We start from the raw sequence: 113006 nt of genomic DNA on the forward strand, positions 1-113006 counted from the left end.
CCAAGCCGAAGCGGCTGCTGCTGCGGTACGCGCCGGTGGAGAAGCTGTAACCGCGCCGCCGCTGTGAAGACAGAAGACTAAAGCCCCGCTGCCACGAGCGGGGCTCACCGACCGGGACCAGGTCGGGCCGAGGATCAGGATCAGGTCGGGTCGAGCCCGTGGCTCCGCAGCCACGGCAGCGGGTCTATGGCGGAGCCCCCCGCCGGCCTGACCTCGAAGTGCAGATGCGGACCGGTCGAGTTGCCGGAGTTCCCGGAGTACGCGATCGGATCCCCGGCCTTCACGGTCGTACCCGAGGCGACACGGTACGACGAGAGGTGGCAGTACCAGGTCTCCGTGCCGTCCTTCGCCGTCACGATCATCATGTTGCCGTAGGCGCTGTTCCACTTGGTGGAGACGACGCCGTCGGTCGCGGCCATCACCGTCGTCCCGTAGGAGACGGGGAAGTCGATGCCGGTGTGGACGGACATCCAGTTCACCCCGGCCTGGCCGAAGTAGGCGCTGAGCCCCCGCTGCGTGACCGGGAGGGCGTACTTGGGGCGCAGCCGCTCCTTGCGGGCCGCCTCCGCCGCCGCCTTCTTCTTCTCGGTCTCCTGCTGGGTCTTGAGGTCGATGCGCTCCTGGGTCCGGCTGGCCCGGTCGGCGAAGTCGTCGGCGCCCGCCGAGAGCGTCCGCAGCTGGGCGTCCAGCTTGCTGTTGGCGGCGGACGGTTTCACCGACTGCGCGTCCGAGGCGGAGGCGGTGGTGTCCTGGCCGTCGCCGCCGGTCAGGGTACCGACGGAGGCGGCCGCGATTCCGGCGACCCCCATCACACAGGCAGAGGGCACGGCTACCGTCAGCAGCGCGGAGCGCTTGGGGGGCGTACGGCGGCGGGAACGCGCCCCCGCGCGGCCTCCGGCGCGTGTCGAGGCCGGAGCGACCGGAGTGACCTCTTCCTGGTCCTCCAGCAGTGGCGTCACTGCAGGTAGCTCACCGGTCGCGGCCAACTCCCCGGCATCCGTGGAGTCCTCCGTGAACTCCTGGAGCTCGTCGTACGGGAGCTGCTCGAACATCTGGGTCGCCGACTGGTCGAAGGAGTCGGCGGCCTGTGACTCGTGCGCGTGCTCCGGCTGTGTGGGCTGCGCCGGGGTGCCGTCGGAGTTCCACTGCGTGGCGTCGTACGCGCCGGTGTCGAAGGCCTGGGTGCCCCACTCCCACTGCTGGGTCGCGCCGGCCATGTTCGACTGGTCGGGCTGGAGCCAGGCGTTCGCGTCCCAGTGGCCGCTGCCGTCGGCGACCGTTCCCTGTGTCGCCTGGTGCGGGACGGTCCAGGCGGTGCTGTCGTAGGCGCCGGAGTCGTAGGCGGTGTGGTGCTGGGCCGCGTAGGGGTCGTAGTTCAGCGTCTGGTCGCCGGTGGTCTGCCACTGCGTGGCGTCATACGCGCCGGTGGCCTGGCCCTCGCCGGGGAAATGGCCGAAGAGCGGGTCGCTGTGGAACGAGGTGCCGGTAGCGGCGTGGTCGCCGTACGTGGTGAAGTCGCCGTACTGGGCTTCCTGGGTGCCGTACGGCGCGTAGTGCGCCTGGTCGGCGTCGGAAGCCGGGGCCGGGGAGGTCATGGTCCCCGACGGGTGACGGTCGTTCACCAACTTCTCTTTCGCCTCGACAACAGGGGCTGCCAGAGCAGTGCGGCGACTGTACCCGGCGGTATACGGGCGCGACAATCTTCAACAGGTTTCGTGGTTTCGGGAAACGGGCATTCGGCCGTGTTTCGGGGGACGACGGGCGCGGGTTTGGCCTTGTGTTCGAGGAGTGTTCGAGGTTTCGGGGGGCCAAGTCGGGGATGCCGGGCAGTCGTTGCCCGTCCGAACCGACCCGAATACCCGGCTCGCCCGACTCGCTGGGCTCGCCCGACTCGGTCGGCTCGCCCCCGCTCGTCCGGTTCGTCCTCAGGCCACCGTCAGGCCGCTCGCGATCCGCTCCTCCGTGTGCGCCTCGTCGAGGGCCTGCCGTATGCCGGCCGCGACCGCCGGGTGGACGGGCAGGGCGAGGTGGCCGATGCCGGTCACCTGCACATTCGTCGCCATGAGGTCCGGGTGGTCGATCCGGGCCGTCTCGACCGGCTCCATCAGCGAGTCGAGGTCGCTCCAGAAGCTGACGAACCGGGTACGGCAGCCGGGCGCGGGCCGGGTCAGTTCCTCGATGACCTCCGAGCCGGGGCGCATCTGCCGCACGATCGGGTGCGCGTCCGCGAGCGGTGCGACCCGGGTGCCGGAGTGCGGGGTGCCGAGCGTCACCAGGGTGCGGACGCGGTGGTCGCCGCCGAGCCGCTGGACGTAGTAGCGGGCGATCAGGCCGCCGAGGCTGTGCCCGACGATGTCGACCCGGTGGCTGCCGGTGCGCTGGCAGATCTCCTCTATGTGCCGGCCCAGCAGACCGGCGGCCGTGCGGATGTCACAGGTCAGCGGGGAGTAGTTGAGCGACTCGACGCGCTGGCCGCCGTGCTGGGCGAGGGCGCGGCGCAGCAGGACGAAGACCGAGCGGTTGTCGATGAAGCCGTGCAGCAGGACGACCGGCGGGGCCGCCCGGACCGGCAGCAGTGCCGTGCCGTCCCGCGGTGCGGGCTGTGCGGGGGAGCGGCGCTCGGGGGTGAGACCGGTCGGGTAGAGGAGCAGATGCCCGGCCAGGATCGCGGCTTCCAGCGCGGTCGATTTCAGAAGGGCCATCGACAGGCCGGCGAGTCCCCCGGGAAGGATGCGACGGCAGAGCGGGAGAAAGGGCTCGAGTATCCCGGTGACCTTCATCGGCCGACCTCCTGTCGGCGCGCGGAGGACCGCTCTGTCCCCCGTGTGCCCTCATGGGAGGCCGAGCGGAGGTGGCGAGGGTACGACGACGGGCCGCGTCGCGTGCCACTGTTGCCCCCGCGGACCACGCTGCGGCTCCCTGACGTGTCCCACTGTGTGTGATTTCCCCCTCGGTAACCTCCGCGAAACTGCCGGTTGCGGGATGCTGGAGATAACGTTCGTTCACTGGGGACGGGTGGCGGAACGCGTCATATGTGCGGTACTTGTCGGTACGCGCACATTCTGGCGTGTTCGTTTCATGGTCATGGAGGCAGTGATGGGTGTGGCAGCCGGTCCGATCCGCGTGGTGGTGGCCAAACCGGGGCTCGACGGCCACGACCGCGGGGCCAAGGTCATCGCGCGGGCGTTGCGCGACGCGGGCATGGAGGTCATCTACACCGGCCTCCACCAGACGCCGGAACAAATCGTCGACACAGCCATCCAGGAGGACGCCGACGCGATCGGCCTCTCCATCCTCTCCGGCGCCCACAACACCCTGTTCGCCGCGGTCATCGACCTCCTCAGGCAGCGTGACGCCGAGGACATCCTCGTCTTCGGCGGCGGCATCATCCCCGAGGACGACATCGCCCCCCTCAAGGACAAGGGCGTCGCCGCGATCTTCACGCCGGGGGCGACGACGACGTCGATCGTGGAGTGGGTCCGGGAGAACGTCCGGCAGCCCACGGAGGCGTAGGCCGCGTGCGCGGCAGGGCGGACCGGTCCGGACGGACCCGGCCCGACATGACCCCGGCGACTGGGCCGGACGGCCGGCACGCGCCCGGGCGTGGGGCCCTTCACGCCGCCGGGGTTCGGAGGCGCGGCCCCGGGAGCCGGGGAGCCGTCGTGGCATCGGACGCTCAGCTGTCGGCCGGCCCCAGTTCCTCCATCATCACCGCCCGCAACCGCAGCGTCGTCGCCAGCCGCTGGAACGCCTCCGCCCAGTACCCGCCGGCACCCGGTGACGCGTCCTCCCCTTCGTCCGGCACCGCCAGCAACGCGTCCAGCCGGCCCGCCTCCGCGGGATCCAGACAGCGCTCGGCCAGGCCCATCACCCCGCTGAAACTCCAGGGGTAACTCCCGGCGTCCCGAGCGATGTTGAGGGCGTCCACCACGGCCCGGCCGAGCGGCGCCGACCACGGTACGGCGCAGACGCCGAGCAACTGGAACGCCTCCGACAGGCCGTGCGCCGCGATGAATCCGGCCACCCACCCGGCCCGCTCCGCCCCCTCCAGCGTGCCCAGCAGCTTGGCCCGCTCGGCCAGCGACACCGCGCCCGGACCGCCCGCCTCCGGTGCCGCCGGGACCCCGAGCAGCGCTCTCGCCCACGCGGCCTCCCCCTGCCGTACGGCGGCCCGGCACCAGGCCGCGTGCAGCTCGCCCTGCCAGCCGTCCGCCACCGGCAGCGCCACGATCTCCGCGGGCGTACGGCCGCCGAGCCGCGGCGACCAGGTGGTGAGCGGGGCCGCCTCCACCAACTGCCCCAGCCACCAGGACCGTTCGCCGCGCCCGGTCGGCGGTTTGGCCACCACCCCGTCCCGCTCCATACCCGGATCGCACTCCGGCGGCGCCTCCACCGCGATCACCGGGCCGTCCCCCGTGTGGTCGACGGCCACACACGCCCCGGCCCGCACCGCCATCCGCCCCGCCAGCGCCGAGCCCGGCAGTGCGGACAGCAGCTCCGCCGCCGTCGTCCGCACGTTACGGCTCCGGTCCGACAGCGCCAGTTCCAGGAACGGCTCGTCCCCGGCGGCCAGTCCCGTGCGCAACGAGTCGAGGAACATCAGCCGGTCCTCCGCCCGCTCCGTCGCCCAGGTCCCGGCCAGCAGTTCGCGCGCCGCCTCGGGGGCACGGGCCCGCAGCGCCCCGAGCAGCGCGACCCGTTCCGCGAACAACCCCTCCTGCCACAACCGCCCTGTCGCCTCCGTGTCCCCGGGGCCGGGCAGGCTCGCGCCGCCGCCCGGGGCCGCGCGCAGGGCGAACCGCCAGTCCTGGTTGAGGCGGGCCAGCCACAGGGCGCGCGACCCGGCGAAGGCCAGCGCGGCGGGCCGCAGGTCGGTACGGCCCCGCGCCGCGTCCAGCAGCGCGGGCAGCGTCTGCGGAGGCGCGGCGAACCCGCGTGCGTTGGCCGCCGCGAGCCACTGGGGCAGCAGCTCCATGAGGTCGGGCGAGGTACCCCGGCGACCGCCGGTCCCGGTGCCGGGGCGGTCGGAGAGCAGCATCACCAGCCTGCGCGCCGCCGCGGCCGGCAGTGCGGGGCGCGGGTCCTCGGGAGCCGGTTCGGGGCGGTGCGCGGCCCGCGCGGGCCGCAGTCCGGCCCGTCGCCGTACGGTGGCCACGGCCGCCTCGTCCAGCAGGGCCACCGGAGCCTCCCGCCCGGGCCCCCCGGTCGCGGGCGGCCGCCGGTCCGTGCCCAGCAGAGCGGTGGTGACGAGGTCTTCCCAAGCGGTCACGGGGTTTCCTTTCTACGCGGCGGTCGGGTTGTGTGGGTTGGCGGGGTTGCGTGAGGCGGTCGGGTCGCCTGAGGCCGTTGGGTCGTGTGGGTTGGTGGGGTTGTCACCGGCCGTCGGGTTGCGCGGGTTGGCGGGGTTGTGTGAGGCCGTCGGGATGTGCGACGTGGGCGGGTTCTGCGAGTTGGGCGGATTCCGTGTGGTCGGGTCAGCACAGCGGCACCGCCTCGCCCTCGTGTTCCGGCCAGGCCGTCAGCGGTGTGAAGCCCCGGTGGCCGCACTCGCCGAAGACCGTGACCGGAGTCCCGCCGGAGAGCGCGACCAGTCGCCACAGGCCGGGCCGGGAGCGGGCGGCGGGGGAGAGCGGAAGCGCCAGCTCCCCGTCCGCGTCGGCCAGTTGCCAGGAGTCGCCGTCCGGGACGGGTACCACCCGGCCCAGCGTCACCGGCACCGACTCCAGCCAGGGGTCCTCCCGCAGCGCCTCCCCGTACCGGGCCGCCGCCCGGGTCGTCGTCATGCCGGGCGGCCGCATCGAGAGGGGTGCGGGCGCGGCGAACCGCTCGCCCAGGGCCGCCCGGTGCCCGCCCGAGCCAGGGTAGGCGGACAGCTCCGCGTCCAGGGCGAGACCGACCGGCAGCGCCAGCTCCGGGGCGCGGCCGGCCGCGCCGTAGGAGAGGAGCAGTGCCGTGCGGCCCGAGTCGGCGCCGTGCAGCCAGATCCGGCGGGTCGTCAGCTTCGCGTCCGCCGTGTCGTACTGGGCGAGGACCAGCCAGCGGTCGCGCACCGGCGGGCCGTCCGCCGAGGCGGGCAGGCCGACGCGGGAACGGATTGTGGCGGCCAGACCCTCCGGAAGCCGATCGCGGCGCAGCCAGCCCTGGTCGAGAAGGTGCAGCAGCGCGCACTCCTCCAGCAGCCGCACCGGCCAGCCGGGCCCGGAGCCCGGTATCGCACCCAACTCCCGCACCCGCCCGGCCAGCCCGGGCGCCTGGGCGTCGACCATGCGGGCCGCCGTCTCCTCCCACAGCCCGTACCCCGTCTGTTCGGCCGAGGCCAGGCCGCCGCGCAGCAGGTCGGTCAGGCGCTGCTCCAGTTCCGTGGCGCCCGCCGTGACCCGCTCGGCCCGCCGCTCCGCCCGCCGCCGGGCCGCCTCGGGATCAGCCGCGGCCGGGGAACTCCCGTCGCCCGCCGGCCGTTTGTCCTCCGCGCGCTTGCGCCGGCCCGCGATCCACTGCTCGGCCCAGTCCGGCGGCTGTGCCACCGTAGGCACCGTGTCGTCCTCGGCGGCCCACAGCAGGAGCAGCCCGAGGGCGTGTTTGCAGGGGAACTTCCGGCTGGGACAACTGCACTTGTACGCGAGCCCGGCCGGGTCCGCGATGTCCACGATCGTCTGGTACGGCTTGCTGCCGCTGCCCTTGCACAGTCCCCATACCGTCCCCTCCTCGCAACTCCCCGCCTCGGACCACGGCCCCGCCGCTCCGAGTTTGCTTCCCGCCTTGCGTGACGCGGCGTCAGGAGCCAGTGCCAGCACCTGGTCCGCGCTCCAGCGCACCCCCTGCTGAGTCATGTCCTCGAAGGTAGATCCCACCACTGACAATCGACCCTGCGAGCGTATTCGTGCAGGTCAGAGCGATTGTCAGTGGCGTGGTGCACGGTGGACACCAGATCCGAACCGGCCGAGCTGGAGGGGGCCTCAGCCATGACTGTGTCCGTGGAACCGACCGATCCGACGACCGCCGTACCGAGCCAGAACGACTCCGCGACCGGGGGCGGGGGCGTGACCGGGGGCGCCGCCACCGCACCCGACGCCCTGCGGCCGCACGCCGAGCACGCCTTCGCCGCCGAACTCGCCGTGCTGGCCGCACAGGACGACCGGCCGCGGCCGGCCCGCTGGAAGATGTCGCCCTGGGCGGTGGCCACCTATCTCCTCGGCGGCACCCTGCCGGACGGCACGGTGATCACACCGAAGTACGTCGGCCCGCGCCGTATCGTCGAGGTCGCCGTCACCACCCTCGCCACCGACCGCGCCCTGCTCCTGCTCGGCGTGCCCGGCACCGCCAAGACCTGGGTCTCCGAGCACCTGGCCGCCGCCGTCAGCGGTGACTCGACCCTGCTGGTGCAGGGCACGGCCGGCACTCCGGAGGAGGCGATCCGCTACGGCTGGAACTACGCCCAGCTGCTGGCCAACGGCCCGAGCCGGCACGCATTGGTGCCGAGCCCGGTCATGCGGGCCATGGCGGAGGGGATGACGGCGAGAGTCGAGGAGCTGACCCGGATCCCGGCCGACGTGCAGGACACCCTGATCACGATCCTGTCCGAGAAGACCCTCCCGATCCCGGAGCTGGGACAGGAGGTGCAGGCCGTCCGCGGCTTCAACCTGATCGCCACCGCCAACGACCGCGACCGGGGCGTCAACGACCTGTCCAGCGCCCTGCGCCGCCGCTTCAACACCGTCGTACTGCCGCTGCCGGAGAGCCCGGACGCCGAGGTCGACATCGTCGCGCGCCGCGTCGACCAGATGGGCCGCTCCCTCGACCTGCCGGCCGTGCCCGACGGCATCGAGGAGATCCGCCGGGTCGTCACCGTCTTCCGTGAGCTGCGCGACGGCATCACCACCGACGGCCGCACCAAGCTGAAGTCGCCGAGCGGCACCCTCTCCACGGCCGAGGCGATCTCCGTCGTCACGAGCGGCCTCGCCCTGGCCGCCCACTTCGGGGACGGCGTGCTGCGGGCCGGCGATGTCGCGGCGGGCATCCTCGGCGCGGTCGTTCGCGACCCGGCCGCCGACCGGGTCATCTGGCAGGAGTACCTGGAGACGGTCGTCCGCGAGCGGGACGGCTGGAAGGACTTCTACCGCGCCTGCCGGGAGGCGAGCGCATGAGCGACTCCGCGCGGCAGCGGACCGGGCCGCTGCTCCTGGGGGTACGGCACCACGGACCCGGCTCCGCGCGGGCGGTGCGGGCCGCTCTGGAGGCCGCCCGGCCGAAGGCCGTGCTGATCGAGGGACCGCCCGAGGCCGATGCGCTGATCCCGCTGGCCGCCGACCCGCAGATGCGGCCCCCGGTCGCTCTCCTCGCCCACGCCGTGGACGAGCCCGGCCGCTCGGCCTTCTGGCCGCTGGCCGACTTCAGCCCCGAGTGGGTGGCCCTCCAATGGGCCTTGGAACACGAGGTCCCGGCCCGCTTCATCGACCTGCCGGCCACACACACGCTGGCGTGGGCGAGGGGCGAGGGGGAAGCGGTCACGCCGCCCGCCACCGAGTCAAGCGACTCCGGTACCGAGGGCGGCGAGGCCGGCGACTTCGGCACCGAGGGCGGCGAGGCCGGCGACTTCGGCACCGAGGGCGGCGAGGGCGGCGGCTCCGGCACCGGGGCTGGCGGCTCCGGCACCGGGGCCGGTGAACCCGACGCGGAGGCCGGTGCATCCGGCGCCGGGGATGGTGCATCCGACGCGGAGGCCACTGCATCCGACGCCGAGCTGCGGATGCGGGTCGACCCCCTCGCCGCTCTCGCCGAGGCCGCCGGTTACGACGACCCCGAGCGCTGGTGGGAGGACGTCGTCGAGCACCGGGGCGGCACCGGGGAGCGGGAGTGGGACGTACTCGCGCCGTTCGCCGCGGTGGCGGAGGCGATGGAGGCGCTGCGGGAGACGTACGGGGTTGGCGGGCGCGACCGGGACCCGGTGCGCGAGGCGTATATGCGGCTCCAACTGCGCGCGGCGCAACGGGAGTTCGGCGAGGACGTCGCGGTGGTGTGCGGGGCGTGGCATGTACCGGCGCTGCGCGCGCGGAGCACCGTCGCGGCCGACAAGGAGCTGCTGAAGGGGCTGCCCAAGGTCAGGACGGACATGACCTGGGTGCCATGGACCAACCGCCGGCTGGCACGGGCGAGCGGATACGGCGCGGGTATCGACTCACCGGGCTGGTACGGACACCTGTTCCGGGCCCCGGACCGGCCGGTGGAGCGGTGGCTCACCAAAGTGGCCGGACTGCTGCGGGAGGAGGACCGGATCGTCTCCTCGGCCCATGTCATCGAGGCGGTACGGCTGGCCGAGACCCTTGCCGTGATGCGCGGCCGCCCGCTGCCCGGCCTGGGCGAGACGAACGACGCGGTGCGGGCGGTGCTCTGCGAGGGCTCGGACGTTCCGCTGGCGCTGGTGCACGACCGGCTGGTGGTCGGGGACGTGCTCGGGGAGGTGCCGGAGGCGGCGCCCGCGGTGCCGTTGCAGCGCGACCTGGTCCGGGAGCAGCGTCGGCTCAGACTCCGGCCGGAGGCGCTGGAGCGGGAGTTGGAACTCGACCTGCGCAAGGAGACCGATGCCGGGCGCAGCCGGCTGCTGCACCGGCTGCGGCTGCTGGGCATCGGGTGGGGCGAGCAGGCGCAGTCGAGGGGGAGCACGGGCACGTTCCGGGAGACCTGGCGGCTGCGCTGGGAGCCGGAGCTGTCGGTGCGGGTGGCCGAGGCCGGGGTGTGGGGGACGACCGTCGAGGGCGCGGCGACGGCCAGGGCCGAGTCCGACGCGGTGCAGGCGACCGCCCTCGCCGACGTCACCGCGCTCGCCGAGCACTGCCTGCTCGCCGGCCTGCCGGACGCGCTGCCGGTGGTGATGCGGGCGCTCGCCGACCGGGCCGCGCTGGACACGGACGTCGGCCAACTCGCCCAGGCCCTCCCGGCCCTGGTCCGTTCCCTGCGCTACGGCGATGTACGGGGTACCGACACCCGGGCGCTCGCCGAGGTGGCCGAGGGCCTCGCCGAGCGGGTCTTCGTCGGACTCCCACCGGCCTGCGCCGCCCTCGACGCGGACGCGGCGGAGGAGATGCGGGGGCATGTGGACGCGGTGCACACGGCGGTGGGGTTGCTGAGTGAGACTGCGACGGGCGCGGAGACCGTGTCGATGACGGGCGCGGACACCATGACGGTGGCGGGTGCCGGGACTGTGAGGGTGACGGGCGCCGCGACGGGAACGGGGACCGCGACGGGAACGGGGACCGCGACGGCGGGAGATGCGGAGACCGGCCCCGGCTCAGGCACTGGCTCCGGCTCAGGCACTGGCTCCGGCTCCGGCCCTGGCTCCGGCCCCGGCTCAGGCCCAGGCCGCCGTGACCTTCGTGGTCGCTGGCGGGCGGTGCTGCGTGTGCTCTCCGGGCGGGACACCGTGCCCGGGGTACTGCGGGGGCGGGCTGTGCGGATTCTGCTGGACGAAGGGGAGCTGGGGGCGGCGGAGGCGGCCCGGCTGATGGGGCTGGTGCTCTCGCCGGGGACCCCGCCGGCCGACGCGGCGGCCTGGATCGAGGGGTTCGTCGGGGGGAGCGGCGGTGGCGGGATGCTGCTCGTGCACGACGAGCGGCTGCTCGGCCTGGTCGACGCGTGGCTGACCGGGGTGGCGCCGGAGGCGTTCACGGACGTACTGCCGCTGCTGCGGCGGACGTTCTCTGCCTATGAGCCCGGGGTGCGCAGAACGCTCGGCGAGCTGGTGCGCCGCGGCCCGGGGGAGCGGCCGCAAGGGGCCGGGCAGATCGGTGGGACACCGGGTTTCGGCGCCGAGGCGGATGCCGAGCGCGCGGACGCCGTACTGCCGGTGCTGCGGCTGCTGCTCGGCCTGGACGACGCGGCGGCGGTTGACGACGACGACCTTGTGGGGGCGGGGAGATGACAGCGGGTCTGACGGACGGCGGCACCGGCTTCGACGTCTCGGTACAGAAAGCGCCGGAGACGCCGGAGATGCAGGAGGCGCAGGAACGGCTGCGGCGCTGGCGGCTGGTGCTCGGGGGTGAGGCCGCCGACGGGACCGGATGCACGCTGTCCGGGCGGGACGCGGCGATGGACGGGACGCTGGCCGCGCTCTACGGGAAGAGGGACGGACCGAGGTCGGGGCGGGAGCGTTCGGCGGGGCTGGGGGCGTCGGCGCCGTCGGTGGCGCGCTGGCTCGGGGACATCCGGAGGTACTTCCCGTCCTCCGTAGTCCAGGTCATGCAGCGTGACGCCATCGACCGGCTGGGGCTGGCCGCGCTGCTGCTGGAGCCGGAGATGCTGGAGGCGGTGGAGGCCGATGTGCACCTGGTCGGCACACTGCTCTCGCTCAACAAGGCGATGCCGGAGACGACGAAGGAGACGGCACGGGCGGTCGTACGCAAGGTCGTCGAGGACCTGGAGAAGCGGCTGGCCACCCGTACCCGGGCCACCCTCACCGGCGCCCTCGACCGCAGCGCCCGGATCAGCCGGCCTCGCCACCACGACATCGACTGGAACCGCACGATCGCGGCCAACCTCAAGCACTACCTGCCCGAGTACCGGACGATCGTGCCGGAGCGGCTCATCGGGTACGGGCGGGCGTCACGGTCGGTGAAGAAGGAAGTGGTGCTCTGCATCGACCAGTCCGGATCGATGGCCGCCTCGGTGGTGTACGCCTCGGTGTTCGGGGCGGTGCTGGCGTCCATGCGGTCCATCGAGACCCGGCTCGTCGTCTTCGACACGGCGGTGGTCGACCTCACCGACCAGCTCGACGACCCGGTGGACGTCCTGTTCGGCACCCAGCTCGGCGGCGGTACGGACATCAACCGGGCGCTCGCGTACTGCCAGTCGCAGATCACCCGGCCGACCGAGACCGTCGTCGTGCTCATCAGCGACCTCTACGAGGGCGGGATACGGAACGAGATGCTGAAGCGGGTCGCGGCGATGAAGGCGTCGGGGGTGCAGTTCGTGGCGCTGCTCGCACTGTCGGACGAGGGGGCGCCGGCCTACGACCGAGAGCACGCGGCCGCGCTCGCCGCGCTGGGGGCACCGGCGTTCGCCTGCACACCCGATCTCTTCCCGGAGGTGATGGCGGCGGCGATCGAGAAGCGGCCCCTCCCGGTACCGGACACCTTGTGAAGGAGACCGCATCAAGTCAAAGAGGTCTTGTGAACCGGTCATGATTACCCGTCGGTAAGAGGGGGCTTGCGCAAGGGAGGGCCGGGCGTGCGAGGATCGACGCCCGCGTCGCGGTCCGCGTTTCTCCGGGCCCTCGCGCCGCATCCCAGCTCCGCGTCCTCGTCCCGCCGCACGGGAGGATCCTCCCCGTCTTGACCTCGCCAGCCGTCGTGCCCGGTTCCGCCGCGCGTGTGTCGCGCACCGCGGCGGGGCGACGTGCGCTGCAACTGGCGCTGCTGGCCGGCGGACTGCTCGCGCTCGGCCTCCTCTGCGGAGGGCGGGCCCAGGCGGCCGAGGGGACGCCATCGGTGCCGTCGACGCCGTCGTTGACGGCCGTGATGGGTCGGCTGGGCGTGGAGAAGGTTCTTCCGCGCACCGAGACGGTGCGGGAGGGGGAGCGGGCGACGCCCCGCGTGACATCGCCCGGCCTGGCAGCGCCTTGTGAGGCGACGGCCCGCGCGGCGACGGCCCGCCTGACAGCCCCTCGCGAGGCAACGGTCCGCGAGGCGACGGCTCGCCTGACAGCCCCCCGCGCGACATCGCCCCGCCTGACAGCCCCTCGTGAGGCGACGGTCCGCGTAACGGTCCGCGAGGCCACGGCCCGCGAAGCCGTGCCCCGCAAGCCCGTCACCCAGTCGGCCCTCACGCGCTTCACGGCCCCCATGCGCTCCACGCTCTCCTCGGCCCCCGCGACATCCACCGCACCTGTGGCCCCAACGGCCCCCACCGCACCAGCGGCCCGCACGGCACCCTCCGCCCCCGCGCGGCCCACTGCCCTCACGCGGCCCACTGCCCCCGTCCTGCCCACTGCCCCCGCCCTGCTCTCCGCCCCCGCCCTGCCCACCGCGTCCGTCGTCACGGTCGTGCCGGTGGTGGGGGAAACGGTTCGCTCGGTGACCGTGGCCGTCACTGTGGCCGTGAGTCAGGGGCTCGGTGACGTGGTGCAGCAGGTGTCGGAGTTGCCGGCGGAGCTGGCCACGCTGCCCGTGCGGTTGCCCTCGCTCCCCACGCTCCCCACGCTTCCGGCGCTGCCGGGTACGTCCACCACCCCGCCGGTGTCGGAACCGCCCGGTGAGTCCGGCCCGGTGCCGCCGGTCACCTCGGCGCCCGGCACCACCGGGCCGCGGCCCGCGGTGACGGACGGCGGTCGGCAGCAGACGCCCCGTACGAAGAAGCCGGCGGTGACCGTCGGGTCGTCGTACGGGCCGCAGGGCACCACCGGCACCCTCGCCCCCGTCTCCCGGACGGCCGCGCCCACGCACACCGGCGGCCGCCGTGCCGCCCACGCCTTCGACTTCCCGAGCCACCCCGCGCCCACCGGAGACCCGGACGGGGCGCTGGGCAAGTCGGTGGTCGACGGCGGTTCCTCCCGGCACGGCGACGCCTACGCCGTGACCTTCGACGACCGGGCGCCGCTGCGGCTCGTGCCCGGTGCCGCCGCGCGTGTCGACGCGGCCGGGACCCGGGACAGGTACCGGGACATCCCCGTCTTCCCCGGCTAGGACAGCCGACCGTTTTCCTCACTCCCCGCCACCGACCTGTCGCGCGGGGGCGGAACAGGTCTGCCCGTCCGTCCGGAACCCCTGGGATCTCCCTCGGATCCCCCTGGGATCCCCCTCGGATCCTCGTGGACTCCCCTGCGAGCGTTCCGGTCGGCGAACTACCCAGCCGCGCTTCCGGCCCACCGGAGGCACTCCCGGCTTCGCGGATGCGTGACGCACGCACCGGAGCCCCGAAGGACTGACACACGCATGGACAAGAACATCAGCAGCTCCCTCGTCATAGCCGCCCACGACGTCACACGCCGGCGGTTCGGCGCGGAGGGGACGGGCCGGGTGGCCGGGATCCGCGCCGCGCAGGCCATCCAGGGGGCCCGGGCGGCACGGGCCGCGCAGGCCACGGCCAAGGCTCAGGCCATCGCCAGGGCACACGCCCAGGCCCTGCAGAGTCGAGCGGCGACCATGATCGGCGCCGCCGGCACCGCCCCCATGACCCCGGAGTACGTCCTCGGTCCACAGGCCAGGACCTACTCCGTCTGACTGACTACTCCCTCTGTCTCCTCCGTCTGACTCCCTGACTCCGCGGGGTGGCTCGGTGCGGGCGGCCGAACACCGTCGGTTCGCCCCCGCCGGGACCCCGCGGTCCGGGCCGGCCTGTCCCCGGTGGGGCGGGGACAGGCCGGCCCGCCCCGGAGGCTCGCGGCCCCCGGGGCGGAGGCCTCACCGGGCCAACCCCAGCCCGGTGAGGCCTCGCACATCGTTCGCAGAACGGCACGCCGTGCCACCAGAACCCCGGATACCCGGCATCATGTGACAGGTATCACCGCTCAGGTGTGACTCCCGATTTAGAGACCCCCAGCGAGCGGCGATAATCTGCGAGACGGACATGCCGCGCGCTCGGACACCGTGTGCGCCCCCCTTGTGACACATTGCGGACGTCACGTTGCCCTTCGCGGCACGCCCACGCATCCAACGAACCGCGAGATCACTGATAGGGACGGAAGCGCGTGGACCTGTTCGAGTACCAGGCGAGGGACCTCTTCGCCAAGCACGATGTACCGGTGCTGGCCGGTGAAGTCATCGACACGCCTGAGGCGGCGCGCGAGATCACCGAGCGTCTGGGCGGCAAGTCCGTCGTCAAGGCGCAGGTGAAGGTCGGTGGTCGTGGCAAGGCCGGTGGCGTCAAGCTGGCCGCCTCCGCGGACGAGGCCGTCGCCCGTGCGACGGACATCCTCGGCATGGACATCAAGGGCCACACGGTCCACAAGGTGATGATCGCCGAGACCGCCCCGGAGATCGTCGAGGAGTACTACGTCTCCTTCCTCCTCGACCGTGCGAACCGCACCTTCCTCTCCATCGCCTCCGTCGAGGGCGGCATGGAGATCGAGGAGGTGGCGGCCACCCGTCCGGAGGCTGTCGCCCAGACCCCGATCAACGCGATCGACGGTGTGGACCTGGCCAAGGCCAAGGAGATCGTCGCCGCGGCGAAGTTCCCGGCCGACGTCGCCGACCAGGTCGCCGACATCCTGGTCAAGCTGTGGGACACCTTCATCAAGTCGGACGCCCTCCTCGTCGAGGTCAACCCGCTCGCGAAGGTCGTCTCCGGTGAGGTCCTCGCCCTGGACGGCAAGGTGTCGCTCGACGACAACGCCGAGTTCCGGCACGACTGGGACGAGCTGCACGACAAGGCCGCGGCCAACCCGCTCGAGGCCGCCGCCAAGGAGAAGAACCTCAACTACGTCAAGCTCGACGGCGAGGTCGGCATCATCGGCAACGGCGCGGGTCTCGTCATGAGCACCCTGGACGTCGTCGCGTACGCCGGTGAGAAGCACGGCGGCGTCAAGCCCGCCAACTTCCTCGACATCGGTGGCGGCGCCTCCGCCCAGGTGATGGCGAACGGCCTGGAGATCATCCTCGGCGACCCGGACGTCCGCTCCGTGTTCGTGAACGTCTTCGGTGGCATCACCGCCTGCGACGAGGTCGCCAACGGCATCGTGCAGGCCCTGAAGCTCCTGGAGGACCGCGGCGAGAACGTCTCCAAGCCGCTGGTCGTCCGTCTCGACGGCAACAACGCCGAACTGGGTCGCAAGATCCTCACCGACGCCAACCACCCGCTGGTGCAGCGCGTCGACACCATGGACGGCGCGGCCGACAAGGCCGCCGAGCTGGCCCACGCCGCCAAGTAAGCACTCAGGACGAGGACAGAACACACCATGGCTATCTGGCTCAACAAGGACAGCAAGGTCATCGTCCAGGGCATGACCGGCGCCACGGGCATGAAGCACACCAAGCTCATGCTGGGCGACGGCACCAACGTCGTGGGCGGCGTCAACCCGCGCAAGGCCGGTCAGAAGGTCGACTTCGACGGCACCGAGGTACCGGTCTTCGGTACCGTCAAGGAGGCCATCGAGGCCACCGGCGCCAACGTCTCCGTCATCTTCGTGCCGGAGAAGTTCACCAAGGCCGCGGTCGACGAGGCCATCGACGCCGAGATCCCGCTGGCCGTCGTGATCACCGAGGGCATCGCCGTGCACGACTCGGCGGCCTTCTGGGCGTACGCCGGCAAGAAGGGCAACAAGACCCGGATCATCGGCCCGAACTGCCCCGGCATCATCACCCCGGGCCAGTCGAACGTCGGCATCATCCCGGGCGACATCACCAAGCCGGGCCGTATCGGCCTGGTCTCGAAGTCCGGCACGCTGACGTACCAGATGATGTACGAGCTCCGTGACATCGGCTTCTCGACCGCCGTCGGCATCGGTGGCGACCCGATCATCGGCACCACGCACATCGACGCGCTCGCCGCGTTCCAGGACGACCCCGACACCGACCTGATCGTGATGATCGGTGAGATCGGTGGCGACGCCGAGGAGCGTGCGGCCGCGTTCATCAAGGAGAACGTGACCAAGCCGGTCGTCGGTTACGTCGCGGGCTTCACCGCGCCGGAGGGCAAGACCATGGGTCACGCCGGCGCCATCGTCTCCGGTTCGTCGGGCACCGCCCAGGCGAAGAAGGAGGCCCTGGAGGCCGCGGGCGTCAAGGTCGGCAAGACCCCGACCGAGACGGCGAAGCTGGCGCGCGAGCTGCTGGCCGGCTGAGCGTCGTTCTCGACGCCGGTTGACTGAACGCCGGTAGGCCCGTCCCCACCCCGGGGACGGGCCTACCGGCGTTTCGCTCACCGGCGCTTGCCGGGTGCCTCCCCCACTCTCGGCTTCGTTCGAGCGGGGGGACACCCCCATCGCCCACCCGTGCCGCCCTGGGGGCACCTCCCAGGCCCTTGAGGCACTGTGGGAGGCACGACTGCCCGCAGCCGACGCACTCACCCCGCCAGCGGTGCCAGTCTCTCCGGGCCGTTGTCCGCGTCCCTCTGCAGTTTCAGCCGGAGCGCCCGCTCACCTGCCGACAGCGGTCCCAGCCCCACCTCCGCCGGGATCCCGCTGATCGCCTGTGCCGGACCGATCGGTGCCTCGTAGTGTGTCGGCGCCGTCCGCAGCGTCAGCGTCGTCGCCGCGATGATCGTCGCCGTGAAGGCCAGCGCGGACCGGGTCCAGAAACGTGTCCGTCGCTCGGAGCAGGTCCGCACCGCGGTCGGCCGGGCCGCCCGCAGACGTTCCGTCGAGGCCAGTTCGGTCAGCCGCCGGTGCAACGCGGCGGGATCCGCCAGCTCGGGAACCCGCGCGGCGACCGCCCGCCGCGCGTGGGTCAGCCGCCGCGCCGCCGCCGGAGTGCTCGCCTCCGTCTCCGCCGCCGTCTCCGGCAGGTCCAGGCCGACACCGTCGTAGAGCAGGAGCGTGCGGCGGTACGACGGCGGGAGTTGGAGGAGTGCCTCCAGGACGGCGCGGTCGGCCGCGTCGGCCGGCGGCGCTTCGGGCTGGCGGTAGCGCAGTCGGAACCGGTGCCAGGGGGAGAGCGCGCACTCGTGCGCCACCGCCCGCACCCAGCCGGCCGGGTCCCGGTCGCGGGCCACCTGCGGCCAGTTCTGCCAGGCGAGTTGGAAGGCCCGCTCGACGGCTTCGCGCGCCAGCTCCCGGCGCCCGGTGAGCAGATAGGTCTGCCGTACCAGGGCCGGGGCGCAGAACGCGTACAGCGCGTCGAAGGCCTGAGTGGGCGTCAGGGCAGTGGACGGTACGGCCTCGTCGGAGGGGACAGGGCTCTGCGTCACCGGGCGCACCTTCCTTCGAAAAAACACATAAACATATATTGGGCGACACTTCGGTGGTTCGCCTGTTACGACGGGAAAGCGCGTGTCGTTGGGAGCATGGCCGTCGTGATTCGGATGCCCGCCCACCGACCGCCGACGGCACCTCCGCCGCGCCCGTCGCGCCCGTCGCGCCCGCCGCTTCTGTCGCTCCTGCTCACCCGGTTGTGCGACCGTTCCCCCGGGCTGGCCGCGAGCCTCCTGGGCGGCGCGATCGCGGCCGGGCTCGGACTCGCCTGCGTCTCCGTGCTGGTGATGGCGCTGTGGGTCAGTTCGCCGTATCCCGACAGCGGACCGGGCGGCGCGCTGCATCTCGCGGCGGCGCTGTGGTTCCTCGCCCATGGGGTCGAACTGGTCCGCACCGACACCCTGTCCGGGGTGCCGGCCCCGGTCGGGGTGACGCCGTTGCTGCTGCTCGTGCTGCCGGTGCTGCTGGTGTACCGGGGGGCGCGGGAGGCGGTGGACGCCCCGGAACACGACGGCGACGGCGCCGACGCACCACCGCCGGTCCGGGCCCGGACGGCCTGGACCGGGGTCGTGGCCGGCTACCTCGGCGTCGGCGGCTGCGCCGCGTTGTACGCGTCCGGTGGTGAACTGCGCCCCCAGTGGGGGTGGGTGGCGGTGTGTCTGCCGCTGCTCGCGGCGGGCGCGGCGGGCGCCGGGGTGTGGACGGCGTACGGCCGTCCGCGCGAGCCGCTGCTGCGTCTGGCGGTGGTGCTCCCGGGGCCGGTACGGCGACGGCTCCTCGGCCGGGACACCCGGGTGCGGTGGGGTACGGCCGTCCGCGCCTCCCTGGCCGGGGTGGCCGTGTTCTTCGGGGGCGGGACGCTGTTGCTCGCGGTGGAGCTGGTGGCGCACGGTGACGTGGCCCGGGCGTCGTTCCTGCAGCTGACGGAGGGGTGGACGGGCCGGTTCGCGGTCCTGCTGCTCTGCGTGTCGCTGATCCCGAACGCGGCGGTGTGGTCGGCGTCGTACGCCGTCGGCCCCGGCTTCGCGCTCGGCGCCGGTCATGTCGTGAACCCGCTGGCCGCCGACCCGGCCCCGCTGCTGCCGCCCTTTCCGCTGCTCGCGGCCGTGCCGGTGGACGGACCCGGTACGCCGTTGAACTGGCTGGCCGGTGCGGTGCCGATGGCGGCCGGGGTGACGATGGCGTGGTTCGTGGTGGGCAGGGCGGTCAGACGGCGCTGGCCGGCCGGGCGTACGGCCGGGGTGATGACCCTGGCGGCGCTGCTGTGCGCGCTGCTGCTCGCGGCCCTGGCCGAGTTGGCGGGCGGCCCCCTGGGTGTCGCCGCGCTCACCCGTTTCGGCCCGGTCTGGTGGCAGACGGGCGCGGCGACCTGCGCCTGGCTCCTCGGGGCGGGCGTCCCGGCGGCCCTGGCCCTGCGGGCCTGTCGGGGGCTGGGCCCGGCCTCGCTCGCGGCCTGGCTGGGCTTCGGCAAGCAGAAGCCGGGGGAGGAGCCGCCGACGGAGAGGGAGAACCCGGCCCCGGCCCAGGCCCCGGTGGCCGTCCTCCTGCCCGACCAGGGCGACGGCGACACCTTCGAGCCGTACGAGGCGCTGCCCGCCGAGCCGTACGAAAGGGTGCCGGCCACCCCGCCACCGCCCGACCCCTGGCAGGACGAAACGGCACGCAAGACCCCCTGGGCGCCACTACGAAAGGCATCCGAACCCCCGGACGGCCCCAGCGACCCCCGACTCTCGGACGGCCCTAGCGACCCCCGACTGTCGGAGGGGCCCAACGGCCCCCGACTCTCGGACGGCCCCAGCGGACCCCGACTCTCGGACGGCTCCAGCGGAACCCGACCCCCGGACAGCCCCAGCGGACCCAGACCGCCAGACGACTACAGCGGCCCCCGACCGTCGCACAGCCCGGACGGCCCCCGACCGTCGCACAGCCCGGACGGGACCCGGTCGGCGGACAGTTCCGACGGTTCCTGATCGGCCGTCAGTGAGTCCGAAGCGCTCCTGGCTGCCCTCGCACGGCCCCTCAGCTGTTCGTGGTGCCCAGGATGGTGCGGAGTTCCTTGGGGAGCAGGTGGTCGCAGGACTGCTTGGCCTCGTTGGTGAGGGCGTCGCTGACGCAGGTGTAGTAGTCGCGGTAGACCATCTGGGCCGTGAAGGTCGCCGCCACCAGGGCCAGGGCCAGTGACGCCGTGACCAGGCCGCTGATGGCCGCCGTCGTCTGCGGTCGGCCGGCGGTCGTGGCGGTGGCGGTGGCGTTGGCGTGGGCCGCGGCCTCCTCGGGGCTGCGCGGCTTGGCCCGGAGCGCGCTGACACCCCAGTAGATGCCCAGCACGCCCAGCAGCAGTGCCAGGTAAGGCCAGCCGAAGAGAGCGAAGAGGAAGCCCCACATGCCGCTCAGCAGGGCGTACCGCGCCCGCCGCTGGGCCGGGTCCGTCGGGTCGAAGCGCATGCCCGGGCCGCCGGGGCCGCCCTGGCCGCCGCCGCCCGGGCCGCTCTCGTCGGGACGCTGGCCGAAGCCGCCGGACTGCCGACCGGGCTGACGGTCGCTCCACTGGCTGCCCCAGGGCGATTCCTGGTCGCCGTCACCGGCCGGGCGGCGCGGCTGCCACGGCTTGTCCGGTGCGCCCTCCGGCGGCGGGGCGAAGGGGTTGTCGTCCTGCTGGTCGCCCTTCGGCCGGTCCGAGGGTGCCTCCGGCGGCGAGGTCGGCCGCTCCCGCAACAGCACGACGAAACGCGGCCCTCCCTGCACCGACTGCGGGGGGAGCATACGAAGTCCCAGGCTGCGGTCCGGCATCAAGTGAGCGTCTTCCCCTAGATCAAGATGAACAGAGCGGATGGATACGACTGGCTGGCTTGCGGATACGACTGCATGGATACAGCTGATGGCTACGGCTGATCGACACAGCGGACGAAACGACTGGTTACTTCGTGAACGCGTCGTATCCCGAACGCGTTCCCGTCTCGGTACCTCCCAGACGCTACCTTCCGGCCACGCCCCCGTCCCGTGGGGGCCGTCCGGTGTGCCGGTATCGTTGCTGACGGTCGGCCGCTTCGTAGACTTCCCCGTATCCGGGGGCGCGAAGCACTCGTACGAATGTACAAAGCGTGTGCGAGTCCGGCCGCCGTACCGACGCTCCCCCGAGAAAGGGCCCCACCGTGGCCGCCAAGCCCGTGGCCAAGCGCCTCGTCGTGCTGGTCTCCGGATCCGGCACCAACCTCCAGGCGCTCCTCGACGCGATCGCCGAGACCGGTGTCGAGGCCTACGGCGCCGAGGTCGTCGCCGTGGGCGCCGACCGCGCCGGCATCGAGGGGCTCGCGCGTGCCGAGCGGGCCGGGATCCCGACGTTCGTGACCAGGGTGAAGGACTTCGGGACCCGGGAGGAGTGGGACCGGGCGCTGGCCGACGCCGTGGCCGCCCACGCGCCCGACCTCGTCGTCTCCGCCGGGTTCATGAAGATCGTCGGGAAGGAGTTCCTGGCGCGGTTCGGCGGGCGGACCGTGAACACGCACCCCGCCCTGCTGCCCAGTTTCCCCGGGGCCCACGGCGTACGGGACGCGCTCGCGTACGGCGCCAAGGTCACCGGCTGCACCGTCCACTTCGTCGACGACGGCGTCGACACCGGGCCGATCATCGCTCAGGGCGTGGTGGAGGTCCGGGACGAGGACGACGAGAGCGCTCTGCACGAGCGCATCAAGGAAGTCGAGCGAAGCCTGCTCGTCGAGGTCGTGGGGCGGATCGCTCGCAACGGCCACCGCATTGAGGGACGAAAGGTAGTTATCCAGTGACCGCCACCGCCGAGAGCAACAAGCGGCCCATCCGGCGCGCGCTCGTCAGCGTCTATGACAAGACCGGGCTCGAGGAGCTCGCCCGCGGACTGCACGAGGCAGGTGTCGCACTCGTCTCCACCGGTTCCACCGCCTCCCGCATCGCCGCCGCCGGCGTCCCCGTGACCAAGGTCGAGGAGCTCACCGGCTTCCCGGAGTGCCTGGACGGCCGGGTCAAGACCCTTCACCCCAAGGTCCACGCCGGCATCCTCGCCGACCTGCGCCTGGAGAGCCACCGGCAGCAGCTCGGAGAGCTCGGTGTCGAGCCGTTCGACCTCGTCGTCGTCAACCTCTACCCGTTCCGTGAGACCGTCGCCTCGGGTGCCTCGCCCGACGAGTGCGTCGAGCAGATCGACATCGGCGGCCCCTCGATGGTCCGCGCCGCCGCCAAGAACCACCCCTCGGTCGCCGTGGTCACCAGCCCGGAGCGGTACGCCGACGTCCTCGCGGCCGTGCGGAACGGCGGCTTCGACCTCGCCACCCGCAAGCGGCTCGCCGCCGAGGCCTTCCAGCACACCGCGTCGTACGACGTGGCGGTCGCCTCCTGGTTCGCCTCCGAGTACGCGCCCGTCGACGAGTCGAGTTTCCCCGACTTCCTCGGTGCCACCTGGGAGCGCGAGAACACCCTGCGCTACGGCGAGAACCCGCACCAGCCCGCCGCCCTCTACGTCGACGCCAGTGGCGGTGGCCTCGCGAAGGCCGAGCAACTGCACGGCAAGGAGATGTCGTACAACAACTACACGGACACGGACGCCGCGCGCCGTGCCGCGTACGACCACGACGAGCCCTGCGTCGCGATCATCAAGCACGCCAACCCCTGCGGCATCGCGATCGGTGCGGACGTCGCCGAGGCGCACCGCAAGGCGCACGCCTGCGACCCGCTGTCGGCGTTCGGCGGGGTCATCGCCGTGAACCGGCCGGTCAGCAAGGAGATGGCCGAGCAGGTCGCGGAGATCTTCACCGAGGTCATCGTGGCGCCCGACTACGAGGAGGGGGCCCTGGAGGCCCTCGCCAAGAAGAAGAACATCCGCGTGCTGAAGGCGCCGGGCGCCCCCGCCAACCAGGTCGAGGTCAAGCCCGTCGACGGCGGTGTCCTCCTCCAGGTCACCGACCGGCTCCAGGCAGACGGCGACGACCCGGCCCACTGGACCCTGGCCACCGGCGAGGCGCTGAGCCCCGAGGAGCTGCGGGAACTCGCCTTCGCCTGGAAGGCCTGCCGGGCCGTGAAGTCCAACGCCATCCTCCTTGCCAAGGACGGCGCCTCGGTCGGTGTCGGCATGGGCCAGGTCAACCGCGTCGACTCCGCGAAGCTCGCCGTCGAGCGGGCGGGGGAGGAGCGGGCGCGCGGCTCCTACGCCGCCTCCGACGCGTTCTTCCCCTTCCCCGACGGCCTGGAGATCCTCACCGCGGCCGGCGTCAAGGCCGTGGCGCAGCCGGGTGGTTCGGTCCGTGACGAACTCGTCGTCGAGGCCGCGAAGAAGGCGGGCGTGACGATGTACTTCACGGGGACGCGGCACTTCTTCCACTGAGGGTTGTGGGACCGGACAACACCAGGGCCGTGTCCCCCGGGCGGGGGACACGGCCCTTGGCGCGTGCCGGAGTCGGCCGGTTGCTCAGTCGGCGCTCAGTTGCTGCGGATCACGATCGTGCCGCACACCTTGTCGGCGAACGTCTGGCGCTTGGAGTCCCACGCCGGCCACAGCCAGCCCAGGTAGCAGGCGAGGCTGTCCAGGATGTGGGCGATACGGCGCACGAAGGCCATGCCGACGCCGATCGGCTGGCCGGTGGCCTCCTTCACCAGGCGGATGCCCAGCGCCTTCTTGCCGACGGTCTGGCCGGTGCGGCCTTCCATGATCAGCTGCCAGATCGCCAGGCCGAGAAGGGCGAGACCGCCGATGGCCGCCAGCGCCGGGGTGTCCTTGCCGACGATCACCAGGATGTACGGCACCAGGAAGACCAGGCCGTCCACGAGGGTGCCGAGGAAGCGCTGGCCCCAGTTCGCGTACGGCGGGGTCGCGCCGTAACCCTGCTGCGGGTAGCCGTAACCGCCCTGCTGCGGGTAACCGGGCTGCTGGGGGTAGCCGTACCCCTGCTGCGGCGGCACGCCCTGCGGGGCCTGCTGGTAACCGGGCTGCTGCGTCGGGTAGCCGTAGCCGGGCTGACCCTGCTGCGGGTTCTGCGGCTGCTGACCGTAGGGGTTGTTGGGCGAGCCGAAACTCATGGCCGATTCCTCCGTTGGACCTGCGGGGACGACGCGGATTGGGACGGAGGTACGTCATGATTTGAGCGGTTTGCCCCCCAACCGGACCGCGATACTGCGCCGCTCATCGTTTAGTAAGGGCGAGTTGTTGTCCAGTCCGATTCGCGAGGTGTTGTGCAAGTGCAACATCATTGATCATGACCGCACACCCGACTGGAACCGGGACACCGGCATCCGCGAGGATGGAGCCATGACCGCCCAGATTCTCGATGGCAAGGCCACCGCAGCCGCGATCAAGTCCGATCTGACCGCCCGCGTGGCGGCGCTGAAGGAGAAGGGAGTCACGCCCGGCCTCGGCACGATCCTGGTCGGGGACGACCCCGGCAGTCAGAAGTACGTCGCCGGCAAGCACCGTGACTGTGCGCAGGTCGGCATCGCCTCCATCCAGCGCGAGCTGCCCGCCACCGCGACCCAGGAGGAGATCGAGGCCGTCGTCCGCGAGCTCAACGACGACCCGGCCTGCACCGGCTACATCGTCCAGCTCCCGCTGCCCAAGGGCATCGACGAGAACCGCATCCTCGAGCTGATGGACCCGCACAAGGACGCGGACGGCCTGCACCCGATGAACCTCGGCCGGCTGGTGCTCGGCGAGCCCGCGCCGCTGCCCTGCACCCCCAACGGCGTGCTGACCCTGCTGCGCCGCTACGGCGTCGAGATCAAGGGCGCCGAGGTCGTGGTCGTCGGCCGTGGCGTGACCATCGGGCGCCCGATGCCGCTGCTGCTCACCCGGCGCAGCGAGAACGCGACGGTGACCCAGTGCCACACCGGCACGCGTGACCTGTCCGCCCATCTCAAGCGCGCCGACATCATCGTCGCCGCGGCCGGGTCCCCGCACCTGATCCGCGCCGAGGACGTCAAGCCGGGCGCGGCCGTCCTCGACATCGGCGTCTCCCGCAACGCCGACGGCAAGATCGTCGGCGATGTGCACCCCGACGTCGCCGAGGTCGCCGGGTGGCTCTCCCCGAACCCCGGCGGTGTCGGGCCGATGACCCGGGCGCAGCTGCTCGTCAACGTGGTCGAGGCGGCGGAGCGCAGTGTCGGCTGACGGCGGTCACGGACAGGAGGCGGGGCGCCGGGCGACCCGGCGGTTCCCGCTGTTCACACGGGACACGGCACGCCCCGAGGGCGGCGGCAGGGCCGCGTCGGGAGACCTGCCGGCGCCGGCCCGGCAGTGGCCGCTGCTGGTGGTGCTGGCCACCGTCGCCGTGGGGTTGCTGCTGACCTCGCTGGACCAGTTCCGGGTGGGGGCGCTGCTGATCGGGGCGGCGCTGCTCGCGGGGGCGGTGATGCGCTGGATACTGCCGAGCGTGGGGATGCTGGCGGTGCGGTCCCGGTTCACGGACATCGCGACGTACGGGGTGCTGGGGCTGGCGATCGTGCTGCTGGCGTTGATGGCACAGCCGAAGCCCTGGCTGGTGATCCCGTATCTGAAGGACACGCTGCACTTCACGATGAGGAGCTAGCGGGTCCGGTTCGGGGTCGGCTGCGGGTGTGCGGGGGCTGGTCGCGCCCACGCGACGGTAGCCGCACATCGACACAGCCCCGCGCCCCTTCGGGGGCGCTCCCGCAGCCGGCGCTTGCAAAGGGCCCGCACCTCCCCCGGTGGGTGCGGGCCTTCCCCCTGTTCGAAGGTAGGGACCCGGTACCCCAGGCGAATCCCCCTTCTGATGGAACCCCCTACAACTTCCGTGGTACCTCCGGTGGTTGACTCCCCACCCCGGACCCCCGCGTTACGCTGCGGCGATGTGACTGCGGAACCCGCCCCCACTCGCCGTCGACACGCTGATCGCGTGCGGGACGGTCGTGATGGCGGGCTGGGCGGCCCCGCGGGGCCGGGCGGCCTGGGCGGCTGAAAGGGGCTGCAAGGCGGCCCGTCCCCTCCCCCGAGCAGGACGGACCGCCGTCGGGTTTCAGCCTTCCCATCGCGCGGCGGCTGTTCAACGGCTGTCCGTGTGCTGTGGCACAGAGGTGACAGTTCCGCCACGGACCGCCCGCACTGCCACAGCCTGCGGGAACCGTAGGACCGCCGACTGTCGTCACCCGCTCTGAACTGGCAACGAACTGGCAACGCGGGAAGCCGTGGAGGTGCGTGATGGGCGGCTGGCAGCCGCTGCCGGAGGGGCTCCCTGCGGAGGTACGGCACTTCGTGGAGCAGTTACGGCTCCTCAAGGACGGCACCAATCTCAGCCTGGTCGCGCTGGGCGCCCGCACCGCGTACAGCAAGTCCTCCTGGCAGCGGTACCTCAACGCCGTACAGCCGCCGCCGCGGCAGGCCGTCGCCGCGCTGTGCCGGGTCGCGGGCCTCACCGGCGCCGACGCCGAACGGCACACCGTGCGCTGGGAGTTGGCCGTCCAGGCCTGGCCGCGCCCGGCGAACCTGCCGGAACGGCCGCCCGGCGCCGGGGAGTACGAGGACGACCCCACCCTCCCGTGGTGGGACCGCCCGGAGGAGGAGCCGGCGCCCCGCCCGCACGGGCTGCTGCTGCCGGCCGCGGCCCTGCTGCTGCTCGTCCTGCTCCTGGCGGCGGTCGTCGGTGCCGTGCTTCTCGGGTGAGCCGGGTCTCCTGTGACCCGCGAGGTCACGGCCCGATGACCGGTGTGTCGATGTGTTGACAAGTTCGCGGATATGTCACGAAGACGACTCACAAGCGGGCTAACGTGTCCAATCGGGGCGAGCCGAAGGCCCGTTGGACCGCGTCACGGTGGGCGTGCGACGGTGCACGTGGGCGGGTCAGTGCTCCTGTACGCCCCCTGCCGGGGGACTGGGTTCCGGGGGCGCCGCGGTCCGCTGGGTAGCCAGAACGGGGACCGGCGCGGGGGCACCACGCGCAAGGGGAACGCGGGGAAGACACGGGCACTGAACCGGGGACAAGAGGACCGGGGAGGACCGGGGGAAGAGGGGGGAAGCAATGCCTCGTTGGAAGGCTCTGCCGGATGAACTCGATCCGCAGGTAAGAGAGTTCGCGACCCAGTTGCGGCGGCTCGTGGACCGCAGCGGGCTGAGCGTCGCGGCACTGTCCGACCGCACCGGCTACAGCAAGACGTCCTGGGAGCGGTACCTGGGCGGGCGCCTGCTGGCACCCAAGGGTGCGGTCGTCGCGCTCGCCGAGGTCACCGGCGCCAATCCCGTCCATCTCACCACGATGTGGGAGCTGGCCGAACGGGCCTGGAGCCGTTCGGAGATGCGTCACGACATGACGATGGAGGCGATCCGGGTCTCCCAGGCGCGGGCCGCGCTCGGGGAGTTCGGGGCGCCGCCGGCCACCTCCACGACCACGGCCGGGAGCAAGGCCGGCGGCAAGGCGCCGCGCCGGGCGGCCGGCGCGGTGGCGACGCCGGGGATCGCCGGGCCGGCGGGCGTCTCGCCCACCATCCCGCCCCAGCCGACGGCACCCGACGCGAACCGCCGGGAGGGGACGGGGTCCCGCGGGCCGGCCGCGCCCGGGGGGACGGGTGCCCCCGGCGGCGGCCGGCGGCGCCTGACCATGTTCCTCGCGGGGGTGGTCGGCGTGGCCGTGGTCGTCGCCGCCGTCTTCTTCCTCACCGGCAACGACGGCGGCGACGGGAAGAAGAACCGGAGCGGTGCCACCTCGTCCGCCCCGTCCACCAGCGCCGGCACCGACCTGCCGGCCGGCGTGAAGTGCGCGGGCGCCGGCTGCACCGGCAAGGACGCGGAGGCCATGGGGTGCAGCGGCGACCTGGTGACCACCGCCAAGACCGCCACGGTCGGCGCGACCACCCTGGAGGTCCGCTACAGCAGCACCTGCGGCGCCGCGTGGGGCCGTATCACCGGTGCCGCCCCGGGCGACTCGGTACGGGTCACGGCCGGCACCACCACGAAGACCGGTGACATCACGGCCGTCGGCGACACGATCGCGTACACGCCGATGGTGGCGGTACGGGACGCGGCCCAGGCCAAGGCGTGCGCGACGCTGGCGTCGGGGCGGACGGGGTGCACCTCGTAGAAAATCGGCGTGCCCAGGAATGCCGTGGCGTTTCCCGGGCAGGCGAACCGTACCCCCCACGGGAGTCCGGATTCCGGTACCCCCGATGGCGGCCGCCCCGTCTCACCTCTCCCGGACGGGCGGCCGCCTCTTTCGTACGTCGCTTGCGGGGGCCCGTCGGTAGGGTCACGTCCGTGGCGGCACGGCCTGTGGGGTGAGCCACACCCACCCCTCCACGTCCGGCATGCGGAATGCGCGATAGCCTGACCGGTGGATCTCTTGATGCCGAGAGATCGATCATTTGTACGTCCGCACCCCAGGGCAAGGACGCCCACCGCCAGCTGTCATACGGAGAACGCCATGACCCGCACTCCCGTGAACGTCACCGTCACCGGCGCGGCCGGCCAGATCGGTTACGCCCTGCTCTTCCGCATCGCCTCCGGCCAGCTGCTCGGCGCGGACGTGCCGGTCCGGCTCCGCCTCCTGGAGATCACGCCCGCGCTCAAGGCCGCCGAGGGCACCGCGATGGAGCTGGACGACTGCGCCTTCCCGCTCCTGGCGGGCATCGACATCACCGACGACCCGAACGTCGCCTTCGACGGTGCCAACGTCGCCCTCCTCGTGGGCGCCCGCCCGCGCACCAAGGGCATGGAGCGCGGTGACCTCCTGGAGGCCAACGGCGGCATCTTCAAGCCGCAGGGCAAGGCCATCAACGACCACGCGGCGGACGACATCAAGGTCCTGGTCGTCGGCAACCCGGCCAACACGAACGCGCTGATCGCGCAGGCCGCGGCGCCGGACGTACCGGCCGAGCGCTTCACCGCGATGACCCGCCTCGACCACAACCGCGCGCTGACCCAGCTGGCGAAGAAGACGGGCTCCACGGTCGCCGACATCAAGCGTCTGACCATCTGGGGCAACCACTCCGCCACCCAGTACCCCGACATCTTCCACGCGACCGTCGCCGGCAAGAACGCCGCGGAGGTCGTGAACGACGAGAAGTGGCTGGCCGAGGAGTTCATCCCGACCGTCGCCAAGCGCGGCGCGGCCATCATCGAGGCCCGCGGCGCCTCCTCGGCGGCCTCCGCCGCCAACGCCGCCATCGACCACGTCCACACCTGGGTCAACGGCACCGCCGACGGCGACTGGACCTCCATGGGCATCCCGTCGGACGGCTCCTACGGCGTCCCGGAGGGCCTGATCTCCTCCTTCCCGGTCACCACCAAGGACGGCGTGTACGAGATCGTGCAGGGCCTGGAGATCAGCGAGTTCTCCCGCGCCCGCATCGACGCCTCGGTGCAGGAGCTGGCGGAGGAGCGCGACGCGGTCCGCGCCCTCGGCCTCATCTGAGCCTCCCGCACCCACGGGCCCCACTCCGGTTTCGTCCGGAACGGGGCCCGTTCCCGTTTCCGCCGCTACCGTCGGAAGAGGCAAGCGGTGGAGTGAATCGGGGGGTTCGCGATGAGCGACAGGAACGGCGGCACCGGCGAGGGCGGTTGGCCCGAGGAAGCCACGGGGCCCAGCGCCCCGACCGGCCGGAGCGAGCCGCCGGAGGATCCGCGGCAGGCGGAAGAGCCCGGCCACCAGGAGGAGCCGGAGGAGCCGAGCACCCAGAGATGGCCGACGGCGCCCCCACGGCACACGGGACTCCCGGAGGTCCCGTGGCAACAGGACGGCCCGGAGCCGCCGGTGAGCCCGTGGCCTTCGGAGCGGTCGCCGGCGCCGGAGGGGCCGCGGCCGTCCGAGTGGCCGCCGTCGCCGGAGAGTGTCGGGTTTGCTGGGCGGTCGCCGGCGCCGGAGGGATCGCGGCGGTCCGAGTGGCCGGTGTCCCTGGAGAAACCGCGGCGCACAAAGCGTTCCGCGCCCGGCGCGCAGGGCGGTGGCGACGAGCCGTACGGTCCCGGGCACGAGCCGGCTGAGGACGAGGGACGCCCGCCGTGGCCACCGACCCCGTCCCCCGGCCTGCCTCCCCTCCCGACCACGTTCTCGTCTGCGCCCCCAACCCTGCCCGCTTCGTCGCCGCAGTCTCCGTCCTCGTCCCCGACCCTGCCTGCCTCGTGGGCGCAGTCTCCGCCCTCCTCCCCGACCCTCCCTGTCTCGGCGGCGCCCGCTCCGCCCGTCCCGCCGCCGCCCGGTGGTCGCTATCCGGCGCCGGCCCTGCCCCCGTCCCCGGGTGAGGTGCGGAGGGGCTACACCCCGCCGCCCTGGTCCGGTGCTTCGACCTCGTCGGGGCAGCGGCTTGCGGCGACGCCTCCGCCGGGCGGGTACACCCCGCGGCGGCGGTCCGGTCGTGCGCTTGCCGCGGTCGTCGGTCTGGTTCTCGTCGCCGGTCTCTCCGGGCTGGGGGTCTGGTACCTCGGCCGGGACGGCGGTGAGCGCTCCGGCACCGGAGCCGCCCCGTCCGTGAGCGTGAGCGTCAGTGCCAAGTCGTCGGCGCCCGCGTCGCCGGAGCCCACCGCCAGCTCCAGCCCCACCCCCACCCCCTCCGTCGCCTCCGGATACCGCGTCGCGCGCGATCCCGTCGGGTACACCCTCGACGTGCCCCAGGGGTGGACCCGGCGGCAGCAGCAGGGGGAGAAGGCACCGGTGGTGTACTACGACTCCCCGTCCGACGGGCGCCAGTTGCAGATCTTCGCGCTCTCCGAGGCCACCCCGTCCGAGTCCCTCGACCTCGCCGAGAACGACCCCGGGTACGGGTACGCGAAGCAACCCGGTTACCAGGCAGGTGACCGTACCTCCGGCGACACCTGGGCCGAACTGTCGTACCGCTACGAGGACAAGGACAAGGGCACCCGGCAGGTCATCGACCACCGCTTCCAGGCCGCCGACGGCACCCTGTACGCGATCCGCTCCAGCGGCCCCGGGAGTCTCCCCGCCGCGCTGATCCGGGGCCCGCTCACCACGGCCGTCGACTCCTTCTGCCCTGACGGCACTCAGTGCTCCTGAGTGCCGTCGTCACTCCATCCCCTTCTTCCCCGGCGTCCAGAACGGCTTGGTGAGGACCGCCCGCCGGTCCCATCCCGCCTCCTGGACGAGCACCTTCCGCACCGCCTGCACGGCCCGCGCCTCCCCGGCGACATACGCGATCCCGCCGGGCTCGGGGGCGAGCCGGCGTACCGCCTCCGGCAGTGCGGTCTCGCCGCGGAGCAGCCAGTCGAGGCGCTCCGCGTACGGGAGGGGCAGCCGGTCCGCCGCGGTCGCCGTCTCCACGCACCCGGAGACGGTGGCCTCCTCGGGCAGCGCCGCGAGCATCGCGCCGAAGGCGACCGAGGCCGTCTCGTCGCCGACGAAGACATGGTGGGCGGCCTCGGGACGCAGCGTGAACGTGCCCTCGGGCCTGCGCAGCCGTACCTGCTCGCCGGTGGAGACCGTACGCCCCCACCGGGCCCCCGGCCCGCCCTCGGGATGGTCCAGCACACACAACTCGACGACGCCGGACGGGTCGTAGTGCCACACGGAGTACGTGCGCAGGGTCAGGCCGGTGACCAGGACCCGGACCTGCTGGCCGGGGCGGACGTCGAGCCCGGCGAGCTGGTCGCCGTCGATGCGCACCCGGCGTATCCGGGCGGTGATGTGTTCGGCCTCGGTGACGGTGCCCCGCAGGGTCAGCAGGTCGAGGACGGGATTCAGCAGGGCGGGCATGGGAGGCTCCTCAACGGGCCGTATGGTGAGGGGAGTTGCTCAGGCACCGGATGAACGCGATAGTACGTGTTTCGTGCCGGACGCGATAGTACGTGTCGGGGGTCGGTCGCGGTAACCGGCCACCACGAGCACCGTCGCCGCGAGCACCAGCAGCGCGACCGCGCGCAGCGCCGGGCCCATGCCGGAGGCCAGGTCGGTGTGGGCGGACAGGATCGTCCCGGTGACCGCGACCCCCAGGGCCGCGCCGGTCTCCCGGGCCGTGGTGCCGAGGCCCGAGCCCAGGCCCGCCTGATGCGGCGGCAGCGAGGTGACGACGCCCAGGGTCAGGGCCGGCATGGACAGGCCGGTGCCGGCCGAGATGACCAGCAACCAGCAGGCGTACGTCCAGTACGGCGTGGACGCGTCGACGGTGGAGGCGCCGAGCAGGCCGAGGCCGATCAGCCCGAGCCCGGCGCCGACCACCGGGCGCGGATGTCCCGCCCAGCGGGTGGCCAGCCTCGGGACCAGGGCCATGCCGATCGTCAGCGGCATGATCGCGACGCCGGTGAGGGCGGCGTCGTAGCCCTTGACACCTTGCAGGTACTGCGAGTTGACGAAGAAGAGGGAGAACAGGCCGAAGAAGCCCGTCGCCGTGCCGAGGGACGCCGAGCGCAGCCGGGAGGAGGCGAAGACGCGCGGGTCGAAGAGAGGCTTGGGCGAGCGCAGGGCGTGCCCGGTGAAGAGGGCGGTCAGGGCCGCGCCCGCCGCGAAGGAGCCGAGGATGGGCGCGGACGCCCAGCCGTACGTCGGGCCCTCGATGATGCCGAACAGCACCGCCACCAGGCCCGCCGTGAGGAACAGGGTGCCCAGCGGATCGAGACGGCTGTGCGGGGAGCGGTCGGTGCGCGGGGTGGTGACGGCGACGGCCATGGCGAGCAGGGCCGCCAGCGGGACCATGGCGATGAACAGCGCCCGCCAGGACAGGAACTGGCCGACCAGTCCGCCGCCGATGTTGCCGGCCGCGCCGCCCAGGCCGATCGCCAGGGTCCAGGAGGCCAGGGCGCCGGCGCGCCGGTCGGGGGCGGAGAGGTGGACAAGGATCGACAGGGTGGCCGGGGTGATCAGGGCCGCCCCGGCGCCGGACAGGCCCCGGCCCGCGATCAGGACGGCGGGATCCGGTGCGAGCGCGCTGGTGGCGGCGCCCGCCGCGAACAGGGCGAGGCCCGCGAGCAGGGCGCCCTTGCGGCCGTACCGGTCGCCGAGCGCGCCGGCCGGGATCAGCAGGCCGGCGAAGGCGATGACATACGCGTCGACCGTCCACAGGATCTCGCTGTGCGAGGGGTGCAGGGACGACGAACCCAGTTGCGGGATGAGCAGGTTGATGGCGGCGACCATGCTCTGCGCGACCAGCACGCAGGCGCACAGCACGAGGAGGGTGGGGCGTTTCAGGGTGTGCGAGGGCACGGCTCCTCCCGGGAGCTCGGTGGGTGGTGTGGGGTGCCCTGTCACCGTAGGCTCGGGTCCGACCTGCCTTCCAGTGCAACCTTCGCAAGGGACGACTGCGTATGACGCAATCCGCCGAGGCGCCCGGCAGCCTCGACCTCAATCTGCTGGTCGCGCTGGACGTCCTGCTCGAAGAGCAGAGCGTGCAGGGGGCCGCCCGGCGGCTGCACCTGTCCGAACCGGCCATGAGCCGCACCCTCGGCCGGATCCGCAAGGCGCTCGGCGATCCGGTGCTGGTACGGGCCGGGCGCGCGATGGTGCCGACCCCGCACGCGCTGGCCGTCCGCGCCGAGGTGAGCGCGGTGGTGGAGCGGGCGCGGGCGCTGTTCGCGCCGGGGGACACCGATCTGCGGACCGTCTCCCGGACGCTCACGATCATCGGCCACGACGCGATCGCCGGCACCCATGGCGCGACCCTGTTCGCCCGGGCCGCCGAGGAGGCGCCCGGCATCCGCATCCGCTTCCTCGCCGAGAGCCACGTCGACGCGCCGTTCCTGCGGCACGGCATCGCCGACCTGGAGCTGGGAGTGATCGACACCTCCGCGCCCGAGGTACGCGTGGAGCACCTCCACGAGGACCGCATGCTGGGTGTCGTACGGGCCGGACACCCGCTCCTGGACGGCGAGCCGACGCCCGAGCGGTACGCCACCGCGGCCGGTCATCTGAACGTCTCCCGGCGCGGCAAGCTGCACGGTCCGGTGGACACCGCGCTGGCCGAACTCGGTCTGGAGCGCCGGGTGGTGGGCACCGTCGGCACCTTCCCGGCCTCCCTGTTCGTGCTCCGCGACTCCGACCTGATCGGTCTGATCACCTCCTGGAGCGCGCCCCTGGCCACCGCACTGGGCCTGGTCACCTTCGACGTACCGCTCGACCTCCCGCCGGTCAGCATCGGGCTGGCCTGGCACCCGCGCCATGACGCCGACCCGGCACACGCCTGGCTCCGGCGCTGCGTACGGGAGTTGATGACCGGCAGCTCCGGTGCCGTTGTCGGTACCGGGGAGTAGTCCCGTCGGCCGACTTCTGACCTGCGGCGACTTCGGTCAATTCCGTTTCACCGGTCACGGTCGTCCCCCTATGCTGATGGTTTGTCAACTCGGCGTCTAGCAGCGCACTTCCAGCACCGCATGTCACACGCATCGGGGGATCGTCGTGAGCACCACCTACGTGCCGCAACAACCACAACCGGGGCCGCCCGCCGGGGCACCGCCCGCGCTGCCGCCCGTACCGCCGTACGCCAGTGAGGCCAGCCGGCTGCTGTGCGCGGGCACCTATCTGGACTCCGCGTACCGGGACCGGGTCATCGAGGAACTCCACCTCAACGAACAGCGGATCGCGGCGCCCTCGCTCGGCTTCGACGCCGCCCGGGTCCTCGCCCACGCCCTGCGCGCCCGCCGCCAGGAACTGCTCTGGGCCGGGGCGATCCTCGGCCTGTGGGTGGTGGGGCTGCCGCTCAGCGGCGGGCTGCTCCTGCTCTTCCTGGTGCCGGGCATCGCGCTCGCCGTCGCGCCCTGGATCAGGGGCCGCGCCGCCCGCCCACCGCTGCACCGGGTGATCGCCGCCTTCCTGCTCCGCTGGTGGGGCCGGTCGTTCTACGCGGTCGCCCTGATCGCGACCCTCGTCATCGCGTTCGGCGGCGGCTCGGACGACAGCGCGTCGTACGACTCGTACGGCTCCGACGGTTACTACTACGGCTCCAGCTACTCCGACTCGACCGGCTTCGGCGACCTGTTCACCCCGGGCCTCGGCGACCTCAGCGGCCTGGCCGAGGCCTGGCACGCCTGGCTCACCCTCGCCGTGTTCGCCGGTGTCGCCCTGTGCGCGCACGCCCAGCGCACCCAGTTCAGCCGGGCGCTGGCCGGCGAGCTCTCCCCGCAGCGCTTCCCGGACGCCGCGAACGACCCCGCCGAGAAGGCGGAGAACCCCCGCTTCCAGCGGCTCAAGCAGCGCATCCGGATCGAACAGCACGCGCCGCTGATCATGTACAACGAGGCCGACCCGTTCTGCGGGGCGGGCGCCGCCTACGACACGTGGGTGCTCGCCGTCGAACTCAAGCCCGACGAGCTGAAGAAGGAGCGGCAGCCGCTCAGCAACCGGGCGATCCTGGAGAAGGTCCGCCCGCTGCTCGAACAGCTCCGCGTCCCCGCCGAGTACGCCGGACCCGGCAACCGCGACCGGCTGCGCCAGCTGGAGATCGACGAGTGCGTGTTCCTGCCCACCGAGGGCCTGCTCACCCGGGACCAGGCGCCGTACACCCCGGAGGCCTTCGAGGAGCACCGGGCACGGGCCGTCGAGGAGGGCGCCGAGAAGCGCCGGCACTTCCTGCGGATCCGCGTCGGCGGCTGGGAGGAGGAGGTGGTCGTCACGGTGTTCGTGCGCATCCACACCCAGGGCCGGATGCTCGTGCTGGAGATCGCCCCGCATGTACTGACCCCGGTCCGCGCGGACTTCAAGGGCGCCGACCGCACCGCCCACCGGTTCCGGAACAACAACTGGGCCGGCAAGACCGCCGCCGCGATCGCCCTGGTCCCCGGCTCGGTGGGCCGCTCGGTGGGCCAGCTCGGCCGGGGCGCGGTGTACCTCTGGCGGCTGCTGACCGGCGGCCACGCGGGTGCGCTGCCCGAGGGGCCGGCGCTGTCCGTGCGGGAACTGGGCGCGGTGGAGGTCGGCTCCCACTTCCAGGAGATGGACGTCGTCCGGTACCTGCGCAGCATCCAGGACCGGGTGGCGAACGGCGTACGGGCCGCGCTCGCCGACGCCGGTTACGAGACCGGCGAGTTCGTCCAGAAGACCGTCAACAACAGCACCAACGTGAGCATCGACCGGGTCGAGGGCTCCACGCTCGCCTTCGGCAGCCACGCCACCGCCACCGGTTACACGACGCAGAAGGGGCCCGACAGCAATGGCAAGTGACGAGCCGCAGGTCACCCTGGGGAACATCTCCGGGAGCACGTTCGCCATCGGCAGCCACGCGCACGCCGAGAGCCACCACCACGGCGCCACCGGCTCCCCGGCCGACGAGGAACTCCTCACGGCGGTACGGGAGTTGCGCGCCGACCTGGCGCGGGTGCGGGGCACCGAGCAGACGGCGGCGCTGGGCACGGCGCTCGCGGAGACCGAGGACGAGATCACCCGCACCGGCCAGGCGGGCCCCACCCGCCGGGAACGCCTGCGCGAACTCCTCACCGACTCCCAGGCCCTCCTGAACGTTCTGGCCTCGGCGGGCACACTGGCCGGCCTGCTGGGGAGGTGAGAGAGCCGATGAGCAACGGGGGCGCACGGCACTGGAACGAGGACGCACAACGCTGGGAGGCCGGCCCCCAGCCGTCGCCTGCCGGGCCGACAGCGACTCCGCCACCACCGACCCGACAGGAGAGCCGACCACCGGAGGCGTCGGCACCGGCTCCGACACCACCTTCCCCTCCGGCGTCAGCACCGGCGTCGGCTCCGGCTCCGCTACCGCCGTCCCTTCCGGCGTCGGCTCCGGCTCCGGTACCGCCTTCCTCTCCGGCGGCGGCTCCGGCGTCGGCTCCGGCTCCGCCGTCCCCTCCGATATCGGTACCGACGCCGGCTTCGGCTCCGCCGGGGGAGTGGTGGGCGGAGGGGGGCCGGGGGCCGTCGTGGTCGTCGGCCGGTGGTGCTCCCGTCCGGCCGGCCGACGATTCGCCGTGGGCGCCCGGCGAATCGGCCCCACCGTCCGTCCGATCGGCCCCACCGCCCGGCGAGACGGTCTGGGCGCCCGCCCAGTCGGTCCCACCGCCCGTCGGAACGGTCTGGGCGCCCGCTGAGTCGGGCTGGGTGTCCGCCGGGCCGGACCAGGTGGCCGGGTTCTCCCGGTGGCCCGGGCGCAGGGTTGTGTGGTCCGTCGTGGTCGGGGCCGCCGTCGTCGGTGTGGCCGTCAGCCTGGTGCTGACCCTGGTGGTCGGTAAGGGGGAGGGCCACGGCAAGCCTGCCGTGGCCCTCTCCTCCGTCAGCCCGACCCCCTCCGCGGCGCCCCGGACGGTGTCGGAGTCGCCCTCCGACAGCGGCACCCCGTCCCCGTCTGCCTCCGCCCCGCCCGCCGGATACGAGGTGCGGCACGACGCCGAGGGCTTCCGGATCGCCGTCCCCGAGGGCTGGTCGCGGTCCACCGTCGACTCCTCGTACGGCATCGCCGTCGTCAGCTACCGCAGCCCGGACCGTGCGCACCGGCTGCAGGTCTACCAGGTCGCCGAGGACTCCCCGGACGCCTCCTTCGAGCTCTACCTCTCCGACCAGACCCCCAAGCCGGACGGCTTCCAGGAGCTGGGTCTGACCAGCCTCGACGACGTCGGCTTCACCGGCTCCCGGCTGGAGTACCTGGCCGGCACGATCGGCGGAGAGCCGGACGTCGGCACCTGGCACGTCGTCGACGAGCGGTTCGTCGCAGCCGACGGCAACATCTACGCAGTCGCCTCCTACGGCCCCGACTCCGACGGCCGCGACGACGAGCTGGGCCATCTGACGACGGCGGTGGACTGGTTCTGCCCGCCGGACACGGACTGTGACGCGGACGCCGGCGTGGACTGAACGCCCGTTCCCGCACCCCCCTGCCGCCATTCATTTAATTCCAGTATCCGCGGAATATAATCGCCCGTCCATTCGCAATTTCTTCAGTTAGTGTGCGGTGCCAGGTATTCTATAGGTTCTCTTCCGGGTGACCTAAATTCCCCCGAACGCCCCAAACCCCGTCCTGTGTGACGGTCGTTAGGTGACCGTGACGCGATTGGACTGGCTTACCGCCGAGGATCACCCGACGACAGCGCTCCGCTGGCCCGGAAGTATGGATATCACCTCATGCTCGGACCTGCTCGATGATTTCCTGAAGAGAATCAATGCGCTGGAAAAGGATTATCGGCGGACGTTGGCCGATCTGTACGGCGCGTCCTGAAGCAGGGTGCGGAGGTTTTATCGATGGACGGGATTCAGCGCGATGCGGGTCTCTATGACCAGCCCGGTCTCTATGGCCATCCCGGTCTTCATGACCATCCCGGTCTGTACGAGCATCCCGGTCTCTACGACCATCCGGGTCTCTACGACCATGCCTGGGGCGCGCCGGAGCCGGACGTCGCGCCGAACGACTGGGACCCGGTCGAGGAACTGGCCCAGATGCTGTCCGCGCCGGCCGGTGCGGCCACGACTCCCACCCTGCTGGACGTACCGGCCCAGCGCAGGAGCAGTCGTCGGCGACTCCGCCAGGACTCCCATCTGCTCGACGGCGGCCGGAGCGTCACGCACATCACGCTCCTGATCGCGACGGTCTCGCTGTGTGCGGTGTGCATGCTGGTCTGGTCCGTCTGCTACTCCTATGGGCAGCTGCGTGGGATCGCCTCGTCGGTGCTGCCCGCGGGGCTGGCGCAGTACTGGCCGCTGACGGTGTACGGCCCGTGGTTCGTGGCGGCGCTCTCCGTCCTGCGGGCCACCGCTCAGCACCGGAGTGCGCGCCGGTCCTGGTGCGTGGTGCTGGCCGCCTCCGTCCTGGCCGTGGCGCTGTGTGCCAGCCATTCGTCCCATGCGCTGTTGTCGTTAGTGATCTTCGGGATTCCGCCCGTGACCGCTCTGGTGTGCTTCTGGGAACTCGTCGGGCAGATCTCGACCAGGAGCAGGCCCCGGCACGCCACGCGCCCCGAACCGTCGACTGCCACACCCTGAGAGGGTGTTTTTGCCCCGTTTCATCCGAATGTTCAGTGATGCAGCACACTTTCGGCCATCGATTGCGCATGCAATCCCGGACCGAGGGCAGGGGGTGACGGTCCCCGCGTGTGACTCCTCTGTCACACAGGGGCACTGAACAGGAACGGAAGGCAATACCGATCATGGCGGACCGAACGGCACAAGCGACCATCCAGGTCGGAGGCGAGTGGCTGGAAGCCATCTCCGGCGCGACACGCGAGATCATCGACCCCGCGGACGGCCTGCCTTTCGCCGTGGTCGCCGAGGGTGACGAGAAGGACGCGGAGACGGCGGTGGCCGCCGCCCGGCGTGCCTTCGACACCGGCGACTGGCCCCGCACCCCGGTCGCCGAGCGCGCCGCCCTGCTCCGCAGGGTGGCGGGCCTGCTCGTGCGCGACCGCGAGAAGCTGGGCCTCCTGGAGAGCCGGGACGCGGGCAAGACCGTCGAGGAGGGCCGGGTCGACATCGACTGTGTCGCCGACGCCTTCCGCTACTTCGCCGATCTGGTGGCGGCCGAGGGTGCGGGCCGGGTGGTGGACGCGGGCTCACCCGACATCCACAGCGTCGTCGTCCACGAGCCCGTCGGCGTCTGCGCCCTGATCACCCCCTGGAACTACCCCCTGCTCCAGGCCAGCTGGAAGATCGCTCCGGCGCTGGCGGCGGGCAACACCTTCGTGATCAAGCCGAGCGAGATCACCCCGCTGACGACCGTCGCGCTGATCGAGCTGCTGGCGGAGGCCGGGCTGCCGGCCGGCGTCGCCAACCTCGTCACCGGCCCCGGACACAGCGTGGGCGCCCGCCTCGCCGAGCACCCCGATGTCGACCTGGTCTCCTTCACCGGCGGACTGGTCAGCGGGGTCAAGGTCGCCCAGGCGGCCGCCGTGTCGGTCAAGAAGGTCGCCCTCGAACTCGGCGGCAAGAACCCCAACGTCGTCTTCGCCGACGCCTGCGCCACCGACGAGGGCTTCGACACCGCCGTCGACCAGGCCCTCAACGCCGCCTTCATCCACAGCGGCCAGGTCTGCTCGGCCGGCGCCCGGCTGATCGTCGAGGAGCCGCTCAGGGAACGGTTCGTCGCCGAACTCGCCCGCCGGGCCGCCCGGATCCGGCTGGGCCGGGGCACGGCCGACGGCGTCGAGTGCGGCCCGCTCGTCTCCGAGCAGCAGCGCGCCAAGACCGAGGCGTATGTGGCGTCGGCGCTGGCGGAGGGCGCGGTGCTGCGCTCCGGCGGCAAGCGCCCCGAACCGTCCGCCGACCGCCCCGCCGGCGGCTACTTCTACGAGCCGACCGTGCTCGACCAGTGCCACCGGGAGATGAAGGTCGTCCGCGAGGAGGTCTTCGGACCGGTCCTCACCGTCGAGACCTTCCGCACCGAGGACGAGGCGGTCACCCTCGCCAACGACACCGAGTACGGCCTGGCCGGTGCCGTCTGGACCGCCGACGCCGGACGCGCCCGCCGGGTCGCGGGACGGCTGCGGCACGGCACCGTCTGGATCAACGACTTCCACCCCTACCTCCCGCAGGCGGAGTGGGGCGGCTTCGGAAAGAGCGGCACCGGCCGCGAACTGGGGCCCGCCGGGCTCGCCGAGTACCGCGAGACCAAGCACGTCTACCAGAACCTCACGCCACGGCCGGTGCGCTGGTTCGCCGGCTGAGCCCACCCGGCCGCCGTACCCGAGAAGCCACGACGCGAGAAGAGCCGCCGGACGAGAAGAGCGGCGACGCGAGAAGCCCCACCGAGGTCTTCGGAAGTTTTTGGAGTACCCCCATGTCCCAGTCCCACACCTACGACTACGTCGTGATAGGCGGCGGAACCGCGGGTTCCGTCATAGCCTCCCGTCTCACCGAGAACCCCGACGTCACGGTCGCCGTGATCGAGGGCGGTCCCAGCGACGTCGGCCGCGACGACGTCCTCACCCTGCGCCGCTGGATGGGCCTGCTCGGCGGCGAGCTGGACTACGACTACCCGACCACCGAGCAGCCGCGCGGCAACTCCCACATCCGGCACAGCCGGGCCCGCGTCCTCGGCGGCTGCTCGTCGCACAACACGCTCATCGCCTTCAAGCCGCTGCCCTCCGACTGGGACGAGTGGGAGGCGGCCGGCGCCAAGGGCTGGGGCGCGGTCCCGATGGAGGCGTACTACGCCCGTCTCCTCAACAACATCGTCCCGGTCGACGAGAAGGACCGGAACGCCATCGCCCGCGACTTCGTCGACGCGGCGCAGGAGGCGCTGGGCGTGCCGCGCGTGGAGGGCTTCAACCGCAAGCCGTTCACCGAGGGCGCGGGCTTCTTCGACCTCGCCTACCACCCCGAGGACAACAAGCGCTCCAGCGCCTCGGTGGCCTACCTCCACCCGGTGATGGACAAGCGGCCCAACCTGACGATCCTGCTGGAGACCTGGGCGCACCGGCTGGAGCTGGACGGCACCCGCGCCGAGGGCGTCCACGTCCGCACCAAGGACGGCGAGGACCTGCTGATACGGGCCCGCAACGAGGTCGTACTGAGCGCGGGCGCCGTCGACTCCCCGCGCCTGCTCCTGCACTCGGGCATCGGCCCGGCCCAGGACCTCGAAGCGCTCGGCATCCCGGTCGCGCTCGACCTTCCGGGCGTCGGCGAGAACCTCCTCGACCACCCCGAGTCGGTGATCGTCTGGGAGACGAACGGCCCGATCCCCGAGAACTCCGCGATGGACTCCGACGCGGGCCTGTTCGTGCGCCGCGACCCCGAACACGCGGGCCCGGACCTGATGTTCCACTTCTACCAGATCCCGTTCACGGACAACCCGGAGCGACTGGGCTACCGGCGACCGGAGTTCGGCGTCTCGATGACCCCGAACATCCCCAAGCCGCGCAGCCGCGGCCGGTTGTACCTCACCAGCGCCGACCCGTCCGTGAAGCCCGCGCTGGACTTCCGCTACTTCACCGACGAGGACGACTACGACGGCCGCACCCTCGTCGACGGCATCCGCATCGCCCGCGAGATCGCGAAGACCGAGCCGCTGGCCGGCTGGCTGAAGCGCGAGGTGTGCCCGGGGCCGGAGATCCTCGGCGACGCCGAGCTCAGCGAGTACGCCCGCAAGGTCGCGCACACGGTGTACCACCCGGCGGGCACCTGCCGTATGGGCTCCGCGGACGACCGACAGGCCGTGGTGGACCCGGAGTTGAGGATCCGCGGCCTGGACGGCATCCGTGTCGCCGACGCCTCCGTCTTCCCGACCATGCCGGCCGTGAACCCGATGATCGGAGTGCTGATGGTCGGCGAGAGGGCCGTGGACCTACTGAAGGGCGGTGCGTGATGACCAGTACGACCCCTGTGGCGACCCCTGCCACACCCCCGGGCTCGACCCCTGTCTTCTCCGTCGACGGACTGTGGAAGGTCTTCGGCCCGAAGGCCGACCGCGTTCCCGCGGACCCCGAGCTGACCGGGCTCGCGCCCGCCGACCTGCGCGCCCGCACCGGCTGTACGGCCGCCGTCCGCGACGTCTCCTTCGACGTGCGCAAGGGCGAGGTCTTCGTGGTGATGGGCCTGTCCGGCTCCGGGAAGTCGACGCTGGTCCGTTGCCTGACACGGCTCATCGAGCCCACGTCCGGCACGATCGTCATCGACGGTGAGGACGTCCGGGCGATGGACAAGGGGCGGCTGCGGGAGCTGCGCCGGCACCGCGCGGCGATGGTCTTCCAGCACTTCGGGCTGCTGCCGCACCGGTCCGTCCTCGACAACGTCGCGTACGGCCTGGAGATCCAGGGCGTCGGCAGGTCCGAGCGGCGCAGGCGGGCCGCGGAGGTCGTCGCCAAGGTCGGTCTGGAGGGCATGGAGCAGCGCCGCCCCGGCCAGCTGTCCGGCGGTCAGCGCCAGCGGGTCGGGCTGGCGCGGGCGCTCGCCGTCGACCCCGACGTGCTCCTCTTCGACGAGCCGTTCAGCGCGCTCGACCCGCTGATCAGGCGGGACATGCAGGAGGAGGTGGTCCGCCTGCACCAGGAGGAGGGCCGCACGATGGTCTTCATCACGCATGACCTGAGCGAGGCGCTCAAGCTCGGCGACCGCATCGCGCTGATGCGGGACGGCCGGGTGGTGCAGCTCGGTACGCCGGAGGAGATCGTGGGCTCCCCGGCCGACGACTACGTCCGGGAGTTCGTACGGGACGTACCGCGCGAGCAGGTCCTGACGGTCGGCTCCGCGATGCGGGCGCCGGCGGCGGGAGAGACCGAGACGGGCCCGGTGGTCGGCGTGCGGTCGACGGTCGCCGAGGCGATCGACGTGGTGGCCGCGGCCGGCGCCCCGGCACGGGTCGTGGAGGGGGACCGGTGCGTGGGCGTCGTGGACGCGGACACGCTGCTCGGCATCGTGGCGAAGCCGCCCACGGGCGGGCATTCGGCCGCGGCCAGCGGTGGGCCGGTGGCGCCCACGCGGCAGAGCCGCAGCGGGCAGAGCCCCGCGCCTCTGGGTGGGGAGCCGTACCGTCCGTCGCAGAGTCCCGCGGCCGATGGGGCTCCTCCCGAGCGCGGGTCAGTGAACCCCCCCGCCCCCCGCACCAGCCCGGAGGGTGTCTGATGGCGACGATCAGTGTTCCGACTCCCCGTCGAATAGCCCTGCCCGCCGGCCAGGCCGTGCGCAAGCTGCTCGTCCTGGCCGTGGTCGCGGCTGTCCTCGTCCCCCTCGCCGACTCCCACTGGACCAGCGCCGCCTGGCCCCACACCCTCACCGTCGACCTCTCCGCACCGCTCACCTCCGCCAGCAACTGGGTGATCGACAACCGCGACACCCACCCCCTCTTCCTCTACTTCCTCGGCTACATCAGCAACGCCGTCGTCCTCACCGTCCGCGTCGTCTACCTCGTCCTCCTCGCCGCGGGCTGGCCCGGCGTCACCGTGCTCGCCGCCGCCGTAGCGCACCGCGTCGCCGGGCTCCGGCTCGCCGTCGGTACGGCCGTCGCCTTCCTCGCCTGCGGTGCCCTCGGCATGTGGGTGCCGACGATGCAGACCCTCGCCCTGATGGTCGTGGCCGTCCTCGCGTCCGTCGCCGTCGGCCTGGTCCTCGGCCTCGGTGCCGGTCTCTCCGACCGGCTGAACCGCGCCCTGCGCCCGGTCCTGGACACCATGCAGGTGCTCCCCGCCTTCGCCTACCTCCTCCCGGTCGTCCTGGTCTTCGGCATCGGCGTCCCCGCCGCCGTCCTCGCCACGGTCGTCTACGCCGCCCCGCCCATGGCCAGGCTCACCGCCCTCGGTCTGCGCGGCGCCGACCCGGAGGTCCTGGAGGCCGTGGAGTCCCTGGGCGCCACCGGCCGGCAACGGCTGCTGACCGCCCGTATCCCGCTGGCCCGCAAGGAACTCCTCCTCGGCCTCAACCAGACGATCATGATGGCGCTGTCGATGGCGGTCATCGCCTCCGTCATCGGCGCCGGCGGCCTCGGCGACCGCGTCTACCAGGCCCTCGCCTCGGTCGACGTCGGCGCGGCCCTCGCCGCCGGTATTCCGATCGTGCTCCTCGCGGTCGTCCTGGACCGCATCACCGCCGCGGCGGGCGACCGGGGCGACACCCGCCCCTCCCCGCTCGGCCTCCTCAGGGCCCTCGCCGCCACGGTGGCCGTGGCCGTCGTCGCCCGTCTCCTCGGCGGCCTCGACTGGCCCGCCGCCTGGACCGTGAACTTCGCCGAACCGGTCAACCGTGCCGTCGACTGGATGACCGCCCACCTGTACTCGGGCGTCCCGGTCGTGGGCGGCACCGCCGACTGGGCGGCCCACTTCACCACCTGGATCCTGGACCCCGTCCGGTCCGGCCTGCAGTGGCTGCCCTGGTGGGCGGTGCTGCTCGTCGTCGCCGCCCTGGCCTGGCTGATCGGCACCTGGCGCACCGCGCTCACCGCCGTCCTCGCGATGGCCGCGATCGGCGTGCTGGGGGTGTGGGAGCCGTCCCTTGACACGCTGTCCCAGGTCCTCGCGGCCGTCGCGGTCACCCTCGTGCTCGGTTTCGCGACCGGTATCGCCGCCGCCCGCAGCGACCGCGTCGAACGCGCCCTGCGCCCGGTCCTGGACGTGTTCCAGACCATGCCGCAGTTCGTGTACCTGATCCCGGTCGTCGCCCTGTTCGGCGTCGGCCGCGCCCCGGCCGTGGCGGCCGCCGTCGTCTACGCGCTGCCCGCCGTCGTACGGATCACCGCCCAGGGGCTGCGGCAGGTCGACCCCGCCGCCCTGGAGTCCGCGCGGTCGCTCGGCGCCACCGGCCGTCAGCAGCTGTGGCAGGTCCAACTGCCGCTCGCCCGGCCCGCGTTGCTGCTCGCCGTCAACCAGGGCGTGGTGCTGGTCCTCGCCGTCGTCATCATCGGCGGCCTGGTCGGCGGTGGCGCCCTCGGCTACGACGTCGCCTTCGGTCTCGCCCAGGGCGATCTGGCGACCGGACTGGTGGCCGGTGCCGCCATCGTCTGCCTGGGCCTGATGCTCGACCGGGTCACCCAGCCCACGGAGCGCCGTACGGGGAAGGGAGCCTGACCATGCGCCGTACGACCCTCGTGGCCGCCGCCTCCGTGCTCGTCCTCGCGACCGGCTGCGGTGCCGCCGACATGACCAAGCAGGCCTCGCCCTTCGCCAACGCGCGGGGATCGAAGACCGTGACCCTGTCCGTGCAGTCCTGGGTCGGCGCGCAGTCCAACGTGGCCGTCGCCCAGTACCTGCTCGAACACGAACTGGGCTACCGCGTCGACACCGTGCAGGTGGACGAGGTGCCCGCCTGGGACGCGCTCAGCCAGGGACGCGTCGACGCGATCCTGGAGGACTGGGGCCACCCGGACCAGGAGAAGCGGTACGTCGAGGACAAGAAGACCATCGGCCGTGCCGGGGACCTCGGAGTCACCGGGCACATCGGGTGGTTCGTGCCGACCTATCTGGTCAAGCAGCACCCCGACATCACGAACTGGAAGAACCTCAACAAGTACGCCTCGCTCTTCCGCACCGCGGAGAGCGGCGGCAAGGGCCAACTCCTCGACGGCTCACCGTCGTACGTCACCAACGACAAGGCGCTGGTGAACAACCTGAAGCTGGACTACCAGGTCGTCTTCGCCGGTTCCGAGGCCGCCCAGATCACCCAGATGAAGCAGTTCGCCAAGGAGAAGAAGCCCTTCCTGACCTACTGGTACTCGCCCCAGTGGCTGTTCAAGAAGGTGCCGATGACCGAGGTGAAGCTCCCGGCGTACCAGGAGGGTTGTGACGCCGACGCGGCCAAGGTCGCCTGCGCCTATCCGCACACCCCGCTGCAGAAGTACCTCAACGCGGACTTCGCGAAGAGCGGCGGCAAGGCGGCGGCCTTCCTGAAGAAGTTCAAGTGGACCACCGAGGACCAGAACGAGGTCTCGCTGATGATCGCCGACCAGAAGCTGAGTCCTCAGGAGGCCGCCAAGAAGTGGGTGGACGGTCACCCCTCGGTGTGGAAGGAGTGGCTGTCCTGAGCAACACCGGTTGATCGCTTGGCCGTTCGAGGTGTCACACGTCCCGCTGAAAAGCGGGCGACACAGCGGCCATCGCTCGCACACGGCCCCGCCTTGATCAAGCTGGTGTCTTCTGTGAAGGAGACGCCATCGTGCGAATTTCTGACATTCAGCGCTGCGAGGTCCGGCCCGGACGGCTAGTCGAGTGGACGTTCAGCCCGGCGACCGTCGCGGCCGCGACAGCGCTCCCGCCGGATCCGCGGCCGCCGGCGTACATCCAGGAGTCGCACATCAGAACGGCGCGGGCGGTGCGCGAGGACGGGTTGTTCGTACCGACCTGGCTCGGCACGGCGTTCGACCTGCCGGGCCGGGCCGACCTCGACGCGCTGGAAGAGGCCTTGCGAGGCTGGACGTTGCGTCACGAGACGCTGCGCAGCGGCTTCCGGTGGGTCGGCGACGACATGCGCCGGTTCACGCTCGACGCGAACGACGTGACGCTGCAGCGCGAGGTGGTCGGCGACTTCGCCGACGCGGAGGTGCTGACCCGTTACCTGCAGGACCGATTCGACGTCGCGGCGGACGCCCTCGGCTGGCCGAACCTCATCTACGCGGCGGTCGTCCGCGACGACTCCACCAGCGTGTACATGGCCTTCGACCACACCAATGTCGACGCCTACTCCCTCCAGCTCACCTCGAACGAGATCCACGGGCTGTACACGGCCGGCGTCTCGGGGCGGCCCGTCACCGGTGCGCCGGTGGGGAGTTACGTCGACTTCTGCCGGCACGAGCGGGCGAACGCGGACGGGATCGACGACACCCACGCGATCGTCGGGCGCTGGCGGGAGTTCATCGCCCGGTGCGACGGGAGGCTTCCGGAGTTCCCCGTCGACCTCGGTCTGCGACCCGGTGGCGCGCTGCCCGCCCAGAAGCTGATGTGCGAGCCGCTCGTCGACGCGGACACCGCCGCCGCGTTCGAGGCGCACTGCCGGCCCTACGGCGGCAGCCTGGTCGGCATCCTGGCCGCGACCAGTCTGATCGTCCACGAACTCGGCGGGCAGCCGGTCTACCGTACGGTCGTGCCGTTCCACACCCGACTGAAGTCCGAATGGTCGGACTCCGTGGGCTGGTACGTCGGCGGCGCACCGATCGAGGTGCCCGCGGCACGGGACTTCGACGGCGCGCTCGCCACCGTGCGCGCCGAACTGCGGGCCAACCGGTCGCTGGCGCGTATTCCGCTGGCCCGCGTACTGCGGCTGCTCGGCGCGGACTTCCGTCCGACCTCGCCCGACATGTACTCGATCGTCTCGTACACGGACGCCCGCCTCACCCCCGGTTCGGCCGACTGGACCGAGCAGAAGACGTACGGGCTGATCCGGGTGTCGTACGGCGACCAGGTGTGCGCCTGGGTCAGCCGGCTGCACGAGGGGCTCTGGTTCGCCTGCCGTTACCCGGACACCGAGGTCGCCTACAAGAACGTGCGGCGGTATGCCGAGCGACTGCGGGACCTGATTGCCTCCGTGCCGGCGGGTGAACACATTCGAACCACGCAGCCGGAATACCTCTGACTCAACTTCCCTTTGATACGACCGTATTGGTATCGGCGGCGTATATGACGAACGGCAACCCGCGGTGCCACGCGGTCAATTGGCGTCCGTCTGGTGATTTCGTCGGCCTATATGCCCATGGGGAACACGGATCTCCCGCGAGGTAAGTCGCATGCGGCTACTGCTAGTGTTTGAGTGGTCACGCTAGGCAATCGGTCCCGATGTACAGAAAAAGAATCGAGGTTTCCATGCGCAAGCTTCAGAAGGTCGTGTTCGCGGCGGTGGCGGCGGCCGGCGGCCTGTCTGCCCTCGGTGCCGGCACCGCTGTCGCCGACAGTGGCGCCAACGGGCTGCAGGTGTCCGACCTCTACCGCCCCTACCAGGAGTGCAGTCCGCAGACGGTCGCCGAAAACGATGTCCCGATCGGTGTCCTGGGTCTCGCGGGCACCACGGACACCACCTGCGGTCAGTACAACACCGCTTTCACAGGGTGAGCTTGACCATGTTCGACAGGAAGAGGATCGCGGCTCTCTCGGTGCTCGTCGGCGGCCTCGTCGTGGCCGGTACCGGCATCACCCAGGCGTATGCCGGAGCGGGCCCGGGGGCCTGCGTCCAGGACGTCCTGGGCAACCTCACCTGCACCCAGCGGTTCGAGGGCGAGGTCCCCGAAGGTGAACTCCCGCCCCACCAGGACACCTGTCAGACGGTGCAGCCCCTGACGATGCCTGCCGTTCTGGGCAACGGGAGGGCGCGGCTCGGGCCCGAGGTGACCTGTTCCCCCGAGACGTGGGGATCGACCGGCACCCGCGAGGACCGGCATGCGGGCCATTGGCGGGCGACGACGCGACGCGGGGACGACGCGACATGAGCGAGTTAGATCCTGAATGACTACGAAATGTGTGTATATGCTCACATTGCGTAGTCGAGCCGGGCTGTCCTGCCCGGATAAGAAAGGGTCAATCATGCGTAAGTTTCAGCGTGCCGCGGTCGTAGCGGCGGCGATTGCCGGCCTGTCCTTCATCGGTGCCGGGGCCAGCTTCGCCGCCGGTGGCGAGGAGCCGGGCCAGGGCGTCACCGCCGTGGCCAACTCGTCGGCCAACGCCGTTGCCGTCGGCAGCGGTTACTACGGCCCGCAGGTGCAGCCGCAGGGTCAGCCGGAGGACCAGAAGGCCGGTCCCGAGCAGGGTCCCGAGCAGGGCCCGGAGCAGGGTCCCGAGCAGGGCCCGGAGCAGGGTCCCGAGCAGGGCCCCGAGCAGGGTTACGGCCAGCAGGGCGGCGAGGGCGAGTAACGACGTACCGAGGGTTCGTCCTCTCGGCGCCATCACGAGCGCACCGGCCTTCTTCGGAAGCCCGAGGAACATCGCACGAACTCCGGGGTCCGCTCAGCAGGCTTGCTGAGTGACACCCCGCGGCGAAGGCAGCCCGGACGCACCGCTCCCTCGGGGCACGCGCCCGGGCTGCCGCCATCCTGCCGTCGGTAGCGGTCGGTACCGCGGCCGGGCGCAGGATGCTCTGTTTCGACCTTCTCGGGCCTGGACGCACGCCGGTAACGGCACGCGACCGGGCCTCTTTTGCAAAGGAAAGCAGCACATGTTCACTCGGCAGAAGATTGCCACCGTCACGGGGCTCCTCGGGAGTCTCGCAGCGATCTGCGTCGGCGCCGGACACGCGTACGCGGACGGACACTCGAGCGACTGCAAGACCAACGCACAGGGTGACACCGTCTGTATTCGCAAGAGCGAGGTCCACACCGACAAGGACGGCACGCACATCATCAGGCAGACGCAGAACTGCGAGACGACCGACCGGCCGAGCGCGGTGTATCCGGAGGACGGACTGCTGGGCAGCGGCTCCACGGACGCCGGGCCCGTTGTGGACTGCTCCAACAAGGCGGAGCTGCCCAAGGGCTTCGAGAAGCCGCACATCGCGTTCTGAGGGCCATTGACGCGTTTCTGAGCGCCATGGACAAAGCCCGGTGCCCCGGCCGACGGCCGGGGCACCGGGCTTTGTCGTTCCGCCTTACTTGCCGAAACTGTTGTTGCAGCCCATGTCCGAGCCGAGGTGGCTCTGCTGCGCACCGGCGTTGCCTTCGCCGTTCAGCAGGTTGCCGCCCAGGCCGTTGCCGATGCCGACCTCGCCGAGGATGTCGACGTTGCTGTCGTGCGACGTACAGGTGCTGCTCTGCCGGATGTCGAAGCTGTCGCCTCGCTTGCCGCCGCCCTGGTCGGCGTGGGCGGCGCCGGCGCCCAGGAGCCCGATGCTCCCGAATGCGGCGAAGAGGACGGCAGCCATGCGTACCTTGTGCATTTCATCTCCGGTGAGGTGAGGTAGAGGCGATCCGTGAAAGATCGGCATCCGTTGACCTGAAGGTTGATACGAAATAACCGAGATATTCCAGCGGCGCGCCGAAAGTGAGCAATTTTCGGCGACTTGGAGGTCTTTCGGCGCATACAAATGGTCCCGGCGCAGGCGGGAAGCCCGGCACCGGGACCATTGGTCAACCGACGTCTTCGCGCCGATCAGATTTTCAGAATGCGCTGTTGTTGCAGCCCATGGTGGAGCCGATGTCGGTGGCCTGGGCGCCCGGGTTGCCCTCGCCGTTCAGCGCGTTGCCCAGGACGCCGTCGAGCAGGCCGACCTCGCCGAGGACGTCCAGGTTCAGGTCGTGCGACTTGCAGTTGGAGCTCTGTGTGATCTTGAACTTGTCACCGTGCTCGCCGCCCTTACCGCCCTGGTCGGCGTGGGCCGTGCCGCCGACGAGTCCGATGCTGCCGATTGCGGCGATCAGGACGGCAACGTTGCGAAGCTTGCGCATGTCATCTCCGGGGAGTGAGTGGGTGCGATCTGTGGGAGATCGACTTATTACAGTTACGGGAGATTAGTACGAAATACGCCAAAGATGGCAACGACGCGCCGAATTCGCGATCACAAAGCGAAAGCACCCGAAAGCCGTATCGCGTCGGTACGGACCCGCCGGTCGCGATTCTCGACAACTCCCTTTCGGGCACCGACGTTTGGCGGTCACCCCTGGCGCGCGTTGGCGAGCGAGTTCGACTGGCTGTTGGCCTGGGAGCAGTCGACGCCGCGGGTCTGGGAGGCGGCGAGCAGGGCGACCGGGACGTTCGCGTCGAGCAGGGACTGCGGGCTGCACTCCTGGGACGGGCGGAACATGTTGGTCTGGCTCACCGGGGCGGCCTGTCCCTGCGCCGGCTGCGGGGCCGGCGGCGAAAGCTGCGGGTTGATCTGCGGGTTCAGCTGCGGGTTGATCTGCGGGGCGACCTCGGTGCCACGCTGCGGGGGCGCCTGCTGCTGGGTCGGCGAGCCGTAGGACTGCGCGGTCGCCTGAGCGGAGGAGAGCGAGGCGGCCTGGGCGTCCGGCTGTGAAACGGGAGGCGGCACAGCCCCGTTGTAGGCGGCGGGAGTGGCGGCGGAGCTTGGGGCGGCGCCGACGGCGGTGAGACCCCCGGCTGCTGCGACGACGAGCGCGACCCTACGAAGCTTGCGCATGGAATTCTCGGCCCTTCATTGACCTGTGCACGGAATCTGATGAAATGCTGATGAGGCAGCGCAGTTGTCGCCGTTCCTGCTGCCCTGTGCGGCTGCGGTGCACCATCGTTCTTGCCCCGTGGGGAACGAGACGCGAGCAGACCCAGAAACGGTCGCCGGTCCGTGGTCACCCATTTGCCGCAGGGTGTGCGGGCGGTGAAGTCCGCCCCGTTGGGTGGCAAATGGGTGACGGGCTTTTGGATGCCGTGACCGCAGGCAGACAATCCTCGTTCCGACGAGGAGAAGGCAGCGGCCGTGGACCTGAAGAGGTGAGGCAATCGCTGTCGGCTCCGAAGGCGAAGTCCGCGTGCTTATCGGAACTGCCGCTGCCGGTGGTGCGGTACGAGTATCACATCGAGTGCACGTGTGACCGCGCTGAATGCAATGGACTTCCCTATTCAGGTATCGAAGGGCCGAGGGTTTCATGCGCAAGCTTCACAAGGCCGCGCTCTTTGTGGTGGCGGCCAGCGGTCTGTCCGCACTCGGCGGCGGTGTCAGTCATGCCGCTCCCATCGGACAAGGCAGTCCCGCGCCGGCTCCGGCTCCGGCTCCCGAGCAGTTCGCTCCCCAGGCGGCCCCGGCGCCCGCGCCTCAGCCGGTCCAGCAGGCCGCGCCTCAGCCGGTCCAGCAGGCCGCGCCTCAGCCGGTCCAGCAGGCCGCGCCTCAGCCGGTCCAGCAGGCCGCGCCTCAGCCGGTGCAGCAGGCCGCGCCTGCGCCCGCGCCACAGCCGGCCGGTTACGCCTCCAGCACGGCCACCTCGCAGGGAGTCGCGCAGGCCGCCACGACGCCGTACCCGCAGCAGGCCGCCCCGCAGTACCAGCAGCAGGCCCCCCCTCCGTACCAGCAGCAGGCCGCGCCGCAGTACCCGCAGCAGGCCGCCCCGCCGCAACCGGTCCAGGCCGCCCCTCAGCAGCCGGCCCAGGTGGTGCCCCAGGTCACGCCCCAGGTCATGCCGCAGGTCGTGCCGCAGGTCGCCCCTCAGCTGGCCGTACCCCAGGTGCCCCAGACCACCGGCTCGCAGGGCCCGGCGATCGTCACCCCGCAGGTGAACCCCCAGATCAATCCGCAGGTGAACCCGCTCCTCAGCCCGCAGCTCGGGTCACCGGGCGTGCCGCAGCTCTCCCCGTTCGGCCTCGGACAGGTCGCTGCACCTCCCGTCGGCCAGTTGGGGCTTCCCCGGCTCGGCTGACGGCCGGCCGCGCCGGCGAACATCCGCACGTCCCGCTCGATCTCTTGCAGATTCCATCCGCTCGACCAATGGAGAACCCATGCGCACGTTCCAGAAGGCAGTCCTCGTGGGCGCCATGCTCGGCAGTGTCGGCTCCCTCGGTGCCAGCACCGCCTTCGCCCACGACGACCTGGGCCGCGACCTCGACATCACACAGGCCACCGAGTGCCGTTCGCACGACATGAACATCGAGGTGATCGGCAGCGTCGGCGCGGTCACCGGTCTGGCGGGCAACCTGCTGAACGGCGAGGGCAACCCGGGTGCACAGCAGAGCCACCTCGGTTCGGACATGGGCTGCAACAACCAGGCGCTCTGACCCCCCGCGGCTGCTCGCCCGGCCCGGACGACCGCGGCACGCCTCGTCCCGTCGACGGCCGGGCGGGCCTGCACGCCAGCCCGGCGCGACCGCATCGCCGGGATACCGCCCAAATGCTCGAAAAGCTACTACTTCTTTCGTTCTGCTTGGATTTCGCCGCTCGCGGGTGAGAGCCCGCGACGTGTCTGGAAGGGCAGGGAACCCATGAAACGGGCTACCCGAAACAGTGTGATCGCCTTCGCTGTCGCGTCTGGTGCGATGGCGGTCGCGGGCCCGGCATGGGCCGACTCCGCCGCGGAAGGGTCCGCGTCCGGCTCGCCCGGGCTGGTCTCCGGCAACGACATCCAGTTGCCGGTGAACATCCCGGTGAACGTGTGCGGGAACACCGTCGACGTGGTCGGGCTGCTCAACCCCGCGATGGGCAACCGCTGCGCCAACGAGGGTGGCAAGGACAAGGACAAGGGCAAGGGGAAGGGGAAGGAAGGGGCCACGGCCGTCGGCAGCGCCCACGACTCGCCGGGTGTCCTCTCCGGCAACAGCATCCAGCTTCCGGTCGATGTTCCCCTGAACGTCATCGGCAACAGCGTGAACGCGGTGGGCATCGGCAATCCCGTCTTCGGCAACGAGGGCGTCAACACCCCGGTCGACCATCCCGACGAGCCCGGCCCGTCCACGCCTCCCGTCCGCCACCAGCCGTCACACCCGGCCAAGGCGCACCCGGCGCCGAAGCCGCCCGCCACCGTCGTCCGGCAGCGGACGACCGGCACGCTCGCGCACACCGGAACAGGCAACCCCTGGGCGCCGGCCGCCGCGAGCCTGGCCTCGCTGACGGCCGGAGTGGTGCTGTACCGGCGCTTCCGCCCGGCGGCGGTCAGCCACGTGAGGTGATCCCGGCCGCCCCGTCCGACGGAGCCAGGCGGCGATCTCCCGGACCGCCGCCTCGGCCCGCTGCCGGAGCCCCGGCGCGCAAGACGCAGGCCTTGCTCACGCATGCTGCCCCGGCGTGTAGTGCCCCGGCACCAGACGGCAGGTCACTCCGAACCGGTTCCACGCGTTGATCACCGTGATCGCGGCGATCAGCTGCGCCAGCTCAACCTCCTCGAAGTGCTTGGCGGCCCGCTCGTACACGTCGTCCGGCACGAACCCTTCGGTGAGGACGGTCACCGCCTCCGTCAGGCCCAGCGCCGCCAGCTCCTTCTCGGTGTAGAAGTGCTCGGACTCCTCCCAGGCGCTGAGCTGGATGATCCGCTCGACGCTCTCGCCCTGCGCCAGCGCGTCCTTGCTGTGCATGTCCACGCAGAGCGCACAGCGGTTGAGCTGCGAGGCCCGGATCTTCACGAGCTCCAAGAGCTTCGGCTCGAGGCCCTTCCGGGCGGCGGTGTCCAGCCGGACCATAGCCCGGTAGACGTCGGGCACCAGCTCCGACCAGGGCAGACGGGGGGAGTGTTCGGGTGCGTACTCGGTCGGGTGTTCTGTGGTCATATCTCGACCCTAGGAGCCAGGCAGCCCAGGAGTATGGTCCATTTCCATGGGGAAAGCATGGGCCACTCTGGGCGTCGACCTCCATCTGGAACCGGCCGGTCCGGGCCTGCGCCGGGGCCTGACCGACGCCCTGCGTGAAGCGGTCCGCAGTGGCCGGCTGGTCCCCGGCACCCGGCTGCCCTCGTCCCGTTCCCTCGCCGCCGACCTGGGCATCGCCCGCAACACCGTCGCCGACGCCTACGCCGACCTGGTCGCCGAGGGCTGGCTCACCGCCCGCCAGGGCTCCGGCACCCGGGTCGCGACCAGGGAGCCGACGGCGTCGCCGCCGGGGCGGCACGGAGCGCCGTCCGCCACCGGCACGACCGCCCACCACCCCGCCTACGACCTGCGCGCCGGCCACCCCGACGTCTCCGCCTTCCCGCGCGCCGAATGGCTCAGAGCGGCCCGCCGCGCCCTCGCCACCGCCCCCAACGAGGCCTTCGGCTACGGCGATCCGCGCGGCCGCGTCGAACTGCGCACCGCGCTCGCCGCCTACCTCGCCCGTGCCCGGGGGGTACGCGCCGACCCCGGCCGCATCGTGATCTGCGCCGGGTTCGCGCACGGCCTGAGCCTGCTCGGCCGGCTGCTGCGGGCCCGCGGGGCGGACACGATCGCCGTGGAGTCCTACGGCCTCGACGAGCACTGGCGGCTGCTGACAACGGCCGGACTCCGCACCCACCCACTGCCTTTCGACCAACTCGGCACGGACACAAGGGAATTGCCCCAGGGCTTGGCCGCGGTGCTACTGACCCCCGCCCACCAGTTCCCGATGGGCGTACCGCTGCACCACGACCGCCGGGCGGCCGTCGTCGACTGGGCGCGGCGCACCGGCGGTCTGGTCCTGGAGGACGACTACGACGGCGAGTTCCGCTACGACCGCCGTCCCGTCGGCGCCCTCCAGAGCCTCGCCCCCGACGAGGTCGTCTACCTGGGCACGGCCAGCAAGTCCCTGGCGCCCGGACTGCGGCTGGCCTGGATGGTGCTGCCGCCGGGGGTGGCCCGGGAGGTGACGGAGGTCAAGGGCGGCGTGGACACCTGCGGGGCGCTGGACCAGTTGACGCTCGCCGAGTTCATCACCTCCGGCGCCTACGACCGGCACGTCCGCGCGTCCCGCTCCCGTTACCGGCGCCGCCGGGACGCCCTGGTCGCGGCCCTCGCCGAGCGCGCCCCGGAGATCCAGGTCACGGGCATCGCGGCCGGCCTGCACATGCTGCTGCGACTTCCGCCCGGCACCGAGCGCCGGGTGATCTGCGCCGCCGCCGCACAGGGCCTCGCCCTCGACGGCCTCACCCCGCGCCACCGCCACCCCGACGCGGTCACCGCACCCCTGGACGCCCTCGTCCTCGGCTACGGCACCCCCGCCGACCACGCCTGGTCGGGGGCGCTGGACATCCTGTGCACGGTGCTGTCGGACCCGGCCGTGACCGGCGTCGAATGAATCCAGGAACGAGTTGCAGGAACGAGTTGCAGGAACGATTTCCGGGGACGAGTTCCGGGACGCCGGCCCCGCATTCGATTGCCAAGAGCCGTCGACCAGCCACACCTCGTGCCCGTCCGGTTCGGCCGGGCCGGTCCCGGTGGGCGGCGCGGATGCCGGAAGGCGTGGCGCGCTCCCGGCTCAGCGGGACGGGATCACGGACGCGCCGGGCCGACGGGCTCGGGCGCTCCGGGGCCCGTGTCCGGTGCCTCGGGCGCCTCCCCGAACCGGGCCAGCGCCAGCGCCCCCGCCACGGCCACCGTGAAGCCGAGCACCCCGAGCCAGGCGAGCCCCTCCCGGGTCCGGTCCCCGAGCCACACCACGCCGACGGCCGCCGGGCCGATCGTCTCGCCGATCACCATCCCGGCCGTCGCCGTGGTCACCGAGCCGCGCTGGAGCGCCGAGGTCAGCAGCAGGAAGGCGCCGCCGCCGCCGACGAGCAGCGCGTAGGTCGCCGGGTTGGTGAGCAGCCCGCCCGGCCACAGGGTGTCGATGAGCCGCACCGACACCTCCACCACCCCGAACCCGAACCCCGCCCCGAGGCCCAGCAGCAGGGCCCGCCAGCGACCCGACAGCCGCCCGCCGACGAGCCCGAGCAGCAGCACGCCCACCGCGGTCGCGAGCATCGCGTACTTCAGCGCGTCGGACCCGGCCCGGTCGCCCTCAGGCCCCGACGCCAGCCCCAGCATCGCGAGCCCCGCGCACACCACCCCCACCGCGCCCCACTCCAGCCCGCTCAGCCGCACCCGCAGCAGCCGGGCCGCGACCACCGCGGTCACCGCGAGGCTCGACGCCAGCGCCGCGCTCACCGCGTAGATGGGGAGCGAGCGCAGCGCCAGGATCTGGAACACGAACCCCAGTCCGTCCAGCCCCAGCCCGGCGAGGTACCGCCACTGCCGCACGGCCCGCAACAGCAGCGCGGCCTCCCCGCCCGTACCGTCACCGGCCGCCCGCGCGGCCACCGCCTGCAGGACGGTCGCCGTACCGAAGCAGATCGCGGCCGCGAGGGCGCACACCATTCCAAAGAGCACAAAGGGACTGTAGGGGCTCCGGGGAGGGGAGCGGACGGTGATCGTGAGGAAAGCAAAGAAGCGGGTCCGGGGCGCACCCCGGACCCGCTCCCTCCCCTTGTGGGTCAGTTGGCGCCGGCCAGCCAGGCGGTGGCGTTGAGGGCGAGGGCGGCGTTGGTGGCGCCGCTGTCGTTCCAGCCGTCGTACAGCGTGTTGCCGGACTGTCCGGTGCCGTCGTCGATCGGGGAGCTGTCGCCCCAGAACGCGACCCGGCCACTGCCGAAGGCGGACGTCAGGAAGAAGGCGCCGGTGTTGCCCGAGTAACCGCTTCGGTACACCAGCCCCTTGACGGCGGAGTTGTCGGAGGGTTTGAGGGTCGCCGTGGTCCCGTCGGCGATCAGGCTCTTGGTGACGGTGCCGAAGCCGCCGTGCAGCACCGGGTCGCTGCTGTCGCTGACGGCCTTCGGGTAGCCGGAGCTGACGTCCAGCGTGTCGATCGAGAAGCCGAACGGGTCGGTCGAGTCGACGCTGTTGTTCGTCATCAGGTCGTTGAGGATCTCGACCGCGTCGTAGCCGTCGCTGTTGCGGTCGGCCCCGGTGTGGTCGGAGATCATGAACAGACCCCCGCCGGCCTTCACGAAGTTCATGATCGCCGTCTTCTCGGCGGTGGTGAACTTGGTGTTGGGCTCGGGCAGCACCAGCGCGTCGAACTTCGACAGGTCGGTCGTCGACGAACCGCCGTACGTGAGGGCGCTGGTCGCGGTCTTCAGGCTGTAGTCGCCGGTCTTCTGCAGGGCGACGCCCCACGACGACAGCGCGCCGGTCCAGTCCTTGTCGGAGGACGGCGAGGAGTCCTGGGAGAGCGGGTCGGGCTTGCTGGTGGAGATGATCCAGTCCGCGTTGCCGGCCTCTTCGGCGTGGCCGTCGTCGAACAGGACGCGGTAGGTGGTGGCCGCGTGGGCGGGGGCGGCCGCGGTGCCGACCTGGAGCGCGGCTCCCGCGGTGAGCAGGCCGAGCACGGTCAGGGCCGTGGTGAGTTTGTGGCGCGAGGCGGCGAAGCCGGGCATCTGTCATTCCTCCGTCGGTGGGGGGTGCGAGGGGGATGGCGGTGCGGGTGCTGCGGGGTGGTGTCTTCGCGCGTAGAGTTCGAAGTTGATCGTTCACCTACGAACAGCTGGACGGTACCCGTGGTGCGCGGCGCGGCGGCAGGACCTCCGGCGGCTTCACATGATTTTCTTACCTGGACATGACAAGTCGGGCTGGATCCGTCCGTCCAGGCTGACCGGACCCGCTCGTCTAAGCTGTCGCCGGACACCCGGCCGACGATCACTCAGCTGCCGTCGGCCCACCGCACACCACACGGGGGAACACGAACATGGCTGACGCGCGCCGGCAACTCCGCTCGGGCACGGTGATCCTCGGCGGTATGGGCCTCCTGGCCGCCGCCCTCACCGCCTGCTCCTCCGACCCCGACAAGCGCTGTGTCGACCGCAACAGCTACACCGCCGCCAAGGGCTACCAGGTCGTCTCCGACAAGAACTGCACCTCCACCAAGGCCGCTGTCAACGGCGCCTACTACTACGGCGGCAAGAAGAAGAGCGGCTGGGTCAGCGGCGGCTCGTTCACCAAGCCGGCCAAGGGCTCCGGCGGTTCGTCGAGTGGCGGCCACAGCGTCCACCGCGGCGGCTTCGGCAGCGGCCACGGCAGCTCCGGCGGCTGACCGCACGATGCGTCGCCGCACCACGGAACCCCGCCCCGACTGGCAGCGGACCGTCGAGGAACAGGGCCTGATCTACCCCCTCACCCGCCATCCGGACGGCACCCTGCGCCCGTACTGGGACGAGACCGCCTACTACGTCTTCACCCTCGACGAGGTGGAGGCGCTGGAGGAGGTGGTCGAGGAACTGCACGCCATGTGCCTGGCGGCGGCCGGCCACATCGTTGCGCAGGATCGTTTCGCCGAGCTGGGCATCACCGACCCCCGCATCCGCGCCGCCGTCACCGAGGCCTGGCACCGCCGCGCCGAACTCCCCTCCCTCTACGGCCGATTCGACCTCCGCTACGACGGCACGGGCCCGGCGAAACTCCTGGAGTACAACGCCGACACCCCCACCTCCCTGGTGGAGGCGGCCTCGGCCCAGTGGTTCTGGATGGAGGACCGCTTCCCGGGCGCCGACCAGTGGAACAGCCTCCACGAACGCCTCGTCGCCGCCTGGCGGCGGCAGGCGCGTCTGCTCCCGCCCGGCATCCCCCTGCACTTCGCGCACTCCAGTGCCGACGAACTCGGCGAGGACCTGATGACGGTCGCCTACCTGAAGGAGACCGCCGAGCAGGCGGGCCTGGACACCGACTGGATCTCCATGGAGGAGATCGGCTGGGACACCCTCTCCGGCCGCTTCGTCGACAACCGGCTCCGGTTCATCCGCAGCTGCTTCAAGCTCTACCCGTGGGAATGGCTCACGACCGACGCCTTCGCCGCCCACGTCCTCGACACCCTGGACAACGGCGGCGGCACGGGCACCACCATGTGGATAGAGCCGGCCTGGAAGATGCTGCTGAGCAACAAGGCGCTGCTGGCGATCCTCTGGGAGCTGTACCCGGGGCACCCGAACCTGCTGCCGGCGTACGTGGACGGCCCGAGGGAACTGGCCGGGACGACGGGCTACGTCAGCAAGCCGCTGCTGGGGCGGGAGGGCGCGGGCGTGCTCGTCCACCCGCCGGGTGCGGGGACCGTCGTACGCGAAGAGCCGTGCTGCTACCAGGAGCTGGCCCCCCTGCCGTCGTTCGACGGCAACCATGTGGTGCTCGGCGCGTGGGTGGTGGGTGAGGAGGCGGCGGGACTCGGCATCAGGGAGTCGCAGGGTCTGGTGACGGACGACTACGCCCGCTTCCTGCCCCACGTGATCCTGCCGTCCGCCCCCTGACCCGGCCGGGGCCGCGTCGCCGAGCGGGGCCCCGGCCCTCGTCGCGGGCGAGTGCCGGTGCCCTGAACCGTCCGGCGCCCTCAACCGTCCGGCGCCCTCAACCGTCCGGGTTCTGGATCCGCTGCGGCGGGTGCCACGGTGCCCGCCGGTGGGTCGAGCGGCCCTGGCGGCCGGCCGGGCAGGCGCGCTGCTCCGCCCGACTGGTGGACGCCACGGCCCTCGGCTCCGGCGTGCCCGGTAGTCTGACCAGCGGGCCGTGACTGGCGCGCTGGGATGGGACCGACCATCGGGGAGCGGCCCGTGTCCGATCGAGTGCCGTGCGCCTGGGCCGAACCGTGAACGCCGAACGCCATGTCCGGAGGTCCCGAATGTCCGAGCCCCGTTCCACCGAGCCCCTCTCCACCGAGTCCACCGCGTACCGCGCGGCCCTCGACGTGATCCGTGCGGTCGAGCCGCGCGTCGCCGACGCCATCGGCCAGGAGGTCCACGACCAGCGCGAGATGCTCAAGCTGATCGCCTCCGAGAACTACGCCTCGCCGGCCACCCTGCTCGCGATGGGCAACTGGTTCAGCGACAAGTACGCCGAGGGCACCGTCGGCCGCCGCTTCTACGCCGGCTGCCGCAACGTCGACACGGTCGAGGCGCTCGCCGCCGAGCACGCCCGCGAGCTGTTCGGCGCCCGCCACGCCTACGTCCAGCCGCACTCCGGCATCGACGCCAACCTGGTCGCCTTCTGGGCCGTCCTCGCCGACCGCGTCGAGGTCCCCTACCTGGCCAAGGCCGGCGCCCGCCAGGTCAACGACCTCTCCGAGGCCGACTGGGCCGAGCTGCGGCAGGCCTTCGGCAACCAGCGGATGCTCGGCATGTCCCTGGACGCGGGCGGCCACCTCACCCACGGCTTCCGCCCGAACATCTCCGGCAAGATGTTCGACCAGCGCTCCTACGGCACCGACCCGGCGACCGGCCTGATCGACTACGACGCGCTGCGCGCCCAGGCCCGCGACTTCAAGCCGCTGATCCTCGTGGCCGGCTACTCCGCGTACCCCCGTCTGGTGAACTTCCGGATCATGCGGGAGATCGCCGACGAGGTCGGCGCGACCCTGATGGTCGACATGGCGCACTTCGCGGGCCTGGTCGCGGGCAAGGTTCTGACCGGCGACTTCGACCCGGTCCCGCACGCCCAGATCGTCACCACCACCACCCACAAGTCGCTGCGCGGCCCGCGCGGCGGCATGGTCCTGTGCGACGACTCGCTGAAGGACCAGGTGGACCGCGGCTGCCCGATGGTCCTCGGCGGCCCGCTCCCGCACGTCATGGCCGCCAAGGCCGTCGCCCTGGCCGAGGCCCGGCAGCCCTCCTTCCAGGACTACGCCCAGCGGATCGTCGACAACTCCCGCGCGCTGGCCGACGGCCTGATGCGCCGGGGCGCCACCCTCGTCACCGGCGGCACGGACAACCACCTCAACCTGATCGACGTCGAGTCGTCCTACGGCCTCACCGGCCGACAGGCCGAGTCCGCCCTCCTCGACTCCGGCATCGTCACCAACCGCAACGCGATCCCGGCCGACCCCAACGGCGCCTGGTACACCTCCGGCATCCGCATCGGCACCCCGGCCCTGACCACGCGCGGCCTGGGCACGGCCGAGATGGACGAGGTCGCGGCCCTGATCGACCGGGTCCTGACGGCGACGGAGCCGGGCACGACGAAGTCGGGCGCGCCGAGCAAGGCCTCCCACGTCCTGGACGAGAAGGTGTCGACGGAGATCGCGCAGCGGGCTACGGACCTGGTCGCCGGGTTCCCCCTCTACCCCGAGATCGACCTGGGCTGATCGACGCCGTCAGGGGCAGCGCGCCGTAGGGGCGCGGGGCTGTATCGATTTGCGGCTACCGCCGCGTGGGCGCGAACGGCCCCCACCGGCCCGCAGTCCCCCGCGCCCCGAAACCACCCCACCCCTCAAGGGCCGACCACCCCCTCACCCTCTGCGAGAATGGTGGGCATGGCCTCTGATCGACCCCGCGTGCTCTCCGGCATCCAGCCCACCGCCGGCTCGTTCCACCTCGGCAACTACCTCGGCGCCGTCCGCCAGTGGGTGGCCCTCCAGGAGACCCACGACGCCTTCTACATGGTCGTGGACCTGCACGCGATCACGGTCCCGCAGGACCCCGCCGACCTGCGCGCCAACACCCGGCTCGCCGCCGCGCAGCTGCTCGCCGCCGGCCTGGACCCGGACCGCTGCACCCTCTTCGTGCAGAGCCATGTGCCCGAGCACGCCCAGCTCGCCTGGGTCATGAACTGCCTCACCGGCTTCGGCGAGGCGAGCCGGATGACCCAGTTCAAGGACAAGGCGGCCAAGCAGGGCGCGGACCGCGCCAGCGTCGGCCTCTTCACGTACCCGATCCTCCAGGTCGCCGACATCCTGCTCTACCAGGCCAACGAGGTGCCCGTCGGCGAGGACCAGCGGCAGCACGTCGAGCTCACCCGCGACCTCGCCGAGCGCTTCAACGGCCGCTTCGGCGAGACCTTCGTGATCCCGAAGCCGTACATCCTCAAGGAGACGGCGAAGATCTACGACCTCCAGGACCCGGCGATCAAGATGAGCAAGTCGGCGTCCACCCCGAAGGGCCTCGTCAACCTCCTCGACGAGCCGAAGGCGACGGCGAAGAAGGTCAAGAGCGCGGTCACCGACACGGACACCGTGATCCGCTACGACGCGGTGCTGAAGCCGGGCGTCAGCAACCTCCTCACCATCTACTCCACCCTCACCGGCAAGTCGATCGCCGAGCTGGAGCAGGAGTACGAGGGCAAGATGTACGGCGCGCTCAAGACGGACCTCGCCGAGATCATGGTCGACTTCGTGACCCCGTTCCGGGAGCGCACCCAGCAGTACCTGGACGACCCGGAGACGCTCGACTCGGTCCTCGCCAAGGGCGCGGAGAAGGCCCGCGCCGTCGCCGCCGAGACCCTGGCCCAGGCCTACGACAGGGTCGGCTTCCTGCCCGCCAAGCACTGAGCGGAGTGCCGGCGGCGCCGAGCGGGGCGCCGGGGGCGCTCGGGGCGCTCCGGGGAGCGCACGGGAGCGCTGCACATCACTTCGGCCACGGCTGCCCGGAAGGCGGCCGTGGCCGTACAGTCGATAGCCGGACGGCCGGGTACGAACCCGACACGCGTCCGACCACCACGACCGACAGGAGATGACGTGGGGACCGTAACGATCGGCGTATCGATCGCGGTCCCGGAGCCTCACGGCAGCCTGCTCCAGGAGCGGCGCGCGGGCTTCGGCGACGCCGCGGCCCACGGCATCCCCACGCACGTCACGCTGCTGCCGCCCACCGAGATTGCCGAGGGCGAGCTGGCCGCCGTCCAGGCCCATCTCGGCGAGGTCGCCGCGGTGGGCCGGCCGTTCCCGATGCGGCTGTGCGGCACGGGCACGTTCCGGCCCGTTTCGCCGGTCGTGTACGTCCGGGTGGTCCAGGGGGCGGACGACTGCGCCTGGCTCCAGCAGCGGGTGCGCGCCGCGTCCGGGCCGCTCGACCGCGAGCTGCAGTTCCCGTACCACCCGCATGTCACCGTCGCGCACGGGATCGACGAGGCGTCGATGGACCGGGCCTTCGCGGAGCTGGCGGAGTACGAGGCCGAGTGGTCCTGCATGGGGTTCGCGCTGTACGAGCAGGGTGCCGACGGTGTGTGGCGGAAGCTCCACGACTACGTGTTCGGGGGCTCCGTCGTGCCGCCTCAGGCGGGGCATGCGGAGCGGGGGACCATCGCCAGCCGGTAGCCGCGGCCCGGTCGCGGGCCGGTCGCGCCCCCGCGGCGGTGGCCGCACATCGCTACGCCCCGCGCCCCCGAAGGGGCGCCCCCGTGGCCGTCGTCAGATCGGCAGCCGTCGGAACACCGACCGCGGTGCGTGCCGCAGCGCCGCCATCACCACCCGCAGCGCCCCCGGTACCCACACCATCTCCGAGCGCCGCCGCAGACCCGTCTCGATCGCCGTCGCCACCGCCTCCGGGGTCGTGGCCAGGGGCGCTTCCTCCAGCCCCGCCGTCATCCGCGACCGCACGAACCCCGGCCGTACGACCATCACGTGCACGCCCGTCCCGTGCAGCGCGTCGCCCAGGCCCTGCGCGAACGCGTCCAGGCCCGCCTTGCTGGAGCCGTAGATGAAGTTGGAGCGCCTCGCCCGCTCCCCGGCGACCGACGACAGGACCACCAGGGAGCCGTGGCCCTGCGTCTGCAGGGCCCGTGCGCTGACCAGGCCCGCCGAGACGGCGCCCGTGTAGTTGGTCTGCGCCACCCGCACGGCCTTCGCCGGCTCCCGCTCGTCGGTCGCCTGGTCGCCCAGGACGCCGAAGGCCAGCAGCACCATGTCGATGTCGCCCTCGGCGAAGACCTTGCCGAGGGCGGTCTCGTGGGACTCGGGGTCCAGCGCGTCGAAGGGGACGGTGCGGACGTCGGCGCCCAGGGTGCGCAGATGCCCGGCGGCGTGGTCGAGCGCGGGGGAGGGGCGGCCGGCCAGCCAGACCGTGCGGGTACGGCGGGCGATCAGCCGGCGCGCGGTCGCCAGCGCGATCTCGGACGTACCGCCGAGGACGAGCAGGGACTGGGGCATTCCGAAGGCGTCCTTCATGACAGCGATCAGCTCCTAGAGGCCGAGACGGCGGGACAGGTCGGAGACGAACACCCCGCGCGGGTCCAACTCCGCGCGCAGCGCGCGGAAGTCGGCGAGCCGTGGATACATCACGGCGAGCAGGTCGGGACGGAGCCGGGCGTCCTTGGCGAGGTAGACGCGGCCGCCGGCGCCCGCGACCTCCTCGTCCAGTTCGTCGAGGAAGGCGCCGAGGCCGGGCAGCGCGGCCGGGATGTCGAGGGCGAGGGTCCAGCCGGGCACGGGGAAGGAGAGCCAGCCGGGGTCGGCGTCGCCGAAGCGTTTGAGGACGGCGAGGAAGGACGGACAGCGGCGCTCGGAGATACGGGCCACGATCCGGCGCAGGGCGTCCTCCTGGCCGTATCCGACGACGAACTGGTACTGCACGAAGCCGCCGCGGCCGTAGACGCGGTTCCAGTGCGGGACGCCGTCCAGGGGGTGGAAGAACGCGGAGACGCGCTGGAGTTGGCCGGTACGCGCGCGTGGGGCCTTGCGGTACCAGAGTTCGTTGAAGAGACCGACGGTGGTGCGGCTCAGGAGGCCTTCGGGGACGAACGCGGGGGCGGCCGGGAGCTGACGGGGGCGGAAGGCAAGTGGTGCACGCCCGGCGCGTGTGCCCTCGCCGAGCGCCTCCCGGGGCGCGTGGTCGCCCCGCGTGAGCACCGCGCGCCCCGTCGCCGCCCCGCGCGCCAGCAGGTCGATCCAGGCGACCGAGTAGCGGTAGCGGTGGTCCGTGGTGGTCAGGCGGTTCATCAGGTCGTCGAGGTCGGTGGCGCGTTCGGTGTCGACCGTCAGGTACGACGTCTCGACCGGGAGGAGGCGGACGGTCGCCGTGAGGATCACTCCGGTCAGACCCATGCCGCCGGCCGTCGCGTCGAACAGCGGGGTGCCGCGGCTCACCGTACGGACCTGGCCGTCGGCGGTGAGGAGTTCGAAGGACAGCACGTGACGGGAGAAGGATCCCGAGACATGGTGGTTCTTGCCGTGGATGTCGGCGCCGATCGCGCCGCCCACCGTCACCTGGCGGGTCCCCGGGGTCACCGGGACGAACCAGCCGAGCGGCAGCAGCACCTCCGTCAGGCGGTGCAGGGAGACCCCCGCGTCGCACAGGAGGGTGCCGCCGTCGGCGTCGATGGCATGGATGCGGTCGAGGGCCGTCATGTCGAGCACGGCGCCGCCGGCGTTCTGCGCCGCGTCCCCGTACGCCCGTCCCAGACCCCGCGCGATACCGCCGCGTGCCCCGCAGTTCCGGATCGCGTTCGCCGCCTCCTGGTACGTCCGGGGACGGATCAGGCGGGCGGCGGTGGGGGCGGTGCGGCCCCAGCCGGTGACGGGGACGGTGGTTCCGGGGGGTGCGGACTCGGCGGGACCTGCGGGCCCTCCAGGCTTTCCAGGCATGTGGACGACCGTATCGCTGCCGTATGGGTGTTATGAGTGCTATTGGCGATTGGTTACGGAAGATCACCTGACTCCCCGAAACGGGTGATTATCGGAATGTCGCTCAATATGGTCGTAGCTTTTGCGTGGTCAAGGTGAACAGTGAGTCCAATGGACGACATGGACCACCGGATCCTCTCCGCGCTGCACGCCTGCGGCGCCGATCCACGCGTCGCGTCGGCCGCGCGCGGTCTCTCCCTCGCGGGTGAACACGGCGCGCTCTGGCTCGCGGCGGGCCTCGCCGGGGCCGCCGCGGACGGCGCGCGGCGCGACGCCTGGTTGCGCGGCACGGCGCTCGTCGCGGGCGCGCACCTCGGCAGCATCGGCGTCAAACGGCTCGTGCGCCGTGCGCGCCCCGCGCATGTCCGGCCCCGGGTGCGCACCGCGGGCCGGCACTCCTTCCCCAGCTCGCACGCCACCTCCGCCGCGGCCGCCGCCGTCGCCTTCGGGGCGCTCGGCGCGCCCGCCCTCGCGCCCCTGGCGGCCGCCGTGTGCCTCTCCCGGCTGGTCGTCGGCGTGCACTACCCGACGGACGTCGCGGCGGGCGCGGCTCTGGGGGCGCTCACGGCGCGCGCCGGGGCGCGATGGATGCGCGGGGGAGTGCCGGGTGCCTCGTACGCGGGGAGGCGTGGGTGACCGAGACCGCGCACGCCGCCACCGGAGCGACCGCCGACGGCGCCGCTGAAACGAATCTGCACGAGCAACGCGGCCACCCCGCCCGGCCGCACGAACCAGCGAACGGGCCCGCGAACGGACCGGCACGCGCGCGTGTCACCCCCGGCGGTCTCCTCAAGGGCCTGCTGAAGACCACCCGCCCCAAGCAGTGGGTCAAGAACACCCTCGTCATCGCCGCCCCGGCCGCCGCCGGCCGGCTCTTCTCCGGGCACGCGCTCCTGACCCTCACCCTCACCTTCGTCCTCTTCACGGCCTGCGCCGCCGCCGTCTACCTGATCAACGACGCCCGGGACGCGGACGCCGACCGCGCCCACCCCACCAAGTGCCACCGCCCGGTCGCCGCGGGCCGGGTCCCGGTCCCCGTCGCCTACGCGGCAGGAGGCGTCCTGGCCGTCCTCGGACCGCTGCTCGCGGTCTGGCTGACCCCGCCCCTCGTCCCGGCCCTCCTGATCGCCTACCTGGGCATGCAACTGGCGTACTGCGTCGCCCTGAAGCACGTCCTGGTGGTCGACCTCGTCGTTGTCACCACCGGCTTCCTGATGCGGGCGGTGATCGGCGGGGTCGCGCTCGGCATCCCGCTGTCCCGCTGGTTCCTGATCACCACCGGCTTCGGCGCGCTCTTCATGGTGTCGGCCAAGCGCTACTCCGAGGCCGTGCAACTGGCCGGGAAAGCGGGCGCCACGCGCGCGCTGCTCACCGAATACACCACCGGCTACCTCCGCTTCGTGTGGCAGCTCGCCGCCGGGGTCGCCGTCCTCGCCTACTGCCTGTGGGCCCTGGAGGGCCACCACACCCCCGCGGCGGGCCTGCTGCCGTGGCGTCAGCTGTCCATGGTCGCCTTCATCCTGGCGATCCTGCGCTACGCCGTCTTCGCCGACCAGGGCACCGCCGGCGAGCCCGAGGACGTCGTCCTGCGCGACCGCGCCCTCGCCCTGATCGGCCTGGCCTGGCTCGCGATGTACGGGCTCGCGGTGACCCACTGGTGACCGCCGAGACGCCCCGCGCGCGACCCACCCGCCCACGCCCCGTGCGCGCGGCTCCCACGCCCCCGCGCGAGCTGGTCGGCTTCGCGACCGTCGGTCTGCTCGCCTACGCCGCCGACCTCACCCTCTTCAGCTGCCTGCGCGGCCCGGCCGCCCTCGACCCGCTCACCGCCAAGTCCCTGTCCTTCCTCGCGGGCTGCACGGTCGCCTACCTCGGCAACGCGCGCGGCACCTACCGCCACGCGCGCCTGACCGGGATGCGCCCCTACGCCGTCTTCGTCGCCGTGAACCTCGCCGGCGCCCTGGTCCAGCTGCTCTGCCTCGCCGTCAGCCACTACGGCCTGGGTCTCACCTCACAGCGCGCCGACACCGTCTCCGGCGCGGTCGTCGGCATGGCGCTTGCCACGGTTCTGCGCTTCTGGGGTACCCGTACATTGGTCTTCCGCGCGGAGGGCAGAGTCGGATCATGGAGTGGCTGAGAAAACTTCCCGTCATCGGCCCGCTCGTGGGCTGGCTGATGCACACGCACACGTGGCGGTCGTACGAGCGGCTCGACCGGGTGAAATGGTCCCGGCTGGCCGCCGCCATGACCTTCATCAGCTTCATCGCCCTCTTCCCGCTGCTGACCGTGGGCGCCGCGATCGCGGCCGCCACCCTGAGCGACTCACGGCAGCACAGCCTGGAGGGAAAGATCGCCGACCAGTTCCCGGGGATCTCCGACCAGCTGGACATCAACTCCCTGGTGCAGAACGCCGGCACGGTCGGTCTCATCGCCGGTGCCGTCCTGCTGTTCACCGGCATCGGCTGGGTCGGCCAGATGCGGGACTGTCTGCGCACGGTGTGGGAACTGCCCGACAAGGACAAGAACCCGATCGTCGCCAAGGCCAAGGACGCCGGCATCCTGATCGGCCTCGGCGGCGCGCTGCTGGTCACCCTCGCCGTCTCCACGATCGCCACGGCGGCCATCGGCTGGACGGCGGGACAGCTGGGCATCGACAAGCACAGCTGGGGCAGCCTGCTGCTGCGCGTCATCGCGTTCGTCGTCGCGGTGGTCGCCGACTTCCTGGTGCTGCTCTACGCTCTCACCCTGCTGCCCGGCGTCGAACCGCCGCGCCGCCGCCTGCTGGTCGCGGCACTGATCGGCGCGGTCGGCTTCGAACTCCTCAAGCTGCTGCTCAGCGGCTACATCCAGGGCGTCGCCACGAAGAGCATGTACGGCGCGTTCGGCGTGCCGGTCGCCCTGCTGCTGTGGATCAACTTCACCTCGAAACTCGTCCTGTTCTGCGCCGCCTGGACGGCGACCGAGAGCAGCACCGAGATCACGGACGAGTCCGCCGACGTACCAGATCCGGCAGCGGCCAACGGCGGTTGACCAGGAACGCCGCGCCCAGGAGCAGCACCAGCGCCCCGCCCGCGATCCCCAGTGCGATCCCGACCCCGCTGGAGCCGTCGGCGGAGGCGGCGGCCAACGGCGTCGACTCGGCCGCCTTCCCGGAACCGGAATCGGAACCGGACGCGGAAGCCGAGGCGGTCGCCCCCGGCTGGGCACCGGAGTCCACCGCTCCCTTCGGCGGAACCAGCTCGCCCACCGGAGTCACCTTGCCGGCCGCCTGGAAACCCCAGTCGAACAGCTTGGCGGTCTCCTTGTAGACCTCGTTGTGCTCCTTCTTCTCCGGGTTCATCACGGTGACCAGCAGCACCTTGCCGCCCCGCTCCGCGACCCCGGTGAAGGTGGCGCCCGCGTTGGTGGTGTTGCCGTTCTTCACACCCGCGATGCCCTGGTAGACCGGCACGTCGGTGTCGCCGCTCAGCAGCCGGTTGGTGTTCTGGATCTCGAAGGACTCACGGACCGACTTGCCCTTGGCGTTCTTCGTCGTCTCGCCCGGGAACGCGGCCCGCACGGTCGAGCAGTACTCCCGGAAGTCCTTCTTCTGCAGCCCGGAGCGGGCGAACAACGACAGGTCGTACGCCGACGACACCTGCCCGGCCGCGTCGTACCCGTCCGGACTCACCACGTGCGTGTCCAGCGCCTGGAGGTCGTCGGCGTGGGACTGCATGTCCTTGACGGTCTGCTCGACACCGCCGTTCATCGCGGACAGCACATGCACGGCGTCGTTGCCGGAGCGAAGGAAGACACCGAGCCAGAGGTCGTGGACCGTGTAGGTCTGGCCCTCCTTTATCCCCACCAGGCTGGAACCGGCGCCCATGCCCGCGAGGTCGGTCGGCACCACCTTGTGCGGGGTCGACTTCGGGAACCGCGGCAGCACGGTGTCCGCGAACAGCATCTTCAGGGTGCTCGCCGGAGGCAGCCGCCAGTGCGCGTTGTGCGCGGCGAGCACCTCGCCCGACTCGGCGTCGGAGACGATCCAGGAACGCGCCGTGACGTCCTTCGGCAGCACCGGCACCCCGGCGGCCAGATCGACCTGCGTACCGGGCTGCCCGAGCCGGGTGCCGCCGACCGTCGACATGCGCGCCGGGGGAGTGGCCGACGGACTGGTCGAGGGCGTGGGCGCGGCGAGCGCGGCCGGCGCGGTGAGCGACAGGGACAGCAGGGTGGCGGAGGCGACCAGCAGAGATCGGCCGGCCTGGGGCTTCGGTGCGGACACGGACGAGAACGTACCCGGCACGGAGGGCGAAGTCCCGCCACCGACCCCACCCCGGACACGGAACCGGACAGCCGACAGCGATACTGAACCCATGAAGCTCAGCCGCCCGGTGTCCTGGTTCCTGCTCGCGTTCGGAGTGTGGTCTTGGTTCATCTGGATCACTTTCATCAAGAATCTGGTCAAGGACGGCAGCGGGCTCGCTTTCGACGACGGCCGTCCCACGGCGTACTTCTGGGTCCACCTGACGCTGGCCGTCGTTTCCTTCGTATTGGGGACGGTCATCGGGGGCATCGGGTTGCGCGGAGTACGCGCACTGCGCCGAACGTCATAGAAAGAGGCACGGCGGGGTGATCATCGTCTTCGCGTTTCTCGCCCTGGCCGTGGTGGCGGGCCTGGACTGGTACCTGTGGCGTCGCCTGGTGCGGGACACGACGACGGGCTGGGGCCGGGCCCGTCGGCTCGGCACGGCCGCGTTCGTCATCGGCCCGGTCCTGATGCTCGCGGCCCTGGTCACAGAGGTGGGCCACGCCCCGTTCCCGCTCCAGCAAACCCTGGCCTGGCCGGGCTTCCTGTGGATGGCCCTGTCGCTGTACCTGCTGCTGGCGGTGGTGGCGGGGGAGGCCATACGCCCCCTGCTGAGTCGCCTTCTGAAGCGCCCCGAACGGGAGCGCCCCGCCTCGGAACGCTCCGCCTCGGAACGCCTCGCACCGGAGCGCCCCGTAAGGGGCGCGGGGCTGTATCGGATATGCGGCTACCGCCGCGTGGACGCGACCAACCCCCACGACGAGCAACTGTCACAACCCGCCGAAACCTCCCCAGAGAATCCCAACCCCACCCGCCGCCTGATCGTCTCGCGAATCGTCGGCGGCGCAGCCGCAACCGCCGCGGTCACCACCGTCGGCCTGGGAACCTACGGAGTACTCTGCGGCCCCCGCGTGAAACGCGTCACCGTCCCGCTCGCCAAACTCCCCCGGGCCGCCCACGGTTACCGCATCGCCGTGGTGAGCGACATCCACCTCGGCCCCATCCTCGGCCGCGGCTTCGCGCAGCGCGTCGTGGACACGATCAACGCCACCCAGCCCGACCTGATCGCGGTCGTCGGTGACCTCGTCGACGGCAGCGTCAAGGACCTCGGCCCCGCCGCCGCTCCCCTCGCCCAGCTGTCGGCACGGCACGGCGCCTTCTTCGTCACCGGCAACCACGAGTACTTCTCCGGCGCCGCCCAGTGGGTCGAGGAGGTGCGCCGGCTCGGGCTCCGCCCGCTGGAGAACGCCCGTACCGAACTGGCCCACTTCGACCTCGCAGGCGTGAACGACATCGCCGGCGAAAGCACAGGCCAGGGCCCGGACTTCAACCGGGCGCTCGGCGACCGGGACCCGGCCCGCGCCTGTGTGCTCCTCGCCCACCAGCCGGTCCAGATCCACGAGGCCGTCCGCCGCCACGTCGACCTCCAGCTCTCCGGCCACACCCACGGCGGCCAGCTCTGGCCCGGCAACCTCATCGCGGCCGCGGCCAACCCGACCGTCGCGGGCCTCGACCGCTACGGCGACACCCAGCTGTACGTCTCCCGGGGAGCCGGTGCCTGGGGTCCGCCCACGCGTGTCTGGGCACCCTCCGACATCACGGTCGTCGAACTGGCGTCGAAGCAGGTCTGAACTCCGGGCGCCTGTGGAGGAGCTGTGAAATGCCGGGGAAACAAGGGCTCGGTAAGTTCTTCCTCATCTAGTCCGATCACTCTTCCCCCACATGAAACACCTGTGGTTAGGTGAGCCGCGTCACTTAGGGGAGTGGCACTTGGGGAGGGCCTGGGTAGGGCCTGGAACGGGCCCGTGCGGGTCCTGGGGAGGGCACCAACCGTGCGATCTGTTCGCATGCGGATTCTCGTGACGCTTCTCGTCCTGGCGATCGTGGGGATCGGCGGCTGGCAGCTGCTGCCGTCGCAGGAGAACAAGAACAAGACGATCACCGTCGGTACGACCGACGCCGTCACCTCGCTCGACCCGGCAGGCGCCTACGACGCCGGTTCCTGGGCGTTGTTCAACAACATCTTCCAGTCGCTGCTCACCTTCGAGCCCGGCGGTGTCCAGCCGGTCCCGGACGCGGCCGAGAGCTGCGCCTTCACGAACTCCGGCCTGCTGACGTACCGGTGTGTGATCCGCGACGGGATCACCTTCCCGAGCGGCCGGACGATGACCGCCGAGGACGTGAAGTTCTCCTTCGACCGCGTCAAGAAGATCAACTCCGACGTCGGTCCGGCCTCCCTGTTCTCGACGCTCTCGTCGGTCAGCGCCTCCGGCAAGACCGTGACCTTCCATCTGTCGTCCGCGGACGCGACGTTCCCGTACAAGGTGGCCACCGGCGCCGGTTCGATCGTCGACAAGGACAAGTACCCGGCGAACGGCCTGCGCACCGACAACTCGGTGGACGGCACCGGCCCGTACCGCCTGACGTCGTACACGAAGGGCAAGCAGGCGTCCCTGCAGCCCAACGCCGACTACAAGGGCGACATCAGCGGCTCCGGCCGCCCGATCAAGCTGGACTACTACACCGACTCGGCCAAGCTCAGCAGCGCGTACAAGGCGAAGGAGATCGACGTCGCCACCCGTACGCTGCCGCCGGCGATGGTGTCCAAGCTCTCGCCGAGCGACCCCAACCAGCGGGTCACGAAGTCCGACAGCGCCGAGACCCGCAACCTGTACTTCAACACCCGTAAGAACTCCGTCCTGCACGACGTCCTCGTCCGCCGTGCGCTGGCCTGGCTGGTCAACCGCGAGCAGCTGGCCTCCACCGTGTACGACGGGACGGTGGAGCCGCTGTACTCGCTGATCCCGACCGGCCTCACCGGCCACACCACGTCCTTCTTCGACCAGTACCCGTCGCAGAGCGTCGACAAGGCGAAGGCGCTGCTGGAGCAGGCCGGCGTCAGCACCCCGGTCGAGTTCACCTTCGGCTACGGCATCGGCCACGGCGCGGGAGCCGAGGAGGCCGCCGCGCTGAAGAAGCAGCTGGAGGCGGGCGGCCTGTTCAAGGTCGACGTCAAGGGATACGAGTGGACCGACTTCCAGAAGTCGTGGGCCACGGGCAAGATGGACGCCTGGGCGGTCGGCTGGGTCGCCGACTACCCCGACCCGGACACCTTCGGCGCCTCCCTGGTCGGCAGCGACTCCGTGATGAGCACCGGCTACAGCAACAAGGCCGTCGACGGCCTGATCCAGCACAGCCAGCAGTTCGCCGACCGTGCGCGCGTCGACGCGGACTTCCGCAACATCCAGACGGACGTGGCGAACGACGTGCCGCTGATCCCGCTCTGGCAGCGCACGGACTATGTCGTCAGCAGCGAGGACGTGGGTGGCACCCAGTACCTCACGGACAGCACGGGCCTGTTCCGCCTGTGGAGTCTGGACTGGATCTGACGGGGGCGGACACCCGGCGCGCCACCATGTGACGGAGGTGTGCGTGGGGTGAGGAGCAGACGTGCTGAGACGCAACTCCTTCCGGCTGCCCCGGCATCCGGCGTCCGTGGGCCTGGCCCGGCATCGGGTCCGGGACCATCTGGGCGACTGGGGGCACGGTCCGGGCGACCCGGCGGTCTGCGACGCCATGCTTCTGGTGTCCGAGCTGGCCACCAACGTCGTACGCCACCGCCCCCTGCTGGAGCGGGAGTTCGAGGTGGCGGTGACGGCGCTGGCGGACGGCTCCTGCCTGATCGAGGTCTCCGACGAGGGCCGGGTGGAGCCCCGGCTCCGGATCGTCCGTGAGGACGACGAGACGGGCCGGGGTCTGCACCTGGTGGAGACGCTCGCGGCGGCGTGGGGGGTCTGGAGCCGAGGAGCCCACGGCAAGACTGTGTGGGCGCTGATCACAGCGCCCCTTTAGGGGCGCTGGGGGTATCCCCGGCCGAAGGCCGGGGATAGAACCGCGCGACCAGTCACAACCCGCCCGCACCCGGAACTCAGCCACAACGCAACGTAACAGTCACCGCCAGCCCCTCCCCAGGCGCCGTCCGCACGCAGACCTCACCTCCGTGCGCGTCCACCACCCCCTGCACGATCGCCATCCCCAGCCCGCTCCCCTCCGCACTCCCCACCCGGAAGAACCGGTCGAAGATCCGCGCCGCGTCCTCCTCCGCCAGCCCGGGCCCCTCGTCGGCGACACAGACCCGCACCACCCCGTCGGACCGCTCCACCCCCAGCCGTACCGGCGCTTCGACCGGCGTATGGGTACGGACGTTGGCCACCAGGTTCCCCAGCACCTGCCGCAGCCCCGACTCGTCGGCCCGCACCAGCACCGCCCCCTCGGCGCTGACCGCCACCCGCCGCCCCGGCTGCTGGGCCCGCAGATCCTCCGCCGCGTCCCGCACCAGCCGGCTCACGTCGACGTTACGGAACCGGATCTCGGGCCGCTGGTCGAGCCGCGCCAGCAGCAGCAGTTCGTCGACGAGCCGGCCCATCCGGTCCACCTCGCCGTGCATCCGGTCCCAGGCCCGCCGCCGTTCCCCGGGCTCGCTCAGCATCCCCTTGTCGTACAGCTGGAGATAGCCGCGGATGGCGGCGAGCGGCGTCCGCAGCTCGTGCGACGCGTCCGCGACGAACCGGCGCAGCTGGGCCGCGCTGCGCTCACGCGTCCGGTACGCCGTCTCCACCTGGTGCAGCATGGAGTTGAGGGCCAGCCGCAGTTGCTCGACCTCCTCGGTCGGATGCTGGCTCGACGGCACCCGCCGGGTCAGATCGCCCTCTGCGATCGCCGACGACGTCTCCACCATGTCCTCCAGCGGCAGCATCCGGCGGCGCACGCTGAACATGGTCAGACAGGCCAGCAGCGCCAGCAGCAGCGCGCCGACGGTGAAGTCGAGCCGGAGCGCCTTGGCTATGCCCTCGTGCAGCAGCTCGGTCGAGGTGGCCAGCAGGATGTAGGGGCCGTCGGCGAGCCGGGTCGCCGTCACCCGGTACATCGCGCCGTGCACGGTGACGTCGCCCGGGTCGGGGGCGGCGGCGAGGGCGCGCGGGTCGTGCACGGCGGCCGCCAGTCCGCGCTGGGCGTCGGTCGGCGCCATGTCGAAGACCTCGACGGCGCTGCCCTCGGCGTCGACCACGGCGAAGATCGAGCCCGGTGCCGGGTCGGACTCCGCCGGCACCATCCGGTCACGGATGACGCCGAGCGTGCCCAGCGAGTCGACCTGCCGCAGGGTGAGCCCCGAACTCCCCAGCGAGGTACGCATCTTGAGCAGCGAGGAGTCCACCTGGTCGAGAAGGTACAGCCGCATGCCCATGATGCTGATCGTGGTCGCCGCCACGATGCCGACCGCGAGGAGGCCGACGTTGGCCAGGGTCAGCTTGCCGCGCAGCGAGTGCATGCCGTGCCGGTGCCGGTGTCGCTTCCCGACGTTCATGCCAGGCCGTATCCGACGCCCCGCCGGGTGGTGATCACCGGCGCGCCCAGCGCGTCCAGCTTGCGCCGCAGATAGCTGATGTAGGTCTCCACGACGGTCGACTCGGACGGCACGTGCTCGTACTGCCAGACGTGCCTGAGCAGTTGCTCCTTGGGGACGATCCGGCCGCCGTTGCGCACCAGGAAGCGCAGCAGCGCGTACTCGGTCGGGGTCAGCTCGACCGTGCGGCCGGCCCGGTGCACCGAGTACGTCGTCTCGTCCAGCTCCAGGTCGCCGTAGCGCAGCGGTGGACGCTGCTGGATGACGTCGGCCGGGCGGGTGCGGCGCAGCACCGCGCCGATGCGGGCGACGACCTCGTCGATGTTGAACGGCTTGGTGATGTAGTCGTCGCCGTAGCCGAGCGCGCCGACTATCTCCGCCGGCGCGTCCCGCGCGGTCAGGAAGACCAGGGCCAGGTCCGGCTGCCGGGCGCGCAGTTCGCGGGCCAGGGCCCGGCCGTCCCCGTCCGGCAGCATCACGTCCAGCAGGGCGGCGTCGGGGCGGGTGCGCTCGGCCAGCGTGAGCGCGTCCCGGACCGTGCCGGCCGTCATCACCGCGAACCGGTGGTAGCGCAGGGCGATGGCGAGGACGTCCGCGATGCTCGGCTCGTCCTCCACGATCAGCACGGTGCTGCCTGGAGCCGTCATGCCCCCAGTATCGGCGCGACCACCGACAGCCGGGGGGCTCACAGCTTTGGAGTTCCTTGAGAGTCATGCGCGCCGCGTGTCCCGGCGCCCGTCCCGCCGCCAATCCTGTTGCCCAGGACCTGGGGGACCGACCGACCGAACCTACTTGAATCAAGGAGCTGTTGAGCGTGACGGCATTGGCACGGTGGTGCTATCGGCACCGGCTGGTGGTCCTGTTGCTGTGGGTGGGGGCGCTGTTCGGCGTGGGCTTCTCGGCCTCGACGGCGGGCACGGACTACGCGAACGTCTTCTCCCTCCCCGACACGGACTCCAAGAGCGCGTACGACCTGATGCAGAAGGCCTTCCCGAACACCTCGGGCGACACGGACACCGTGGTCTGGAAGGTCACCGACGGCTCGGTCATGGACCCGGCGGTCCGGAGCAGCATCCAGCCGGCCCTGGACACGATCGCGAAGCTGAAGGGCGTCGGCGCGGTCACCAGCCCCTACGACGGCGCCCGGGGTGCCGGGCAGATCAGCCAGGACGGCAAGATCGCCTACGCCCAGCTGACCTTCGTCCAGCGGGCGAACGAGATCCCCAAGGACGTCGTCCAGAAGGTCGTCGACACCGCCCAGGACGCCGAGCGAGCCGGCCTCCAGGTCGAGTTGGGCGGCCAGGCGATCCAGCGCGTCCAGGAGCCCCCGCAGGGCCTCTCCGAGATGGTCGGCATCGTCGCGGCGGCGGTCGTCCTCTTCCTCGCCTTCGGCTCCTTCTTCGCCATGACCCTCCCCATCGCGATCGCGGTCTTCGGCGTCGGCATGGGCCTGTTCTCCACCCAGCTCCTCAGCCACACCACGAACATCCCCGACATCGCCCCGCTGCTCGCCTCCCTGATCGGCCTCGGCGTCGGCATCGACTACGCCCTGTTCATCGTCACCCGGCACCGCCGGGGCATCCTGCGCGGCATGGACCCCGAGGAGTCGGCGGTCACCGCGCTCAACACCTCGGGCCGGGCGGTGCTGTTCGCGGGCGGCACGGTCTGCATCGCGCTGGCCGGCATGCTGGTCACCCGGCTCCGCTTCCTGGACGGTGTGGTCATCGGCACCTCCCTGACGGTGGTGCTCAGCGTCCTGGCCGCCGTCACCCTCCTGCCCGCCCTGCTCGGTTTCCTCGGCCCGCGGGTCCTCAGCCGCCGCCAGCGCCGCCGGCTGGCCGCCGAGGGCCCCGAACCGGAGAAGGCGAGCGGCCTCGCGGCCCGCTGGTCGGTGAACGTCGAGAAGCGCCCGAGGCGTATCGCCGTGCTCGCCGTGGTCGTCATGGCGGTCCTCGCCATCCCGGTCCTCTCCCTGCGCCTGGGCGCCACCGACCAGGGCAACGACGACGCGTCGACGACCACCAGGAAGGCCTACGACCTGCTCGCCGAGGGCTTCGGCCCCGGCTTCAACGGCCCGCTCCAGGTGGTCAGCGTGGGCGGTGACACGACGAAGCTGGTCCAGGGCATCGAGAAGACCCCCGGAGTGGCCCGGGCCGTCGCGCTGCCGCCCGCACAGGGCGTCACCGTCATCCAGGTGATCCCGACCACCTCACCCCAGTCCAAGGAGACCGACGACCTGATCGACACGCTCAGGGACCAGGTGATCCCGAAGGCGGGCGCGGAGGCGCACGTGGGCGGTGTGACGGCGGTGTCCAAGGACTTCGCCTCGGTCACCGGCGACCGGCTGCCGCTCTTCATCGCCACGATCATCGGCCTGGGCTTCCTGCTCCTCCTGATCGCCTTCCGCTCGCTGGTGGTCCCGCTGACGGCGGCGGTGATGAACCTGATCGCGGCGGCCGCGTCCTTCGGTGTCCTGGTCGCGGTCTTCCAGTGGGGCTGGGGCCTGGACCTGCTGGGCCTCGGCAAGGAGGGCCCGATCAACGCGTTCCTCCCCGTCATCATGCTGTCCCTCCTCTTCGGCCTCTCGATGGACTACCAGGTGTTCCTGGTGAGCCGGATGCACGAGGAGTGGGTGCACACGAGGGACAACGCGCGGGCGGTCCGGGTCGGCCTCGCGGAGACCAGCCGCGTCATCAATTCAGCGGCCCTGATCATGGTCTGCGTCTTCCTGGCCTTCGTCCTGAGCGGCGACTCGGGCGCGGCGATGGCGGGCGTGGGCCTGGCGGCGGCGGTGGCGCTGGACGCGTTCATTCTCCGTACGGCCCTGGTGCCGGCGGCGATGCATCTGCTCGGCACGTCCAACTGGTGGCTGCCGGACTGGCTGGAGAAGCGGTTGCCGCACCTTGCGGTGGAGCCGTCGGAGGAGGCCGCCCCGGAGCCCGCCGAGCCGACCGGCCCGGCCACGGCGATCCACGGCTTCGTCCGCACGGCGGACGGCGACCCGGTGGAGGACGCGTCGGTGACCCTGATGTCCAAGGGCGGGCGCCAGCTGGACCGCGTGACGTCGCTGGCGGACGGCTCCTACATCGTGTCGGTTCCGGCGCCGGGTTCCTACCTGCTGGCGGTGACGTCTTCGGCGTACGGCTCACGCGCCCGGCACGTGACGGTGGCGGAGGGGGCGCTGGTGTACGACGTGGAGCTGACCGGGGACGAGGTGGACGCGGTCAATTGACCTTTGGCTGCCCGGCTTTCAGGATCTGATCAACGTCGAGGGTGACCTTGGCGCCGATGGAGTCAGGCAGAGTGACGAGCTCGCCGGGGGCGTGGGGACGGTGGTTCTCGTACTTGTCCCCGGTGGGGTTCGTGAGTACATGAAGACGCTGGTGTTTGCGGTCGACGATCACATAGACGGGGACTTTGGCCTCGGCGTAGGCGCGGACCTTGGTCTTGAGGTCGTCCTTCCAGTTCCCGGACGTGACCTCCAGGACGAGGCGGAAACAGACCGGGTCGTAAGAGTTGTTCTCGACGAGGTACTCGTCGATGTCGGCGTCCACCACTGCCAGGTCGGGGATCGCGTAGTCCTCCGTGCCAGTGGGCAGCCAGAGACCGACGCCTTGCAGGACGTCGGTTGCGCCGTCGGCCAGCCCTGCGGCGATAAAAGGGACCATGAGCTTGGTCAGGGCGCGAGCGTGCGGGGCATCCGGGGCTGGGGTCGCGAGGAGGTGGCCTTCGATGATCTCGACGCGGTAGCCCGGATGGCGTTCCATGATCTCGTCGGCGATAGCCGTGAGCGGTCGGCCGGCGAAGGGCCGCTCGACGGATGCTGCGGACGTCACGTGCCTCCCGTGGGCTGGTGTCGAGAAAATCATCGTAGGAAGCCGAGCCCCCCACTGTCCCCTTCGAACCGCTTCACCCGAAAGTGATCACTCGCCCCGGCGCCCCTTGCCAGCCGGGTCCGGCAGCACCCGCGTCATCCCCGGCAGGAAGTCCGTGAACAGCTCGTGCACCTCCAGCACGAGCGGCCGGAGCACCCGGAACCGCGCGAGGGAGACGCCTCGCGCGGTCAGCCGGGCCCCCCGCTCGGCGAGCCGGTAGCTGCGCTCCCGACCCTCGGTCCGGTCGAAGATCCAGTAGAGGACCAGGCCCATCTGCGAGAGCCACATCAACTCCGGCAGGACGTCCCGCAGTTCCGGCGCGACCTTGGTCTTCGCCCCGGCCAGCACCTCCCGGTGCACGCTGATCGCCTCCACGCGCGCGTGCTCGCTCTCCGGGGAGAACGGGCTGAGCGGGCTGTCGGGGTCGGCGGCGTTCTTGAAGAAGTGGACGGCGAACTCGTGGTACGGCAGGGCGATGTCCAGCCACACCTTCAGCACCCCCGCGAGCCGCGCCTCCAGGTCGGTCTCCTTGTCCAGGACCTCGCGGACCGCCGCCCGGTGCTCGGCGGCGAGCTGGTCGTAGAAACCCTGGATCAGGTGTTCCTTGCCGGCGAAGTAGTAGTACGCGTTGCCCACGGAGACCCCGGCCTCCGTGGCGATGGCCCGCATGGTGGTCTTCTCGTAGCCGCGCTCCCGGAACAGCCGCATCGCCGTCTCCAGGATCAGCGCGCGGGTCTGCTCGGACTTGCTGGGCGTATCGGCCTCGACAGGACCGTCGTTCTTCGCGGACACGGACAGAGCCTAACGAGTGGCGCAGACGTCGCCGGCACAGCCCGGAGGGTCGTAGACCCACCCGAGCCCGGGGTCGTACACCCACCCGTCCTCGCGCCGGTAGACCTTCCCGCCCCACTGGGCGCCCCGCCACCGGGCGGCGGCGAGCACCGCGCCCCGGGCCAGCCGGGCCCCGGCCGGGGTGCTCAGCCGGTGCGCCAGTGGCCGGTGCTCCCGCAGTGCCCACAGGACGACGATCCAGGCGGCCGTGTCCCGGTAGACCTGCCCGGAGTCGCCGATGACGGTGACCTCGTCGAGGGTGGCGGAGTGGTCGAGTCCGGGGAAGCGGGCGCGGGCCTCGTCCGACGCCGCCGGGACCAGGGTGAGCGGCACCAGCTGCGGCTGGCGCCCGAGCCAGTCGCGCAGGTGGGTGCAGAGGGTGCACTCGGCGTCGTAGAGAACGGTGAGCCCGCGGACCGGGACGCGCACGGCGCCCCGGTCGTCGGTGGCCGGCACGGTGCTCACGCCCCGGCCGCCGGCGCGGTCCAGCCCTGCGGCGGGACCGGCGGGAGCTGTTCCTTCTCCATGACCCCGCGCCGCCGTATCCGGTTGAGGACGTACACGTTGCCGAGGTGCATCACGCCGAGCACCAGCAGGACGACGCCGAGCTTGGCCGACAGGGTCTCGAAGATCTGCCGGGTGTCGTCGACGGTGTCGCTGGTGTGCAGGTACAGCGCGACGAAGCCGAGGTTGACGAGGTAGAAGCCGACGACCAGAAGGTGGTTGACGGCGTCGGCGAGCTGCTCGTTCCCGTGCAGTACGTCGGCGAGGAAGATCCGCCCGTTGCGGCTGAGTGTGCGGGCCACCCAGATGGTCAGTCCGATGCTGACGAGCAGGTAGATGACGTAGGCGATGACCGTGCGGTCCATGCCCCACCCCTTCTTGAACGCGTTCAAAAACGCTGACAGGGATGACTGTAGCCCTGCTTTTGAACGTGTTCAACTCAAGGGTGGAGTGACCCCGTTCACGCTCGCCGCGCCAGCTCCGGCCGTTTGCTGTAGTCGGTGAACCCGAGGACGTTTCCCCAGGGGTCGGCGATCTCGACGGTCCATCCGGTGGCGACGGAGAACGGCGCGTCGAGCACGGCGATCCCGGCCTCGGCCAGCCGCCCTGCCGCGACCCGCGCGTCCGGCACCTCCAGCCACAGCCGCGGCGCGGCCCACACCGGCGTCCGCCGACCCAGCCCCGCCTCGGCCCGCAGCAGGATCCCGGGCGTCTCACCCCCCACCTTCAGCAGGGCGATCCCGCCCTCGTCGAAGCGGAAACCGACCGTGAACCCGGCCCGCTCGTAGAAGGCGACGGCATCCGCGAGATCCCCGACGGGAAACAGCACGTTGTCGAACCCGAGCAGTTCGTACGACTCGTCATCTGACATACCGTCAGGTTAGAACCGCGCACCCGCACCGGCCGCAGACACGCGGAAGGGCCCCGCTCCTTCCGAGGAGCGGGGCCCTTGTGGTCCTGGCGGAGCCGGGATCAGAAGCGGCGCGTGATCAGGGCGCGCTTGACTTCCTGGATCGCCTTGGTGACCTCGATGCCGCGCGGGCAGGCGTCCGTGCAGTTGAAGGTCGTGCGGCAGCGCCACACGCCGTCGCGGTCGTTCAGGATCTCCAGGCGCTGCTCGGCCGCCTCGTCACGCGAGTCGAAGATGAAGCGGTGCGCGTTGACGATCGCGGCCGGACCGAAGTACTGGCCGTCGTTCCAGAAGACCGGGCAGGACGACGTGCACGCGGCGCACAGGATGCACTTCGTGGTGTCGTCGAAGCGCTCGCGGTCCTCGGCGGACTGCAGACGCTCGCGGGTCGGCTCGTTGGTGTCGTTCGTGATGAGGAACGGCATCACGTCCCGGTACGCCTGGAAGAACGGCTCCATGTCGACGACCAGGTCCTTCAGGACCGTCAGGCCCTTGATGGGCTCGACCGTGATCGGCTTCTCGGGGTTGATGTCCTTGATCAGCGTCTTGCAGGCGAGGCGGTTCTTGCCGTTGATCCGCATCGCGTCCGAGCCGCAGATGCCGTGCGCGCAGGAGCGGCGGAAGGTCAGCGTGCCGTCGACGTCCCACTTGATCTTGTGGAGGCCGTCGAGGACGCGCTCCTTCGGGTCGATCTCCAGCTGGAAGTCTTCCCAGACGGCGTCCGCGGAGACCTCCGGGTTGAAGCGGCGGATCCGGAAGGTGACCGTGATGTACGGGGAGTCGGCGAAGCCGGGCTCGGGCTGGCCGGCCGCGTCCGCCTTGTCCAGAACAGGGGTTGCCATCAGTACTTACGCTCCATCGGCTGGTAGCGGGTCTGGACGACCGGCTTGTAATCGAGACGGATGGACTCGGCGCCGTCGTCGCCCACCTCGCGGTACGCCATGGTGTGGCGCATGAAGTTGACGTCGTCGCGGTTGGGGTAGTCCTCGCGGTAGTGACCGCCGCGCGACTCCTTGCGGGCCAGGGCGGAGACCGCCATGACCTCGGCCAGGTCCAGCAGGTTGCCGAGCTCGATGGCCTCCAGCAGGTCGGTGTTGAACCGCTTGCCCTTGTCCTGGATCGAGACGTTCCGGTAGCGCTCGCGGAGCTCCGCGATCTTCTCCACGGCCGTCTTGATCGTCTGCTCGGTGCGGAACACCATGACGTTGGCGTCCATGGTCTCCTGGAGCTCCTTGCGGAGCGTGGCGACCCGCTCGTTGCCCGTCGAGGTGCGCAGCTTCTCGATCTGCGAGACGACGAACTCGGCCGGGTTCTCCGGCAGGTCCACGTAGTCCGAGGTGTGGCTGTACTCCGCGGCGGCGATGCCCGCCCGGCGGCCGAACACGTTGATGTCCAGCAGGGAGTTCGTGCCCAGCCGGTTGGCGCCGTGCACCGACACACAGGCGACCTCGCCGGCCGCGTACAGGCCCGGCACCACCGTGGTGTTGTCGATCAGCACCTCACCCTCGACGTTCGTCGGGATGCCGCCCATCGCGTAGTGCGCGGTGGGCTGGATCGGGATCGGGTCCGTGTACGGCTCGATACCGAGGTAGGTGCGCGCGAACTCGGTGATGTCCGGGAGCTTGGCGTCCAGCTGCTCCGGCGGGAGGTGGGTGAGGTCGAGGTAGACGTGGTCGCCCTCGGGACCGCAGCCGCGGCCCTCCCGGATCTCCGTGTAGATGGAGCGCGAGACGACGTCACGGGACGCGAGGTCCTTCATGACCGGCGCGTACTTCTCCATGAAGCGCTCGCCGTCCTTGTTGCGGAGGATGCCGCCCTCACCGCGGGCGCCCTCCGTCAGCAGGATGCCCATGCGCCAGATGCCGGTCGGGTGGAACTGGAAGAACTCCATGTCCTCCAGCGGCAGACCCCGGCGGTAGACGGCGGCCTGGCCGTCACCGGTCAGCGTGTGCGCGTTGGACGTCACCTTGAAGAACTTGCCGGTGCCACCGGACGCGTAGATGACCGCCTTCGCCTGGAAGACGTGGATCTCGCCGGTGGCCAGCTCGTACGCGACCACACCGGCCGACTTCTTGACGCCGTCGACCTCGGTGATCAGCTGGTCCAGGACGTAGAACTCGTTGAAGAACTCCACGCCCTCCTTGACGCAGTTCTGGTACAGCGTCTGGAGGATCATGTGGCCGGTGCGGTCGGCCGCGTAGCAGGACCGGCGGACCGGCGCCTCGCCGTGGTTGCGGGAGTGACCGCCGAACCGGCGCTGGTCGATCGTGCCGTTGGGCGTCCGGTTGAACGGCAGGCCCATCTTCTCCAGGTCGAGGACGGCGTCGATGGCCTCCTTCGCCAGGATCTCGGCGGCGTCCTGGTCGACCAGGTAGTCACCGCCCTTGACCGTGTCGAAGGTGTGCCACTCCCAGTTGTCCTCCTCCACGTTGGCCAGCGCGGCGGCCATGCCGCCCTGCGCGGCGCCCGTGTGGGAGCGGGTGGGGTAGAGCTTGGTCAGGACCGCGGTGCGGCTGCGCTTCGTCGACTCGATGGCCGCGCGCATGCCCGCGCCGCCGGCGCCGACGATGACGGTGTCGTACTTGTGGATCTTCATGATTCTCGCAGCCCCGTGCCTAGCGGATGTTCGGGTCGAAGGTGAAGATCACCAGTGAGCCCAGCAGGATGGTGAACACCGTGGCCGTGTAGAGCAGGCCCTTGAGCCACAGCCGGGTGTTCGCGCGCTCCGCGTAGTCGTTGATGATCGTGCGCAGGCCGTTCGCGCCGTGCAGCATCGCGAGCCACAGCATCAGCAGGTCCCAGACCTGCCAGAAGGGGCTCGCCCAGCGGCCGGCCACGAACGCGAAGCCGATCTTCGACACGCCGCCGTCGAGCACCAGCTGGATCAGCAGGTGGCCGAGGACCAGGACGACCAGCACGACGCCGGACAGGCGCATGAACAGCCAGGCGGCCATCTCGAAGTTGCCCCGGGTGGACTTCGGGGACTTCTTGGTGCGTTTGCGCGGGGCCTCGATGAGCGGGGCCGGGTTGTCGACGTTGAAGAGGGGGGCGCCCTCGACGGGGCCGACGCCGGCTGCGGTGGTTTCAGTGGTCGACATCTGCGTCAGCTCCCGAACAGGACACGAGCGGCGTGGCCGAGAACGGGGTAAACGGCCCCGGCCATCAGGACGACCCAGACACCGACGACCGTCCAGAGCATCTGCTTCTGGTAGCGCGGGCCCTTCGACCAGAAGTCGACGGCGATGACACGCAGGCCGTTGAGCGCGTGGAAGAGGATGGCGGCCACGAGGCCGTACTCCAGCAGTGCGACGATCGGCGTCTTGTACGTGGCTACGACCTTGTCGTAGTCCTCGGGGGAGACGCGGACGAGAGCGGTGTCCAGCACGTGAACGAACAGGAAGAAGAAAATGAGGACGCCGGTGACTCGGTGAGCCACCCAGGACCACATTCCTTCCCGGCCGCGGTACAGCGTTCCAGCCGGCACGGAAGTCCCTCCGGGAGCGGGGATTGGGGCCGCGCCGGCTTGGTGTCGGTCGGGCCCGGCCGGGTACGGTCCACCGGCCCCCAGCATCGTAGCGATGCGCTGCCGCTGGGCTTACGCCGGGCCTACCGGTGTGATCAAAGTGGCACGCGTATGGGTTAGCCGGGCGGCATCTGGGGTGGGTTGTTCGGTTATTTGCCGGGTGCGGCGCCGTTGGGGCTGGTCGCGCCCCGCGGCGGGGCCGCTGATGAGCACTGCCCCGCGCCCCTCAGGTAACTCGCCAGCCGTTCCCTTGCCAGGCACCGAAGCTCATCGGCTGCTACGACCCGCTCTTCCTCCGGATCGTTTGTCAAACGTGACCGGATGCCTTCCAGGACGCGGTCCAGGGACTCGCCCGGGGATGTGTCGCCCAGATAGATGACGAACACGTGTCCGAACTTGGCCTCGTAGGCCGCGTGGGCCGCGGTCAGGGCCGTGTGGGCCGCCGAGTAGGTGTCCGCGGGCAGCTCGGGAAGGCACTCGCGCGCCAGGGCCTCGGCCAGGTCCGCCGGGGACAGGTCGTAGGCCGCCTCGTCCGCCGCCGCCAGCAGGGACTCCACGTCCGGGTAGGGGCGGTGGTCGGCGAGCCGACGGGACCAGCGCAGGCTGCGCAGGCAGTGCAGGAGGAGGGCACCGACCTCGTCGTCGGGCGCGGTGTTGAAGGCGTCCAGCGGGGTGGGGAGGTGGGGCAGGCGGTGGGCGGGCAGCGTGGGTCCTCGCGTCACATGCGGTGTGGCAGGGGATGCTGAGAGAAATGTGTCGTTGACGCTATCGAGGACGTTCACGGTGTGTCGGTTGGTTGCCTCAGTTTCACCCGAAGGAGAGAGTTTCGGAGCGGTTGGATGACGACTGAGCGGTGGACGCGTCATAGGTTGGACCGGTGAGCCAGCACAAGCGCAGGCCCTCGGCGCGGCAGGTGACACGGAGACGGGCGGTGATCGCCGCGGCCTTCGTGGCAACCGTCGCGCTCGGCACCGGCATCGGCGTATGGGCCGCCACCTCGGGCGACGGCGACGGCAGGACCCCGGCCGGATCGGCCGCCCGGCAGTCGTCCGGCGGCGCGGCCGCCTCGTCCGCCGGTCGGGCCACGACCCCCACCCCCACGCCGACCCGCAGCTACCCCCTCTCCCAGGCCCCGCGCACCATCCCCGCCGTGCGCTCCCACACCCCCGCCCGCGGACCCGGCTGGCGCCCCGAGAAGGGCGGGCGGGTCGTGGTGAGCGACGCGGCGCTCATCGACGAGGGGCGGCTGACAGCGGGTGAGCTGGGACTGTCGTACGCCGGGCAGAAGGCGGCGAACGAGGACGTCAGGGCGGGCGACCTGCGGCTCGACCTCGGCGGGACGGGGGACCCGGAGTCGTACACGATGACCGTGCGCGGCGGGTCGGTGCGGATCAGCGGGCCCGGTGACGCGGGTGTCTTCTACGGCACCCGGACGCTCAAGCAGGAGGTGCGGGGCGGCGGCAGCGCCCCGGAGGGGGTCGTCAAGGACCAGCCGGCCAAGCCGCAGCGCGGGTTCATGCTGGACATCGCACGCAAGCCGTTCACGGCGGGCTGGATCGAAAGCCGGATAAGGGAACTGGGCGATCTGAAGTTCAACCAGTTCGGGCTGCACTTCTCCGACGACCAGGGGTTCCGGATCGAGTCCGACACCCACCCCGAGATCGTCTCCCAGGACCACCTGACCAAGGCGCAGGTCAAGGAGATCGTCGACCTCGCCGCCAGCCGGCACATCCAGGTGGTGCCCGAGATCGACTCGCCCGGTCACCTCGGCGCCGTCCTCGCCGCCCACCCGGACCTGCAACTGCGCAACGCGCAGGGCGTCGCCACCAAGGGCGCCGTCGACATCTCCCAGGACGACTCGGCGAAGATCGTCGACGACCTGCTCGACGAGTACGCCGACCTGTTCCCGGGCTCCTACTGGAACCTCGGCGGCGACGAGTACCAGGCGCTCACCGTCGCCGACCCGCAGGCCTCCTACCCGGGGCTGGCGGACGCGGCCCAGGAGGCGTACGGCGCCTCGGGCACCGTCGCCGACCTCACCACCGGCTGGCTCGACGACCGCGCCGACACCGTCCGCGCCCACGACCGGACCATGCGGGTCTGGAACGACGGCTTCTTCCGGGGCACCTCCGTGCAGCCCGCCGAGGACCTCCAGGTCGCCTACTGGACCGGCAAGGAGATCGGCGCCCGGCAGCCGGTGGAGTACCTCCGCGCGGGCCGGAAGGTCCTCAACTACAACGACGAGTTCCTCTACTACGTCCTCGGGGAGCCCAACACCTTCGTCTATCCGACCGGGCAGCGGATCTACCAGCAGTGGACCCCGCGCGTGCTGCGCGGCACCGGCGCCGTGGCCACGCGGTACGACCCGCAGATCCTCGGCGGCTCCTTCGCCGTCTGGTGCGACCTCGCCAACTCCCAGACGCAGGACCAGGTCGCCGCCGGCATCCGGATGCCACTGCGGGCCACCATCCAGAAGCTCTGGGACCCGGGCACCCCGGCCATGTCCTGGACCGACTTCAAGACGCTGGCGGGCCAACTGGGCTGACATGCGACGAGAGGTGGACGTACGGCGGTGACGGGCCGTATGTTCCGCTTCCGCGCGCGGACCAGGGGAGGGTCGCGTGCCCTACCCCGGGGGAACCGTCTTGATCTGCGCCCGCTGCCACCATTTCGCCGCCGCGCCCGGCGCCACCCTGTGCCAACGCTGCCAGGGCGCCTCGCCCGAGCCCGCCCCGGTCTTCGGCAGCGCGCCGGGGCTGTGGCTGCGCTCACCCGTGGGCCTCGGCTGGGCCGCCGCCGTGCTGCTCGGCGCGGTCGTCGCCGCCGACCTGTTCGCCGTCTGCGCGGACCTCCTCCAGTACGACGCCACGGGCGCCCTGGCCGACGGGGAGACCGGCGCCGCCGCGTTCCGCCGGGCCGACCGCGCCGACTCGCTCTCCGGCCTCGCCGTCGGGGCCCAGGCCCTGTCCCTGGTCAGCTGCGCGGTGGTGTACCTGTGCTGGTTCCACCGGGTGCGGGCCAACGCCCAGGTCTTCAACCCGTTCGGACACCGCAAATCGCCGGGCTGGGCGATCGGCGGCTGGTTCGTGCCGGTCGTGAACCTCTGGTACCCGCACCGGATCACCCTCGACATCTGGGACGCCAGCAGCCCGTGGGGGACGACCCGTTCGCATGCGCTGATCAATGCCTGGTGGACGCTCTGGCTGGCCTCGCTGTTCGCCGGCCGCGTCGTGACCGGCGGCAACGGCGACACCGAGGGCGCGGCCCAGGCCCGTGACGACGCCCTCGGGATGCTGCTCTCGGACGCCCTCGACATCGCCGCCGCCGTCCTCGCGATCCTCGTCGTGGTGCGGCTGACCCGGATGCAGCACGAAAAGGCGCTGGCGGGCGCCGCCCCGGCAGCACTCTGAGGCACGGCCGCACGCGTCTGGCGGACTCCGGCGCCCCTGTGGTGTGTTCGGCCCGGGACGGGACTACCTACCCGAACCCCACGACGCCGGCGGCCGTGCCGTTGCCCGGGCCGTCGAGGCCGGGCACCCCGCGGACCCCGGCGCGCTCCTCGCCGTCCTGACCGCCGACCTCGACCCGTCGGCGCCGTTGGCCGAAAACCCTTTCTTCCGACTGCTCGATCTCCTGGGCGTCGTACCGCTGTGACACTCCCGGGCCCTTGCACGCAGTAAGGGGAAGTGCGGGCTCCGTACAGGTCGGCGCCTTGGTACGTACCGATTGGGGGGCGTGGGATGAGCCTGGTGGAGCTGATCGCGCAGGCCGATGCACGCGGGCTGGCCGCCAGCGGACTGGCTTGTTTGGATCGGTGCGTGCCGCTGCTCGGCGGCGACGACCTGGTGCTGCGGCCGCTGTGGACGAGCCTCGCCGACGACTCCGGATGGGGCGAGGGCCTGGAGCAGGCCCGGGACGCCCTGGACACCGGCGACGCCGAGGCCGGGCTGCTCGCCCGCCGCATGCTCGACGCCGCCCCCGTGGACCGGGACCCCGACGAGGTTCGGCGGTGGGCCGACGCCTGTTCCGTGGCTTCGCTGCGCATCCACCGGCTCCTGGACCCCGCCGAGGACCCGGCCCCCTCCGTCGACACCCGCCGCGAGGGCGGCACCGAGGACATGTCCCCGCTGGTCGCCGCCGAACTGCGCCGCCAGGTCACCGTCCTCGAACTGCTCGCCGGCCACGGCGCGGCCGGGCTGCGCCGTGCGCTGGACGTCTCCACCGAGGGCCGCCGGGTGCTGCGCGCGGTGGTGTCACGCCGGGCGCGGGGGCGCGGCTGAACCGGGCCGGCAGGCCCGCCTGAGAGGTTCCTGTGAGTGCCGTGCGGCGGAGCTGCGGCGGAGTTGCGGGGGTCCTGTACCGGTTGCCGGAACACCCCGAACCGGAGTGACGAAACCGTCGCTGACCTCGCTTTTGCCTATGTGACAGTTCACCACGTGACAGCACAGCAGCAGACCAGGCCGCACGCCGCCACGAAACCGGCGCGCTGGGCGGCGGACGCGGTGGCCATGATGCGCGAGGGCGCGCGGGTCCGGCTCGACTACTCGGCGCAGAGTCTGTGGCGGGTCGACCGGGTGATCGAGGAGATACGCCGGGAGGGCGCGCCGTACGACGCCGTACGGGAGATGCTGCGCGGCCTCGGCTGCTACGCCGGCGAGGTGATCGCCCGTCAGACCGGCGCCGAGTGGTGGTCCTCCGGCGGCGACCACTGGGTCCGCACCCCCGACGGCCGGCTCTGGGACCCCGTCGACGAGGCCCGGCGGTGTTACGGCGGCCATGGTTCCCTGCGGCTGCTGTGCCGGGACGCCGTGGGGTAGCCATGGACAGCCCCGCGGGTCGGCGGGGGGCTTGGCGAAAGCACCGCAATAAGAGACGCGGGCATTCCCAAGTCGCCTGAGCGGCAGGGGGCGACGGGCGTACTGCTGCTGGGCGCGTTCGTCGCCGGAGTGGTCGTGAACGAGGACCGGGCGCCCGTCCCGCAAGCCGCGCGGGAGCGGACGCCCGAACCGGTGGACTCGGCCACCTGAGCTGCCTGAACTACTTGATGTACACCAGGCCGTCGGTCGTGATCGTCGGGCGGCCGCTGGTGCCGACCACCACGATCTTCACGGTGTGCTTGGCGCTGGACGACCAGGTCTTCGTCCAGATCGCCTGGCGGTACGAGGTCGTCGAGGACTTCAGCTCGACGGTCGCGACCTTGGTGCCGTCGACGTAGACGTACGCCTGACCCGAGGTGGACGCCCTGCTGACCACCCAGGAGGCGGACCGGCCGGTGAAGGTCCAGCTCAGGCTCGCGCCCTTGGAGCCGCTGGAGTACGACTTGCCGCCCAGGTAGTTGGTGGACGAACGGGACGTCCAGCTACCGGACTTGGTGGCCGAGGTCTCCTGCAGGATCACCGGGGTGAAGGACGGGGACGAGGTGCGGGTGTTGCCCGCGTGGTCGGACGCCTTCATCGACCAGGTGGACGCGGTGCCGGACTTGGCGGTGCGGCTGGAGCTGGTCGTGGTCGGGCCGAAGGTGGCCGTCGTCGGGGACAGCAGGCTCACCGACTTCAGGGCCGCGTTGTCGGTCGCCTTCCAGCCGAGGGTGACCGGGACGGCGGTGGTGCTGACGGTGCCGGTGCGCAGGGAGAGCTTCGGCGCGGTGGTGAAGGCGGGCACGGTGGTGTCGGTGACGACGGTCAGCGCGGAGGTCGTCGTGGTCTTGCCCGACTGGTGCACGGCCCGTACGGCGACGGAGTGGCTGCCCGCGGCGAGCGTGGCGCCGGCCGAGGCCGCCGTACCGGAGGCGGTGGCGGCGACCTTGCCGTCCACCAGCAGCTCGAACTTCGAGATCAGCGAACCGGGCGTGGTGGTCGACCACTTCGCCGTGATCGCGCCCTTGGTGTAGTACGTCGAGCCGGACAGGCTCGCACCGGACAGCGAGGTGAGCTTCAGGCCCTGCACCGGGCCCGACGCCCAGGCGCGGATGGTCGGCAGCTGGGGGTAGAGCGAGTTGCCGGGACACTGGGTGTTGTAGCCGTCACGGTGGCCGGAGATCCGGTTGAACGTGTACGAGGTGCCGGCCGTGAAGGTGGTGCCGAAGAAGTTCGTCTGGGTCGCGCCCGCCGTGAGCTTCACGGTCGTCGCCGGGTCGGCGCCGTACTGGCCGAGCTTCCAGGCGGCGAGACGGGCGATCGAGGCCAGGGCCGCGTCCGTGGCGCCGGCGGTGGTGTAGTCGCCGAGCACCGCGATACCGGCCGCCTCACGGTTCCAGCCGTAGGTGTGCGCGCCGAGCACCGGCAGGCCGACACCGCCCTTGCGGCCCTCGAAGATCGTGCCGCACTTGTCGACCAGGAAGTTGTAGCCGATGTCGTTCCAGTGCTCGGTCTGGGTGTGGTACGCGTAGATGCCCCGGATGATCGCCGGGGATTCCGAGCAGGTGTAGTCGTTGGTGCCGTCCGTGTGGTGGACGAAGACGGCCTTCACATCGGCGTTGTAGTCCGACGGGTCCGGGCTCAGCGACTCGTCGGCGCCCCAGCCAGCGCGCGAGACGATCGGCGGCTCGGGCACGGTGGACGGCGGCGCGGTGGGCGTGGAGGCCGACGGGCTCGCGGACGCGCTGTCCGTCGGCGTGGCGGACGCGGAGTCGCTCGGGGAGGCCGAGTCGGTGGCCGGCACGGACTCGGTGGGCGTCACGGACGCGCTGGGCGACGCGGAGTCGGCGGGCGACGCGGAGTCGGCCGGGGACGCCGAGTCACCGGGCGAAGCGGAATCCGCCGGCGACGCGCTGTCGCCCGGGATGGCGTCCGCCACGTACGCGGCCGGCTGCTCCTTCGTCTCCGCGGCGGTCGCCACCCCGGGGTCGACCAGGTTCACCTGGAGTCCCTTGGGCAGACCGGAGCTGGTGGAGCCGTCCTGGTGGACGACCTGGACCTGGACGCCGTCGGAGGGGCCGACCCACAGCGGCTCGGACGCGCCGCGCGCGTCGGCGCCGGCCTCCGGGTCCTCCAGCGGGTCGGCCGCCTCCAGGTCGTGCCAGGCGCTCCACTCGCCGGTCTCGACGCTCCGGGTGCGCACCTGGGCCGTGCCGTGCAGCCGCTTCGTCGCCCCCGTCCAGGAGACGCCGAGCAGCGAGAACTGACGGGTCTCCGTGCGCGGCAGCTCCCGCTTGCCGTTCGCCGTGTCCTTCAGTGTGAGGTCGTAGACCTTCACCGGCCGTCTGGCCTGCCCGCCCCCGTGACCGGAGGACGGGCTGGCGACCGCGTACGTCACCACACCCCCGCCGCCCAGGACCACCGCGCCGAGCGTCAGCCACGCCCGTCGCTTCATGCTCAAAGGTCTGTACGCACGCTTCCCGCGTGGACTCACTCGTCCCCACCCCATAGAAAAAAGACCACGGCTGTCGCACCTGTCACGTCTGTCGCAGGCGACTCTTAGACACAGCGTTCGACTCTGACCAAACGTCACTCACCGCCGGTCGCCACCGCGGACGGACCCCGTGCAAGGGGAGTCGGACCCGGCGGCCCGGCAGCGGCTGATCCAGGCTGCGGGCGGTGAGACGAACGTAACCGCGTACTGTGCCGAGCTGCTGGTGCGGACGACGACTTCCGGGAAGAAGCCGGGCGAATCCGGTAACACGAAGAAGCCCGACGACAGGGGCAACTCCGGCAGGGGCAAGTCCCCGAGCGGCGGGGGCGACTGGTCCCGCGCATCGCGAGCCGGGTGATCAACCGGCTTTGGGCGTCCCGATGTTGACGCGCCGAGCGGCACCGAAGCAACGGCCGAGGCCGCCACCCCCCACAGGAGAGGCCCCGGCCGTCGCGCGGCACGGACCGCGCGGCGGCCCGTACTCCCTTCAGCGCCATGAGTGCGTTTTCTGTCACACCCCAGGGCGTCACGAGTTAGTTGCAGATTGTACGGGCGTGGACGGCGAGCGGTTTCAGGTCGTAACGTGCCTTTCGCGTCGAGCGCGAATACATGATCACTGCAACGATCGGCGGCTGCGTCGTAGCCGCGACCGACCACTTACTGGGGAACGACGGGTGCTGGGGGACGACGCGGAGTTGACCGCCGCGGTACGTGCGGCACAGGACGGGGACGAAACCGCCTTCCGCATCGTCTACCGCGCGGTCCAGCCCCGCCTGCTCGGATACGTCCGCACACTCGTCGGCGATCCGGACGCCGAGGACGTCGCCTCCGAGGCCTGGCTGCAGATAGCCCGCGACCTCGACCGGTTCGAGGGCGACGCGGACCGGTTCCGCGGCTGGGCCGCCCGGATCGCCCGCAACCGTGCCCTCGACCACATACGGATGCGCGGCCGCCGCCCCGCGATCGGCGGCGACGAGACGGAACTGACCGGCCGGGCCGCCGATTCGGACACCGCCGGCGAGGCCATCGAGGCGCTGACCACCGACTCGACCCTCTCCCTCATCGCCCGGCTGCCCCAGGACCAGGCCGAGGCGGTCGTCCTCAGGGTCGTCATGGGCCTCGACGCCAAGACCGCCGCCGAGACGCTCGGCAAACGTGCCGGCGCCGTCCGCACGGCCGCCCACCGGGGCCTGAAGAAACTCGCGGAACTCCTCGGCGCCGACCCGGAGCAGGCCGGAGCCGTCCTCGACGCGCTTCCGCCCCAGCGAGAACCGAAGGATCGTGCGGTGACGTCCGCCACTGTGACGCATACGCGTTCGCGGACGCAGAAGGACATGTGATGGCCGACGAGCAGGACACGTGGCTGAACCGGGCGACGGCGGAACGTCTGCTGCGCGGTGAGTCGCTGGAAGCCGTCGACGACTCCGCCCGTGACCAGGCAGAACGCCTCGCCGAGGCGCTCGCCGCGCTCTCCGTGGGGGCCGCACCGGCCACCGCCGAACTCCCTGGTGAGGAAGGGGCGCTGGCTGCCTTCCGCAAAGCGCGCGAATCCGCCGGGGACGAGTGGACCTCCGTGGCGCGGCAGCCGGGCCGGTTCGGGCGGGGCTCCGACGCGGGTCTCATCCGCATCGGAGCCGGTCCCCGGCCGTCCCGTGTCCCGGCCTGGGCCCACCCCGCGCGGTTCGCCCTGGCCGCCGCCCTGACCGCCGGCATGCTCGGCGGAGTCGCGGTGGCCGCGGGCACCGGGGTGCTGTCGACGCCGTTCGACGACCACCGTCCCGCGCCGGGAGCCTCCGTCTCGGCCGCCGGTACCCCCGTGCGCCCGCAGGGCTCGCCCTCGACCGAGTCCCTGCTCGGCGGCGAGACCGGCGCACCCTCCACCGGTGCCACCTCCCGCGGCCCGGTACCGCCCTCGCCCGACCCGTCAGGCAAGCCGAAGGACCGGGGCACCGGTTCGCGCGGCACCTCCGGGAACGGGTGGAGCCGTGCGCTGGCGTTCTGCCGCGACATCCAGGACGGCAAGTCGCTGGGCACCGACCGCAGACGTGCCCTGGAGGGCCTGGCGGGCGGCGCGGGACGGGTGAACAAGTTCTGCAAGGCCGTCGTCGGCACCGGCGCGGTCGGCCAGAACGGCGTCTCCGACGACGGCAAGGGCGACGGCAACGGCCAGGGCGGCCAGAACAGCGGCCCGGGCGGCAGTGGCAGCGGGAGTGGCAGCGGCCAGGGCGGTGACGACGACGGTCAGCCCGGCCGAGGCGGAAGCGGCGGACGGGACCACGGCCGGGGCCACCACCACCGTGAGGACGGCGTGGTCGCGCCCTCCCCGACGGCGTTCGCACGCCTGCTGCCGAACCGGCCCGGCTCCTCGCCCGACCCCACATACAGCGCGCTTTGACCTTTACGTACCGCTGTGACCTGCGGTTTTGAAAGGCGCTGAACTTTTTCCCGGCAGGGTGTGACGTTTTCGGCGGCGGCGGCGCAGTACAGAGTGAGCCGACTGGTCATCGGCCGTCGCACAGAGCCGGGGTTCCCCCCGTACCCGTGGCTCGTGCTTGGCGGGGGGGGGGGAAACCCCCCCCCCCCCCCCCCCCCCCCCCCCACACACCTTCCGGCACTCACCAGTAGACGACGACCTTGTCGCCGTTGCGCACCTGCGCGAAGAGAGCCGAGACCGCCGCCTCGTCCCGGACGTTGACGCAGCCGTGGGAGCCGCCCGCGTAACCCCGGGCCGCGAAGTCGTAGGAGTAGTGCACCGCCTGGCCGCCGCTGAAGAACATCGCGTACGGCATGGGGGAGTGGTAGAGCGTCGACACATGGTGGAGCGACTTCCAGTAGATGTGGAACACGCCCTCACGGGTCGGGGTGTACTGGGCCCCGAACCGCACCGACATCGTCGACACCGTGCGCCCGTCGACCATCCAGCGCAGCGTCCGGCTGGTCTTGCTGATGCACAGCACCCGGCCGGTCAGGCACCGCGGATCGGGCGCGGCGGCCGGCTGACCGCCCATCAGGTACAGCTCCCACTTCCCCGGCGCGTGCGTCATCCTCCGCAGCCGCTGCCAGGTCACGGCATCGGTCTCGCCCGTCTGCGGCAGTCCGCGCTTGCCCTGGAAGCCCTTGACGGCCTGGGCGGTGAGGTCGTCGTACGTCCCCGTCGGCCCGTCGGACAGCCAGGCGACCTGGCGCAGCCGGGCCTGGAGTCCACGCACGCCGGTCCCGGTGTCGCCGCGGGTGAAGACGATGTGCGGCGGGACGGTCTCGACGGCGGACGGCGTCGGGGCGGGAGCCGCACCGGGCGATCGGCCCGACGCCGGGCCGCCTGCTCCGCCGGGTGTCCTGCTGTGCGGAAGCTCGATATGGACGGGCGAGTTCCCCTTGGCGTCCGTGCCGTCCGGCGGCTGCACCGTGCAGCCGCAGAGCGCGGTGAGTGCCGCGAGTACGGCGGCCGAGGCGAGCGCGCCGGCGGGCCGCCCCACGATCCCTGAGTACCCCGAGACCTTCATGCCGAGGATGCTTCCCCGCGTGACCGCCGCCGAACAACAGGGCATGGTGGGAAGTGACAGACGTACCGGCGTACCCGTGCACCACGGAGGTCGGCCCATGGTCCGTGAGTCGGAGTCCGGACTGCCCGTCGAGCCGGTCTACGGCCCGTCGGCGCTCGCGGGCTGGGACCCGGCCGAGAAACTCGGCGACCCGGGGTCGTACCCCTTCACCAGGGGCGTCTACCCGACGATGTACACCGGCCGCCCCTGGACCATGCGCCAGTACGCCGGCTTCGGCACGGCGGCCGAGTCCAACGCCCGCTACCGGCGGCTGATCGCCCACGGCACGACGGGCCTGTCCGTCGCCTTCGACCTGCCCACCCAGATGGGCCACGACTCCGACGCCCCCCTGGCGCACGGCGAGGTCGGCAAGGTGGGGGTGGCGATCGACTCGGTCGACGACATGCGGGTGCTGTTCGGCGGGATCCCGCTGGACGAGGTGTCGACATCGATGACGATCAACGCCCCGGCCGCCGTGCTGTTGCTGCTCTACCAGCTGGTGGCCGAGGAGCAGGGGGTGAGCGCCGACCGGCTGACCGGCACGATCCAGAACGACATCCTCAAGGAGTACATCGCGCGGGGCACGTACATCTACCCGCCCGGACCGTCCCTGAGGCTGATCGCGGACACCTTCCGGTACTGCCGTACCGAGATCCCGAGGTGGAACACGATCTCGATCTCCGGCTACCACATGGCCGAGGCCGGGGCCTCCCCCGCGCAGGAGATCGCCTTCACGCTCGCCGACGGCATCGAGTACGTGCGCACCGCGGTCGGGGCCGGCCTGGACGTCGACGACTTCGCACCCCGCCTGTCCTTCTTCTTCGTGGCCCGTACGACGCTCCTGGAGGAGGTCGCCAAGTTCCGTGCGGCGCGCCGGATCTGGGCGCGGGTCATGCGGGAGGAGTTCGGGGCACGCAATCCCAGGTCGCTGATGCTCCGCTTCCACACCCAGACGGCGGGCGTCCAGCTGACCGCCCAGCAGCCCGAGGTGAACCTGGTCCGGGTGGCCGTCCAGGCCCTGGCCGCGGTCCTCGGCGGTACCCAGTCGCTGCACACCAACTCCTTCGACGAGGCGATCGCCCTGCCGACGGACAAGAGCGCGCGGCTCGCCCTGCGCACCCAGCAGGTCCTGGCCTACGAGACCGACGTCACGGCGACGGTGGACCCCTTCGCCGGTTCCTACGCGGTGGAGCGGATGACCGACGACGTGGAGGGCGCGGTCGTCGACCTGATGGGCAGGATCGAGGACCTGGGCGGCGCGGTGGCGGCGATCGAGGCCGGTTTCCAGAAGGGCGAGATCGAACGCGACGCCTACCGCATCGCGCGGGAGACGGAGGCGGGGGAGCGGATCGTGGTCGGCGTCAACCGCTTCCGGCTCGACGAACTCGACGAGCTCGACCAGGAGGAGCCGTACGAGCCGCTCCGCGTCGACCCGGCCATCGAGGCCCGGCAGGCGGAGCGGCTGGCCCGGCTGCGCGCCGAACGGGACCGGCCGGCCGTCGACTCGGCCCTGGCCGCCCTCAAGGAGGCCGCCGAGGGCGACGCCAACGTCCTCCGCCCGATGAAGGCGGCCCTGCGGGCCCGGGCGACGGTCGGGGAGGTGTGCGACGCGCTGCGGGAGGTGTGGGGCGTCCACGTCCCGGCGGACGCCTTCTGACGCACGGGCAGACGCCTTCTGACGCGCAGGGAAGGGGGCGCTGTCGGACCCGCGTGCGAGACTTCTTCGCATGTTCGGTGTCATCGACCTCCCCACCTATCTGGCAGGCCTCGTCCTGATCGTCCTGCTGCCCGGTCCCAACTCGCTGTACGTGCTCTCGGTCGCCGCCCGGCAGGGTGTACGGGCGGGGTACACGGCCGCCGCGGGGGTGTGGTGCGGCGACACCGTGCTGATGACGCTGTCCGCGGCCGGGGTGGCCTCGCTGCTCCAGGCCAACGCCGTGCTCTTCGGGATCGTGAAGTACGCGGGCGCCGGCTATCTGACCTGGCTGGCGGTCGGCATGCTCCGGGCGGCCCGGTCGATGTGGCTCGCGCGCCGGGAGCGGACGGTGACCGAGGACGCGGACCCGGGGGCCGTCGGCCCGCAGGAGCGGCCGTACCGCCGCGCCCTGGTGATCAGCCTCTTCAACCCGAAGGCGATCCTGTTCTTCGTCGCCTTCTTCGTGCAGTTCGTGGACCCGGGATACGCCTACCCGGCGCTGTCCTTCGTCGTCCTCGGCGCCTTCGCCCAGCTGGCCAGCTTCCTGTACCTGACCGCCCTGATATTCAGCGGCACCAGGCTGGCCGCCGCCTTCCGCCGCCGCAGGAGGCTGGCGGCGACGGCCACCTCGGCGGCGGGGGCGCTGTTCCTGGGCTTCGCGGTGAAGCTGACGCTGGCCAGCGCCTGAGGCAGGCCCGCACCCCTTACCGCGCCTTCCAGGCCCCGGTACGCCCGGCGTACTCCGCCAGGCCCCGAGCAGCCGTGTCGCCGGCCCACGCCACATAGCCGTCCGGGCGGACGAGGAACACACCGGAGCCGTACGACTCCGGGGCCCGCAGCCGGCGCACCGACTCCGGGACGGCGCGGACCGGCTCCGGGGCCAGCAGGGTCCAGTGCGGTCCCCGGAAGGCGTCGAACATCCGCACCCCGTCCGCGTTCCGTCCGTCCGGTGCGCGGTCGCCCGCCCGCACCGGCCCGGGGTCCGCCCGGGTCTCCTCCGTCAGCGAGGACTCCCGGTAGCCGATTCCGAGCTGGACCGTCGCCTCGCCGCGCCGTACCTCGCCGTGGTGGACGCCCGTCGAGAGGTCCAGCATGGCGGCGGCGTTCGCGCGGCGCTCCTCCTCGTAGGTGTCCAGGAGCGCGTCCGGGGCGTCGCCGGTGAGCACGGCGCCCAGCTTCCAGCCCAGGTTGTAGGCGTCCTGGACGCTGGTGTTCAGACCCTGGCCGCCGGCCGGGGAGTGGACATGGGCCGCGTCTCCGGCCAGAAAGACCCGCCCCACCCGGAAGCGGTCGGCCAGGGCGGCGCGCGGGCGGAAGTCGGAGGCCCAGCGCAGCTCGGTGACGTCCGCCGCGTCCAGGTGGCTGTACGCCGACACCAGCCGCCGTACGCCCGCCAACGACAGGTCGGCCGCCGTGCCCTCGGGCAGCTTCGCGGCCAGCTGGAAGTCGTCCGTGCCGGCCAGCGGGCACAGCGCCACGCCGTTGCCGTCGTCGCCGACGAAGACGTGCCAGTGGTCGCGGTCGAGGCCCCGCACCCGCAGGTCGGCCACCAGGAAGGGGTTCGGGTCGACCGACTCGCCGGTCATCCCGACGCCCACCGCCCGCCGTACGGCCGAGCGGCCCCCGTCCGCCGCCACCACGTACCGGGCCCGGGCGGTCCTGCCGTCGGCGAAGCGGGCGGTCACCCCCTGCGCGTCCTGCTCCAGGCCCGTCAGCGTCTGCCCGAACCCGACCCGGCCGCCGAGCTCCAGCAGCCGCGCGTACAGCACCTCCTGCGTCCGCCACTGGGCGACCATCAGCGGATCGGTGTACGGCGTGCCCTCGTCCGCCGCCACCTCGTCGAACATCGGCCGCGCCGCCAGCCGCTCGCCGTTCTTCCAGAACAGCTGGGGCGGATAGGGACCGCCGGCCGCGCGGATCGCGTCGCGCACCCCGAGGTCGTCGAAGACCTCCTGGGTGCGGGGCTGGATCCCCTTGCCGCGCGAGCCGGGGAACAGCTGCTCGCCCGCCTCGACGACCAGCGCGTCCACTCCGCGCCGGGCGAGGTCGATACCGAGGGTGAGTCCGGTGGCACCCGCGCCCACGATCAGAACATCCATCACATATCTCCTTAACGTCGTTAAGTGCCGTTGGCCGCAAGGTTGCCCTTAACGCTGTTAAGCTGTCAAGCGTGAGTACGGAACGACGCACGCCCCTCGACCGCCGCCGGGTCGCCGACACGGCCCTGCGCCTGCTGAACGAGACCGGCCTGGACGGACTGACCCTGCGGGCCATCGCCAAGGAGCTGGACGTCAAGGCGCCGGCCCTGTACTGGCACTTCAAGGACAAGCAGGCGCTGCTCGACGAGATGGCGACGGAGATCTACCGCCGGATGGTCGCGGGCACGCGGATCGACCCCTCCGGCGCCTGGCAGGACGTGCTGCGCACGGTGAGCGGCGGGTTGCGCGCGGCCCTGCTCGGCTACCGCGACGGCGCCAAGGTCTACAGCGGCTCACGTTTCACGGGCATCGACCACGCCCCTGAGCAGGAGGCGTACCTGCACGTCATGACGGAGGCCGGCTTCACCCTCGCCCAGGCGGCCCAGGCGGGCATGACGGCGAACGCCTACACCATCGGCTTCGTCACCGAGGAACAGGGCGTCGAACCGCTCCCGGGCCAACGCCGGGAGGGCTACGACGTGGCCGAACGCGCCCGCGTCCTGGCCGACTTCCCCTTGTCGGCGGCGGCCGGCCGGGAACTCTTCACCGACTACGACCGCCAGTTCGAGGAGGGGCTGGAGCTGGTCATCGCCGGAATCAGCGCACGCTACAAGATCGGCTGACGGCGAAGCGCGCCGCGCCGCGGGGTGCTGCGGGAGGTTGGCAGGCGGGTGCGGGTGCGGGTGCGGGTGGGGTGTGGTTGGTCGCGCAGTTCCCCGCGTCCCTTCGGGGCGCGCCGCAGCGGGTGTGCCCGCGCGGCGGAGCCGGATGTCCGCTACAGCGCCTCGCCTCTCCTGGGGGCTACCGCATCGCCCTCCGAAGGGCCCGCGTCAGCACGGGCGGCAGCAGATCCACCGCGACCCTCCGGACCCGGCTCCGCCGCCGCGGCCCCGGCCCCGACGTCACCGGTGCCGCGGGCGCCGGAGACGGCCCGGGCGCCTCCGGCGCCTCCGCGTACCGCGACACCGGAAACTCCGGCGCCGGCATCCCCTTCGACTTCAGCCGTATGATCCGGTGCCCCGCGGCCTCCTGCATGCTCAGGTGGCAGTCGCCGCGCCCCCGCACCATCTCGATCAGCTCCTCCTGCACCGGTCCGGGGTCGCCCCACGTCCCGTACAGCTTCTGCGTGCTGATGCAGACAGGGCTCAGCCCGCGGTTGAGGACCGCCTCCCACGCCGCTATGGAGACACCGGGCGTGTGCTCGGAGCGGAAGTCGTCGAGGACCACGATCCCGTCCGGCACCAGCAGGTCGCGGGCGGCTCCTATGTCGCCGTGCACATGCTCGTACAGATGCGACGCGTCGACGTGCACGAACCGGCAGGTGCCGGGCGCGACCTCGGCGGGCACCACGGAGCTGGGCCCCTGGAGCACGCGCGGCAGCTCGTCGTGGAAGGCGAGGTAGTTCTCCTCGAAGAGGCGCCGGGTCAGCTCGCCGTACGACTTCGTCGACTCCGCCTGGTTCGCGTGGTCGGGTGCGTCGCCCTCGAAGAGGTCGCACACCGTGAACGACTCGCCGCGCCGCAGGTGCCGGCCGGTGAAGATCGCGCTCTTGCCCATGTAGACCCCGACCTCAAGGAGGTCGCCCCGCGTTCCGGAGTTCTCCTGGCGGCCGAGGAACCAGTCGAAGAGGACCTGGTCGAGGACGGGGAACCAGCCGGGCACGTCGTCGAGACGATAGGGCGGACGGGTCGTTTCCTGGGTGGTGGCCATGTGGAGGAGGCACTCCCTCGATACGCGATCAGCAGCCTGTGGAAACCCTGCGCGGTGGCTGTGCAATGTCAGGGCTCCCGGCGCCTGCCCGCCGTTCGGCTCCGAAATCAACGGAGAGGTGAACGGCGGGCCAAGACATTCCTAAGTGAACGAAAGGTGAATTCGGATCGAATCAGGAGTTCTTCAGGGCCCTTTTCAATCTCGGGCCGAACGGTGTCTCCACAAAGCGGTGGATCAGCCAGGCGAGCCCGAGCATCGCGAGCACCGTCATCGCCAGCGTGGGCCACGGCGGCAGCCCCCAGCCCCGGTGCAGCACCCTGATCACGAACCAGCCCAGGTGCTCGTGCACCAGGTAGAACGGGTACGTCAGCGCCCCGGCCGTGGTCAGCCAGGGCCAGGCCGCCCACCGCGTCCAGCCCGCCGCCACCGCTGCCACGGCGGCGTAGGCCAGCGTGACGACGAGCATCACCACGTACGGGTTCCGGGGCGAGCCGGCGTGCCACAGCCCCTCCGTGGCCATGCGCAGTCCAAGGATCCAGGAGAGCGCCACGATGCCCCAGGGCAGCGCCTGGTTGCCGAAGCGATGGACGAGGTAGAGGGCCAGGCCGCCGATGAAGTAGGGGGCGTACGTCGGCATGACGACCAGCTCGGTCCAGGGCCCGCCGGCCGAGGTGCTCAGCACCGCGGCCAGGGTCCACACCGAGCAGAACAGCACCACCCGGCGGTAGGTGACGCCCGGCAGGACCACCAGCAGTGCGAACAGGGCGTAGAAGCGCACCTCCACCCAGAGCGTCCAGCAGACGCCGAGGACGCGGGGTGCGCCCATCGGCTGTTGCAGCATCGTCAGGTTGACCAGGAACTCGTCGAGCCGGACGGCGTGCACGACGGCCGGCAGCACCAGGGACGCGCCGGTGATCAGCACCAGGGCGACCCAGTAGGCGGGGTAGAGGCGGGCGACGCGGGAGCGGAAGAAGTCGCCGAGGGAGCGGCCCCAGCTGCTCATGCAGATGACGAAGCCGCTGATGACGAAGAAGAACTCGACGCCGAGGCAGCCGTAGACGGCCGCCCGGGACAGGGTCGGGAAGACGTGGGCGGGGTTCTGGTGCCAGGACGCGGAGACGACTCCGCCCCGCCCTGTGTAGTGGTAGAGGCAGACCATCAGGGCGGCCACGAGCCGCAGTCCGTCGAGGGCCAGAAGTCGGGTGCGCGGTCGTCCGGGTGGGGTCGGGGCGACAGCAATCTTCGCAGGCGGGAGCGCTGTTGTGGGGGTTGCGAGAGACATGGTCCGAGACGCCTACCCGGCCCCGGGCGGTTAATCATCCGATCTGTTCACAGAGTCCCCGGGACGTGGACGCCCAATACCGTCACCTGGGGGAATCATAGAAAGTGTGCGGTGAACCTGCTAACCATTCTCTTACCCGTAGGGGTTCGTTAACCATATAGTCGTTTTGGCTTTCTAGTTTCTCCATCCATCCCCCCGGTGCGGGTCACCCCACCACACACAGCGGTTGCACAAGCTTTGCTTGGCAAAATCAGGAGAGCTATGACGAGGGTCCAGAACAGGCGGGCACCTGCGCGCGGAGGGGAGCTGGACGACTGCCTGCACGCCTGCGCTGTGCACAGCGGCAAAGTGGTCGGCAGCCTCGACCGCCGTCGCGCGGAGCTGGCCGAGCAGCTGCGCAAGCTGCTGGTGGTGGTCGCCACCGAAGGCACCACCACCCCCGCACCGGCCCCGGCCGGCGGCGCGACCGCCCTGCTCAAGCGGGCCGTCAAGGGCGCCGCGACCCCGTCCGGCGGGATCAACAACGACCTTCTCGACGCTCTCCTCGCGGTGGCCAACAAGGCCCTGGAGTGCGGTTACAACGACGAGCTGAACCTCGCCCTCGTCATCAGCGACACCGTGCTCGCGCAGCGCAAGAACTCCCGGGCCGGCTGGCGGCTGCGGGCCCGCATCCTGGAGGGCCTCGGCGAGGAGCGCGAGGCCGTCGAGGCCTACGAGCGCTACCTCGAACTCACCAAGGACGACGGTTTCGGCGTCGCCAACCGGATCTCCGGCATGCGCCGCGCGGGCGAGCGCGAAGGCGAACTCCTGGACCTCCTCAAGCGCCAGGTCCCCGCCGCCGCGGACCACGTCCGCGAGGCCGCCACCGCCACCTGGGCCGAGGGCCTCGCCCTGCACGCCATCGGCGACTGGAAGGCCGCCGAGCCCCGCCTGGTGGGCGCCCTGCTCGCCCTGGCCGCGGACGAGGCGCCGGTGAACGACCGGCAGGAGCTGCTCAGCCAGTACCTCGACCTGCGCCTCGCCGAGGGCGGTGACGCCGGTCTCACCGAGGCCGTCGCGCTCTACGCCGAGCAGCGCCGGATCCGGATGCGCGGCCCGGTCGGCAACCCGACCTTCGACGGCGTGCAGTGGATCACCCTCGGGGAGTTCCGCAACCAGATCGCCGGCAAGTCGATCTGCCTGATCGCCAACTCGGGCCGGGTGGGCGCCAGCGGCATGGGCAAGGAGATCGACGACTACGACCTGGTCGTGCGCTTCAACTCGTACAAGATCGACCCGAAGCACACCGGCGAGCGCACCGACATCCACGTCAGCATCCACAAGCACGCCTTCAACTGGGAGAAGCCGGTGACCACCCGGCTGATCTTCGGCGGCGTCTCCGGTGACTGGAAGCACTCGCTGCGCAACAAGCTGGTGCCCGGCGCCCAGAAGTACCTCGCCGACGAGTCCCTGCGCTGGCCGATGCGGAACATCGGGCAGATCGGCGCCGACGCCTGGTCGGGCATCCCGACCTCCGGCTTCAACATGCTCTGGCTGCTGGACTTCCTGGACGTCAACCCGACCCTGGACCTGATCGGGTTCGACTTCTACGAGAGCGGCGCCTACCGCGTGCAGGAGGCCATGAAGCTGGCCATCACCTCCGTGCACGAATACACCAGCGAGAAGGATTGGGTCATGCAGCGGGCCCAGAGCGTGAGCGACATGAGGATCTCCCTGCGATGACGACGACCTTCACCCCGGCGATACCGAACACCAACGCGAGCGCCCTCACCAAGAAGCGCCGGATCGCCTTCGCGTCCTACGTGGACGAGAACTACCTCCCCGGCTTCCTGGTCCTGCTGCGCAGCCTCGCCCTGTCCAACCCGGGCGTCTGCGAGGACTTCGTCGTGCTCTACGACGACCTGCGCCCGGCCTCCATCGCGAAGATCCGCGCCCTGCACCCGCGCATCGTGCTCCAGCGGGTCAACGACACGCACTACGACTCGTACGTCAAGGGCGACCAGGACAACTACCTGGTCCGCAAGGCGTACTTCATCCTCGACATCTTCCGGCTGCGCGACTACGACACGATCATCACCCTGGACACCGACATGGTCGTCCTCGGTGGTCTCGGCGAGCTCCTGGAGCTGCGCGAGGGCCTCGCGGCCGTGCCGCAGTTCTTCTACGGGCAGCACAAGCTGAACTCCGGCCTTCTGGTGATCCAGAAGGAGTACCTGTCCGACGAGTTCTGCGCGAAGATCGACAAGACCGGCCGCAGCGGCGAGTACGAGCTGGACAAGCACGACCAGGGCATCCTGAACGCCGTCCTGGACGGCGACTTCGTCCGCCTCGACGCCAAGTACAACTTCGTCAAGCGGCGGCTCTCCGGCGACCTCCCGGTCCCCGAGGAGACGAAGATCCTGCACTTCACCGGGCGGCACAAGCCCTGGCAGGGCGGCGAGTCCGGCTACGCGCAGGCCGAGGACCGCTGGCGCGAGTTCGAGATGAGCGACGCCGAGTTCCACGCGGCCTACTTCGCCTCCTCCGGCGGCCTCCACCACGACCTGGTCGTCCACTTCGGCGCCCCGCACGTCAAGCGCACCGGTGACGTGGAGATCGCCCGCAAGGTGGCCGCCGCGCACATCGCGTCCGGCGACTACCAGGACGCCGTCGACGTCCTCGGCAGCGTCCGCATCCCGCTGGACGAGGCCTGGCCGCACGAGGTGCTCGGCCACGCCCTGATGAGCGTCTCCCGCATCGAGGAGGCCAAGACCCAGCTGCTGCTCGCGTCCGCCGCCCCCAACCGGGCCGCGACCGCCTTCTCCCGGCTCGCCCAGATCGCCTGGGTGTACGGCGACAACACCGAGGCCCTCAGGTACGCCACCGCCGGCCTCACCGTGGACCCCACGCACCGCTCCAGCCGCCTGTGGGCGCAGCGCGCGGCCGCCGTCCCCTCCCAGGAGCAGGGCAGCGCCGAGGACCAGCTGGCGCACGTGGCGTTCTACATGGACCGGCAGGGCAACGCGGGCGACAAGCTGCTCCCGGAGACCGTCCGGCTCGGCTTCGGCCCGGACACCTCCTCCCGGCGCTGGCACTCGGTGCACGCCCACCGCTACTTCGACCAGGCCGCCCTGGAGCGGGTCAACGCCCGCCGGGGTCTGGTCATCGGCGGTGGCGGCCTGTTCATCCCGGACACCATGCCCAACGGCAACAGCGCCTGGCAGTGGAACGTCCCGGACGAGCACCTGCGCGCCATCGACGTCCCGATCATGGTCTACGCGGTCGGCTTCAACGCCTTCGACGGCCAGTCCTACCGGGCCACCCGGTTCAACGAGAGCCTGCGGCTCCTGGTCGAGAAGTCGTCCTTCTTCGGCCTGCGCAACCACGGTTCCATCGCCAAGGTCCGCGGCATGCTCCCGCCGGAGCTCCAGGACAAGGTCGTCTTCCAGCCCTGCCCGACCACGGTCATGCGGCAGCTGGTGGCCGGCTGGAGCGACCCGTTGTACCGCGAGGACACGGTCATGCTCAACGCGGCCTACGACCGCGCGGGGCTGCGCTTCGGCCACGACTACGCGCACTTCCTCGCCGAGATGGCCAAGGCCGTCCGCAAGATCGGCGAGCACACCGAGGTCAAGTGCGTCGCCCACTCGCTGGACGACGAGAAGATCGCCTTCGACCTGCGCCGCGAGCACGGCATCTCGCTGCCGGTGATCCCGATGTACGACTTCTCCAACGACGAGATCCGCGAGACGTACGCCAAGACCCGCCTGGTCATCGGCATGCGCGGGCACGCCGGCATGATCCCGTTCGGGGTCGGCACGCCGATCATCTCGCTCATCTCGCACCCGAAGATGGCGTACTTCCTGAACGACATCGAGCGGCCCGAGTGGGGCGTGTCGGTCCACGAGCGCGACCTCGGCGAGATCCTCACCGAGCGCGCGATCGACATCCTCGACAACCACAGCCGCACGGTCGCCGATGTGCACGACCGGCAGCAGCAGCTGTGGAAGGTCACCGAGGAGAACCGCGCCACGATCAAGAAGATCCTGGGCAGGTGACACCGAAGGGGCGGGTCCGGATGGACCCGCCCCTGATCGGCGGCGCAGCCGCCGCCTGGGGGCGCGGGGAACTGCGCGACCAGCCACAACGGCGCCGCAGACGGCATGACACGTCGCGTCCAGCGGAGCGCTTGGCGGAACGCCTGGAGCGCTTGACGGAACGCCTAGCGGCGCACGACCCGCCGCAGGTTGCGCGCCTTGCGGGCCATCCGGCGCACCGTCGCGTTGCGCGGCAGGAAGCCCAGCTGGGCCGGTACCCCGCCGGGCAGCGCGAGCGAGGTCAGGCGCTTGCGCTTGAAGTAGCGGACGGTGGTGTCGTTGAGGTGCTTGGTGAGATAGCGCTCGGTCTCCTGGCGCAGCTGCGGGTGGATCTTCGGCTGCATGGCGAAGCCCACCGCGCGGAGCAGCTCGGTGAGTTCCCCGACGGTCAGCAGCGCGCGCTGCTCCTCGACGGCCTTGCGGTCGGTGAGCGAGGGCAGCAGCGCGTCGACGACGGTGACCGGGACGCGGTTGCTGTTCTCGTACGGGGTGAGCTTGTCCAGGAGCGTGTCGGTGCCGATCCGGGCGGTCGGCAGGCCGTACAGCGCGGACGCGGTGAGCAGCGCGGTGGAGAAGCAGCCGACGACGAGCGCGGGACGCATCTTCTGGTACAGCACCTCGGCGAGGACCGTGGTGTCCAGGACGGTGAGGTCGACCTCGAGCTTCTCGGCCTCCTGCTCCAGGGTGCGCACGAAGCGGGCCGGGGCGGAGGGGTGCGGCTTGAACACGACCTTGGTGTGGCCGAGTTCGACGGCGCCCTTCAACATCCGGACGTGCAGGTTCTCCTCCTGCTCGGCGGAGAGGATGCCGAGCGCGGAGAGGTACTGGCCGAGCAGCAGGGCCGGTTCTTCGATCGCCGGCAACTCGTCGCCGCTGGGCGCCAGTTCGGCCAGCACCTTGGTGAAGGCCGGGGTCGGCACGACCTCGCCGGGGACACCGAACTCGGTGAGCAGCATCGGCTTCAGGCCCGGCACCAGGTCGAGGTGGAGGACCCGGTCCACCCGGGTGCCGATCAGCGGGTCGATCTTGTTGCGGGTCGGGCCGTAGCTCATCAGCCCGTCGGCGTAGACCGTGACCGGGGCGCCGGTGAACATCTGGGTGAGGCTGAGCGAGGGGTTGACCTGGATGGACTCGACGGCGAGTTCCACGTCGTCGTCGCCGAGCCGCCACTCGTGGCGCAGGAAGCGTTCCCACAGGGGGAGGTCCTCGGGGCGCGGGGCCCAGCCGCCGGGGTGGAACGGGAAGATCGTCTCGTTGTACGAGATCACGTCGTCGAAACGGTCGCGCAGCCGCTCGAAGCCGGGCGCCACGTCCAGGCCCGGGGTGGTCTCCGGGGTGGCCGCGTTGTTGCAGACCAGCAGGATGCGCCGGTCGGCGGGGCGGAAGACGCCGGAGTCCAGGGCGGCGGCGAGGGTGGCCGTGCCGTAGAGGGTGGACGCCTGGAAGATCTGGGTGGTCACGCGGCGGCCCCCGCGGGAGCGGGACGGCGGCGCAGCCGGCGCAGCTTGGTGGCGCGCTGGAGGTCCATGGAGTCCAGGGCCTCGTCCAGCACGTCCTGCGGCATGCGCCGCAGTGCGGCGGCACTCATGGATTTCAGCTTCTTCGCCACCGCTGGCTCGAACCTTTCGATGGATCCCAGGTGATGGGAAATGATGGCGCAGTAGGTGCGGACGGCCTTCGGCAGGAGTTCCTTCGCGTCCGCGTCCTGTGCGGTTTCCTCGATCACCTGGTCGAAGGCGCGAATGAAATCGAGCTGACGGACGTCGCCGATCTGCGTGAGTGACGAGGCTACGCCACGCCGATAGAAGACGCCGAGCAGGTTCACCGCCGCGAAGGACTCGGCCTCCCGGTGCAGCTTCCAGATCCACGGCCGGTCCTCGGCCGTCCGCAGCCCGTCCGTGAAATGCACGAGCCCCTTGTCCACCAGACGGCGGTGGTAGACCCCCGCCCACGCGTACGCGTAGTCGACGGAGGTCGTCCGGTCGGTCGGCAGGATCGCGTCCCGCGGGCTGAGCACCACGTTCCGGCGGCCGACCGGCACCCGGTGCACGGTGCGGGCCCGGGCGGTGCACTGCACATGATCGGTGCGGACGAAGTCGCAGCCCAGGGCCTCGACGGCGTCCACCAGTTGCGGGTAGTAGCCCGGCGCGAGCCAGTCGTCGCCGTCCAGGAAGGTCACGTACTCACCGCGCGCTTTGTCGATGCCGGTGTTGCGCGCGGTGGCCAGTCCTCCGTTCTGTTCGTGTCTGACATGGACCGCGCCGGGCAGCTCGCGCTCGGCGCGCGCGAGAATCTCTGGTGTCCCGTCGGTCGAGCAGTCGTCGACGAGAATGAATTCGAAGTCCTCACGCGCGTTCGCGCGCAGGCTCCTCAGGGTGTCGGGCGCGTATTGCTGCACGTTGTAGAACGGCACGATGACGGAGAGCTTGACCACGTGGGGGACGTTAGAGGGGCGCCCGTCATCCGTCCTGACTGCCGCCTTGACACCAGGTGAACGACATGTGTCGAAGCTATGAATCAGGGCTTTTTCAGGGCTTATCCTGGGCTGATTCGCCATTCGGCGATGTGTTGTTAACCCTTTGTTGGATTCGGGTTGGGGAGATCCTCGGAATCGCTTCCTAGCGTCTTGGCTGTGCCAGCAAGTGCAACGAAGTCCCTGCGGGTGGCCGTCCTGGCGGATTCCGATACTCGGTGGAAGTGGGGGGCGCTCACCGCGAAGCGCCTGATCCCCAACGAAAGCGACAACTCGGACGTCCGGCTCGACGGCTACCTCCTGCGCGGCCGTGCCACCCCCACCGCCCGCCAGCTCCAGGAAGTCGGCGTCCACGCGGACTCGCTCCGCGAAGTGACGGCCGTCGAGTTCCTGCGTGCCATGGAAGCGGGCCCCGAGGGTCCCGAGGGCACGGAGTCGTACGACATACTCGTCCTCTCCCTCGTCGGCGGCGGGGTGCAGGCGATGCTGCACGGGCTGCGCAGCGCCTTCGCCGGCCGTGAGAAGCGGCCCGTCGTCGTCACCGGCTATGTCGGCGTCGTCTACGAGAAGCTCGCCGACGGCCTGCTGCTGCGGCACGGCGCGGACCTGGTCCTCGCCAACTCCCGCCAGGACGCGGACCGCTTCCGGGCCGTGTACGACGGGGTCGGCGCCGACTCCTCCTCGGTCACCGAGGTCGCGCTGCCGTTCCTCGGCGGGGCGCCCTACGAGGGTGAACACGAGCCCTACACCGTGGTGTTCGCGGCCCAGCCCTCGGTTCCGGAGAGCCGCAAGGACCGTACGTACCTGCTCAACCGCCTCATTCGGCACGCCCGTCAGCACCCCGAGCGCGAGGTGCTGCTCAAGCTGCGCTCCAAGCCCGGCGAGCACACCACCCACATCGAGGAACTGCCGTACCAGAAGCTGGTCCAGGGCAAGGACGTGCCCGCCAACTTCCGCCTGGTGTACGGACACATGGGCGAGGTACTCGACCGCACGGACCTCCTGGTGACCGTCAGCTCGACGGCCGCTCTGGAAGCCCTGCACCGGCGGATCCCCACCGTGGTCCTCACCGACCTCGGGGTCCGCGAGACGTTCGGCAACCACCACTTCGTCGGCTCCGGCTGCCTCGCCTCCTGGGACCAGCTCGACGCCGGACACCGCCCGGTGCCCGACGCCGAGTGGGTCTCACGGCAGGGCGTCGCCGCCGACGGCTCGTACGCCACCGCGTTCGACGCGGGCCGTGAGCGGATCGCCAAGCTGCTCGCCCGGCCCGGCGGCCTGCCGCCCCTGAACCCGTACTACACACCCGAGACCGCGCCCGGTTACCTGCCCGGCATCCTGGCCCGCCACCACCTCGGCCCCGACGGCGTACCGCTGCCCGGCGCGCCCGCCGCCGACAAGGCACCGGGCCCCGTCCGCCAGATCGTGCGCCGGGCCGCACGCGGCGCCTACCGCCACGGCGTCCAGCGGGTGGCACCCGTGATCCGACGAATGGGAGAGCTGTGAGCGACCGGATCCCGCGCCAAGGAGCCCAGCTCCACGCATCCGAAGGAACAGAGCCGATGTCCCACCCCGAAACGGTCGTACCCCGGGTACTCGCCGTGATCCCCGCGCGCGGCGGCTCCAAGGGCGTGCCCGCGAAGAACCTGCTGCCGGTCGGCGGCGTCCCGCTGGTCGCCCGCGCCGTCCGCGAGTGCCGCGCCTCCCGCCTGGTGACCGACGTCGTCGTCTCGACCGACGACCAGGCGATCGCCGCGGCCGCCCGGTCCGCCGGCGCCGAGGTGGTGCTGCGCCCCGCCGCCATCGCCGGTGACACCGCCACCTCCGAGGCCGCCGTCCTGCACGCCATGGACGCCCACGAGGCGCTGCACGGCGCCCCGGTCGACGTGGTGCTGCTCGTGCAGTGCACCAGCCCGTTCATCATCCGCGAGGACATCGACGGGGTGGCCGGCGCGATCGTCGAGAACGGCGCCGACACGGCCTTGACCGTGGCGCCCTTCCACGGCTTCGTCTGGCGCGACGAGGTGGACGCCCCGGTGCCGGCCGGCGTCGACGCGGCCTCGGCGAGCGGCGGCTTCGGCGTCAACCACGACAAGTCGTTCCGCCCCCGCCGCCAGGACCGCCCCCAGGACTTCCTGGAGACCGGCGCCGCCTACGCGATGCGCGCCGACGGCTTCCGCGAGCACCGGCACCGCTTCTTCGGCCAGACCGAGCTGGTGCGGACCGACCCGGCCCGCGTCCTGGAGATCGACGACCCGCACGACCTGGCCCGCGCCCGCGCGCTGGCCGGTCTCTTCGACGCGGACCGTCCCGGTTCGCTGCCGACCGCCGACGACATCGACGCGGTCGTACTGGACTTCGACGGCACCCAGACCGACGACCGGGTGCTGATCGACGCCGATGGAAAGGAGTTCGTCTCCGTGCACCGCGGCGACGGACTCGGCATCGCCGCCCTGCGAAAGAGCGGGCTCAAGATGCTGATCCTCTCCACGGAGCAGAACCCGGTCGTCGCCGCGCGGGCCCGGAAGCTACAGATCCCGGTCCTGCACGGCATCGACCGCAAGGACCTCGCACTCAAGCAGTGGTGCGAGGAGCAGGGCATCGCTCCCGAGCGCGTGCTCTACGTCGGAAACGACGTCAATGACCTCCCGTGCTTCGCCCTCGTGGGCTGGCCCGTGGCGGTCGCGAGCGCCCACGACGTCGTACGCGGCGCCGCACGCGCGGTCACCACCGTCCCGGGTGGCGACGGCGCGATCCGAGAGATCGCCAGCTGGATCCTCGGCCCCTCTCTCGATTCCCTCCCGAAGTAAGGACACCCCACAGTCATGAGCAACTCCCGTCTGCGCACGTTCGGTTCCCGTGAGGTCGGCCCCGGCAAGCCCGTCTACATCTGCGGCGAGATCGGCATCAACCACAACGGTGAGCTGGAGAACGCCTTCAAGCTGATCGACGTGGCAGCCGAGGCCGGCTGTGACGCCGTCAAGTTCCAGAAGCGCACCCCGGAGATCTGCACCCCGCGCGACCAGTGGGACATCGAGCGTGACACCCCCTGGGGTCGCATGACCTACATCGACTACCGCCACCGCGTGGAGTTCGGTGAGGACGAGTACCGCCAGATCGACGAGTACTGCAAGAGCAAGAACATCGCCTGGTTCGCCTCCCCGTGGGACACCGAGGCCGTCGCCTTCCTGGAGAAGTTCGACGTCCCGGCCCACAAGGTCGCCTCCGCGTCCCTGACGGACGACGAGCTCCTGAAGGCGCTGCGCGCCACCGGCCGCTCGATCATCCTCTCCACCGGCATGTCCACCCCGAAGCAGATCCGCCACGCGGTCGAGGTCCTCGGCTCGGACAACATCCTGCTCTGCCACGCCACCTCCACCTACCCGGCGAAGGCCGAGGAGCTGAACCTCCGCGTGATCAACACGCTGGAGAAGGAGTACCCGAACGTTCCGATCGGCTACTCCGGCCACGAGACGGGCCTGCAGACCACCCTCGCCGCGGTCGCCCTCGGTGCCACCTTCGTCGAGCGCCACATCACCCTGGACCGCGCCATGTGGGGCTCCGACCAGGCCGCCTCCGTCGAGCCGCAGGGCCTCGTCCGCCTGGTC

The 113006-nt window shown here is 71.4% G+C and carries 104 protein-coding genes and 1 riboswitch (2 of these 105 cut by a window edge); of the genes, 66 read left to right on the plus strand and 38 right to left on the minus strand.

The genetic code is table 11. The features are described from left to right. Positions 1–50: the final stretch of a DNA helicase PcrA gene (pcrA, locus tag ACZ5K7_RS14075; RefSeq protein ID WP_468913322.1), read on the plus strand. The gene continues 2437 nt to the left of window position 1, outside the view; the window shows 50 of its 2487 coding nt (coding positions 2438–2487); its start codon lies beyond the left edge, outside the window; the stop codon is at positions 48–50. Between the two features lie 90 nt (positions 51–140). Here the strand turns inward: pcrA and ACZ5K7_RS14080 are convergent, their stop codons facing one another. Together ACZ5K7_RS14080 and ACZ5K7_RS14085 are read right to left on the minus strand one after the other, a co-directional pair. Beyond that, positions 141–1622, minus strand: coding sequence for a M23 family metallopeptidase (locus tag ACZ5K7_RS14080; RefSeq protein ID WP_468913323.1), 1482 nt, complete (start codon positions 1620–1622; stop codon positions 141–143). Positions 1623–1925: 303 nt separating this feature from the next. After that, on the minus strand, positions 1926–2780 hold the full coding sequence (locus ACZ5K7_RS14085) for an esterase/lipase family protein (protein ID WP_468913325.1): 855 nt from the start codon (positions 2778–2780) through the stop codon (positions 1926–1928). A 316-nt stretch (positions 2781–3096) separates the two neighbouring features. Here ACZ5K7_RS14085 and ACZ5K7_RS14090 point away from each other — a divergent pair, with 316 nt between their 5' ends. Continuing rightward, positions 3097–3513: a cobalamin B12-binding domain-containing protein gene (locus ACZ5K7_RS14090; RefSeq protein WP_351693455.1), complete on the plus strand. Its 417-nt coding sequence runs from the start codon at positions 3097–3099 to the stop codon at positions 3511–3513. A gap of 163 nt (positions 3514–3676) precedes the next feature. Here ACZ5K7_RS14090 and ACZ5K7_RS14095 read toward each other — a convergent pair whose 3' ends face one another. Beyond that, the gene (locus tag ACZ5K7_RS14095) at positions 3677–5269 is read right to left on the minus strand and encodes a DUF5691 domain-containing protein (RefSeq protein ID WP_468913328.1); all 1593 of its coding nucleotides are present in this window, start codon (positions 5267–5269) and stop codon (positions 3677–3679) included. A gap of 205 nt (positions 5270–5474) precedes the next feature. Then, positions 5475–6830 (minus strand): SWIM zinc finger family protein, encoded by a 1356-nt coding sequence (locus tag ACZ5K7_RS14100; RefSeq protein ID WP_351693449.1) that lies wholly within the window; start codon positions 6828–6830, stop codon positions 5475–5477. A gap of 132 nt (positions 6831–6962) precedes the next feature. Between ACZ5K7_RS14100 and ACZ5K7_RS14105 the strand changes: the two genes are divergently transcribed. The 7 genes from ACZ5K7_RS14105 (at position 6963) to sucD (ending at position 16768) form a co-directional block, all read left to right on the plus strand. Continuing rightward, on the plus strand, positions 6963–8144 hold the full coding sequence (locus ACZ5K7_RS14105) for an ATP-binding protein (RefSeq protein ID WP_351693446.1): 1182 nt from the start codon (positions 6963–6965) through the stop codon (positions 8142–8144). Further along, a complete protein-coding gene (locus ACZ5K7_RS14110) occupies positions 8141–10915 on the plus strand; it encodes a DUF5682 family protein (protein WP_468913330.1) in 2775 nt (924 codons plus the stop codon). Before ACZ5K7_RS14105 ends, ACZ5K7_RS14110 begins: the two co-directional genes overlap by 4 nt. Before the next feature lie 68 nt (positions 10916–10983). Further along, on the plus strand, positions 10984–12132 hold the full coding sequence (locus tag ACZ5K7_RS14115) for a VWA domain-containing protein (RefSeq protein ID WP_468913893.1): 1149 nt from the start codon (positions 10984–10986) through the stop codon (positions 12130–12132). Between the two features lie 191 nt (positions 12133–12323). Further along, entirely contained in the window at positions 12324–13673 is a 1350-nt protein-coding gene (locus ACZ5K7_RS14120) for a hypothetical protein (protein ID WP_468913332.1), read from the plus strand. A 249-nt stretch (positions 13674–13922) separates the two neighbouring features. Then, positions 13923–14210 carry a hypothetical protein gene (locus ACZ5K7_RS14125; RefSeq protein ID WP_468913333.1) on the plus strand — a complete coding sequence of 96 codons (288 nt, stop codon included), beginning with the start codon at positions 13923–13925 and terminating at the stop codon, positions 14208–14210. A 467-nt stretch (positions 14211–14677) separates the two neighbouring features. Further along, complete coding sequence (gene sucC / locus ACZ5K7_RS14130; protein ID WP_351693433.1) at positions 14678–15856, plus strand: ADP-forming succinate--CoA ligase subunit beta; 1179 nt, start codon at positions 14678–14680, stop codon at positions 15854–15856. Between the two features lie 27 nt (positions 15857–15883). After that, on the plus strand, positions 15884–16768 hold the full coding sequence (sucD, locus tag ACZ5K7_RS14135; RefSeq protein WP_351318330.1) for a succinate--CoA ligase subunit alpha: 885 nt from the start codon (positions 15884–15886) through the stop codon (positions 16766–16768). Positions 16769–16989: 221 nt separating this feature from the next. Here sucD and ACZ5K7_RS14140 read toward each other — a convergent pair whose 3' ends face one another. Further along, positions 16990–17958 (minus strand): RNA polymerase sigma factor, encoded by a 969-nt coding sequence (locus ACZ5K7_RS14140; protein WP_468913335.1) that lies wholly within the window; start codon positions 17956–17958, stop codon positions 16990–16992. On the opposite strand from ACZ5K7_RS14140, the gene ACZ5K7_RS14145 reads away from it, so the two are divergent. After that, positions 17929–19806, plus strand: a complete 1878-nt coding sequence (locus ACZ5K7_RS14145; protein WP_468913337.1) for a cell division protein PerM — start codon at positions 17929–17931, stop codon at positions 19804–19806. The genes ACZ5K7_RS14140 and ACZ5K7_RS14145 overlap by 30 nt on opposite strands. A 49-nt stretch (positions 19807–19855) precedes the next feature. Here the strand turns inward: ACZ5K7_RS14145 and ACZ5K7_RS14150 are convergent, their stop codons facing one another. Beyond that, complete coding sequence (locus ACZ5K7_RS14150; protein ID WP_468913339.1) at positions 19856–20626, minus strand: hypothetical protein; 771 nt, start codon at positions 20624–20626, stop codon at positions 19856–19858. Positions 20627–20988: 362 nt separating this feature from the next. On the opposite strand from ACZ5K7_RS14150, the gene purN reads away from it, so the two are divergent. Next, positions 20989–21618 (plus strand): phosphoribosylglycinamide formyltransferase, encoded by a 630-nt coding sequence (gene purN / locus ACZ5K7_RS14155; RefSeq protein WP_468913340.1) that lies wholly within the window; start codon positions 20989–20991, stop codon positions 21616–21618. Further along, positions 21615–23186, plus strand: coding sequence for a bifunctional phosphoribosylaminoimidazolecarboxamide formyltransferase/IMP cyclohydrolase (gene purH, locus ACZ5K7_RS14160; RefSeq protein ID WP_468913342.1), 1572 nt, complete (start codon positions 21615–21617; stop codon positions 23184–23186). Before purN ends, purH begins: the two co-directional genes overlap by 4 nt. 95 nt (positions 23187–23281) lie before the next feature. Here the strand turns inward: purH and ACZ5K7_RS14165 are convergent, their stop codons facing one another. Next, a complete protein-coding gene (locus ACZ5K7_RS14165; protein ID WP_351693415.1) occupies positions 23282–23878 on the minus strand; it encodes an RDD family protein in 597 nt (198 codons plus the stop codon). Positions 23879–24107: 229 nt separating this feature from the next. On the opposite strand from ACZ5K7_RS14165, the gene ACZ5K7_RS14170 reads away from it, so the two are divergent. The 6 genes from ACZ5K7_RS14170 to ACZ5K7_RS14195 all read left to right on the plus strand — a co-directional run bounded on the left by ACZ5K7_RS14170 (position 24108) and on the right by ACZ5K7_RS14195 (position 30807). Continuing rightward, complete coding sequence (locus tag ACZ5K7_RS14170) at positions 24108–24962, plus strand: bifunctional methylenetetrahydrofolate dehydrogenase/methenyltetrahydrofolate cyclohydrolase (RefSeq protein WP_365794560.1); 855 nt, start codon at positions 24108–24110, stop codon at positions 24960–24962. Next, complete coding sequence (locus ACZ5K7_RS14175) at positions 24952–25380, plus strand: DUF3017 domain-containing protein (protein ID WP_351693409.1); 429 nt, start codon at positions 24952–24954, stop codon at positions 25378–25380. Before ACZ5K7_RS14170 ends, ACZ5K7_RS14175 begins: the two co-directional genes overlap by 11 nt. 629 nt (positions 25381–26009) lie before the next feature. Continuing rightward, positions 26010–26471, plus strand: coding sequence for a helix-turn-helix domain-containing protein (locus ACZ5K7_RS14180; protein WP_468913345.1), 462 nt, complete (start codon positions 26010–26012; stop codon positions 26469–26471). 355 nt (positions 26472–26826) lie between these two features. Then, positions 26827–27882, plus strand: coding sequence for a helix-turn-helix domain-containing protein (locus ACZ5K7_RS14185; protein WP_351693403.1), 1056 nt, complete (start codon positions 26827–26829; stop codon positions 27880–27882). A 339-nt stretch (positions 27883–28221) separates the two neighbouring features. Beyond that, on the plus strand, positions 28222–29211 hold the full coding sequence (locus tag ACZ5K7_RS14190) for a malate dehydrogenase (protein ID WP_351693400.1): 990 nt from the start codon (positions 28222–28224) through the stop codon (positions 29209–29211). A 1053-nt stretch (positions 29212–30264) separates the two neighbouring features. Then, on the plus strand, positions 30265–30807 hold the full coding sequence (locus tag ACZ5K7_RS14195) for a hypothetical protein (RefSeq protein WP_468913348.1): 543 nt from the start codon (positions 30265–30267) through the stop codon (positions 30805–30807). A gap of 9 nt (positions 30808–30816) precedes the next feature. Here ACZ5K7_RS14195 and ACZ5K7_RS14200 read toward each other — a convergent pair whose 3' ends face one another. After that, positions 30817–31503 (minus strand): siderophore-interacting protein, encoded by a 687-nt coding sequence (locus tag ACZ5K7_RS14200; RefSeq protein WP_468913350.1) that lies wholly within the window; start codon positions 31501–31503, stop codon positions 30817–30819. 39 nt (positions 31504–31542) lie between these two features. Next, the gene (locus ACZ5K7_RS14205) at positions 31543–32946 is read right to left on the minus strand and encodes an MFS transporter (protein WP_468913351.1); all 1404 of its coding nucleotides are present in this window, start codon (positions 32944–32946) and stop codon (positions 31543–31545) included. A 101-nt stretch (positions 32947–33047) separates the two neighbouring features. Between ACZ5K7_RS14205 and ACZ5K7_RS14210 the strand changes: the two genes are divergently transcribed. From ACZ5K7_RS14210 to ACZ5K7_RS14285, 16 genes are all read left to right on the plus strand, one after another. Continuing rightward, the gene (locus tag ACZ5K7_RS14210; protein WP_468913353.1) at positions 33048–33989 is read left to right on the plus strand and encodes a LysR family transcriptional regulator; all 942 of its coding nucleotides are present in this window, start codon (positions 33048–33050) and stop codon (positions 33987–33989) included. 145 nt (positions 33990–34134) lie between these two features. Further along, positions 34135–35895 (plus strand): hypothetical protein, encoded by a 1761-nt coding sequence (locus ACZ5K7_RS14215; protein ID WP_468913355.1) that lies wholly within the window; start codon positions 34135–34137, stop codon positions 35893–35895. Continuing rightward, positions 35885–36235, plus strand: a complete 351-nt coding sequence (locus tag ACZ5K7_RS14220) for a hypothetical protein (protein ID WP_468913356.1) — start codon at positions 35885–35887, stop codon at positions 36233–36235. The genes ACZ5K7_RS14215 and ACZ5K7_RS14220 overlap by 11 nt, the downstream gene beginning before the upstream one ends. A 545-nt stretch (positions 36236–36780) precedes the next feature. Continuing rightward, positions 36781–37530 carry a hypothetical protein gene (locus tag ACZ5K7_RS14225; protein WP_468913357.1) on the plus strand — a complete coding sequence of 250 codons (750 nt, stop codon included), beginning with the start codon at positions 36781–36783 and terminating at the stop codon, positions 37528–37530. A gap of 181 nt (positions 37531–37711) precedes the next feature. Next, positions 37712–37891: a hypothetical protein gene (locus tag ACZ5K7_RS14230; protein ID WP_351693376.1), complete on the plus strand. Its 180-nt coding sequence runs from the start codon at positions 37712–37714 to the stop codon at positions 37889–37891. Between the two features lie 23 nt (positions 37892–37914). Beyond that, on the plus strand, positions 37915–38652 hold the full coding sequence (locus tag ACZ5K7_RS14235) for a DUF2637 domain-containing protein (protein ID WP_351693373.1): 738 nt from the start codon (positions 37915–37917) through the stop codon (positions 38650–38652). Between the two features lie 164 nt (positions 38653–38816). Beyond that, the gene (locus ACZ5K7_RS14240; protein WP_351693370.1) at positions 38817–40328 is read left to right on the plus strand and encodes an aldehyde dehydrogenase family protein; all 1512 of its coding nucleotides are present in this window, start codon (positions 38817–38819) and stop codon (positions 40326–40328) included. Between the two features lie 113 nt (positions 40329–40441). Further along, complete coding sequence (locus tag ACZ5K7_RS14245; RefSeq protein ID WP_468913359.1) at positions 40442–41968, plus strand: GMC family oxidoreductase; 1527 nt, start codon at positions 40442–40444, stop codon at positions 41966–41968. After that, positions 41968–43224 carry a quaternary amine ABC transporter ATP-binding protein gene (locus tag ACZ5K7_RS14250; protein WP_468913361.1) on the plus strand — a complete coding sequence of 419 codons (1257 nt, stop codon included), beginning with the start codon at positions 41968–41970 and terminating at the stop codon, positions 43222–43224. The genes ACZ5K7_RS14245 and ACZ5K7_RS14250 overlap by 1 nt, the downstream gene beginning before the upstream one ends. Continuing rightward, complete coding sequence (locus tag ACZ5K7_RS14255; RefSeq protein WP_468913363.1) at positions 43224–45158, plus strand: ABC transporter permease; 1935 nt, start codon at positions 43224–43226, stop codon at positions 45156–45158. The genes ACZ5K7_RS14250 and ACZ5K7_RS14255 overlap by 1 nt, the downstream gene beginning before the upstream one ends. Before the next feature lie 2 nt (positions 45159–45160). After that, positions 45161–46111, plus strand: coding sequence for an ABC transporter substrate-binding protein (locus tag ACZ5K7_RS14260; RefSeq protein ID WP_351693358.1), 951 nt, complete (start codon positions 45161–45163; stop codon positions 46109–46111). 131 nt (positions 46112–46242) lie between these two features. Further along, complete coding sequence (locus tag ACZ5K7_RS14265; protein ID WP_351693355.1) at positions 46243–47655, plus strand: condensation domain-containing protein; 1413 nt, start codon at positions 46243–46245, stop codon at positions 47653–47655. Positions 47656–47882: 227 nt separating this feature from the next. Further along, a complete protein-coding gene (locus ACZ5K7_RS14270; protein WP_351693352.1) occupies positions 47883–48128 on the plus strand; it encodes a hypothetical protein in 246 nt (81 codons plus the stop codon). An 8-nt stretch (positions 48129–48136) separates the two neighbouring features. Then, positions 48137–48502 (plus strand): hypothetical protein, encoded by a 366-nt coding sequence (locus ACZ5K7_RS14275; protein ID WP_468913366.1) that lies wholly within the window; start codon positions 48137–48139, stop codon positions 48500–48502. A gap of 94 nt (positions 48503–48596) precedes the next feature. Further along, positions 48597–48923: a hypothetical protein gene (locus ACZ5K7_RS14280; protein ID WP_468913368.1), complete on the plus strand. Its 327-nt coding sequence runs from the start codon at positions 48597–48599 to the stop codon at positions 48921–48923. Between the two features lie 301 nt (positions 48924–49224). Further along, positions 49225–49569 carry a hypothetical protein gene (locus ACZ5K7_RS14285; RefSeq protein ID WP_468913370.1) on the plus strand — a complete coding sequence of 115 codons (345 nt, stop codon included), beginning with the start codon at positions 49225–49227 and terminating at the stop codon, positions 49567–49569. An 84-nt stretch (positions 49570–49653) separates the two neighbouring features. Here the strand turns inward: ACZ5K7_RS14285 and ACZ5K7_RS14290 are convergent, their stop codons facing one another. The 3 genes from ACZ5K7_RS14290 to ACZ5K7_RS14300 form a co-directional block, all read right to left on the minus strand. Beyond that, positions 49654–49941: a hypothetical protein gene (locus ACZ5K7_RS14290; RefSeq protein ID WP_351693344.1), complete on the minus strand. Its 288-nt coding sequence runs from the start codon at positions 49939–49941 to the stop codon at positions 49654–49656. Between the two features lie 220 nt (positions 49942–50161). Beyond that, the gene (locus tag ACZ5K7_RS14295) at positions 50162–50449 is read right to left on the minus strand and encodes a hypothetical protein (RefSeq protein WP_351693341.1); all 288 of its coding nucleotides are present in this window, start codon (positions 50447–50449) and stop codon (positions 50162–50164) included. 206 nt (positions 50450–50655) lie between these two features. Continuing rightward, positions 50656–51141, minus strand: coding sequence for a hypothetical protein (locus ACZ5K7_RS14300; RefSeq protein WP_393839466.1), 486 nt, complete (start codon positions 51139–51141; stop codon positions 50656–50658). Between the two features lie 463 nt (positions 51142–51604). Here ACZ5K7_RS14300 and ACZ5K7_RS14305 point away from each other — a divergent pair, with 463 nt between their 5' ends. From ACZ5K7_RS14305 to ACZ5K7_RS14315, 3 genes are all read left to right on the plus strand, one after another. Then, entirely contained in the window at positions 51605–52369 is a 765-nt protein-coding gene (locus tag ACZ5K7_RS14305) for a hypothetical protein (protein WP_468913373.1), read from the plus strand. 79 nt (positions 52370–52448) lie between these two features. Then, the gene (locus tag ACZ5K7_RS14310; protein ID WP_351693332.1) at positions 52449–52724 is read left to right on the plus strand and encodes a hypothetical protein; all 276 of its coding nucleotides are present in this window, start codon (positions 52449–52451) and stop codon (positions 52722–52724) included. Positions 52725–52952: 228 nt separating this feature from the next. Further along, complete coding sequence (locus ACZ5K7_RS14315) at positions 52953–53612, plus strand: chaplin (protein ID WP_468913376.1); 660 nt, start codon at positions 52953–52955, stop codon at positions 53610–53612. A 96-nt stretch (positions 53613–53708) separates the two neighbouring features. Here ACZ5K7_RS14315 and ACZ5K7_RS14320 read toward each other — a convergent pair whose 3' ends face one another. Continuing rightward, entirely contained in the window at positions 53709–54206 is a 498-nt protein-coding gene (locus ACZ5K7_RS14320; protein ID WP_468913378.1) for a carboxymuconolactone decarboxylase family protein, read from the minus strand. Between the two features lie 46 nt (positions 54207–54252). On the opposite strand from ACZ5K7_RS14320, the gene pdxR reads away from it, so the two are divergent. Next, a complete protein-coding gene (gene pdxR / locus ACZ5K7_RS14325; protein WP_468913379.1) occupies positions 54253–55683 on the plus strand; it encodes a MocR-like pyridoxine biosynthesis transcription factor PdxR in 1431 nt (476 codons plus the stop codon). 194 nt (positions 55684–55877) lie between these two features. Here the strand turns inward: pdxR and ACZ5K7_RS14330 are convergent, their stop codons facing one another. Both ACZ5K7_RS14330 and ACZ5K7_RS14335 read right to left on the minus strand, forming a co-directional pair. Continuing rightward, entirely contained in the window at positions 55878–56741 is an 864-nt protein-coding gene (locus ACZ5K7_RS14330; RefSeq protein WP_468913896.1) for a DMT family transporter, read from the minus strand. Positions 56742–56857: 116 nt separating this feature from the next. Continuing rightward, entirely contained in the window at positions 56858–57799 is a 942-nt protein-coding gene (locus ACZ5K7_RS14335; protein WP_468913380.1) for a hydrolase, read from the minus strand. Between the two features lie 308 nt (positions 57800–58107). On the opposite strand from ACZ5K7_RS14335, the gene ACZ5K7_RS14340 reads away from it, so the two are divergent. The 5 genes from ACZ5K7_RS14340 to ACZ5K7_RS14360 all read left to right on the plus strand — a co-directional run bounded on the left by ACZ5K7_RS14340 (position 58108) and on the right by ACZ5K7_RS14360 (position 63432). Then, positions 58108–58452: a hypothetical protein gene (locus tag ACZ5K7_RS14340; RefSeq protein WP_351693320.1), complete on the plus strand. Its 345-nt coding sequence runs from the start codon at positions 58108–58110 to the stop codon at positions 58450–58452. Positions 58453–58459: 7 nt separating this feature from the next. Further along, entirely contained in the window at positions 58460–59656 is a 1197-nt protein-coding gene (locus ACZ5K7_RS14345) for a glutathionylspermidine synthase family protein (protein ID WP_468913381.1), read from the plus strand. 246 nt (positions 59657–59902) lie between these two features. Continuing rightward, a riboswitch (ZMP/ZTP riboswitch) is annotated at positions 59903–59992 on the plus strand. Positions 59993–60024: 32 nt separating this feature from the next. Beyond that, entirely contained in the window at positions 60025–61485 is a 1461-nt protein-coding gene (locus ACZ5K7_RS14350) for a glycine hydroxymethyltransferase (RefSeq protein WP_468913382.1), read from the plus strand. Positions 61486–61653: 168 nt separating this feature from the next. Then, positions 61654–62667 (plus strand): tryptophan--tRNA ligase, encoded by a 1014-nt coding sequence (gene trpS / locus ACZ5K7_RS14355; RefSeq protein WP_351693312.1) that lies wholly within the window; start codon positions 61654–61656, stop codon positions 62665–62667. 186 nt (positions 62668–62853) lie between these two features. Further along, a complete protein-coding gene (locus ACZ5K7_RS14360) occupies positions 62854–63432 on the plus strand; it encodes a 2'-5' RNA ligase family protein (RefSeq protein ID WP_351693309.1) in 579 nt (192 codons plus the stop codon). Between the two features lie 93 nt (positions 63433–63525). Here ACZ5K7_RS14360 and ACZ5K7_RS14365 read toward each other — a convergent pair whose 3' ends face one another. Further along, the gene (locus ACZ5K7_RS14365) at positions 63526–64281 is read right to left on the minus strand and encodes a decaprenylphospho-beta-D-erythro-pentofuranosid-2-ulose 2-reductase (RefSeq protein ID WP_351693306.1); all 756 of its coding nucleotides are present in this window, start codon (positions 64279–64281) and stop codon (positions 63526–63528) included. A 15-nt stretch (positions 64282–64296) separates the two neighbouring features. Further along, positions 64297–65697 (minus strand): FAD-binding protein, encoded by a 1401-nt coding sequence (locus ACZ5K7_RS14370; protein ID WP_468913385.1) that lies wholly within the window; start codon positions 65695–65697, stop codon positions 64297–64299. Positions 65698–65847: 150 nt separating this feature from the next. Here ACZ5K7_RS14370 and ACZ5K7_RS14375 point away from each other — a divergent pair, with 150 nt between their 5' ends. Genes ACZ5K7_RS14375 through ACZ5K7_RS14390 form a run of 4 tightly spaced genes read left to right on the plus strand, consistent with a single transcriptional unit; the run spans position 65848 to position 68766 of the window. Next, a complete protein-coding gene (locus tag ACZ5K7_RS14375) occupies positions 65848–66372 on the plus strand; it encodes a phosphatase PAP2 family protein (protein ID WP_351693300.1) in 525 nt (174 codons plus the stop codon). Beyond that, positions 66369–67397, plus strand: coding sequence for a decaprenyl-phosphate phosphoribosyltransferase (locus ACZ5K7_RS14380; protein ID WP_351693297.1), 1029 nt, complete (start codon positions 66369–66371; stop codon positions 67395–67397). Before ACZ5K7_RS14375 ends, ACZ5K7_RS14380 begins: the two co-directional genes overlap by 4 nt. Before the next feature lie 41 nt (positions 67398–67438). Further along, complete coding sequence (locus ACZ5K7_RS14385; protein ID WP_450972235.1) at positions 67439–67873, plus strand: GtrA family protein; 435 nt, start codon at positions 67439–67441, stop codon at positions 67871–67873. Next, complete coding sequence (locus ACZ5K7_RS14390) at positions 67861–68766, plus strand: YihY/virulence factor BrkB family protein (RefSeq protein WP_351693295.1); 906 nt, start codon at positions 67861–67863, stop codon at positions 68764–68766. Before ACZ5K7_RS14385 ends, ACZ5K7_RS14390 begins: the two co-directional genes overlap by 13 nt. Here ACZ5K7_RS14390 and ACZ5K7_RS14395 read toward each other — a convergent pair. Next, entirely contained in the window at positions 68714–70000 is a 1287-nt protein-coding gene (locus ACZ5K7_RS14395) for a D-alanyl-D-alanine carboxypeptidase family protein (protein ID WP_468913388.1), read from the minus strand. The two genes, ACZ5K7_RS14390 and ACZ5K7_RS14395, sit on opposite strands and share 53 nt — an antisense overlap. Positions 70001–70091: 91 nt before the next feature. On the opposite strand from ACZ5K7_RS14395, the gene ACZ5K7_RS14400 reads away from it, so the two are divergent. The 4 genes from ACZ5K7_RS14400 to ACZ5K7_RS14415 all read left to right on the plus strand — a co-directional run bounded on the left by ACZ5K7_RS14400 (position 70092) and on the right by ACZ5K7_RS14415 (position 73876). Continuing rightward, a complete protein-coding gene (locus ACZ5K7_RS14400; RefSeq protein ID WP_384486991.1) occupies positions 70092–70331 on the plus strand; it encodes an SCO4848 family membrane protein in 240 nt (79 codons plus the stop codon). 16 nt (positions 70332–70347) lie between these two features. After that, positions 70348–71655, plus strand: a complete 1308-nt coding sequence (locus ACZ5K7_RS14405; protein WP_468913390.1) for a metallophosphoesterase — start codon at positions 70348–70350, stop codon at positions 71653–71655. Between the two features lie 216 nt (positions 71656–71871). Beyond that, on the plus strand, positions 71872–73413 hold the full coding sequence (locus ACZ5K7_RS14410) for an ABC transporter substrate-binding protein (RefSeq protein ID WP_468913392.1): 1542 nt from the start codon (positions 71872–71874) through the stop codon (positions 73411–73413). 61 nt (positions 73414–73474) lie between these two features. Continuing rightward, complete coding sequence (locus ACZ5K7_RS14415) at positions 73475–73876, plus strand: ATP-binding protein (protein WP_351693283.1); 402 nt, start codon at positions 73475–73477, stop codon at positions 73874–73876. Between the two features lie 76 nt (positions 73877–73952). On the opposite strand, the gene ACZ5K7_RS14420 is transcribed toward ACZ5K7_RS14415, so the two are convergent. Both ACZ5K7_RS14420 and ACZ5K7_RS14425 read right to left on the minus strand, forming a co-directional pair. Further along, a complete protein-coding gene (locus ACZ5K7_RS14420) occupies positions 73953–75389 on the minus strand; it encodes a sensor histidine kinase (RefSeq protein WP_351693280.1) in 1437 nt (478 codons plus the stop codon). Further along, complete coding sequence (locus ACZ5K7_RS14425; RefSeq protein WP_351693277.1) at positions 75386–76075, minus strand: response regulator transcription factor; 690 nt, start codon at positions 76073–76075, stop codon at positions 75386–75388. Before ACZ5K7_RS14425 ends, ACZ5K7_RS14420 begins: the two co-directional genes overlap by 4 nt. A 176-nt stretch (positions 76076–76251) precedes the next feature. On the opposite strand from ACZ5K7_RS14425, the gene ACZ5K7_RS14430 reads away from it, so the two are divergent. After that, the gene (locus ACZ5K7_RS14430; protein ID WP_468913899.1) at positions 76252–78660 is read left to right on the plus strand and encodes an MMPL family transporter; all 2409 of its coding nucleotides are present in this window, start codon (positions 76252–76254) and stop codon (positions 78658–78660) included. Here the strand turns inward: ACZ5K7_RS14430 and ACZ5K7_RS14435 are convergent. The 10 genes from ACZ5K7_RS14435 to ACZ5K7_RS14480 all read right to left on the minus strand — a co-directional run bounded on the left by ACZ5K7_RS14435 (position 78653) and on the right by ACZ5K7_RS14480 (position 85793). Continuing rightward, positions 78653–79264 (minus strand): Uma2 family endonuclease, encoded by a 612-nt coding sequence (locus tag ACZ5K7_RS14435; RefSeq protein ID WP_468913397.1) that lies wholly within the window; start codon positions 79262–79264, stop codon positions 78653–78655. The two genes, ACZ5K7_RS14430 and ACZ5K7_RS14435, sit on opposite strands and share 8 nt — an antisense overlap. Before the next feature lie 87 nt (positions 79265–79351). Beyond that, entirely contained in the window at positions 79352–80095 is a 744-nt protein-coding gene (locus ACZ5K7_RS14440) for a TetR/AcrR family transcriptional regulator (protein ID WP_351693274.1), read from the minus strand. Between the two features lie 9 nt (positions 80096–80104). Further along, a complete protein-coding gene (locus tag ACZ5K7_RS14445; protein WP_468913401.1) occupies positions 80105–80599 on the minus strand; it encodes a thiol-disulfide oxidoreductase DCC family protein in 495 nt (164 codons plus the stop codon). Further along, positions 80596–81003: a hypothetical protein gene (locus ACZ5K7_RS14450; RefSeq protein ID WP_450972215.1), complete on the minus strand. Its 408-nt coding sequence runs from the start codon at positions 81001–81003 to the stop codon at positions 80596–80598. The genes ACZ5K7_RS14445 and ACZ5K7_RS14450 overlap by 4 nt, the downstream gene beginning before the upstream one ends. A gap of 95 nt (positions 81004–81098) precedes the next feature. Beyond that, positions 81099–81509 carry a VOC family protein gene (locus ACZ5K7_RS14455; RefSeq protein ID WP_351693265.1) on the minus strand — a complete coding sequence of 137 codons (411 nt, stop codon included), beginning with the start codon at positions 81507–81509 and terminating at the stop codon, positions 81099–81101. A 101-nt stretch (positions 81510–81610) separates the two neighbouring features. Beyond that, on the minus strand, positions 81611–82390 hold the full coding sequence (locus ACZ5K7_RS14460) for a succinate dehydrogenase iron-sulfur subunit (RefSeq protein ID WP_351693262.1): 780 nt from the start codon (positions 82388–82390) through the stop codon (positions 81611–81613). Beyond that, positions 82390–84144, minus strand: coding sequence for a succinate dehydrogenase flavoprotein subunit (gene sdhA, locus ACZ5K7_RS14465; RefSeq protein WP_351693259.1), 1755 nt, complete (start codon positions 84142–84144; stop codon positions 82390–82392). The genes ACZ5K7_RS14460 and sdhA overlap by 1 nt, the downstream gene beginning before the upstream one ends. A 19-nt stretch (positions 84145–84163) precedes the next feature. Continuing rightward, entirely contained in the window at positions 84164–84646 is a 483-nt protein-coding gene (locus ACZ5K7_RS14470) for a succinate dehydrogenase hydrophobic membrane anchor subunit (protein WP_351693256.1), read from the minus strand. A 5-nt stretch (positions 84647–84651) separates the two neighbouring features. Then, positions 84652–85032, minus strand: coding sequence for a succinate dehydrogenase, cytochrome b556 subunit (gene sdhC / locus ACZ5K7_RS14475; protein WP_071659649.1), 381 nt, complete (start codon positions 85030–85032; stop codon positions 84652–84654). Positions 85033–85220: 188 nt separating this feature from the next. Further along, the gene (locus ACZ5K7_RS14480) at positions 85221–85793 is read right to left on the minus strand and encodes a 2-oxo-4-hydroxy-4-carboxy-5-ureidoimidazoline decarboxylase (RefSeq protein ID WP_351693253.1); all 573 of its coding nucleotides are present in this window, start codon (positions 85791–85793) and stop codon (positions 85221–85223) included. Positions 85794–85984: 191 nt separating this feature from the next. Between ACZ5K7_RS14480 and ACZ5K7_RS14485 the strand changes: the two genes are divergently transcribed. Beyond that, a complete protein-coding gene (locus ACZ5K7_RS14485) occupies positions 85985–87616 on the plus strand; it encodes a beta-N-acetylhexosaminidase (RefSeq protein ID WP_351694506.1) in 1632 nt (543 codons plus the stop codon). Between the two features lie 76 nt (positions 87617–87692). Next, entirely contained in the window at positions 87693–88481 is a 789-nt protein-coding gene (locus ACZ5K7_RS14490) for a DUF4328 domain-containing protein (RefSeq protein WP_468913408.1), read from the plus strand. A 67-nt stretch (positions 88482–88548) separates the two neighbouring features. On the opposite strand, the gene ACZ5K7_RS14495 is transcribed toward ACZ5K7_RS14490, so the two are convergent. Next, the gene (locus ACZ5K7_RS14495; protein WP_468913411.1) at positions 88549–88728 is read right to left on the minus strand and encodes a hypothetical protein; all 180 of its coding nucleotides are present in this window, start codon (positions 88726–88728) and stop codon (positions 88549–88551) included. Positions 88729–88811: 83 nt separating this feature from the next. On the opposite strand from ACZ5K7_RS14495, the gene ACZ5K7_RS14500 reads away from it, so the two are divergent. Then, positions 88812–89351: a hypothetical protein gene (locus ACZ5K7_RS14500; protein WP_351693248.1), complete on the plus strand. Its 540-nt coding sequence runs from the start codon at positions 88812–88814 to the stop codon at positions 89349–89351. A gap of 156 nt (positions 89352–89507) precedes the next feature. Further along, a complete protein-coding gene (locus ACZ5K7_RS14505; RefSeq protein WP_468913414.1) occupies positions 89508–89888 on the plus strand; it encodes a hypothetical protein in 381 nt (126 codons plus the stop codon). 220 nt (positions 89889–90108) lie between these two features. Here the strand turns inward: ACZ5K7_RS14505 and ACZ5K7_RS14510 are convergent, their stop codons facing one another. Beyond that, entirely contained in the window at positions 90109–92382 is a 2274-nt protein-coding gene (locus ACZ5K7_RS14510; RefSeq protein WP_468913416.1) for a peptidoglycan recognition protein family protein, read from the minus strand. Positions 92383–93095: 713 nt separating this feature from the next. Here ACZ5K7_RS14510 and ACZ5K7_RS14515 point away from each other — a divergent pair. Both ACZ5K7_RS14515 and ACZ5K7_RS14520 read left to right on the plus strand, forming a co-directional pair. Then, the gene (locus ACZ5K7_RS14515; RefSeq protein WP_351693236.1) at positions 93096–93761 is read left to right on the plus strand and encodes an RNA polymerase sigma factor; all 666 of its coding nucleotides are present in this window, start codon (positions 93096–93098) and stop codon (positions 93759–93761) included. Beyond that, positions 93761–94816, plus strand: coding sequence for a hypothetical protein (locus ACZ5K7_RS14520; protein ID WP_468913420.1), 1056 nt, complete (start codon positions 93761–93763; stop codon positions 94814–94816). Before ACZ5K7_RS14515 ends, ACZ5K7_RS14520 begins: the two co-directional genes overlap by 1 nt. 220 nt (positions 94817–95036) lie before the next feature. On the opposite strand, the gene ACZ5K7_RS14525 is transcribed toward ACZ5K7_RS14520, so the two are convergent. Further along, positions 95037–95924, minus strand: a complete 888-nt coding sequence (locus ACZ5K7_RS14525; RefSeq protein WP_468913422.1) for a L,D-transpeptidase family protein — start codon at positions 95922–95924, stop codon at positions 95037–95039. A 97-nt stretch (positions 95925–96021) separates the two neighbouring features. Here ACZ5K7_RS14525 and ACZ5K7_RS14530 point away from each other — a divergent pair, with 97 nt between their 5' ends. Continuing rightward, positions 96022–97620 (plus strand): acyl-CoA mutase large subunit family protein, encoded by a 1599-nt coding sequence (locus tag ACZ5K7_RS14530; protein WP_468913424.1) that lies wholly within the window; start codon positions 96022–96024, stop codon positions 97618–97620. A 70-nt stretch (positions 97621–97690) separates the two neighbouring features. Then, positions 97691–98347, plus strand: a complete 657-nt coding sequence (leuE, locus tag ACZ5K7_RS14535; RefSeq protein ID WP_450972210.1) for a leucine efflux protein LeuE — start codon at positions 97691–97693, stop codon at positions 98345–98347. 16 nt (positions 98348–98363) lie between these two features. On the opposite strand, the gene ACZ5K7_RS14540 is transcribed toward leuE, so the two are convergent. Further along, entirely contained in the window at positions 98364–99758 is a 1395-nt protein-coding gene (locus tag ACZ5K7_RS14540) for an FAD-dependent monooxygenase (RefSeq protein WP_468913427.1), read from the minus strand. 71 nt (positions 99759–99829) lie between these two features. Between ACZ5K7_RS14540 and ACZ5K7_RS14545 the strand changes: the two genes are divergently transcribed. Continuing rightward, positions 99830–100480, plus strand: coding sequence for a TetR/AcrR family transcriptional regulator C-terminal domain-containing protein (locus tag ACZ5K7_RS14545; RefSeq protein WP_468913430.1), 651 nt, complete (start codon positions 99830–99832; stop codon positions 100478–100480). Positions 100481–100658: 178 nt separating this feature from the next. On the opposite strand, the gene ACZ5K7_RS14550 is transcribed toward ACZ5K7_RS14545, so the two are convergent. Together ACZ5K7_RS14550 and ACZ5K7_RS14555 are read right to left on the minus strand one after the other, a co-directional pair. Beyond that, on the minus strand, positions 100659–101567 hold the full coding sequence (locus ACZ5K7_RS14550) for a class I SAM-dependent methyltransferase (RefSeq protein ID WP_468913432.1): 909 nt from the start codon (positions 101565–101567) through the stop codon (positions 100659–100661). 172 nt (positions 101568–101739) lie between these two features. Further along, a complete protein-coding gene (locus ACZ5K7_RS14555) occupies positions 101740–102849 on the minus strand; it encodes an acyltransferase family protein (RefSeq protein ID WP_468913434.1) in 1110 nt (369 codons plus the stop codon). Positions 102850–103110: 261 nt separating this feature from the next. Between ACZ5K7_RS14555 and ACZ5K7_RS14560 the strand changes: the two genes are divergently transcribed. Together ACZ5K7_RS14560 and ACZ5K7_RS14565 are read left to right on the plus strand one after the other, a co-directional pair. Further along, positions 103111–104571: a glycosyltransferase family 29 protein gene (locus ACZ5K7_RS14560; protein ID WP_351693212.1), complete on the plus strand. Its 1461-nt coding sequence runs from the start codon at positions 103111–103113 to the stop codon at positions 104569–104571. Further along, positions 104568–106886: a glycosyltransferase gene (locus tag ACZ5K7_RS14565; protein WP_351693209.1), complete on the plus strand. Its 2319-nt coding sequence runs from the start codon at positions 104568–104570 to the stop codon at positions 106884–106886. Before ACZ5K7_RS14560 ends, ACZ5K7_RS14565 begins: the two co-directional genes overlap by 4 nt. A gap of 164 nt (positions 106887–107050) precedes the next feature. Here ACZ5K7_RS14565 and ACZ5K7_RS14570 read toward each other — a convergent pair whose 3' ends face one another. Both ACZ5K7_RS14570 and ACZ5K7_RS14575 read right to left on the minus strand, forming a co-directional pair. Then, a complete protein-coding gene (locus ACZ5K7_RS14570) occupies positions 107051–108385 on the minus strand; it encodes a polysialyltransferase family glycosyltransferase (RefSeq protein ID WP_468913438.1) in 1335 nt (444 codons plus the stop codon). Next, positions 108382–109359 carry a glycosyltransferase family 2 protein gene (locus ACZ5K7_RS14575; protein WP_351694503.1) on the minus strand — a complete coding sequence of 326 codons (978 nt, stop codon included), beginning with the start codon at positions 109357–109359 and terminating at the stop codon, positions 108382–108384. Before ACZ5K7_RS14575 ends, ACZ5K7_RS14570 begins: the two co-directional genes overlap by 4 nt. A gap of 198 nt (positions 109360–109557) precedes the next feature. Here ACZ5K7_RS14575 and ACZ5K7_RS14580 point away from each other — a divergent pair, with 198 nt between their 5' ends. The 3 genes in view from ACZ5K7_RS14580 to ACZ5K7_RS14590 are tightly spaced (at most 56 nt apart) and all read left to right on the plus strand, a layout consistent with a single transcriptional unit that may run on beyond the window. Further along, the gene (locus ACZ5K7_RS14580) at positions 109558–110904 is read left to right on the plus strand and encodes a DUF6716 putative glycosyltransferase (RefSeq protein ID WP_351693204.1); all 1347 of its coding nucleotides are present in this window, start codon (positions 109558–109560) and stop codon (positions 110902–110904) included. Between the two features lie 56 nt (positions 110905–110960). Then, positions 110961–112208, plus strand: a complete 1248-nt coding sequence (locus ACZ5K7_RS14585) for an N-acylneuraminate cytidylyltransferase (RefSeq protein WP_351693201.1) — start codon at positions 110961–110963, stop codon at positions 112206–112208. 15 nt (positions 112209–112223) lie between these two features. Further along, positions 112224–113006 carry the 5' portion of an N-acetylneuraminate synthase family protein gene (locus ACZ5K7_RS14590; RefSeq protein ID WP_351693198.1) on the plus strand. It continues 153 nt past the right edge of the window, so only the first 783 of its 936 coding nucleotides appear in the window; it begins with the start codon at positions 112224–112226; its stop codon lies beyond the right edge, outside the window.

Source organism: Streptomyces sp. NPDC031497 (assembly GCF_055580905.1).

Bases quoted from the DNA above. Each gene is read 5' to 3' on its own strand.
- ACZ5K7_RS14085 (WP_468913325.1), bottom strand. From the start codon at position 2,780: ATGAAGGTCACCGGGATACTCGAGCCCTTTCTCCCGCTCTGCCGTCGC.
- ACZ5K7_RS14090 (WP_351693455.1), top strand. From the start codon at position 3,097: ATGGGTGTGGCAGCCGGTCCGATCCGCGTGGTGGTGGCCAAACCGGGG.
- ACZ5K7_RS14100 (WP_351693449.1), bottom strand. From the start codon at position 6,830: ATGACTCAGCAGGGGGTGCGCTGGAGCGCGGACCAGGTGCTGGCACTG.
- ACZ5K7_RS14105 (WP_351693446.1), top strand. From the start codon at position 6,963: ATGACTGTGTCCGTGGAACCGACCGATCCGACGACCGCCGTACCGAGC.
- ACZ5K7_RS14110 (WP_468913330.1), top strand. From the start codon at position 8,141: ATGAGCGACTCCGCGCGGCAGCGGACCGGGCCGCTGCTCCTGGGGGTA.
- ACZ5K7_RS14115 (WP_468913893.1), top strand. From the start codon at position 10,984: ATGCAGGAGGCGCAGGAACGGCTGCGGCGCTGGCGGCTGGTGCTCGGG.
- ACZ5K7_RS14125 (WP_468913333.1), top strand. From the start codon at position 13,923: ATGGACAAGAACATCAGCAGCTCCCTCGTCATAGCCGCCCACGACGTC.
- sucD (WP_351318330.1), top strand. From the start codon at position 15,884: ATGGCTATCTGGCTCAACAAGGACAGCAAGGTCATCGTCCAGGGCATG.
- ACZ5K7_RS14145 (WP_468913337.1), top strand. From the start codon at position 17,929: ATGGCCGTCGTGATTCGGATGCCCGCCCACCGACCGCCGACGGCACCT.
- ACZ5K7_RS14150 (WP_468913339.1), bottom strand. From the start codon at position 20,626: ATGCCGGACCGCAGCCTGGGACTTCGTATGCTCCCCCCGCAGTCGGTG.
- ACZ5K7_RS14165 (WP_351693415.1), bottom strand. From the start codon at position 23,878: ATGAGTTTCGGCTCGCCCAACAACCCCTACGGTCAGCAGCCGCAGAAC.
- ACZ5K7_RS14170 (WP_365794560.1), top strand. From the start codon at position 24,108: ATGACCGCCCAGATTCTCGATGGCAAGGCCACCGCAGCCGCGATCAAG.
- ACZ5K7_RS14180 (WP_468913345.1), top strand. From the start codon at position 26,010: ATGGGCGGCTGGCAGCCGCTGCCGGAGGGGCTCCCTGCGGAGGTACGG.
- ACZ5K7_RS14185 (WP_351693403.1), top strand. From the start codon at position 26,827: ATGCCTCGTTGGAAGGCTCTGCCGGATGAACTCGATCCGCAGGTAAGA.
- ACZ5K7_RS14190 (WP_351693400.1), top strand. From the start codon at position 28,222: ATGACCCGCACTCCCGTGAACGTCACCGTCACCGGCGCGGCCGGCCAG.
- ACZ5K7_RS14200 (WP_468913350.1), bottom strand. From the start codon at position 31,503: ATGCCCGCCCTGCTGAATCCCGTCCTCGACCTGCTGACCCTGCGGGGC.
- ACZ5K7_RS14210 (WP_468913353.1), top strand. From the start codon at position 33,048: ATGACGCAATCCGCCGAGGCGCCCGGCAGCCTCGACCTCAATCTGCTG.
- ACZ5K7_RS14220 (WP_468913356.1), top strand. From the start codon at position 35,885: ATGGCAAGTGACGAGCCGCAGGTCACCCTGGGGAACATCTCCGGGAGC.
- ACZ5K7_RS14235 (WP_351693373.1), top strand. From the start codon at position 37,915: ATGGACGGGATTCAGCGCGATGCGGGTCTCTATGACCAGCCCGGTCTC.
- ACZ5K7_RS14240 (WP_351693370.1), top strand. From the start codon at position 38,817: ATGGCGGACCGAACGGCACAAGCGACCATCCAGGTCGGAGGCGAGTGG.
- ACZ5K7_RS14245 (WP_468913359.1), top strand. From the start codon at position 40,442: ATGTCCCAGTCCCACACCTACGACTACGTCGTGATAGGCGGCGGAACC.
- ACZ5K7_RS14250 (WP_468913361.1), top strand. From the start codon at position 41,968: ATGACCAGTACGACCCCTGTGGCGACCCCTGCCACACCCCCGGGCTCG.
- ACZ5K7_RS14255 (WP_468913363.1), top strand. From the start codon at position 43,224: ATGGCGACGATCAGTGTTCCGACTCCCCGTCGAATAGCCCTGCCCGCC.
- ACZ5K7_RS14260 (WP_351693358.1), top strand. From the start codon at position 45,161: ATGCGCCGTACGACCCTCGTGGCCGCCGCCTCCGTGCTCGTCCTCGCG.
- ACZ5K7_RS14270 (WP_351693352.1), top strand. From the start codon at position 47,883: ATGCGCAAGCTTCAGAAGGTCGTGTTCGCGGCGGTGGCGGCGGCCGGC.
- ACZ5K7_RS14275 (WP_468913366.1), top strand. From the start codon at position 48,137: ATGTTCGACAGGAAGAGGATCGCGGCTCTCTCGGTGCTCGTCGGCGGC.
- ACZ5K7_RS14280 (WP_468913368.1), top strand. From the start codon at position 48,597: ATGCGTAAGTTTCAGCGTGCCGCGGTCGTAGCGGCGGCGATTGCCGGC.
- ACZ5K7_RS14285 (WP_468913370.1), top strand. From the start codon at position 49,225: ATGTTCACTCGGCAGAAGATTGCCACCGTCACGGGGCTCCTCGGGAGT.
- ACZ5K7_RS14290 (WP_351693344.1), bottom strand. From the start codon at position 49,941: ATGCACAAGGTACGCATGGCTGCCGTCCTCTTCGCCGCATTCGGGAGC.
- ACZ5K7_RS14295 (WP_351693341.1), bottom strand. From the start codon at position 50,449: ATGCGCAAGCTTCGCAACGTTGCCGTCCTGATCGCCGCAATCGGCAGC.
- ACZ5K7_RS14300 (WP_393839466.1), bottom strand. From the start codon at position 51,141: ATGCGCAAGCTTCGTAGGGTCGCGCTCGTCGTCGCAGCAGCCGGGGGT.
- ACZ5K7_RS14305 (WP_468913373.1), top strand. From the start codon at position 51,605: ATGCGCAAGCTTCACAAGGCCGCGCTCTTTGTGGTGGCGGCCAGCGGT.
- ACZ5K7_RS14310 (WP_351693332.1), top strand. From the start codon at position 52,449: ATGCGCACGTTCCAGAAGGCAGTCCTCGTGGGCGCCATGCTCGGCAGT.
- ACZ5K7_RS14320 (WP_468913378.1), bottom strand. From the start codon at position 54,206: ATGACCACAGAACACCCGACCGAGTACGCACCCGAACACTCCCCCCGT.
- pdxR (WP_468913379.1), top strand. From the start codon at position 54,253: ATGGGGAAAGCATGGGCCACTCTGGGCGTCGACCTCCATCTGGAACCG.
- ACZ5K7_RS14330 (WP_468913896.1), bottom strand. From the start codon at position 56,741: ATGGTGTGCGCCCTCGCGGCCGCGATCTGCTTCGGTACGGCGACCGTC.
- ACZ5K7_RS14335 (WP_468913380.1), bottom strand. From the start codon at position 57,799: ATGCCCGGCTTCGCCGCCTCGCGCCACAAACTCACCACGGCCCTGACC.
- ACZ5K7_RS14340 (WP_351693320.1), top strand. From the start codon at position 58,108: ATGGCTGACGCGCGCCGGCAACTCCGCTCGGGCACGGTGATCCTCGGC.
- ACZ5K7_RS14345 (WP_468913381.1), top strand. From the start codon at position 58,460: ATGCGTCGCCGCACCACGGAACCCCGCCCCGACTGGCAGCGGACCGTC.
- ACZ5K7_RS14350 (WP_468913382.1), top strand. From the start codon at position 60,025: ATGTCCGAGCCCCGTTCCACCGAGCCCCTCTCCACCGAGTCCACCGCG.
- trpS (WP_351693312.1), top strand. From the start codon at position 61,654: ATGGCCTCTGATCGACCCCGCGTGCTCTCCGGCATCCAGCCCACCGCC.
- ACZ5K7_RS14365 (WP_351693306.1), bottom strand. From the start codon at position 64,281: ATGAAGGACGCCTTCGGAATGCCCCAGTCCCTGCTCGTCCTCGGCGGT.
- ACZ5K7_RS14370 (WP_468913385.1), bottom strand. From the start codon at position 65,697: ATGCCTGGAAAGCCTGGAGGGCCCGCAGGTCCCGCCGAGTCCGCACCC.
- ACZ5K7_RS14375 (WP_351693300.1), top strand. From the start codon at position 65,848: ATGGACGACATGGACCACCGGATCCTCTCCGCGCTGCACGCCTGCGGC.
- ACZ5K7_RS14390 (WP_351693295.1), top strand. From the start codon at position 67,861: ATGGAGTGGCTGAGAAAACTTCCCGTCATCGGCCCGCTCGTGGGCTGG.
- ACZ5K7_RS14400 (WP_384486991.1), top strand. From the start codon at position 70,092: ATGAAGCTCAGCCGCCCGGTGTCCTGGTTCCTGCTCGCGTTCGGAGTG.
- ACZ5K7_RS14410 (WP_468913392.1), top strand. From the start codon at position 71,872: ATGCGGATTCTCGTGACGCTTCTCGTCCTGGCGATCGTGGGGATCGGC.
- ACZ5K7_RS14420 (WP_351693280.1), bottom strand. From the start codon at position 75,389: ATGAACGTCGGGAAGCGACACCGGCACCGGCACGGCATGCACTCGCTG.
- ACZ5K7_RS14425 (WP_351693277.1), bottom strand. From the start codon at position 76,075: ATGACGGCTCCAGGCAGCACCGTGCTGATCGTGGAGGACGAGCCGAGC.
- ACZ5K7_RS14450 (WP_450972215.1), bottom strand. From the start codon at position 81,003: ATGGACCGCACGGTCATCGCCTACGTCATCTACCTGCTCGTCAGCATC.
- ACZ5K7_RS14455 (WP_351693265.1), bottom strand. From the start codon at position 81,509: ATGTCAGATGACGAGTCGTACGAACTGCTCGGGTTCGACAACGTGCTG.
- ACZ5K7_RS14460 (WP_351693262.1), bottom strand. From the start codon at position 82,390: ATGGCAACCCCTGTTCTGGACAAGGCGGACGCGGCCGGCCAGCCCGAG.
- sdhA (WP_351693259.1), bottom strand. From the start codon at position 84,144: ATGAAGATCCACAAGTACGACACCGTCATCGTCGGCGCCGGCGGCGCG.
- ACZ5K7_RS14470 (WP_351693256.1), bottom strand. From the start codon at position 84,646: ATGTCGACCACTGAAACCACCGCAGCCGGCGTCGGCCCCGTCGAGGGC.
- ACZ5K7_RS14500 (WP_351693248.1), top strand. From the start codon at position 88,812: ATGAGCCTGGTGGAGCTGATCGCGCAGGCCGATGCACGCGGGCTGGCC.
- ACZ5K7_RS14510 (WP_468913416.1), bottom strand. From the start codon at position 92,382: ATGAAGCGACGGGCGTGGCTGACGCTCGGCGCGGTGGTCCTGGGCGGC.
- ACZ5K7_RS14520 (WP_468913420.1), top strand. From the start codon at position 93,761: ATGGCCGACGAGCAGGACACGTGGCTGAACCGGGCGACGGCGGAACGT.
- ACZ5K7_RS14525 (WP_468913422.1), bottom strand. From the start codon at position 95,924: ATGAAGGTCTCGGGGTACTCAGGGATCGTGGGGCGGCCCGCCGGCGCG.
- ACZ5K7_RS14530 (WP_468913424.1), top strand. From the start codon at position 96,022: ATGGTCCGTGAGTCGGAGTCCGGACTGCCCGTCGAGCCGGTCTACGGC.
- leuE (WP_450972210.1), top strand. From the start codon at position 97,691: ATGTTCGGTGTCATCGACCTCCCCACCTATCTGGCAGGCCTCGTCCTG.
- ACZ5K7_RS14540 (WP_468913427.1), bottom strand. From the start codon at position 99,758: ATGGATGTTCTGATCGTGGGCGCGGGTGCCACCGGACTCACCCTCGGT.
- ACZ5K7_RS14550 (WP_468913432.1), bottom strand. From the start codon at position 101,567: ATGGCCACCACCCAGGAAACGACCCGTCCGCCCTATCGTCTCGACGAC.
- ACZ5K7_RS14555 (WP_468913434.1), bottom strand. From the start codon at position 102,849: ATGTCTCTCGCAACCCCCACAACAGCGCTCCCGCCTGCGAAGATTGCT.
- ACZ5K7_RS14560 (WP_351693212.1), top strand. From the start codon at position 103,111: ATGACGAGGGTCCAGAACAGGCGGGCACCTGCGCGCGGAGGGGAGCTG.
- ACZ5K7_RS14565 (WP_351693209.1), top strand. From the start codon at position 104,568: ATGACGACGACCTTCACCCCGGCGATACCGAACACCAACGCGAGCGCC.
- ACZ5K7_RS14585 (WP_351693201.1), top strand. From the start codon at position 110,961: ATGTCCCACCCCGAAACGGTCGTACCCCGGGTACTCGCCGTGATCCCC.